The 105558-nt window shown below is 71.2% G+C and carries 88 protein-coding genes and 3 pseudogenes (1 of these 91 cut by a window edge); 46 read left to right on the top strand and 45 right to left on the bottom strand.

Going from position 1 to position 105558, the window contains the following annotated elements; genetic code table 11:
* A pseudogene (locus ACFU5O_RS29015) lies at positions 1-177 on the top strand (2,3-diaminopropionate biosynthesis protein SbnB); the annotation flags it as partial.
* Positions 178-272: 95 nt separating this feature from the next.
* The gene (gene sbnA, locus ACFU5O_RS29010; RefSeq protein ID WP_384245004.1) at positions 273-1358 is read left to right on the top strand and encodes a 2,3-diaminopropionate biosynthesis protein SbnA; all 1086 of its coding nucleotides are present in this window, start codon (positions 273-275) and stop codon (positions 1356-1358) included.
* A gap of 56 nt (positions 1359-1414) precedes the next feature.
* On the opposite strand, the pseudogene ACFU5O_RS29005 reads toward sbnA, so the two are convergent.
* Positions 1415-1654: pseudogene (locus ACFU5O_RS29005) on the bottom strand (excinuclease ABC subunit UvrA); the annotation flags it as partial.
* 483 nt (positions 1655-2137) lie between these two features.
* Between ACFU5O_RS29005 and ACFU5O_RS29000 the strand changes: the two are divergent.
* Complete coding sequence (locus ACFU5O_RS29000; RefSeq protein ID WP_384245003.1) at positions 2138-2968, top strand: hypothetical protein; 831 nt, start codon at positions 2138-2140, stop codon at positions 2966-2968.
* Positions 2969-3066: 98 nt separating this feature from the next.
* On the opposite strand, the gene ACFU5O_RS28995 is transcribed toward ACFU5O_RS29000, so the two are convergent.
* Genes ACFU5O_RS28995 through ACFU5O_RS28985 form a run of 3 tightly spaced genes read right to left on the bottom strand, consistent with a single transcriptional unit; the run spans position 3067 to position 5545 of the window.
* Positions 3067-3855 (bottom strand): amidohydrolase family protein, encoded by a 789-nt coding sequence (locus ACFU5O_RS28995; protein WP_384245002.1) that lies wholly within the window; start codon positions 3853-3855, stop codon positions 3067-3069.
* An 8-nt stretch (positions 3856-3863) separates the two neighbouring features.
* Complete coding sequence (locus tag ACFU5O_RS28990; protein WP_384245000.1) at positions 3864-4604, bottom strand: amidohydrolase family protein; 741 nt, start codon at positions 4602-4604, stop codon at positions 3864-3866.
* On the bottom strand, positions 4601-5545 hold the full coding sequence (locus ACFU5O_RS28985; RefSeq protein ID WP_384244999.1) for a DUF2867 domain-containing protein: 945 nt from the start codon (positions 5543-5545) through the stop codon (positions 4601-4603). Before ACFU5O_RS28985 ends, ACFU5O_RS28990 begins: the two co-directional genes overlap by 4 nt.
* 57 nt (positions 5546-5602) lie before the next feature.
* Here ACFU5O_RS28985 and ACFU5O_RS28980 point away from each other — a divergent pair, with 57 nt between their 5' ends.
* Positions 5603-6160 (top strand): TetR/AcrR family transcriptional regulator, encoded by a 558-nt coding sequence (locus ACFU5O_RS28980; RefSeq protein WP_384244998.1) that lies wholly within the window; start codon positions 5603-5605, stop codon positions 6158-6160.
* A gap of 263 nt (positions 6161-6423) precedes the next feature.
* On the opposite strand, the gene ACFU5O_RS28975 is transcribed toward ACFU5O_RS28980, so the two are convergent.
* Positions 6424-7530 carry a Ku protein gene (locus ACFU5O_RS28975; RefSeq protein WP_384244997.1) on the bottom strand — a complete coding sequence of 369 codons (1107 nt, stop codon included), beginning with the start codon at positions 7528-7530 and terminating at the stop codon, positions 6424-6426.
* Positions 7531-7580: 50 nt separating this feature from the next.
* Between ACFU5O_RS28975 and ligD the strand changes: the two genes are divergently transcribed.
* From ligD to ACFU5O_RS28960, 3 genes are all read left to right on the top strand, one after another.
* On the top strand, positions 7581-8465 hold the full coding sequence (ligD, locus tag ACFU5O_RS28970) for a non-homologous end-joining DNA ligase (RefSeq protein WP_384244995.1): 885 nt from the start codon (positions 7581-7583) through the stop codon (positions 8463-8465).
* Between the two features lie 32 nt (positions 8466-8497).
* The gene (locus tag ACFU5O_RS28965; RefSeq protein WP_384245013.1) at positions 8498-9388 is read left to right on the top strand and encodes an ATP-dependent DNA ligase; all 891 of its coding nucleotides are present in this window, start codon (positions 8498-8500) and stop codon (positions 9386-9388) included.
* Between the two features lie 61 nt (positions 9389-9449).
* Positions 9450-9887: a nuclear transport factor 2 family protein gene (locus ACFU5O_RS28960; protein WP_384244994.1), complete on the top strand. Its 438-nt coding sequence runs from the start codon at positions 9450-9452 to the stop codon at positions 9885-9887.
* Between the two features lie 65 nt (positions 9888-9952).
* Here the strand turns inward: ACFU5O_RS28960 and ACFU5O_RS28955 are convergent, their stop codons facing one another.
* Positions 9953-10759 carry a nuclease-related domain-containing protein gene (locus ACFU5O_RS28955; protein ID WP_384244993.1) on the bottom strand — a complete coding sequence of 269 codons (807 nt, stop codon included), beginning with the start codon at positions 10757-10759 and terminating at the stop codon, positions 9953-9955.
* A gap of 190 nt (positions 10760-10949) precedes the next feature.
* Here ACFU5O_RS28955 and ACFU5O_RS28950 point away from each other — a divergent pair, with 190 nt between their 5' ends.
* From ACFU5O_RS28950 to ACFU5O_RS28930, 5 genes are all read left to right on the top strand, one after another.
* Positions 10950-12923, top strand: a complete 1974-nt coding sequence (locus ACFU5O_RS28950; protein WP_384244991.1) for a HEAT repeat domain-containing protein — start codon at positions 10950-10952, stop codon at positions 12921-12923.
* Between the two features lie 404 nt (positions 12924-13327).
* Complete coding sequence (locus tag ACFU5O_RS28945) at positions 13328-14035, top strand: hypothetical protein (protein ID WP_384244989.1); 708 nt, start codon at positions 13328-13330, stop codon at positions 14033-14035.
* The gene (locus ACFU5O_RS28940) at positions 14032-15393 is read left to right on the top strand and encodes an ATP-binding protein (protein ID WP_384244987.1); all 1362 of its coding nucleotides are present in this window, start codon (positions 14032-14034) and stop codon (positions 15391-15393) included. The genes ACFU5O_RS28945 and ACFU5O_RS28940 overlap by 4 nt, the downstream gene beginning before the upstream one ends.
* Positions 15394-15418: 25 nt before the next feature.
* Positions 15419-16810, top strand: coding sequence for an FtsW/RodA/SpoVE family cell cycle protein (locus ACFU5O_RS28935; RefSeq protein ID WP_384244986.1), 1392 nt, complete (start codon positions 15419-15421; stop codon positions 16808-16810).
* Complete coding sequence (locus ACFU5O_RS28930; protein ID WP_384244985.1) at positions 16807-18273, top strand: penicillin-binding transpeptidase domain-containing protein; 1467 nt, start codon at positions 16807-16809, stop codon at positions 18271-18273. The genes ACFU5O_RS28935 and ACFU5O_RS28930 overlap by 4 nt, the downstream gene beginning before the upstream one ends.
* Before the next feature lie 151 nt (positions 18274-18424).
* Here ACFU5O_RS28930 and ACFU5O_RS28925 read toward each other — a convergent pair whose 3' ends face one another.
* Positions 18425-19531 carry a ferritin-like domain-containing protein gene (locus ACFU5O_RS28925; RefSeq protein WP_384244984.1) on the bottom strand — a complete coding sequence of 369 codons (1107 nt, stop codon included), beginning with the start codon at positions 19529-19531 and terminating at the stop codon, positions 18425-18427.
* Positions 19532-19673: 142 nt separating this feature from the next.
* Here ACFU5O_RS28925 and ACFU5O_RS28920 point away from each other — a divergent pair, with 142 nt between their 5' ends.
* The 4 genes from ACFU5O_RS28920 to ACFU5O_RS28905 all read left to right on the top strand — a co-directional run bounded on the left by ACFU5O_RS28920 (position 19674) and on the right by ACFU5O_RS28905 (position 24760).
* Positions 19674-20609: a diiron oxygenase gene (locus tag ACFU5O_RS28920; RefSeq protein ID WP_384244982.1), complete on the top strand. Its 936-nt coding sequence runs from the start codon at positions 19674-19676 to the stop codon at positions 20607-20609.
* 435 nt (positions 20610-21044) lie between these two features.
* Positions 21045-21776 (top strand): TetR/AcrR family transcriptional regulator, encoded by a 732-nt coding sequence (locus ACFU5O_RS28915; protein WP_384244981.1) that lies wholly within the window; start codon positions 21045-21047, stop codon positions 21774-21776.
* Positions 21777-21786: 10 nt separating this feature from the next.
* The gene (locus ACFU5O_RS28910; protein ID WP_384244980.1) at positions 21787-22062 is read left to right on the top strand and encodes a hypothetical protein; all 276 of its coding nucleotides are present in this window, start codon (positions 21787-21789) and stop codon (positions 22060-22062) included.
* A 37-nt stretch (positions 22063-22099) separates the two neighbouring features.
* On the top strand, positions 22100-24760 hold the full coding sequence (locus tag ACFU5O_RS28905) for a PQQ-binding-like beta-propeller repeat protein (RefSeq protein WP_384244978.1): 2661 nt from the start codon (positions 22100-22102) through the stop codon (positions 24758-24760).
* A gap of 122 nt (positions 24761-24882) precedes the next feature.
* Here ACFU5O_RS28905 and ACFU5O_RS28900 read toward each other — a convergent pair whose 3' ends face one another.
* Entirely contained in the window at positions 24883-25680 is a 798-nt protein-coding gene (locus ACFU5O_RS28900) for a hypothetical protein (protein WP_384244977.1), read from the bottom strand.
* 442 nt (positions 25681-26122) lie between these two features.
* On the opposite strand from ACFU5O_RS28900, the gene ACFU5O_RS28895 reads away from it, so the two are divergent.
* From ACFU5O_RS28895 to ACFU5O_RS28885, 3 genes are all read left to right on the top strand, one after another.
* Positions 26123-27316, top strand: coding sequence for an NlpC/P60 family protein (locus ACFU5O_RS28895; RefSeq protein ID WP_384244975.1), 1194 nt, complete (start codon positions 26123-26125; stop codon positions 27314-27316).
* A 212-nt stretch (positions 27317-27528) separates the two neighbouring features.
* Positions 27529-27966: a DUF4186 domain-containing protein gene (locus ACFU5O_RS28890; protein WP_384244974.1), complete on the top strand. Its 438-nt coding sequence runs from the start codon at positions 27529-27531 to the stop codon at positions 27964-27966.
* A 287-nt stretch (positions 27967-28253) separates the two neighbouring features.
* Positions 28254-28583, top strand: coding sequence for a DUF6233 domain-containing protein (locus ACFU5O_RS28885; RefSeq protein ID WP_384244973.1), 330 nt, complete (start codon positions 28254-28256; stop codon positions 28581-28583).
* A gap of 103 nt (positions 28584-28686) precedes the next feature.
* Here ACFU5O_RS28885 and ACFU5O_RS28880 read toward each other — a convergent pair whose 3' ends face one another.
* Positions 28687-28902, bottom strand: a complete 216-nt coding sequence (locus tag ACFU5O_RS28880) for a type II toxin-antitoxin system HicB family antitoxin (protein WP_384244971.1) — start codon at positions 28900-28902, stop codon at positions 28687-28689.
* 216 nt (positions 28903-29118) lie between these two features.
* On the opposite strand from ACFU5O_RS28880, the gene ACFU5O_RS28875 reads away from it, so the two are divergent.
* A complete protein-coding gene (locus ACFU5O_RS28875; RefSeq protein ID WP_384244970.1) occupies positions 29119-29403 on the top strand; it encodes a hypothetical protein in 285 nt (94 codons plus the stop codon).
* A 361-nt stretch (positions 29404-29764) separates the two neighbouring features.
* Here ACFU5O_RS28875 and ACFU5O_RS28870 read toward each other — a convergent pair whose 3' ends face one another.
* Genes ACFU5O_RS28870 through ACFU5O_RS28850 form a run of 5 tightly spaced genes read right to left on the bottom strand, consistent with a single transcriptional unit; the run spans position 29765 to position 35595 of the window.
* A complete protein-coding gene (locus ACFU5O_RS28870; RefSeq protein ID WP_384244969.1) occupies positions 29765-31000 on the bottom strand; it encodes a styrene monooxygenase/indole monooxygenase family protein in 1236 nt (411 codons plus the stop codon).
* Between the two features lie 51 nt (positions 31001-31051).
* Positions 31052-31675 carry an ATP/GTP-binding protein gene (locus tag ACFU5O_RS28865; RefSeq protein WP_384244967.1) on the bottom strand — a complete coding sequence of 208 codons (624 nt, stop codon included), beginning with the start codon at positions 31673-31675 and terminating at the stop codon, positions 31052-31054.
* Positions 31656-32066: a DUF742 domain-containing protein gene (locus ACFU5O_RS28860; protein WP_384244966.1), complete on the bottom strand. Its 411-nt coding sequence runs from the start codon at positions 32064-32066 to the stop codon at positions 31656-31658. Before ACFU5O_RS28860 ends, ACFU5O_RS28865 begins: the two co-directional genes overlap by 20 nt.
* Positions 32066-32548, bottom strand: a complete 483-nt coding sequence (locus ACFU5O_RS28855) for a roadblock/LC7 domain-containing protein (protein WP_384244965.1) — start codon at positions 32546-32548, stop codon at positions 32066-32068. The genes ACFU5O_RS28860 and ACFU5O_RS28855 overlap by 1 nt, the downstream gene beginning before the upstream one ends.
* On the bottom strand, positions 32545-35595 hold the full coding sequence (locus ACFU5O_RS28850) for a nitrate- and nitrite sensing domain-containing protein (protein ID WP_384244963.1): 3051 nt from the start codon (positions 35593-35595) through the stop codon (positions 32545-32547). Before ACFU5O_RS28850 ends, ACFU5O_RS28855 begins: the two co-directional genes overlap by 4 nt.
* A gap of 376 nt (positions 35596-35971) precedes the next feature.
* On the opposite strand from ACFU5O_RS28850, the gene ACFU5O_RS28845 reads away from it, so the two are divergent.
* Entirely contained in the window at positions 35972-36769 is a 798-nt protein-coding gene (locus ACFU5O_RS28845) for a protein phosphatase 2C domain-containing protein (protein ID WP_384244962.1), read from the top strand.
* 80 nt (positions 36770-36849) lie between these two features.
* On the opposite strand, the gene ACFU5O_RS28840 is transcribed toward ACFU5O_RS28845, so the two are convergent.
* Complete coding sequence (locus ACFU5O_RS28840) at positions 36850-37341, bottom strand: MarR family winged helix-turn-helix transcriptional regulator (protein ID WP_384244961.1); 492 nt, start codon at positions 37339-37341, stop codon at positions 36850-36852.
* A gap of 231 nt (positions 37342-37572) precedes the next feature.
* On the opposite strand from ACFU5O_RS28840, the gene ACFU5O_RS28835 reads away from it, so the two are divergent.
* Entirely contained in the window at positions 37573-38394 is an 822-nt protein-coding gene (locus ACFU5O_RS28835; protein WP_384244959.1) for a lysozyme, read from the top strand.
* Between the two features lie 100 nt (positions 38395-38494).
* Here the strand turns inward: ACFU5O_RS28835 and ACFU5O_RS28830 are convergent, their stop codons facing one another.
* The gene (locus tag ACFU5O_RS28830; RefSeq protein WP_384244958.1) at positions 38495-41347 is read right to left on the bottom strand and encodes a M4 family metallopeptidase; all 2853 of its coding nucleotides are present in this window, start codon (positions 41345-41347) and stop codon (positions 38495-38497) included.
* 153 nt (positions 41348-41500) lie between these two features.
* Between ACFU5O_RS28830 and ACFU5O_RS28825 the strand changes: the two genes are divergently transcribed.
* Positions 41501-42505 (top strand): helix-turn-helix domain-containing protein, encoded by a 1005-nt coding sequence (locus ACFU5O_RS28825; protein ID WP_384244957.1) that lies wholly within the window; start codon positions 41501-41503, stop codon positions 42503-42505.
* A gap of 874 nt (positions 42506-43379) precedes the next feature.
* Here the strand turns inward: ACFU5O_RS28825 and lon are convergent.
* On the bottom strand, positions 43380-45782 hold the full coding sequence (gene lon / locus ACFU5O_RS28820) for an endopeptidase La (RefSeq protein WP_384244956.1): 2403 nt from the start codon (positions 45780-45782) through the stop codon (positions 43380-43382).
* A gap of 131 nt (positions 45783-45913) precedes the next feature.
* Here lon and ACFU5O_RS28815 point away from each other — a divergent pair, with 131 nt between their 5' ends.
* Positions 45914-46567 carry a GNAT family N-acetyltransferase gene (locus tag ACFU5O_RS28815; protein WP_384244955.1) on the top strand — a complete coding sequence of 218 codons (654 nt, stop codon included), beginning with the start codon at positions 45914-45916 and terminating at the stop codon, positions 46565-46567.
* Here ACFU5O_RS28815 and ACFU5O_RS28810 read toward each other — a convergent pair.
* A complete protein-coding gene (locus tag ACFU5O_RS28810; RefSeq protein WP_384244954.1) occupies positions 46546-47385 on the bottom strand; it encodes a rhomboid-like protein in 840 nt (279 codons plus the stop codon). The two genes, ACFU5O_RS28815 and ACFU5O_RS28810, sit on opposite strands and share 22 nt — an antisense overlap.
* A 783-nt stretch (positions 47386-48168) precedes the next feature.
* Between ACFU5O_RS28810 and ACFU5O_RS28805 the strand changes: the two genes are divergently transcribed.
* From ACFU5O_RS28805 to ACFU5O_RS28790, 4 genes are all read left to right on the top strand, one after another.
* Entirely contained in the window at positions 48169-48870 is a 702-nt protein-coding gene (locus tag ACFU5O_RS28805) for a spermidine synthase (protein WP_384244953.1), read from the top strand.
* Positions 48871-48955: 85 nt separating this feature from the next.
* Positions 48956-49699 carry a response regulator transcription factor gene (locus tag ACFU5O_RS28800; RefSeq protein ID WP_384244951.1) on the top strand — a complete coding sequence of 248 codons (744 nt, stop codon included), beginning with the start codon at positions 48956-48958 and terminating at the stop codon, positions 49697-49699.
* A complete protein-coding gene (locus ACFU5O_RS28795; protein WP_384244950.1) occupies positions 49696-50787 on the top strand; it encodes an ATP-binding protein in 1092 nt (363 codons plus the stop codon). Before ACFU5O_RS28800 ends, ACFU5O_RS28795 begins: the two co-directional genes overlap by 4 nt.
* Before the next feature lie 305 nt (positions 50788-51092).
* Positions 51093-54941 carry a multifunctional oxoglutarate decarboxylase/oxoglutarate dehydrogenase thiamine pyrophosphate-binding subunit/dihydrolipoyllysine-residue succinyltransferase subunit gene (locus tag ACFU5O_RS28790; RefSeq protein ID WP_384244949.1) on the top strand — a complete coding sequence of 1283 codons (3849 nt, stop codon included), beginning with the start codon at positions 51093-51095 and terminating at the stop codon, positions 54939-54941.
* An 81-nt stretch (positions 54942-55022) separates the two neighbouring features.
* Here the strand turns inward: ACFU5O_RS28790 and fxsT are convergent, their stop codons facing one another.
* The 8 genes from fxsT to ACFU5O_RS28750 all read right to left on the bottom strand — a co-directional run bounded on the left by fxsT (position 55023) and on the right by ACFU5O_RS28750 (position 68610).
* Entirely contained in the window at positions 55023-58019 is a 2997-nt protein-coding gene (gene fxsT, locus ACFU5O_RS28785) for an FxSxx-COOH system tetratricopeptide repeat protein (protein WP_384244947.1), read from the bottom strand.
* A gap of 99 nt (positions 58020-58118) precedes the next feature.
* Positions 58119-59522, bottom strand: a complete 1404-nt coding sequence (locus ACFU5O_RS28780; protein ID WP_384244945.1) for an aKG-HExxH-type peptide beta-hydroxylase — start codon at positions 59520-59522, stop codon at positions 58119-58121.
* Positions 59519-60835, bottom strand: coding sequence for an FxsB family cyclophane-forming radical SAM/SPASM peptide maturase (locus ACFU5O_RS28775; protein ID WP_384244944.1), 1317 nt, complete (start codon positions 60833-60835; stop codon positions 59519-59521). Before ACFU5O_RS28775 ends, ACFU5O_RS28780 begins: the two co-directional genes overlap by 4 nt.
* Before the next feature lie 139 nt (positions 60836-60974).
* On the bottom strand, positions 60975-61166 hold the full coding sequence (fxsA, locus tag ACFU5O_RS28770; protein ID WP_384244943.1) for an FxSxx-COOH cyclophane-containing RiPP peptide: 192 nt from the start codon (positions 61164-61166) through the stop codon (positions 60975-60977).
* Between the two features lie 106 nt (positions 61167-61272).
* Positions 61273-64731 (bottom strand): SAV_2336 N-terminal domain-related protein, encoded by a 3459-nt coding sequence (locus ACFU5O_RS28765; RefSeq protein ID WP_384244941.1) that lies wholly within the window; start codon positions 64729-64731, stop codon positions 61273-61275.
* A 7-nt stretch (positions 64732-64738) separates the two neighbouring features.
* Positions 64739-65779 carry an AAA family ATPase gene (locus tag ACFU5O_RS28760; protein ID WP_384244940.1) on the bottom strand — a complete coding sequence of 347 codons (1041 nt, stop codon included), beginning with the start codon at positions 65777-65779 and terminating at the stop codon, positions 64739-64741.
* Positions 65780-65929: 150 nt separating this feature from the next.
* Entirely contained in the window at positions 65930-68023 is a 2094-nt protein-coding gene (locus ACFU5O_RS28755; RefSeq protein ID WP_384244939.1) for a trypsin-like peptidase domain-containing protein, read from the bottom strand.
* A 56-nt stretch (positions 68024-68079) separates the two neighbouring features.
* A complete protein-coding gene (locus ACFU5O_RS28750) occupies positions 68080-68610 on the bottom strand; it encodes a CU044_2847 family protein (RefSeq protein WP_384244937.1) in 531 nt (176 codons plus the stop codon).
* Between the two features lie 136 nt (positions 68611-68746).
* Between ACFU5O_RS28750 and ACFU5O_RS28745 the strand changes: the two genes are divergently transcribed.
* Complete coding sequence (locus ACFU5O_RS28745) at positions 68747-68929, top strand: DUF6104 family protein (RefSeq protein WP_018892073.1); 183 nt, start codon at positions 68747-68749, stop codon at positions 68927-68929.
* A gap of 18 nt (positions 68930-68947) precedes the next feature.
* Here the strand turns inward: ACFU5O_RS28745 and ACFU5O_RS28740 are convergent.
* A pseudogene (locus ACFU5O_RS28740) lies at positions 68948-69819 on the bottom strand (hypothetical protein).
* A gap of 133 nt (positions 69820-69952) precedes the next feature.
* On the opposite strand from ACFU5O_RS28740, the gene ACFU5O_RS28735 reads away from it, so the two are divergent.
* Positions 69953-70840 (top strand): DUF4097 domain-containing protein, encoded by an 888-nt coding sequence (locus ACFU5O_RS28735; protein WP_384244936.1) that lies wholly within the window; start codon positions 69953-69955, stop codon positions 70838-70840.
* Position 70841: 1 nt separating this feature from the next.
* Positions 70842-71795 carry a helix-turn-helix transcriptional regulator gene (locus ACFU5O_RS28730; protein ID WP_384244935.1) on the top strand — a complete coding sequence of 318 codons (954 nt, stop codon included), beginning with the start codon at positions 70842-70844 and terminating at the stop codon, positions 71793-71795.
* Between the two features lie 543 nt (positions 71796-72338).
* Here ACFU5O_RS28730 and ACFU5O_RS28725 read toward each other — a convergent pair.
* The 5 genes from ACFU5O_RS28725 to ACFU5O_RS28705 form a co-directional block, all read right to left on the bottom strand.
* Positions 72339-73724, bottom strand: coding sequence for a cellulase family glycosylhydrolase (locus tag ACFU5O_RS28725; RefSeq protein ID WP_384244933.1), 1386 nt, complete (start codon positions 73722-73724; stop codon positions 72339-72341).
* A gap of 62 nt (positions 73725-73786) precedes the next feature.
* Entirely contained in the window at positions 73787-74752 is a 966-nt protein-coding gene (locus tag ACFU5O_RS28720) for a zinc-binding dehydrogenase (RefSeq protein ID WP_384244932.1), read from the bottom strand.
* Positions 74753-74837: 85 nt separating this feature from the next.
* Positions 74838-76403, bottom strand: a complete 1566-nt coding sequence (locus ACFU5O_RS28715; RefSeq protein WP_384244931.1) for an alkaline phosphatase D family protein — start codon at positions 76401-76403, stop codon at positions 74838-74840.
* Positions 76400-76978 carry a phosphoesterase gene (locus ACFU5O_RS28710; protein ID WP_384244929.1) on the bottom strand — a complete coding sequence of 193 codons (579 nt, stop codon included), beginning with the start codon at positions 76976-76978 and terminating at the stop codon, positions 76400-76402. Before ACFU5O_RS28710 ends, ACFU5O_RS28715 begins: the two co-directional genes overlap by 4 nt.
* Before the next feature lie 422 nt (positions 76979-77400).
* Positions 77401-78627 carry an NADP-dependent malic enzyme gene (locus ACFU5O_RS28705; protein WP_384244928.1) on the bottom strand — a complete coding sequence of 409 codons (1227 nt, stop codon included), beginning with the start codon at positions 78625-78627 and terminating at the stop codon, positions 77401-77403.
* Positions 78628-79185: 558 nt separating this feature from the next.
* Between ACFU5O_RS28705 and ACFU5O_RS28700 the strand changes: the two genes are divergently transcribed.
* The 3 genes from ACFU5O_RS28700 to ACFU5O_RS28690 are packed head-to-tail and all read left to right on the top strand — an operon-like array spanning position 79186 to position 81917.
* A complete protein-coding gene (locus ACFU5O_RS28700) occupies positions 79186-80148 on the top strand; it encodes an ABC transporter substrate-binding protein (RefSeq protein ID WP_384244926.1) in 963 nt (320 codons plus the stop codon).
* A 46-nt stretch (positions 80149-80194) separates the two neighbouring features.
* The gene (locus tag ACFU5O_RS28695) at positions 80195-81154 is read left to right on the top strand and encodes an amino acid ABC transporter permease (protein WP_384244925.1); all 960 of its coding nucleotides are present in this window, start codon (positions 80195-80197) and stop codon (positions 81152-81154) included.
* A gap of 1 nt (position 81155) precedes the next feature.
* Positions 81156-81917 carry an amino acid ABC transporter ATP-binding protein gene (locus ACFU5O_RS28690; RefSeq protein WP_384244923.1) on the top strand — a complete coding sequence of 254 codons (762 nt, stop codon included), beginning with the start codon at positions 81156-81158 and terminating at the stop codon, positions 81915-81917.
* Positions 81918-81996: 79 nt separating this feature from the next.
* Here ACFU5O_RS28690 and ACFU5O_RS28685 read toward each other — a convergent pair whose 3' ends face one another.
* Entirely contained in the window at positions 81997-82761 is a 765-nt protein-coding gene (locus ACFU5O_RS28685; RefSeq protein WP_384244921.1) for a class I SAM-dependent methyltransferase, read from the bottom strand.
* Positions 82762-82852: 91 nt separating this feature from the next.
* Between ACFU5O_RS28685 and ACFU5O_RS28680 the strand changes: the two genes are divergently transcribed.
* Complete coding sequence (locus ACFU5O_RS28680; RefSeq protein WP_384244920.1) at positions 82853-83482, top strand: CGNR zinc finger domain-containing protein; 630 nt, start codon at positions 82853-82855, stop codon at positions 83480-83482.
* Here the strand turns inward: ACFU5O_RS28680 and sodX are convergent.
* Positions 83386-83805: a nickel-type superoxide dismutase maturation protease gene (gene sodX, locus ACFU5O_RS28675; protein ID WP_384244918.1), complete on the bottom strand. Its 420-nt coding sequence runs from the start codon at positions 83803-83805 to the stop codon at positions 83386-83388. The two genes, ACFU5O_RS28680 and sodX, sit on opposite strands and share 97 nt — an antisense overlap.
* Positions 83806-83968: 163 nt before the next feature.
* Here sodX and sodN point away from each other — a divergent pair, with 163 nt between their 5' ends.
* Positions 83969-84364 (top strand): superoxide dismutase, Ni, encoded by a 396-nt coding sequence (gene sodN / locus ACFU5O_RS28670; protein ID WP_020123534.1) that lies wholly within the window; start codon positions 83969-83971, stop codon positions 84362-84364.
* A gap of 218 nt (positions 84365-84582) precedes the next feature.
* On the opposite strand, the gene ACFU5O_RS28665 is transcribed toward sodN, so the two are convergent.
* The gene (locus ACFU5O_RS28665) at positions 84583-85548 is read right to left on the bottom strand and encodes a LysR family transcriptional regulator (protein WP_384244917.1); all 966 of its coding nucleotides are present in this window, start codon (positions 85546-85548) and stop codon (positions 84583-84585) included.
* A 193-nt stretch (positions 85549-85741) separates the two neighbouring features.
* Between ACFU5O_RS28665 and snpA the strand changes: the two genes are divergently transcribed.
* Complete coding sequence (snpA, locus tag ACFU5O_RS28660) at positions 85742-86425, top strand: snapalysin (RefSeq protein ID WP_384244916.1); 684 nt, start codon at positions 85742-85744, stop codon at positions 86423-86425.
* A 162-nt stretch (positions 86426-86587) separates the two neighbouring features.
* Here the strand turns inward: snpA and ACFU5O_RS28655 are convergent, their stop codons facing one another.
* Both ACFU5O_RS28655 and ACFU5O_RS28650 read right to left on the bottom strand, forming a co-directional pair.
* Positions 86588-87034 carry a DUF6304 family protein gene (locus ACFU5O_RS28655; RefSeq protein WP_384244915.1) on the bottom strand — a complete coding sequence of 149 codons (447 nt, stop codon included), beginning with the start codon at positions 87032-87034 and terminating at the stop codon, positions 86588-86590.
* A 446-nt stretch (positions 87035-87480) separates the two neighbouring features.
* The gene (locus ACFU5O_RS28650) at positions 87481-88065 is read right to left on the bottom strand and encodes a dihydrofolate reductase family protein (RefSeq protein ID WP_384244914.1); all 585 of its coding nucleotides are present in this window, start codon (positions 88063-88065) and stop codon (positions 87481-87483) included.
* A gap of 148 nt (positions 88066-88213) precedes the next feature.
* Between ACFU5O_RS28650 and ACFU5O_RS28645 the strand changes: the two genes are divergently transcribed.
* Positions 88214-88789, top strand: coding sequence for a TetR/AcrR family transcriptional regulator (locus tag ACFU5O_RS28645; protein ID WP_384244913.1), 576 nt, complete (start codon positions 88214-88216; stop codon positions 88787-88789).
* Here the strand turns inward: ACFU5O_RS28645 and ACFU5O_RS28640 are convergent.
* From ACFU5O_RS28640 to ACFU5O_RS28630, 3 genes are all read right to left on the bottom strand, one after another.
* Positions 88773-89423, bottom strand: coding sequence for a GNAT family N-acetyltransferase (locus ACFU5O_RS28640; RefSeq protein WP_384244911.1), 651 nt, complete (start codon positions 89421-89423; stop codon positions 88773-88775). The genes ACFU5O_RS28645 and ACFU5O_RS28640 overlap by 17 nt on opposite strands.
* An 87-nt stretch (positions 89424-89510) precedes the next feature.
* The gene (locus ACFU5O_RS28635; protein ID WP_384245012.1) at positions 89511-90551 is read right to left on the bottom strand and encodes a family 2 encapsulin nanocompartment cargo protein polyprenyl transferase; all 1041 of its coding nucleotides are present in this window, start codon (positions 90549-90551) and stop codon (positions 89511-89513) included.
* A 96-nt stretch (positions 90552-90647) separates the two neighbouring features.
* Positions 90648-92081: a family 2B encapsulin nanocompartment shell protein gene (locus tag ACFU5O_RS28630; RefSeq protein WP_384244910.1), complete on the bottom strand. Its 1434-nt coding sequence runs from the start codon at positions 92079-92081 to the stop codon at positions 90648-90650.
* 366 nt (positions 92082-92447) lie between these two features.
* On the opposite strand from ACFU5O_RS28630, the gene ACFU5O_RS28625 reads away from it, so the two are divergent.
* Together ACFU5O_RS28625 and ACFU5O_RS28620 are read left to right on the top strand one after the other, a co-directional pair.
* Positions 92448-93038 carry an N-acetylmuramoyl-L-alanine amidase gene (locus tag ACFU5O_RS28625; RefSeq protein ID WP_384244909.1) on the top strand — a complete coding sequence of 197 codons (591 nt, stop codon included), beginning with the start codon at positions 92448-92450 and terminating at the stop codon, positions 93036-93038.
* Positions 93039-93172: 134 nt separating this feature from the next.
* Entirely contained in the window at positions 93173-94144 is a 972-nt protein-coding gene (locus tag ACFU5O_RS28620) for a 1-aminocyclopropane-1-carboxylate deaminase/D-cysteine desulfhydrase (protein WP_384244907.1), read from the top strand.
* Here ACFU5O_RS28620 and ACFU5O_RS28615 read toward each other — a convergent pair.
* Entirely contained in the window at positions 94123-95721 is a 1599-nt protein-coding gene (locus ACFU5O_RS28615; RefSeq protein ID WP_384244906.1) for a Na+/H+ antiporter, read from the bottom strand. The two genes, ACFU5O_RS28620 and ACFU5O_RS28615, sit on opposite strands and share 22 nt — an antisense overlap.
* A gap of 44 nt (positions 95722-95765) precedes the next feature.
* On the opposite strand from ACFU5O_RS28615, the gene ACFU5O_RS28610 reads away from it, so the two are divergent.
* The 3 genes from ACFU5O_RS28610 (at position 95766) to ACFU5O_RS28600 (ending at position 97685) form a co-directional block, all read left to right on the top strand.
* The gene (locus ACFU5O_RS28610; RefSeq protein ID WP_384244905.1) at positions 95766-96026 is read left to right on the top strand and encodes a UBP-type zinc finger domain-containing protein; all 261 of its coding nucleotides are present in this window, start codon (positions 95766-95768) and stop codon (positions 96024-96026) included.
* 241 nt (positions 96027-96267) lie between these two features.
* A complete protein-coding gene (locus ACFU5O_RS28605; RefSeq protein ID WP_018845530.1) occupies positions 96268-96681 on the top strand; it encodes an anti-sigma regulatory factor in 414 nt (137 codons plus the stop codon).
* Positions 96570-97685 carry an RNA polymerase sigma factor SigF gene (locus tag ACFU5O_RS28600; protein ID WP_384245011.1) on the top strand — a complete coding sequence of 372 codons (1116 nt, stop codon included), beginning with the start codon at positions 96570-96572 and terminating at the stop codon, positions 97683-97685. The genes ACFU5O_RS28605 and ACFU5O_RS28600 overlap by 112 nt, the downstream gene beginning before the upstream one ends.
* A 764-nt stretch (positions 97686-98449) precedes the next feature.
* Here the strand turns inward: ACFU5O_RS28600 and ACFU5O_RS28595 are convergent.
* On the bottom strand, positions 98450-98884 hold the full coding sequence (locus ACFU5O_RS28595) for a hypothetical protein (RefSeq protein ID WP_384244903.1): 435 nt from the start codon (positions 98882-98884) through the stop codon (positions 98450-98452).
* Between the two features lie 106 nt (positions 98885-98990).
* On the opposite strand from ACFU5O_RS28595, the gene ACFU5O_RS28590 reads away from it, so the two are divergent.
* Together ACFU5O_RS28590 and ACFU5O_RS28585 are read left to right on the top strand one after the other, a co-directional pair.
* Positions 98991-99959, top strand: coding sequence for a diacylglycerol/lipid kinase family protein (locus ACFU5O_RS28590; protein WP_384244902.1), 969 nt, complete (start codon positions 98991-98993; stop codon positions 99957-99959).
* Between the two features lie 316 nt (positions 99960-100275).
* Positions 100276-100533: a WhiB family transcriptional regulator gene (locus ACFU5O_RS28585; RefSeq protein WP_168437786.1), complete on the top strand. Its 258-nt coding sequence runs from the start codon at positions 100276-100278 to the stop codon at positions 100531-100533.
* A 163-nt stretch (positions 100534-100696) separates the two neighbouring features.
* On the opposite strand, the gene ACFU5O_RS28580 is transcribed toward ACFU5O_RS28585, so the two are convergent.
* Together ACFU5O_RS28580 and ACFU5O_RS28575 are read right to left on the bottom strand one after the other, a co-directional pair.
* Positions 100697-102190, bottom strand: coding sequence for a PAS domain-containing sensor histidine kinase (locus ACFU5O_RS28580; RefSeq protein WP_384245010.1), 1494 nt, complete (start codon positions 102188-102190; stop codon positions 100697-100699).
* Between the two features lie 381 nt (positions 102191-102571).
* Complete coding sequence (locus tag ACFU5O_RS28575; RefSeq protein ID WP_384244901.1) at positions 102572-103651, bottom strand: SIS domain-containing protein; 1080 nt, start codon at positions 103649-103651, stop codon at positions 102572-102574.
* Between the two features lie 157 nt (positions 103652-103808).
* Between ACFU5O_RS28575 and nagB the strand changes: the two genes are divergently transcribed.
* Positions 103809-104594, top strand: coding sequence for a glucosamine-6-phosphate deaminase (gene nagB, locus ACFU5O_RS28570; RefSeq protein ID WP_384244899.1), 786 nt, complete (start codon positions 103809-103811; stop codon positions 104592-104594).
* A 289-nt stretch (positions 104595-104883) separates the two neighbouring features.
* Here the strand turns inward: nagB and ACFU5O_RS28565 are convergent, their stop codons facing one another.
* Positions 104884-105558: the 3' end of a glycoside hydrolase family 3 protein gene (locus ACFU5O_RS28565; protein ID WP_384244898.1), read on the bottom strand. It continues 855 nt past the right edge of the window; the window shows 675 of its 1530 coding nt (coding positions 856-1530); its start codon lies off the right edge, out of view; its stop codon occupies positions 104884-104886.

Below are 105558 nucleotides of genomic sequence, written 5' to 3'. Positions count from 1 at the left end.
ACCGACGTCATGTCCGCACAGGTGACCCTGCCCACCGACCGCCCGGTGGTCTTCTCACCCTTCGGCCTCGGCGTCCTCGACCTCGCCGTCGGCAAGTACGTCTACGACGAGACGAACCGCACCGGCGACCTGCACGTCGTCGACAACTTCTTCCACGACATGAGCCGCTACGGATGAACGGCCGACCAGCCAGGAGGCCCGACAAGGACTGACCCCCGAGAGACTTCACCGGTCACGTCGCCGCAGGCCGGCGCCGCAGGTTGGAGGGCATTGTGCCAGTCATATCCAATCCTTACGCCTTCAACGAGGACGAGCTCTATGTCGACCTCCGGTCGATCTTCGGGCACTCGCTCTTCCTGAAGTGTGAGGGTTTCAACTTCGCCGGCTCGATCAAGCTGAAGGCCGCGGTCGAGATGGTGGAGGCCGCCGAGCGGGACGGTGTTCTCAGACCCGACTCGATTCTGGTCGAGTCCTCGTCCGGGAACCTCGGCGTGGCGCTGAGCATGATCGCGGCGAGCAAGGGCTACCGGTTTCTCTGCGTGACGGACTCGCGCTGCAACCTGTCGACCAGGTTGCTGATGGAGGCGTTGGGCAGCCAGGTGCACATCATCGCCGGGCAGGAGGCGAACGGCGGCTTCCTCGGCGCGCGGATCGACTACGTCCGTGCGCTGTGTGCCTCCGACCGCCGGTACGTGTGGCTCAGCCAGTACACCAATCCGAACAACTGGAAGGCGCACTACCGCAGGACGGCTCAGGAGATCGCCCGCCAGTTCCCGCAGCTCGACGTGCTGTTCGTCGGAGCGGGCACCACCGGGACCCTGATGGGCTGCGCGCGCTACTTCCGCGAATGGCACCGGCCGGTGCGGATCATCGCACTGGACAGCGTCGGCTCGGTGATCTTCGGGGGCGCCCCGGGCCGCCGGATGATTCCGGGCCTCGGCATGAGCATGCGTCCGCCGCTGCTCGACGACGCCTATGTGGACGAGGTGATCCTCGTCGAGGAGGCCGACACCATCCGTGCCTGCCATCGTCTGGCCAGACGTGGGTTCCTGTTCGGCGGCTCCACCGGCACGGTCGTCAGCGGCGCGATGGGCTGGCTGGCGAAGCACGACACGCGTGGCCTCACCTCGGTGGCCATCGCCCCGGACCTCGGCGAGCGCTACCTCGACACCATCTACCAGACCAACTGGCTGCAGGGTCTTTACGGCGAGGACGTGCTCGCCGACGAACCCGCCACCGGTTCGCTGGCAGCCTGTCCCACACCACCAGCCCGGTCGCCGGGCCGGGGGCTGCAGCTGGGCAACGGCGACCGCGCCGGTGGAGGCCAGCGCCCTCAGCACCAGAACCGCAAGGCCTAGCGTCTTTCGTTCGGATCAGGCAGGAGAGTGACGGCCGGCCTCCGGGAGGCCGGCCGTCAGGACGCGACGTACGCGCGCAGATGACGGGCCGTGAGCGTGTCCCCCTCCGACACCAGATCGGCGGGCGTCCCCGTGAAGACCACGCGACCACCGTCGTGGCCGCCGCCGGGGCCCAGGTCGACGATCCAGTCGGCGTGGGCCATGACGGCCTGGTGGTGTTCGATGACGATGACGGTGTTGCCGTCGTCGACGAGGCGGTCGAGGAGGGCGAGGAGCTTGTCCACGTCCGCCATGTGTGGAGCAGGCCGACGAGGAGCGGGGCGACGGAGGGATCGTCCAACTGCCGGACGAAGTCGGCGAGATCACTGATCAGCATGGCCGAGCACCGGGCGATGTTCAGACCGCTGACCTGGGAGGAGAGAGCGGCGGCGCTCAGCCGCGTACCCCCGCAGACGGGACGGTCGGCGAAGACGGCGGCCCGGTCCACGAAGGCCCGGATGTGGGGCTGCAGGCCCTCCCGGTCCTTGGCGAGCCAGCTGCGCTGGATTTCCGAGGCGGCTGAAGATGATCCGGAGCATGGTGAACGCGTCGGTGGCGGTGCCGACCGTGGAGCGGGAGTCGGCCCCCATCCGCTCCGGCCGGTGGCTGTGTGCGGGGGCGGCAGGCATTCGGGCTCTGCTCGGGTACGGCTGTACGGCTTCCGGACTTCCTGGGCTCTCGGTCTAGAGTTCTATCGCTCGTGTCCGACATCTCGGGCGGGAAGACCGGAAGGAAGAGATATGGGCACGGCGGACGCCCGGCGACGGGTGCTCTATGTGACGGATCCGGCGTATCAGGCGCGCGGTCGCCGGTACTGCGACGAGGACATCCGTCTGACGTCACGGCTGCGCGAGGCGCTTCCGCTCGCGCAGTGCCATCCGCGGGACGCCGAGTCGCTCATGGACGCCTTCGATCTGGTCGTGGTGCGCAACAGCGGTCCTGTCATGCACTACCAGGAGGCCTACGACTCGTTCCGGGCGCGGGCGCACGGCGAGGGGACGCGGGTCTACAACCCGCTGACCGGGAAGGGCGACATGGCCGGTAAAGGCTATTTGTCCGAGCTGTCTTCCGCCGGATACCCGGTCATACCGACCGTCGACCGCGCCGCGGATCTCGGGCGGCTGCCGGAGACGGGCGAGTACGTCGTGAAACCCCTGCTGGGCGCGGACTCCGTGGGCCTGGAGTTCGTACCGCGGGAGCGGCTGGACGGGGTGGAGTTCGGCTCGGTGCTCGTCCAGCCGCGGGTGCGCTTCCGGTACGAGGTGTCCTTCTACTTCGTCGACCGCGCCTTCCAGTACGCCCTCTACGCCCCGCGCCCGGAACGGCGCTGGGAGCTGGAGAGGTACGAGGCGAGCGCTGCGGACCTGGAGTTCGCCCGGGCGTTCGTGGACTGGAACGGGCTCGAGTACGGCATCCAGCGGGTGGACGCCTGCCGGGACGAGGACGGACGGCTGCTGCTGGTCGAGCTGGAGGATCTCAATCCGTATCTCTCGCTCGATCTGGTCGACGCGGAGACCCGCGGGGCGTTCGAGCGGGCATTCGTGGAGTCGGTGCGCCGGGCGATGGGCTGAGGCCCGAGAGCGGCGGGGAACAGGCCGGCACCGGCACGGGCGTTCGCGCCTCGCCGCGTCTCACCGCGTCCCCGCCGGGACGTCTTGGCCGGGACGTCTCAGCCGGAGCCCTTCAGCAGGCGGTCCATCGTGCCGTGCAGGATCAGCTGCCGGTCCCCTTCGGCGAGATCGGCGAGTAGGACCCTGCCGAGGCCGATCCGCAGATCGAGGAAGACGGCGTCGGAGCCGAAGACGATCCGGTCGGCACCGACCTCGGAGACGAACCGGACGAGATGGCGGGCCGTCATCCGGGAGCTGCAGGTCTCCAGGACGAGGTTCGGACAGCGGAGGGCTGCCTCGATCGCGGGGCCGTAGCCGTGCGGGGCCAGCCCCGAGTGGCCCATGAGCAGGGGGACCGTGGGGTGACGCGGGGCGACGGCCATGAAGTGGCGGGCGTCGTTGAAGGCGCTGCGGTGCTGGCTGTGGGCGAGGACGATCCGGCCCCGCTCGGCGGCCAGGTCGAAGGCCGGGGTGTAGGCGGGGTGATCGAGGCCCACTTCGTGGACGTCGGGGTGGAGCTTGACGCCGATGACGCCGGGGGCGTCGAGGAGGTCACGCAGACGGGGGGCCGCCTCGGGATCGTGCGGGTTGAACACGGCGTATCCGAGGAGCCGTCCGGGGTGGGCGGCGAGTTCCTCCAGGAGGAGGGCGTTGCCCGCGCGGGCGTCGGGGCCCACGGCCAGCAGATGCGAGACGCAGGACGCGGCCACCCCACAGAGGTCCATCATGGCGACGAGACTCCTGGCGGAGCCGTCGGGGATGGCGAAGGCGTGCCAGAGGCCGAGGTGCCCGTGGGCGTCGATCGCGCCCTCGGAATGTGCCGGGTCGGGCGGGCCCGCCCGAACCACCGGCCCGGTCATACCGCACCGCCCAGCAGTCGCAGCGCGTTGCCGCCCGCGACGAGCGCCGCGTCGCCGTCCGGCAGGTCGAGGGTGTCCAGTTGGTGGCGCGGGCCCGCGTCGTCGGTGACGGGGGCTCCGGTGCCGAAGAGGACGCGGTGGGCTCCGTACCGCTGCGCGAACCACTCCACCTGACGGTGGCCCGCGAGCGTCGATGTGTCGACATGCAGCAGTGGATGGGTGTCGAGCAGTTCGCCGAGGTCGCGAAGGCTGCGGTAACCGGTGCCGGTGAGGACGATCCGCAGCCCAGGGACGGCGCCGGCGAGCAGATGCACCTCGGCGGCGGTGACGGCTTCCCAGGCGAGCAGCACCGTGGTGTTCGCGCGGGAGACTTCGGCGAGCAGGCCGAGGGCGTGCGGGCCGGTGGTGTTCCAGCCGTGCCGGTCGGGACAGAGCCGCACGAGCGGGGCCGTACCTTCGCCGTCCCACCCGCCCGTGCCGAGGGGCCCCGGGACGAGTACGGGCACGGGATGCAGCCGCCGGTCGCCGATATCGCTCAACCGGCCGTTGCCGTCACGCGGGTCGCCGTGGAGCGCATGGGAGTGGACGACACAGGCCGTGTCGATCCGCATCCGGTCCAGCTCCCTGACCAGGCCGGTCTCGTCCCGGCTGGGAACGGCGTCGTTGGGCAGCGGGCCGAGGACGCGGTTGATGTCGACGACGGTGATGGCGGCTCCCAAGATCTGATGGGACGTCACATACTAGCCACCTCATCGGGGGGCGGACCCGCGGTACGGCTCGCTTCCGGCGCGGCGGACCCGCCCCCGCCGCTGCGTTCGGCGGCCGACGGTGCGGCGAGAGCGAGCGCGCGGTACGTGCGGCGCAGCATCCACCGGACCATGAACGGATGTATGTACCGGACCGGCGCGAAGTAGAGCCTCCCCAGGCGGTTGTGGGTCCGCACGACGGTCGTGAGGGTCACATCCCGCTCACCCACGAGCAGTGAGGCGCGGAAGTCGAGATGGGACGCGTCCTCACCGAGCAGCAGCTCATCACCGTCGGCCGCCTGCACGGCGAAGGGCAGCACGCCACGCCAGGCGCGCGGGTCACGGTCCATGCCGGGCTCCAGCGGCAGCTGCCACGCGTCGCAGAAGTCGACGCGGTCGAAGGCGCCACGGGCGAGGCGGGCCGCTTCGGGAACGGCGACCGCCCGCGGACGGTACCGGACGAGCCGGTGCGTCAGGCGGACCCGGGGGGACCAGCGCACGGGCGCGTCGAGGGAACCCGTGGCGGCGCGCTCGATGTTGTCGAGGAGCTCCTCGACGACCACGTCGTGCACCGGCCGGACCACGAGCGACCAGCGGAGCGCCTCCTTGAGACTCTGCCGCTGCTCCAGGACATGGACGACACGGCAGCGGGCGGGGCCGAGCGGCTCGATGTGCATGCCGTGAAAGCCGTTGCCGGGCGGCGCGAAGTCGAAGCGGACGCTGCGACCGGGCCGGTAGGCCCCGACCTTGTACCGGACGAAGCCGTGGCCGCCGTCGGCGCCGACACCAAGGGGGCGGTCGAAGCGCATCGGGGGCCAGGCGGGGGTGGGGAAGAGCGGATCGTCGTCGGCCGACAGCCGGTCCATCAGGGCGCCGACGGTGTCGGCGGAGGCTTCGACGACTCGCTCATGGACGTTCCGTACCGTGCGCATCACGCACCTCCATACGGCAGCGCATGTTTCTCCATACGATACCGTATGGTTGGGGATATGCCTCGACTCACCGCTCAGGACTGGGCCGAAGCGGCACTCACGGCGATCGGTGAGCGCGGCCTCGCCGCAGTCGCGGTGGAGCCGCTGGCGGCGCGGCTCGGGACCACCAAAGGCAGCTTCTACTGGCACTTCCCCAACCGCGAGGCACTGATCGAGGCGGCGCTCGCGCGCTGGGAAGTGCTCTGCACGGACGAGATCATCACGCTGGTCGAGCGGGAGCCGGACCCCGAGAAGCGGCTCCGGCTGCTCTTCACGGAGGCGACGGCCGCGGCGGCGGAGGACCCCTTGGAGGTGTCCCTGCTGGCCACCGCGGACCACCCCCACGTCGCCGCGGTCCTGCGCCGGGTCACCGAGCGACGGGTGTCCTACGTGGCCACGCTCTTCGAGGACCTCGGATTCCCGCCGGAGGAAGCCCGCCGCCGCGGCCTGCTCGCCTACACCAGCTACCTGGGCCACACCCAGCTCGCCCACGCGGTCCCCGAAACCCTGCCCGCGGGCAAGGAGCGTTCGGACTACCTGGCCTCGGTACTGGACGCGCTGCTCCGACGGGACTGACGGGGCCTGACGGCGGCGCCCCGTCGGGGATGCGGTGCGGGTGCGATGCGCGACCCGGCGGAGGTCGGGGAGCACGTCGGCCGGGCCGGGCGGGCGCGAACACGGCAGATCGCACCTGACGGCGCGCGCCGAGCGGTACGGCGGCAGGAAGCGCGAGTCGTCCAGGCGGCCCTGACCCGCCCGATCAGGTCAGCCGGCAGACGACGCACCGCCGGCCCGCGATGTCCGGGCGGCCCCGGCAGAGCACCGGGACCGTGTTCGCCTCAGGCCGAGGCCCGTTTGCGGGGCGTCGTCTTCTTGGCTGCGGTCTTCTTGGTCGTGGACTTCGCCGAAGCCGACTTCGAGGCCGTGGACTTCGAGGCCGTGGACTTCGCCGACGCCGATTTCGAAGCCGTCGACTTCGGCGCTGCCGACTTCGTGGACTTCGAGGCCGCCGTCCCCTTCGCCGTCGACGTGGACTTCTTCGCACCCGTCTCCTTGGGTGCGGTCCTGGCCGCGGTCTTCGCAGCCGCCTTCGTCGCCCGCTTGCGGGGCTTGAGCTCCGTGACTTCCGCGGCCCGCGCGGCCTCCGCGACCTGCTCCCCGTCGCCTCCGCGAGCCTGCTTCGCCGCCTTCACGCTGCTCTCCAGCGCCGCCATGAGGTCGATGACCTTGCCTCCGCTTTCGGCGGGTTCCCGCTCCGGTCGCAGCTCGACCCCCGCCGCCCTGGCGGCGATCAGTTCCTCGAGGGCCTCGCGGTAGTGGTCGTGCAGCGAGTCGAGGTCGACCTCGCCGAGGGTGTTCATCAGGGCATCGGCCAGGTCGAGTTCGGCCTCGCGGATCCTGACGTCGGTCTCAGGGGCGACCTCCTCGGGCGGTCGGATCTCGTCCGGCCAGAGCAGCCCGTGCATGGCGATCACGTCGTCGACGACGCGCAGCATTCCCAGCCGCTCCCGCCCTCGCAGCGCGAATTTCGCGATCGCCACCTTCTTGCTCCGCTTGAGCGCCTCGCGCAGGAGCGTGTACGGCTTGACGGCCGGCGCGCCGTTAGCGGCGAGGTAGTACGGCGTGTCCATCTGGAGCGGATCGATCTCCGAACCCGCCACGAAGGCGACGATCTGGATCGTCTTCGCGGTCGGCAGCGGCAGGGCGGCGAGGTCCTCGTCCGTGATCGGGATGAGCGTCCCGTCCGCGTCCTCGTACGCCTTGCCGATCTCCGACGCCGGAACCTCCTCGTCGTCCAGCTCGCAGACCTTGCGGTAGCGGATCCGTCCGCCGTCCGCCGTGTGGATCTGCCGGAAGGACATCGACCGGCTCTCGGTGGCGTTGACCACCTTGATCGGGATGCTGACCAGCCCGAAGGAGACCGCGCCGTTCCAAATGGATCGCACGTTCCATCCCTTTCATCCGACATTGAGAGGAATCATGGGATTCTCATCGTATGACGCCCATCACAGAGGTGGAGGGGCGGCGCCTGGCCCTGAGCAATCTGGAGAAGGTCCTCTATCCGGCGACCGGGACCACCAAGGGCGAGGTGCTGCACTACTACGCCCTCACCGCGGCCCCGCTCCTCGACCACCTCCGCGGGCGCCCGCTGTCCTTCCTCCGATACCCGGACGGCCCCGACGGCCAGCAGTTCTTCACCAAGAACCCGCCCCCCGGCACCCCGTCGTGGGTGCGCGTCACGGAGGTTCCGCGCTCCTCCCGCGAGACGGGCGAACAGGTCGTCGTGGAGGATCTGCCGTCGCTCATGTGGGCGGCGAACCTGGTGGTGGAATTCCACACCCCGCAGTGGCGAGCGGATGAACCGGCCATGGCCGACCGCATGGTCCTCGACCTCGACCCCGGCCCCCCGGCCACCGTCGTGGAGTGCTGCACGGTGGCCCGGTGGCTGCGGGAGCGGCTCGCCGCCGACGGTCTCGAGGCATATGCCAAGACGTCCGGCGCCAAGGGGCTGCACCTGCTGGTACCGCTGGAGCCGACACCGTCGTCGCGGGTGTCGGCGTACGCGAAGTCCCTGGCCGTCGAGGCCGAGGCCGAGCTCCCGGACATGGTGGTGCACCGGATGGCCCGTGCGCTGCGACCCGGGAAGGTCTTCGTCGATCACAGCCAGAACGCCGCGGCCAAGACCACCGCAACCCCTTACACCCTGCGCGCCAGGCCCGAGCCCACCGTCTCCGCACCCGTGACCTGGGAGGAGATCGAGGAGTGCGACTCCCCGGAGGAGCTGGTCTTCCGGCTCGGCGACATCGAGGGACGGCTCGAGCGGTACGGGGACCTCCTCGGGCCGCTCCTGGACCCCGAACACGCCGGCAGAGTGCCGTGAGCCCCCGGGTGACACGTCAGCTGCGGCCTCCGCTGAAGGTGGCCCTCGCCGAGTCCGTGGGCACACTGCCGCGCGGGCGAGGACTGGCGTACGAGCCCAAGTTCGACGGCCATCGCATCCTGATCTTCAAGCTGGACGGCGCCGCGGCGCTGCAGGCCCGTTCGGGGCGGATCGTCACCGCGGCCTTCCCCGATCTGGCGGAGGCGGCGCTCGCACTGCCTGACGGCACGGTCCTCGACGGCGAGGTGGTGGTCTGGACGGGCGGCCGGATCGACTTCGCCGCGGTGCAGCGGCGGGCCGCCGCGACGGCCGGGCGGGCCGGGATCCTCGCACGACGCCTCCCCGCCTCGTACGCCGCCTTCGATCTGCTCGCGGAAGGCGGCGAGGACCTGCGGGCCGCACCGTACGAACACCGCCGGGAGCGGCTGGTCGGGCTGCTCGGCCCGCTGGGTCCGCCGCTCCAGCCGGTACCGATGACGACGGACCCGGAGATCGCGGCCACCTGGTACGAGACCCTCCCCGCGAGCGGGATCGAAGGCCTCGTGATCAAGCGGCTCGGCGGGCCGTACCGTGCGGGCGCACGCGACTGGCGCAAGCTGCGGCACACGGACGTCCGGGACGCGGCCGTGGTGGGCTTCACGGGCCCGCCGGACCGGCCCGGCGCGCTGGTGCTCGTACTGCCGGACGACGACACCCCCGTGGTCTCCAGCCCGCTGCCGCCCGCGCTGCGGACACATGCGGCGACCACCCTCGCAGGCCGCGCGACGGGCGCCCCCGACGGCGCGGCGACGGCGATCGGCGTGGGCGAGGTCCCCTACCGCATGGTGGCGCCCGGACTCACCGCGGAGGTGGAGCGCGGAACGACCCGCCACACGGTGGTGACCGTCCTGCGGATCAGGGACGATCTGATTAATCAAGTTTGACCAGTCGAAAGGTGGGCATTACCCTCTGCAGGCCACTAGTCAAGTTTGATGAGGAGACAGCGTGACCGTTCCCCAGCTGCCCGACACCGGTTACATCCCCACCCCCGAGGAGCTCGCGAGCATCGAGGAATGGTTCGCGGAGTACGACGCGGCCAGTGGCGGCCGTGACATCGAGCGGATGGCGGACATGGCGGTCTTCCCCCTCAACCTGGTGAGCGACGACTCCGCGGGCAACGGCGCCTCCGCGCAGTGGAACCGTGAACAGTTCGTCGCCACGATGAGCCATGTGATGGGCGGCGGCTCCGACGACATCCGTTTCGAGTCGACGCGTACGCCCGTCTTCCTCTCCCCGGCGATGGCCGTGGTCTTCACCGATTCGGTCATGACCATGGGCGACACCGATCAGCAGCTGCGATACGCGGACATCCTGATCAAGCGGGACGGGAGGTGGGCCTTCCAGACGATGCTGCAGGGCGGCTGGGGGGACAATCTGGGCTGACGTCAGGGCAAGGGAGCCGCGGCGCGCCGGCCGCAGGCACACGGAACAACCTGCCGCCGGCGGCTTCACGCGCGCAACCAGGTCCTGCGGTCGCGGGCGAGCCAGTACAGCGACTCGACGTCCGCAGGTTTCAGGACACCGCCGAGCCGGGCGAGCTCCGGCACCGCCGTGTCCTCGAGGATCCTCACATCCGCGGCCCCACGCGACACGTCGAGCCGCGCCGCACCGACCACGGCAAGCACCGGGCGGACGGTCGCCGCCAGTGCGAGCGAGGCCCGCCGGGCCGCCCTGCGGACCAGCCGGAGCTCTGGGCGGGGCTCGGCTCGGCCCGTCGCGACCAGAGGGTCGGCCACCCGGACCCGGCGGCCACGGCCCGCGAGCGTACGCACCGCGAGCACGCCCACCGGGCCGATCGCCAGATGGTCGATGAGATCGGTGCCGGGCAGCGGCACGGAGTGGAGCACCCGCCAACCGGCGCCTTCCAGCCGGTCGAGCTCCGCGCCGAGCCGCTGCTGGGCGGCGAGTTCTGCATGGCGCGCACCGGCCCGGAGGTGCCGCCGGGCGGGCTCGACGTCCAGTGCCAGGTGCAGGGCCTCGCCGGGGCGGTTGGGCGCCAGGTCGTCGTCGGGAGGCAGGGACAGGCGGGCGAGTTCTCCCGCGGTCGGCACGGGCGGCGGACCGATGGTGAAGTCACCGGTGACAAAGGGCGCCAGAGCGGCGAGGACCTCGTCGCGGAGTTCGGCGAGGACGAGACTGACGTGGCGGGTGTCACGGTCGTACCAGGCGGCGCTCCGTCCGCCGGGAAGGCTGACGTACAGCCGTGAACGACCGTACCTGGACACCGGTGTGACGCGCAGTCCGGTCGGTACCATCGCTCCCTCACCCCCGCTGTCCATGGGAGCAGGCGGCGTGCCGGAGGGGCAATATGCCGGACGGGGGACGGAATGCGGACCGGGGCCGCGCGCCCGGACGGCTTTGCGGCGTGCCGGTTTTCGGAGTCCGCGTTGCCGTCGTCCTGGTGCACACTCTCCCCAAGCACCTGGCTCGCGGGAGGGAACGGCGTTGTTCACGGGGATCGACGAGGTCGACTGGGCGTCGCTGGAGCATGCGTACGGTCCGGCGGACGATGTCCCGGGCCTGCTGCGCGGGCTCGCGTCGCACGATCCGGTCGAACGGGAGGGCGCGCTCGACGGCATGTACTCCGCGGTGCACCACCAGGGCGACGTGTACGACTCGACACTTGCCTGCATCCCGTTCCTGCTGGAGCTCGTCGCCAGCCCCGGTGTGCAGGACCGGGGCGCCATCGTGGAGCTGCTGACCAGCATCGGCGGAATCGAGCTGGACGGTGACGACGAACCCGGCCCGGACGAGGAGGAGTTCGAGGAGGCGGCGAACTACGCGATGGCGGCGGCGGCGGTCGCCGCGGGCGCGGATGTGTTCGTCGAGCTGGTCACGGACGACGACCCCGGGGTGCGGCTCGCCGTTCCCTGCGCGCTCGCGATGCTGCACGGGGACCCCGCGCGGGTGCTGAAGCTGCTGCGGGGCCGGCTGGAGGCGGAGCCCGACACGGAGGTGCGCCTCGCGCTCGTGGAGGCGGTGGGGCGGATCGCCCTGCGGCACTCGGCGCTGAGGGCCGAAGCGCTCGAGTGGCTGACCGGGTTACTGGCGCCGGGCCACACACCCGGGCTGCGGCTCGCGGCGCTGACCCAGCTCGCCCAGCTCGCCCGGTGTGCTCCGGGGAGCCTGCCACCGGACGTCGCGTCGACGGCGACGGCTCTGCTGCGGGAGGCGGACGATCCGGGACGCGCCGGCGCCGGCGGTGTGGGGGACGATCTGCTGCGCACCCTGCATTCGGCGCTGGGCGACCGGGTCGACGAGCGCATCGCGCTGCTGGTGGGCCGGCTGGGCAGCCCCGACCCGGCGCAGCGCACGGACGCCGTGTGGATGTGTCACGGACTGATCCGGACCTGGCGGGGGCCCTACGACGAGCTGGTGCGGTGCATCGGGGCCCAGCTGGGCGATCCCGAGCCGCGGCTGCGGGCCGCCGCGGCGAGCCTGCTGGAGAGCCTCTTCGGACTGGCGATGCCCGCGGCGGACGCGCTCGCCGCGCGACTCGCGGGGGGCGGATACGCGGACGCGCGGGACGACCGGGCCCTCATCGCGCTGGCCCGGCTCGGTGACCCGCGGGCGGTCCCGGCGCTGGCGTCGGCGCTGGAGGAGCCCGAGCTGCCGCGTGAGGTGGCTTTCGCGGTGCCGTACCTGGGGGACGCCGCCGCGCCGCTCGCGCCGGTCCTGCGGCGCCGCCTCGCCGAGACCGAGCTCGACGACCAGCTCTTCGACCGGGCGGGCCCGCTGCTGCTCGCGCTGGGTGAGCTGCGTGCCGCCGAGGCGCTGCCGGAGGTCCTGCGGGTGCTGCGGGGCGCTCCGGAACAGGCGGGCGACTGGGTGACGGAGTCGGCGCTGCGGGCGCTCACGGCATTCGGGCCCGCGGCGCTGCCGGCCGTGCGGGAGCTGCGCGAGCTGCTGGGCAGCCCGTGCACGTCGGTGGCGACGGCCGCCGCCCGGGCGCTGTGGGCGGTCTCGGGCGACGCGGACGCAGGCACCGTACTGCCGGTGCTACGGAAGCTCCTGGGGGCGGACGGGCCCGACGAGCGCCGCGCGGCCGCGGCCGCGCTCGGCTTCCTCGGCCCGCGGGCGTCGGTCGCGGCGCCCGCCCTGCGCGAGCTGCTCACCTGCCGCGAACGCTGGCTCCGCATGGACGCGGCGACAGCCCTCTGGCGCGTCACCGGGGATCCCCGTGACGCCCTTCCTGTCCTGATCACGGCCTGGGAGGAGAACCGCTACGGCCGCGTCGAGATCGCCGAGTGCCTCACCGAGATGGGCCCGGCGGCGTCCCCCGCCGCCCCTCTGCTCCGCGCCGAGCTCTCCCGCCCTCGCCGCCACAACGTCCTCGACGGCGGCTCCGGCACCCATGACATCGAACAGGACGAACGGCTGCTGACGTTGTGCAGGAGGGCTCTCGCGGGCAGGGGCTGAGCGAGCGCCGGCCCGACGCCCTGGCCTGTCCATGACGTCCCCCGAGGCAGGGCCTGCGCGCGCTCCCTCGGCGTTCTTCGGCATGTCGGAGCGAACGGACCCGGCACCGCACGCCACGGACCTGACTTTCGGTACGGCGGCCCGGAGGGCTTCCGCACGGCGATGCCCCGCGGCACCCGCAGGGCTCCCCACCGCACCGTGCCGGCGCCCGCGCAGTGTCGCAGCTGCGACGACGGGTTGCCGTTACACAACCGACGAATCACTGCAATAGCGGACAGATACGCTCGATCTTCGCAGCAAGTACGCGACTCCGCCTAAGGTTGTCGGAAAGAAAGACCGACCGGCCCGAGCCCCTTCTGACGCGGAAGACGGCGTAGCCGCAGCATCAGCAGGGAGCCTGGCCCGTGAATCCGTTCCGCACCGTCATATGCGCAGCGCTCTCGGCGACCGCCGGGCTCCTGCTGCTGACCGGGTGCGGCACCGCGGGCAGTCTGCAGAGCGCGGGGGCGACGCCGACGGCCGTGGGGCCCGTACCGCTGTGGCCCGACCTGCCGCCCATCTCCGCGCCGCCGGTCGACTACGGGGAGAGCGACACCGCGCACATATCCGGGGTCAAGGTGCCCGACGGCGATGTCCGTGCCGTGAGTCCGGTCGCCGTCGTACAGGCCGACGTGGCCGAGCACCCCCGGCAGGTCACCGGTGCCGACGGCCTGTACGAGAAGACCGCCCGGCAGATCCGGGCATGCACGTCGAAGCCCGACGAGTGCCCCGTCCGCCGGCCGTACTACCGCGATCTGACAGGCGACGGGAAGGACGAGCTGATCGTCGCCGTCACGATGCCCGAGCGGCAGACCGCCATCCGCGTCTACATGCCAGAGAAGGGCGCGCTGACGCGGATCATGACCTATTCGGACGCGATCGTCCGGGTGGAGCTGGCCGGCAAGGACCTGATCACCCGGGCCGTGTCGGCCGGTATCCCCGGGTACGAGTACCGGACCGCCTGGTCCTGGGACGAGCAGCAGCGTGCGATGCTCCCCACCCGGGACGAGATCATCCGGGTCAAGCCGACCGGGCCCCCCGCGCCCACCCCGCAGGCGGGGACCGCCCGATGAGCCGTCGCCCCACCCGCCTCGGCCGCATTCGCGCGCGCCGTCCCCGCCTTCCCGCCTGGACCGCGACACTCACCTGGAAGGCCGCGCTCTTCATCACCGTGATGTGCTGCGCCCTCGCCGCGCTCCTCGGCGCGCTCGTCCATGTGTCCGTGACCCGCCAGACCGTCGACCAGGCCCGCGAGAAGGCCCTCTCCCGGCTCGAGGACGCGACGCAGGCGTACGAGGCGGGCGATCCCTTCGGCCGGTACGGCGAGGTGGACCCGCCGGGGCTGCCCCCCGAGCTGCGCCGTCTCGCGCTCCGCGGGCAGCGCGGAACGGTCGTCTCCGACTTCGCCGGCAGTCCCACCATGTGGGCCGCGGGTCCCGCCGACGGCCGGGCCATAGCCGTCCGCGTCGACTACACCCTCAGCGCGGACACGATCGGAAATCTGGACCGTGCGATCCTCGGCTCCTCCGCCCTGGCCATCGGCGCGACACTGCTCGTGGGAGCCTTCGCGGTCACCCGGGTGACCCAGCGGCTCCATCTGACCGCGCAGGTCGCCCGCCGTATCGGCGCGGGCGACCTGGACGCACGCGTCAACGACCCGCGCACCAAGGACCCTTCACGGCCCCAGGACGAGGTAGCAACGGTCTCCGGCGCCCTGGACACCATGGCCTCCACCCTCCAGGAGAAGCTGCTGAGCGAGCAGCGCTTCACCGCCGACGTGGCGCATGAGCTGCGCACCCCGCTGACCGGGCTGTCCGCCGCCGCCGAACTCCTGCCGCCCGGCCGCCCCTCCGAGCTCGTACAGGACCGGGTGAGGACGATGCGCGCGCTGACCGAGGACCTGCTGGAGATCTCCCGCCTGGACGCGGGCAGCGAGAGAGTCGACCTCGACATCCACCAACTCGCGCCACTCACCGAGCGGGTCGTACAGGGCATGTGCACCGCGGGCTCCGACACAGAGCTGCGGATCAGCCGGTCGGCGCATGTCGAGACCGACAAGCGGCGGCTGGAGCGGGTCCTGGGCAATCTGATCACCAACGCCCACAGGCACGGGGCCCGGCCGGTCGTCGTGTCGGTCGAGGGTCCGGTGGTGTCGGTACGGGACCACGGCGCCGGATATCCGAGGTATCTGCTGGACCACGGCCCCCAGCGGTTCCGTACGGAGTCCGGCGGCAAGGGGCACGGCCTCGGGCTCACGATCGCCATGGGACAGGCAGCGGTGATCGGCGCGGAACTGGAGTTCCACAACGCCCCGGACGGCGGCGCGATCGCCTGTCTGACACTGCCCGAGTACGTGCCCCTGGACGACTCCCCTGCCGGCCCTCCGGCGACCGTCGACGGCACGCCTGAGTCCCTGGATAAGCGGACATAAGACCCCTGCTTGCTACGTTGCGCGCATGACCGCAACGACGGCGGGCCCTCCCCCGCCCGCGCCTCGCGTGCCGAAACGGCGCGGGGTCGAGCTCTCGCTCCTCGTCTGCGCCGTCCTCATCTCCGTCTACGGCTATCTCGCCGTCGGAATCACCCGAAGCGACGCCCTCCCGCCGGATGCCGTCGCCTACGGCGCGGGCCTCGGCCTGCTCGCCCTGCTCGCCCATCTGGCCGTGCGGCTGCGGGCCCCGTACGCGGATCCTCTGCTCCTGCCCATCGCGGTCCTCCTCAACGGACTCGGCCTGGTCCTGATCTACCGGCTCGACCTCGAAACCCCCGACCGTGCCGCACCCGCCCAGCTCGTCTGGTCCACGCTCGGCGTCGCCCTCTTCATCGCGGCCGTCGTCCTGCTCCGCGACCACCGGGTGCTGCGGCGGTACGCGTACCTCTCCGTCGCCGCCGCCCTCGTCCTGATGATCGTGCCGATCTTCTTCCCCGCGGTGAACGGGGCCCGCATCTGGATCCGGATCGGCGGATTCTCCTTCCAGCCCGGCGAGTTCGCCAAGATCCTGCTCGCGGTCTTCTTCGCCGCGTATCTCGCCGCCAACCAGAGCGCCCTCGCCTACACCGGCCGCCGGGTCTGGAAACTCCAGTTCCCCACCGGCCGGGTGCTCGGCCCGGTCGTCACGATCTGGCTGATCAGCGTCGTGGTCCTGGTGCTCGAACGGGACCTCGGCACCTCGCTGCTCTTCTTCGGGCTCTTCGTGATCATGCTGTACGTGGCGACGGGGCGGACCGGCTGGATCGCCGTGGGGCTGCTGCTCGCCGGCGTCGGGGCCCTCGCCGTCGGCACCCTCGAACCGCATGTGCACGGACGTGTCGAGGACTGGCTCAACCCCTTCGCCTCCATCGACGCCGGTCAGGGACCCGGCCAGCTCGCCCAGTCGCTGTTCTCGTTCGCCGCCGGCGGGTTCCAGGGGACCGGACTCGGCGCCGGGCACTCGATCCTGATCGGCTTCGCCCCGAAGTCCGACTTCATCCTCGCGACCGCGGGCGAGGAGCTGGGACTCGCCGGGCTGACGGCGATCTTCCTCCTCTACGGACTGCTCGTGGCTCGCGGGTACCGTGCGGGGCTCGATCTGCGCGACCCCTTCGGCCGGCTCGTCGCCGTCGGCCTGGCCACGATCATCGCCGTCCAGGTCTTCGTCATCGCCGGCGGAGTGACGGGGCTGATCCCGCTCACCGGCATGGCCATGCCGTTCCTGGCGCAGGGCGGTTCGTCCGTCGTCACCAACTGGATCATCGTGGCGCTGCTCATCCGCGTCAGCGACTCGGCCCGCGCCCCGCTGCCCGACACGGAGGAGTCCGGCCTCGTCGCACCGCCCGCGCTGACCATGGCCCCGGGGGACGGACGATGACCCGCTACATCCGGCGCGCCGCGATCCTGTGTCTGATCCTGCTGGCCGCGCTGCTGGTCAATGCCGTACGGGTCCAGGTGCTCCAGGCCGGCGAGCTCCGCGACAGCCCGGCCAACCGCCGCCCCCTCATCGCCCGCTACGCCGACCCGCGCGGCGACATCGTCGTCGGCTCCCGGCAAGTGACCGGCAGCAAGGACACCCGGCAGCAGTTGCGTTACGAACGCACCTACCGCAACGGGCCACTGTATGCGCCCGTCACCGGCTATGCCTCGCAGCTGTACGGCACCACCCTGCTCGAGCACACCGAGGACGGGATCCTGGCCGGTACGGATCAGCTGCTCGCCCCACTCCCCCTCTGGAACGACCTCACCCGCTCCCGGCAGCCCGGCGGCAGGGTCGTCACGACCATCAGGGCATCACTGCAGGAGGCCGCGTACAAGGCACTCGCCGGGCGGCGGGGCGCGGTCGCCGCGCTGGAGCCGTCGACCGGCAGGATCCTGGCGCTGGTCAGCAGCCCGTCGTACGATCCGGGGCTGCTGTCCGGGAACAGTGCGGAGGTCGTCGCCGCCTGGACCCGGCTCAACGCGACGGCCACCCGGCCGATGCTCAACCGGGCCATCCGGCAGACCTATCCGCCCGGCTCGGCCTTCAAGATCGTGACCGCCGCGGCGGCGCTGGACGCGAGGGTCGTCACCGACCCGGACGCCCCCACGGACGCCCGCGACCCCTATGTCCTTCCGGGCACGCGCACCCGGCTCCCGAACCGGGTGCCCGGCTGTGACCGGGCATCGCTGTCGTACGCGCTCCGGTTCTCCTGCAACACCGTGATGGCGAGCCTCGGGGTGAAGGTGGGGCTGGGCAGGATGCTGGAGACGGCGGAGGAGTTCGGCTTCAACGACGCCGGGCTGAGGATTCCCGCCGGAGTGGCCGCCTCCACCTTCGACCGGCACATGAGCGCGGACCAGCTCGCGCTGTCCTCCATCGGCCAGTTCGACACGGCGGCGACTCCGCTGCAGATGGCGATGGTCGCGGCGGCCGTCGCCAACGGCGGGGAACTGGCGTACCCGTATCTGGTGGACCGCGCGACGACCCGCGGCGGCGACACCGTACGTGCGGCGCTCCCCCGCAGCTACCGGCGGCCGATGAATCCGGTCACGGCGCAGCTGCTCCAGGGGATGATGATCGAGGCGGTCGAGAAGGGAGGCGGCCGGCGCGCCGCGATCCGCGGAGTGCGGGTGGGCGGCAAGACGGGCACGGCACAGCACGGCGTCGACAACAGCGCCATGCCGTACGCCTGGTTCATCTCCTGGGCCCAGAAGCGGGACGCGATCCGGCCGTCGGTGGCGGTGGCGGTGGTCGTCGAGGACGCGGAGGCGAACCGCAACGAAATCAGCGGCGGCGGCGACGCGGCGCCGATCGCGCGGGCGGTGATGGTGGCGGCTCTGCGGGGCACGAAGCGCTGAGCCGGAGCGGTGCGGACCCGGTCTTCGGCACTCAGCCGTCGATTCGGCCCCGAGGCGGGACGCGCAGGGGCGTGCCCTGGACCGCCCCACCCGGGGCCGCCCCATGGCGCAGCCCGCGCCGGGCACGCCCGGCAACCGCCCCCGCGCCGCCTCAGGGCGCCCCGCCCTCCGCGATCGCCCCCTCCACCTCCGCGACCCGGGCCGCCTCCTCTGCCGCGAAGCGCTCCCTGTCGAGCTGCTCCGCCAGTTGCTCGTCCTGGGTCATCAGCAGGTCGAGATTGGAGTCACCCAGCTCGAAGACGCCCATGTCGACGTACGCCCTCTGCAGCCGTTCGCCCCACAGGCCGATGTCCTTGACGCAGGGCACGATCCGGCTGAAGAGGAGCTTCCTGAACAGGTGCAGGAACTCGGACTGCTCGGTGTACTCCTCCGCCTCCTTCCGCGGGATGCCGAAGTCCTCCAGCACCTCGATCCCGCGGATGCGGTCGCGCATCAGATAGCAGCCCTCGATGACGAATTCCTCGCGCTCCCGCAGCTCCGCGTCCGTGAGCTGCTTGTAGTAGTCGCGCAGTGCCATCCGCCCGAACGCGACGTGCCGGGCCTCGTCCTGCATGACGTACGCCAGGATCTGCTTGGGCAGCGGCTTGTCCGTCGTGTCGCGGATCATGCCGAACGCGGCGAGCGCCAGGCCCTCGATGAGCACCTGCATGCCGAGGTAGGGCATGTCCCAGCGGGAGTCGCGCAGGGTGTCGCCGAGCAGTCCCTGCAGGTTGTCGTTGATCGGGTAGAGCATCCCGATCTTCTCGTGCAGGAAGCGCCCGTAGATCTCGGCGTGCCGGGCCTCGTCCATGGTCTGGGTGGCGGAGTAGAACTTCGCGTCGAGATCGGGCACGGATTCGACGATCCGTGCCGCGCACACCATCGCGCCCTGCTCGCCGTGCAGGAACTGGCTGAACTGCCAGGAGGTGTAGTGCCGGCGCAGCTCTCCCTTGTCCTTCTCGGTCATCCTGGACCAGTGGCGGGTGCCGTAGAGACTGAGGACCTCGTCGGGAGTGCCCAGCGGGTCGTACGGGTCCACTTCCAGGTCCCAGTCGATGCGCTTGGCGCCGTCCCACTGCTTGTCCTTGCCCTTCTGGTACAGGGCGAGCAGGCGGTCGCGGCCGTCGTCGTACTCCCAGCTGAAACGCGCCGAGCCGGAGGCAGGAACGGACCAGATCAGGTCGTCGGGGGTTTTGGTGTAGAAGTCACGTGTCGACACGAACAGCTCCTTCGCCTCAACGGACGGGCCCCTGACGGTCCGTCTGGCGTCCTTCGGCAGGTTCACACGTTGGTAGACGCCGGGTCAACAAGTGCTACGCAAGGGATTGACTGCTTTGCTGACAAGCAGTCTCATACAAGCCATGACGACTGTGACCCCACGCGATCTCACGCTCCTCCGCGACGCCCTCGGCCCGCTCAGGGACCGCGAACAGGTCGCCGCGCGCCTGCTCGAATCCTCGGCCAAGCACTCCTTCGACCCCGACAAGGAACTCGACTGGGAGGCCCCGGTCGAGGAGGGCAAGTGGTTCTGGCCGCCCGAGCTGGTGTCCCTGTACGACACCCCGCTGTGGAAGAAGATGTCCGAGGAACAGCGGATGGACCTGGCACGGCACGAGGCCGCCTCCCTCGCGTCGCTCGGCATCTGGTTCGAGATCATTCTGATGCAGCTGCTGGTACGGCACATCTACGACAAGTCCGTGACCAGCAATCATGTGCGGTACGCGCTGACGGAGATCGCGGACGAGTGCAGGCACTCGATGATGTTCGCGAGGATGATCCAGAAGGGCGGCGCCCCGGCGTACCCGGTGCCGCGGGTCTACCACAACCTGGCTCGCGTCCTGAAGACCGTCTCGACCACGCCGGGTTCGTTCGCGGCCACGCTGCTCGGTGAGGAGATCCTCGACTGGATGCAGCGGCTGACGTTCCCGGACGAGCGCGTCCAGACGCTGGTACGCGGCGTGACCCGCATCCACGTCGTGGAGGAGGCCCGCCATGTGCGCTACGCACGGGAGGAGCTGCGCCGCCAGATGGTGACCGCGCCCCGGTGGGAGCAGGAATTCACCCGCGTCAGCTGCGGCCAGGCGGCCAGGGTCTTCTCCGTCTGCTTCGTCAATCCCCAGGTGTACGAGAACGTGGGCCTGGACCGGAAGGAGGCCGTGGCGCAGGTGAAGGCGAGCGGCCACCGCCGCGAGGTGATGCAGACGGGCGCGAAGCGCCTCACGGACTTCCTGGACGACATCGGCGTCCTGCGCGGACCGGGGCGCAGGCTGTGGAAGAGCTCGGGACTGCTTGCCTGAACGCTGCCGCGGGCCGGGGTGAGGGCGGCGGATCCGGCCGAACCCATCGCCGTGTGCGTCCGGGAGCGGCACGAAGGCGGCCGTCGGAGCGCCGCCCCTCTGCGGGACGTCGGGGGCGTCGTACGTGGGCCGTCCTTGGGCCGTCGGCGCGTCGTGCGTGGGCCGTCTGCGGGCCGTCGGGCGGGCAGGACGCCGACCGACGGCCGGGCGGAGCAAGTACCGGCCGGAGCAAGAACCAGCCGGAGCAAGAACCGGCCGGAGCAAAGGCCGAACGGTGCCCCGGGCCACCGCTCCCAGCAGGCAACCTCCGGGCCTCGGCGCCGGATCCGGTCACGTCCGAAGGAATGCGGGCGGGGCGGCCCGTTGTCCGCCACGACGGGCCACGGGCGGCACGGCCGGGGCCACCGGCCCGGGAACGACGGTTACGCTGCCCGTATGACCTCGACTGCTCCCGCAACGAATCGCGCCTACCGGCGCCTCAGTGTGGAGGAGCGGCGCAGTCAGCTGCTTCGCGCCGCTCTCACGCTGTTCGCGCACCGAGCGCCCGAGGACGTGTCGCTCGACGACGTCGCAGAGGCCGCCGGGGTGTCCCGGCCGCTCGTGTACCGCTACTTCCCGGGCGGCAAGCAGCAGTTGTACGAGGCTGCTCTGCGCAGCTCCGCCGACGCGCTCGTCCTGTGCTTCGCCGAGCCGCCCACCGGTCCGCCCACCGAGCGGCTCGGGCGCGTCCTGGACCGTTACCTCGACTTCGTCGACAAGCACGACGCCGGATTCAGCGCGCTTCTGCGCGGCGGCAGCGTCGCCGAGACGTCACGTGCCAGCGCGATCGTCGACGAGGTGCGACGGGCCGCGGCCGAGCAGATCCTCGTCCACCTCGGGGTCCCCGATCCCGGCCGGCGGGTACGGATGATGGTCCGCACCTGGATCGCGGCGGTCGAGGCCGCGTCGCTCATCTGGCTGGACGAGGACAAGCGCCCGCCTGCCGACGAGCTGAGGAACTGGCTGGTGGACCACCTTCTGGCCCTGCTGGCCGCGACGGCGGCATCCGACGAGGAGACCGCGAAGGTGGTCAGGGGGCTGCTCGCCCTGGAGACCCCGTCGGGCCCGGTGGCCGAGCTCGGCCGACGGGTGCTCCCCATGCTGGGCGACGCGGGCCACCTGCTGTGACACTGGTGGGGTGAAGAGCGAGAACACCCCCTTCGTCGGCGGTCCCCTCGACGGGCGGGTCCTGCCCGTCCTCGTCGGGCCCACCGGCAACCCCCCGCAGTGGTACGAGGTTCCGGTACCGGACGACGCGGGCGGGCCGCCGACCGTGTACGCGTACCGCCGGGTTCCGGCCGGTCACACCAGGCGGCTCGGGCTGCCGCGCGGGTGGAAGTACGAGTACGCGCCCGGCGGACGCGAGCGCCGCACCCTCAACTGGCCCTGGTCCAAGCCGAAGCGGGCCGAATAGGATCACGGCGACCGTACGACCAGGGGGGAACTCGCCGGTGGAGCCGCTTCAGCAGGATGACCCACGCCGGATCGGCCCGTACACGACGCTGTCGCGATTCCGCGAGACCGCGAGCACGGTCCAGTACGTCGCCCACGGCGGTCCGGACGACGCCTGCGTCGTGGTCTCGCTGGCACGACCCGCACTGGCGTCGCTGCCGGCGTTCCGGCGCCGTTTCGAGGCGGAGGCCCGTACCGCGGACCGGCTCGCCGGAGGCTGGGTGCAGCCTCCGGCCGGCGCGGCCACGTTCGGGCCCGAGCTGTGGACCGCGTGCGCGTACGTGCCCGCCCTCACCCTCGCCGAGGCCATCGCCCTCGCGGGTCCGCTGCCGGAGCGCGCGGTACGGACGCTGGGCGCGGGACTTGCCGAGACCCTCTCCCGGGTCCACGCCACCGGCGCCGTCCTGCACGGTCTCACTCCGGAGACCGTGCTGCTGGCGGCCGACGGGCCCCGGCTCACGGCGTTCGGCGCACTCGGGGCCGCCGCCCACGCCGAGGCGGGCGCGGGCGGCCGGCTTTCGGTACGCCTCGCGTACCTCACCCCGGAACAGCTCGCGGGCGAACGGCCCGGGGCGCCGTCCGACATCTTCGTCCTGGGCCTGCTCCTCGTCTACGCGGCGACCGGCACGACTCCGGCCCTCGCAGAGAGCGCCCCGGTCGCCGCCGACGGCCCGGAACTGCGCGGTGTTCCCGAGGAGTTGCGCGAGCTGGTGGCGGCGTGCCTCGCCCCCTCCCCCGCCGACCGCCCGACAGCAGGTACCGCGGCGGCCACCCTGGCCCTTGAGGGTGCTTCCGCCCTGGCCAGGCAAGGCTGGCTGCCGGAGACCCTGCTGGCGGCCCTGACCGCGCAGGGCGCCGCGGTCTCCGAGGCCCGGCGGAACGGCGCACCGGTGCGCCGCGCCGACGCGCGCGTCACGCCTTCCGGGACGTCGGACGCGCCGCCCCCGGGCAACGAGCCGGCCACGGGCGCCACCCCGGCCGCCCCGGATGCCTCAGCCGCCCCGGCCACCCCGCCTGCCCCGCCTGGCCCGCCTGGCCCGCATGTCCCGTCTGCCCCGGCCGGGGTCCCCGCCGGTGCTCTGCCCGGGGCCGGAAGCGCCGTGCCCGGGGTCGTCGTCCACAGAGGTTCCGCCGTGCTCGTGCCGAGCGCGCCGGGCGGGCCCGCCACGCCGCCCGCGGAGGCCGGCACCGGCCGCAGGACCCTCGCACCCGGTGTCCCCGGCATGCGCACCACCGCCGACAGGGTCACCGCCGCCCTCGGCATCCGGCGGGTGCGGACCGACGGGCCCACGGACCGGCCACAGGCCGCCATGGCCGACACACCGACCGGCCCGGACACCCGGGCGACCCCGACGACCACCGCCACCGCCACCGCCACCGCCACCAAGTCCGAACTCACCGCATCGGTACTGGCCGCAAGGGCCGGGGCCGAGCGGCGGGCGCTGATCGTCGGGGGCGTCGCCGGAGCGGCCGGTCTGCTCATGGGCGGGGTCATCGGGGCAGTCGTCGCCGGAGGGGACACGGAGCAGGAAGCCGTCACCGAGGCCCCCGCGAAGGCGCCCACGCCCGTCCCGGGCATACCGCCCACTCCCCTGTGGGCGTACGAGCACACGAGCGACAGCCCCGTCGAGCCCGCCGTCTGGCGCGACCGGGTCCTCGTTCTCGGTGACGCACAGCGCACCACCGGCGTCGATCTGCGCACCGGCCGCCGGCTGTGGACGCAGCCGGGCGCAGGGGCCGCGCACAGACCCGTCGTCGCGGGCGACAGCGTGTTCGTCATCGGCGCGGCGAACTTTCTCTGGCTCTCGCCCCAGGACGGCACGGTCCGGCACCGCGTCGCCGCGCCCGCGCACATCACCGCCCTGACCGCCGCCGACGGGCCGGTCGTCTGGTTCAGCGGTACGGCAGGCGCGGGCACGTATCTCTTCGCGTACGACACCGTCGCCCGCAGGGAACTCTGGCGCACACAGGTCCCGAACGGCCGCGCCCGCAACGTGCTCCCCGAGTACCAGGGCGTCGCCGTCCGCCCCGACGGCATCCTCGTACGGCAGGACGGTGACTCCCTGACACCGCAGCAGCGCAAGGCCGGCAAGGGCCTGGCACTGTTCACGTTGTACGACCGGGCCACCGGAAAGCGTCTGTGGGGCAAGTACTTCGGCGGTGTGCTCCAGGACGCCACCGTGTCCGGCGACACCGCGGGCAAGCTGTACGCGGCGGTCGGCGACGGCCTCCACGCCTTCGACACGCGAGGCGGCAGGCGGGTGTGGCAGACGGCCGCAACCGCCGCTCCCGGCGCGACCGGCCGCAACGCCTTCGGTGAGGGCCTCGTCCACGACGGCACCCTCTACCTCGGGACCGCGCACCACCAGCTGTACGCGCTGGACACGGCGACGGGGAAGGCCCGCTGGTCCCGGTCGACGGAGGCAGGCGGCGGCGGGCGACCGCGCGTACTGCTCTCGCCGAGCGGCAGGACGGCCCTTGCCCTGGAGTCCACACAGGTCACGGCGTTCCGTACGACGGACGGCAGCCGCCTGTGGAAGTTCCAGGACGCGGGCGGCAGCACGCCCGCGAAGCCCGGCGGTCACCGGGGCGTCGTCGCGGGAGGCACCGCGGTCGTCTGGCGGGACAAGACCCTGTACGCACTGCCCGTCGGCCGCTGACGGCGCGGCTGGGACGACTCACCCGTCCGCACCTGGACCGATCACCCGGCCAGGGCTGCGCGACAAGCCACGGGCCGGCCGCGAACGAGCTTCGCCGTCGGTGTACCGGTCGCACCCGCCGCCTACGGCCCGCCGCCGAAGAAGCCGGACTTCAGGTCCCCGATGATGGTGTCGAGTGGATGCCCACTCACGATGAACGGTCCGCTCCAGGGCCCGCTGAGTGCGAAGAGCAACGCCAGGCTCAGCCCGACCACACTCGCAACACCCACGACGAGCAGTGACGTGCGCAAACTGCTGCGGAAGATCAGTGCACCGGCGTTCACGATCAAGGCCAGTCCGCTGGCCACCAGCGTGACGACGTAGAGCGCGGGAAGGTTACGCGAGGCGGCCGCGACGCGGGCGCGACGACTGCTGGTGACGCTGTCCAGGGAAGACAGCAGCTCCGTGCTCGCCGGGGTTCCCAGTTCGGGCCGGGCCGCCTCTGCGCGCACGCTCCGCTCCAGACCTGCGATCGCGCGAGCGGTGGCCGGGTCGTCACCGGACGCCGCTGCCGCACCCTCCCATTCCCCGACCCGCGTGGCCCGCAGATAGTCCAGCAGTGCCACATGGATCGGCTCCGACCGGACTCGCGGACTTGTCGCCGCCCACGCCAGGCGGGAGGCTGCGGCCGCCTCGTCGCTCACCAACCCCTCTGCTGCGCGCAGGTAGCCGGCCTCGCTGGCCAGTGAGAGTGCCGCAAAGATCGCGAAGGCAGCGCCGAGTGTAGGCATCAGGGGCGTCGCGATCTGCGGCACCCGGTCCTGTTCCCCGACCGGTACGAGCGCCCGGACGCCGACCCGCGCCACGGCCGCGACCAGCAAGGCAAGGAAGAGCCAGCCCACGACCAGTACCACCGTCGGCAGCGAGGTCAACCAGTTCACCACATCACCTACAGCACGTTCCACGGGCGTCACACGGCGGCGACTCATCGGCCCCCGCTATCTGGAGCTCCTCGTCGATCACCTTCAACGAACACTCCATGATCACAGGTCGAGGACCTCCGATCCCCGCGACGCCCGGCGCGGCACCTCGCTTCGTTGACCGAACAGCCGAGTACGGCCCGGTGCGAGGCTGTTCGGCCGCCTTGCGATGCAAGGCACCTGACACAGCTCGTCACCCACCAAGGTCGCGACACGCGCCACTGGCCGGGTCCTGTCCCCCGGTGGGGCCGGACCGGTGGAGACCCTCGGGGCCAGTCGCCACGCCGCACCGTCCGAGGATCGGCCCGCGCGGGTGGTGGCGTTGCGCCGAACCGGCCGCGATCGCGCCCAGCACGTGATCGTCGCAGCATCATCGCTCCTGTAACCAACCGGAGGTGATGACGTGTCAGGCAGACTGCTGCGTACGATCTGCACGGCCGCGCTGGCCGCGACGACGGCCCTCGTGGTGACGACACCGGCGGCGGCAGAGCCGGACGCCCCGGGTGCCGCCGGCCGGGCGGTGACCGGCGAACCGGGTGCCGTCCTCCTTGGCGGCCGGGAGCCGAAGAACGTGGCCCGCTTGCTCACCACGCTCAGGGAGCTGTACCGGCAGGCCGAGGAGGCGACCGAGGCGTACAACGCGACCGAGCAGCGGCTCACGACCCAGCGCGCCGAGACGAGAAGACTCACCACCGAGCTCACCGCCGCCCGCGACGCCCTCGAGCGCAGCCGCGGCGATGCCGGCCGACTGGCCCGCCGGCAGTACCAGGGCAGTTCCGATCTCTCCGCCTACCTCCGTCTGCTGCTCGCCCGCAACCCCCAGCAGGCGCTGGACGAGGATCATCTGATGGAGCGTGCGGCATACGACCAGGCCGCGACGATCGCCCGCCTGGAGCGCAGCGAGCTCCGCGCCGACAAGCTGGCCGCGCGCTCGCACAGAGCCCTCGACCTCCAGAAGGCGCTCACCGAGAAGCAGCGCGAGCAGCGCGACACCGTTCAGGCTCGGCTGAGGAAGACGGAGACCCTGCTGGCATCCCTCTCGGGGGACGAGCTCACCGAGCTCGCGTCGCTCGAGCGTGCCGATACGGCGGGGGCGCAGCGCGAGCTTCTGGAGTCGGGCCTGCTGGGCGGCGGACGTCTGCCCTCGAAGGCGGGCAGTGCGGCGCTGGAGTACGCGGTCGAACAGATCGGCAAGCCCTATGTCTGGGGTGCCGAGGGGCCCGACTCCTTCGACTGCTCGGGCCTCACATCCCGGGCCTGGGCCGACGCGGGCCGCGTCATCCCGCGCACCAGCCAGGAGCAGTGGGCGCGGCTCCCGAGGGTCCCGTTGCGCTCACTGCGGCCGGGGGACCTGGTTATCTACTTCCCCAAGGCCACGCATGTGGCGATCTACCTGGGCAACGGCCTGGTGATCCAGGCCCCGCGTCCCGGCACCCGGGTCAAGGTCTCCCCGATCGCCTCGAACCCGCTCCTCGGAGCCGTCCGCCCGGACCCGACGGCCGCCCCGCTGGCGGCATACACCCCGCCGAAACTGCCGGAAGGCGCGGGCGCCGGTTCGGACACCGGGTACGGCACCGCAGCGGCGCCGGGCCGGTGATGCGGCCGGGACCAGGTCCGAGAGCTTGGTGTGACCCTCCCCGGGCCCGACGCGCCCGCGACCTGCTCGCGACGCGCTGCCCCGGACGACGTGGGTCTCGGGCGCCGACTGCGCAGCGCCTCGGCCTGCCCCGCACCTCCGGCACCCACCGGCACCCACCGGCAGGCAGTCATACGATCGGGAGGGACCGCTGTCTTCCTCTGGAACGTCCGATGCCTGATCAGACGCCTCAATCGCTCGACCGACGACTCGACGCCATCGCGCGGCATCCGTTCCGCGCGAAGTTCCATCTGCGCGGCCGCGAGCGGGCCAAGGCAGAGCTGAGTGGCCCGTCCACGATGCGATGGCACGCCTACGACCTCATCGGCAAGCGGCTGGCCCCGGCCGAGCCGTACAAGGACGGCAAACAGACCCCGTACCGCGGCCACCCGGTCTTCGTCGCCCAGCACGCGACCGCGACCTGCTGCCGTACCTGCCTCCAGCGTTGGCACCAGATCCCCAAAGGGCGGGAACTGACCCGCGAGGAGCGCGCCTATGTGATCGACGTGATCTGCCGCTGGATCGAACGCGAGGTGGCGGGCTCCTCGGGAGCCGAGAACACCCGCTCACCCGACGACCGGGGCCCGGCCGGCCCGGACTCGGCCTCGTGATCGGAGGGCTCCCGGTCGGCCCGGCCGGGCATTTCGTTGACGGACCGTGGGCGGCCCGGTAGAGGTCGACGCCCCCAACGTGCGGGGGCGCCGACCTCTACCGGATGACGCGGTCGCAGCCATGCCCACCTGATCAGCTCTCGTCGGCGCCCCGGCCGGCCGGAGCCGTTCGTCGGGACGGCGACGGCCGCATTACTGGTCGGAGCTCTGCGCGGCCCCCGCCACCGGTGAACTTCGGACATGTCCCTCAGGATGACACCCTGCCTGTCACCCGTAGACTCGAACGCATGTCCGATATGACGCCCGCCGAGCGCCTCGCGAAACTCCGCATCCTCGAGTCGTGGCTCGACTGGCAGCTACGCGACACCCGGCGGAAGATCGGCGACCTTAAGCTGCAGGCCTCCGCCCAGCCGGCCCGGTACGTCATCGAGCCGCAGCGGAGCCCCACACATCCCGAGCCCGCGCTCATCCACCTCGCCGACTGCACCATGCCGCAGCGGGACACCCTCCCCATCAGCGCAGCCGACGCCCGCCTCGGACTCACGAAAGACTCCGACAGCATGGCAGGGTGCGAATTCTGCGCACCCCAGCAGCAACTCGGGATCGGCACGCGATAAGCACGAACGCCCGCCCCCGAAGGGGCGGGCGTTCTTCGCGAGCCCGAGGGCCTTCCCGCCAAGCGGTCGGCGTGCGCGCCTCCGGCCCGCCGCTGTTCGGGTCTCATCCACCGTGGTCGAGCAGGGCATCGGCAAGCGTCGAGATGTACTGGGGGATGGCCTCGAGCAGTGCCTCTTCGAGCTCGCCCATGTCCTGGCCCCAGGCGTGGCATCCCGGTAGCTCTGGCACCTCGGCCCAGAGGCCGTCCTCGCCCTCGTCTTGAATCCGTACTCGGTAGGTCAGGTCGGTCTCGGAAGATGGCTGGTACCCCATGGTCATACCTCCCGTCCTTGCTGTCCGGGCTGGGTTGACGGATGTCCGCTTGCGCTGCAGGCGGCAGATATGGGCCTGTTGTCCACGGTAGCGCGGGCTACTGATGGCGGCCGGGCGTCAAGTCGTGCGCAGAATCTACAAGCGGATCTCCGGATGCGAGCGTCCGCCACTCGGGTGACCCTGGTGGAGGTCCCTGACCCTACGCACCAGGGAGAACCCGCGATGATCCAGATGTTGCATGAGAAAGGCCTACGCAGCGAGCACGCCTACACCGCAGCCTTCATGTCCATCGGCCTGTCCCTCTTCACCTGGGCCGCGTCCCTCAAAGTCGAGCCCGGCGTCGGCCTGGACCGTGCCGACCGGTGGGGCATCTTCGTCGGCGAATGGGCGCCCACCTTCTTCGGCCTGGGGATCGCACTGTCCCACTACGAGCAGCAGGACGGCACCCTCACCGCCAGTGTCCGCGACATCCGCAAGCAGCAAGAAAGGCAACAGGACGCCATGTAGCCATCCAGAAGCGCCCGCCCCTGTCAGGGATCCGGGGGCGGGCGCGGCACGTCAGGGGCGTGTGCAGCACCTGCACATGGCCAGCGCATAAGGCTCCGCGGGCCGTCCACCGGGCTGTGGGCCAGGCCGAGGTTCTCGTCATCCCCGCCGCGCGCCGACCACACGTCGACGACTGCGAGTGCACAAGCGCATCCCGGGAGTATCGGCCATGACCCCATGGATCATCCTGGGAGGCCAGGCCTGCACCTGCCCAGATCCCCGAAGAGCCCGGCGGGCCGGGCCGTCTGTGGGCCGTCCGAGGGCGGCCGACAACGACCAACGACGACCGATGACGACCGTCGGATCGCTGGTCAAAAGCCCGTCAGGCTCCCGCCACCGACCCCAGGTACGCCGCCGTCTTCTCCGGCTCGTAGAAGAAGTTCTCGAATTCCGCCGGGTCGTTGAACCCGTTCGCGAACCGGTCGGCCACCGGCTGGAGTTCGCCCGCCGCACCGATCAGGTTGAGGACGTGCTCCGGCGGGACGCCGAGCATCGCGTTGGTCCACTTGGTGACGTGCTGGGCGGTGTCCCAGTAGCGGTCGAACGTGGACTGCATCCACTCCTCGTCGAACGGCTTGTCGCCGTGCTCCGTGATCGAGGAGAGGTAGGAAGCCGCGCACTTGGAGGCCGAGTTGGAGCCCTGCCCGGTGATCGGGTCGTTGGCGACGACGACGTCGGCGACGCCGAGGACCAGCCCGCCGCCCGGCAGCCGGCCGATGGGGTTGCGCACGGTCGGGGCGTACCGTCCGGCAAGCGTGCCGTTGGCGTCCGTCAGCTCCACCTTGGTGGCGCGGGCGTACTCCCACGGCGTGAACTTCTCCATCAGCTCCAGCGTGAGCGACAGATGCTCGGACGGGTCCTTGACGCCCTGGAAGACATCGAGCGGGCCGCCCGGGATGCCTTCCCAGAAGAGGATGTCGGCGCGGCCGGACGTCGTGACGGTCGGCATGACGAAGAGCTCACCCACGCCCGGGACCAGGTTGCAGCGGACCGCGTCGTAGTCGGGGTGCTCCGGGCGCGGGCCGAGGCCGTGGACGTAGGAGACGGCGAGGGCGCGCTGGGGCTCGGTGTACGGGGAGCGGGAGGCGTCGCGGCCGAACATAGACACGAGCTCGCCCTTGCCCGCGGAGACCAGGACGAGGTCGTACGTGCGGGAGAAGTAGTCCAGGTCGGAGACGGCGGCCCCGTGGATGACGAGCTGGCCGCCGCGCTGGGCGAACGTCTCCATCCAGCCGGCCATCTTCACGCGCTGGTCGACGGACTGGGCGTAGCCGTCGAGCTTGCCCACCCAGTCGATGACCCTCTGGGACGCCGGTCCGGCCACGGAGACACCGAGGCCTTGGATCTTCGGCGCCTGGGACTCCCAGAAGTTGATCTGGAGATCGCGCTCGTGCTGGAGCGCCGTGTCGAACATGCACTGCGTGGACATGACCCGGCCGGAACGGATCTCGTCCGCCGTGCGGTTGGACATGAGGGTGACTTCGTACCCCTGCGACTGCAGGCCGAGGGCGAGCTGGAGCCCGGACTGACCGGCGCCGACTATGAGGATCTTCCGCATGGCGCGTCTCTTTCGTTGACAGGCGGGGGTGAGGAGGCTGAGGAAGCTGAATTACTCGGGGGTGACGTCGAGCGCATGGCCCACCAGGGCGAGCAGCGACTCGATCACGGTGACCCTCTTGCGCGCATCCATGATCAGTACCGGGACGTGCGGGGGTACGGTCAGGGCCTCGCGTACGTCCTCGGCCTCGTAGGCGGGCGTCCCCTCGAAGTGGTTGACCGCGACGATGTACGGCAGTCCGCAGCTCTCGAAGTAGTCGAGGACCGGGAAGGAGTCGGACAACCGGCGCGTGTCGGCCATCACGACGGCGCCGATCGCACCGCGCACCAGGTCGTCCCACATGAACCAGAAGCGCTGCTGGCCCGGTGTGCCGAAGACGTACAGCACAAGATCGTCGTCCAGCGTGATCCGGCCGAAGTCCATCGCCACGGTCGTGGTCAGCTTGTCGGGCGTCGAGGAGAGATCGTCGGTCTCCTCGCTCGCCTGCGTCATCAGAGCCTCGGTCTGCAGCGGCGTGATCTCGGAGACCGACCCGACAAAGGTCGTCTTGCCGACACCGAAGCCGCCCGCGACCACGATCTTGGTGGCGATCGGGGCGCGGGTACGGTCGTTCTGCCAGGGCTGTACGTTCTCGTCCTCCGCGACGGCGGGGAGGTCAGAGACGACGGAGTCCACTCAGCACCCTTTCGAGCAGTGCGCGGTCGGGCTGGCCGGTGCCGTGACCGGTCCCGTAAACCCGTATCTTTCCTTGGTCGGCCAGGTCGCTGAGCAGCACCCGGACGACACCGAGCGGCATCTTCAGCAGCGCCGAGATCTCTGCGACCGTACGCATGCGGCGGCAGAGCTCGACGATGGCCCGCATCTCGGGCATGACGCGCGAGACGAGGTTTCCGTTCGTCAGTTCCTTGCGCTCCTCCGCCGCTTCGAGCGCGGCGACGAAGGTCTCGACGAGCAGGACGTGTCCGAAGCGTGTGCGGCCGCCGGTGAGCGAGTACGGGCGGACCCGGGCGGGGCGCTTGCCGTCACCACGCATCGGAAGCCTGGGGGCGGGTTCTGCGGCGGACATCACTTGGCGCTCTCCATCGATTTGCGCAGCTCACTGCGGACTTCGGGGGTGAGGACATGTCCGGCGCGCCCGACGAAGAGCGCCATGTGGTACGCGACGACGCTCATGTCGCAGTCGGGGGTCGCGTGCACGCCGAGCAGCGAACCGTCGCTGATGGACATCACGAAGACGCTGCCTTCCTCCATCGCGACCATGGTCTGTTTGACGCCGCCGCCGTCCATCAGCCTGGCAGCGCCGATGGTGAGGCTGCCGATGCCGGAAACGATGGTGGCGAGGTCCGCGCTGGAGCCGCGCGGGCCGTCCCGACGTGGCACGGCGACGGAAGCGGAGTTGTGCGCCGGGTCGGACGACAGCAGGAGGAGTCCGTCGGACGAGACGACGGCGACGGAGCGAACTCCTGGAACCTCCTCGACGAGGTTGCCCAACAGCCAGTGAAGGTTGCGGGCTTCACTGCTCAGCCCGAATGTTCCGGTCGCAGTCAACTTCGTGCCTCCTCGACGGTATCCCCCGATTCCTCGCTGTGTTCCTGGTCCTTGCGCGTGCTGTTCCCGGTGTTCTCCGCGAGCTCCGTCGCGACGTCGCGACGGCCGTCCTCGGCGCCCCGGTGGAAGCCGCCGAGGCGGCGGCGCAGTGCCTCCGCGTCGACGGACCTGGCGCGCTCCTTGGGCGCGGCGGCAGGGGCGACGATCTTGGGTGTGCGCTTGGGGAGGCCCTTGTCGGTGACCGGACCGTCCACCCCGGCGTCGTCGACGCCCTCGGTGGCGTCGGCGCCGTCGGCGACCCGCTCGTGTGCGTCGGGCTCCGACGGGGGGTGCGGCAGGCGCACCTGGAGGGTGGTCTCATGAGCCGAAGGCTCCGGGGCGGAGTCCGGGACCGACTCCGGGGCGGGGTCCTGGTGCGCCTCGGGCTCGGGCTCGGGCTCGGTGCCGCCCACGGACGCGAGGCCCGCCTCGGGCACTGCGGCCGGCAGAGGCCCGGGGCCCCGCTCGGGCTGGGGCCGCGGTTCGAAGGCCGACTCGGCATGCGGCTCGAACGCCGACTCAGGGCGCGGTTCGAGCGTCGGCTCAGGATGCGGTTCGAGCGTCGGCTCGCCGGCCGGCACGGCCCGCTCCTGGGTGTCCGGTCCTGGCACGGGTTCGGCGTACGGCATGCTGCGCGGGCCGCCCGCTTCCTCGGGGGAAGCCTCCGCCTGCGCCTCGGCCCCCGCCTCCAGGCCGGCCTCGCGGATCGACTGCTCCGCCGCGGCGACCAGCGGGTCGCGCGCCGCCGAGCGGCCCGGCAGGGTGTTGGAGTTGGCCTCGGCGACCGAGCCCGGCAGATTCAGCGTGGGCGCGGCTCCCGGAACGGGCGCCGTCCGCGGGGCCGCCGTGGGCGGAACCGTCGGCAGCAGCGACTGGGGCAGGACGACGACTGCCGTGATCCCGCCCTGCTTCTGTTCGCGCAGTTGTACGCGCACGCCATGGCGGCGGGCGAGCAGCGCGGCCACCCGGAGCCCGAGGCCCTCCCCTTCGCCGTCGCTGTCGGCCGCGGGGTCCGGGTCGGCGAGCTTCGCGTTGAGCTCCTCCAGCCGTCCCGGAGTCATGCCGATGCCCTCGTCCTGGACGGAGAGCATCACCTCACCGCTCTCCAGCAACCAGCCGGAGAGCTGCACCTGCGCGTCCGGTGGCGAGAAGGACGTGGCGTTCTCCAGCAGCTCGGCCACCAGGTGGCTGAGGTCGTCGGCGGCGAATCCCGCGACCTGGGCGTGCGGCGGCAGCGACTGGATGGTGATGCGTTCGTACCGCTCGATCTCGCTGACGGCCGCTCGCATGACGTCGACCAGCGGCACCGGGCCGGGGTGGCCGTGACCGTGCTCCGTGCCCGCCAGCACCAGCAGGTTCTCGCTGTGGCGGCGCATGACGGTCGCCATGTGGTCGAGCTTGAAGAGGGTGGCGAGGCGCTCCGGGTCCTGCTCGCGCTCCTCCAGCCTCTCGATGACGGCGAGCTGACGCTCGACGAGGCCGAGGGTGCGCAGCGACAGGTTGACGAAGGTGTGGCTGACGGTGCGGCGCAGCAGCTCCAGCTGCTCGGTCACCTCCACGGTGCGCGACTGGAGTTCGGCGCGCTGGGCGGCCAGTTCCTCGCGTGCCGCCGCGAGCTCTCCGTGCGAGGTGTCGAGCCGCTCGGCCCGTGCCGAGAGGTCGACGAGCTTGCCGTGCAGGGTGTTGAGCGACCGTACGACCTGTGCGAACTCGTCGTTGCGGCCGGTGAAGCGGATGGGCTCCCCGGCTCCGGGCGCGCCGGCGAGCCGTGCGGCGCCGATGCGCAGCACCGCGAGCGGGCGGGTCAGGGTCCGGGCGACGGCCGCGGAGATGCCGACGGCCACGATCAGGCAGCCGCCGAGCAGCGCGATGCGCAGCTCCAGTGCGGTGACGTCGTCGTCGCGCAGCTTCCCGATCCGCTCGACCTGGGCCGTGGCGAGCGCGGACTCGACGCCCCGCATCTGCTCGATACGGGCGGAGAGGGACGACTCGACCTTCTCGCGATTGGACTTGAGGTCGCTCTTCGAGAGCTCGGGCTGGTCCGTGAGGCGGGTGAGGTACCCCTCGGCGGCCTTGATGTCGGGTCCGGTGACGGTGGCCGAGAGCCGGCTGCGTGCGTCGTCGCTCGCGGCCTGGTCGAAGTCGGCGAGTGCGCCGAGTTCGCGGACGCGGGCCTGCTGGGCGGCGGCGCTCAGCGTGTTGCGGGCGGCTTCGGCCTCCTTGTCGCTCTTCTCCTCCACCGGCAGCCCGGTGATGGGGTCGAAGGAGGGGCCGTCGCTCTCGGGGACCGGCACGGACAGGGCGGCGAGCAGCAGTCCCCGGGTGGCCGAAGCCTGTTCGACGGCCAGACCGAGGGCGGCGGGCCCGCGCGTGGCATCGGCGGCACGGGCCGGGGTCTTCTCAGCGAGCTCGTCGGCGAGCGCGTGCAGCCCGGCGATGATTTCGGTGTACGCCTTGTACGCCTCCAGCGCCGTGCCCTTGCCGGTGAGCGCGGTGCGCCGGACGGACGGCACGGTGGCGAGGTCGCGGCGCAGTTCGGCGTGGTCGGCGGGGACATTGACGCGGATCTCGTCGATCTGGCGGTCGACGCGGGCGCTGCGGTTGTCGGAGATCTCCCGGCGGTCCTTCTTGTCGCCCTTCTGCTCCTCGCGGCCCGCGGCGATGTAGGCGGTGACCTCGTCGCGTTCGTCGGCGAGGGAGTGGGCGAGGGTGACGGCCTGCCGGTTGAGCTCGGAGAGGGTGACGAGCCGCTGGGACTCGGTCAGTTCGTCGGACGTGGCGAGGACGGCCGGGGCGCCCGCCGCGACGACGGTGAGCGACACGGCCGCGACTCCGGCGACGAGCCTGCTGCGAACCCGGGCGGGGCGTCCGCCCGGGAGAAGGTCCGGATCGCCGGAGGCCGTTCCTGCCTGAGGGCTCTCTGCGGGGATCGTGGAGGGCATCGGCTCGCGCCCCGACGACGCCGTACCGGGCGTACCGCCCTTGCCCCGAGGCCACTTCTTCTGCACCGGTGCTCGCAATCTCGACTCGTCCGCCCATGAAGCAGAGGTGACGGCCGGTCACAACACGAGAACGCCCCCCACCCCTGGCACGGCTTACGACCATTCCAGCGCTTTTGGGAGGGGGACGCGCATCGGCCGCTCCGCCACCCGAACGAGTGAACATCACTCCCGAGTGGCTCAACAACTCCCCCGCGGACGGGTTCCGGCGGCGCGCGGAGCGCCGGGTGGACCTTCGGCGCGGGCTTTGGCAGGATGCGCGCCCGCAGCCTGTCGAGTTGATCATTCCGGCCAAAAGCCGCTGGTCGCCCGGTCGACGACGGCCGGCCAGGAGTTCTTGTGGGCTTCGTGAAGGAGTCGTGGCGGCTCGGGCAGACTGGGGATCATGCGCTTCGAACTCGTCTCCGCGCCCGGCACCCCCGGACGCACCAACGAGGACTGGGCTTCCGTCGCCCTCCCCGCCTCGGGCCAGGGAGGATCCCTCGTCGTCCTGGACGGGGTGACCCCGCCGAAGGGTGAAGACGGTTGTGTGCACGGCGTGCCCTGGTTCACCTCCCGACTCGGTGGAGCACTGGCCGAACTGTCCGGTTCGCGGCGGGATATGCCCCTGACCGGGGTTCTCTCGCTGTCCATCCGGCGCACCGCGGACGTCCACCGCGAGAGCTGTGACCTTTCTCACGTGCGCACTCCTCAGGCGACCGTCGTCCTCGTCCGCTGGGACGAGGAGTGGGTCGAGCACCTTGTGCTCTCCGACTCCACCTTGCTGCTCGGTTCACCCGGCGGAGCGGTGCGGGCCGTGCTCGACGACCGGCTCGACCGGATTCCGCGGGAGGTCCTGCGCTCGGTGAGCGCGACCGACGCCCTGCGCAACCAGGACGGCGGCTTCTTCACTGCGGCCGCGGACCCGGAGGTGTCGGGCCGCGCGGTGACCGGCCGTACGCCGCGTGCGGAGGTACGGGCCGTGGCGGCACTCACCGACGGGGCGTCCCGATGGACCGACCTGTTCGAGGAGGGCGACTGGGCGGACCTCATGGAGCTGCTGCACAAGCAGGGGCCACACGGACTGATCGAGCGGGTGCGGGCGCTGGAGCACGCGGACGCGACGCGCGAGGGAGCGCGGGGCGGCGGCGCCCCGCGCTGGAAGACACACGACGACGCGACGGCGGTGTACGCGGAGCTGTAGGGGTGCGCCCCACGGTCAGGCCGGCCGGACGGCACTCCGGCCGTCACGCCTCCCACCGACGGGCGCGAAACCCCGGGCGGTCACCCCTCGGCGCGGGTGTTGAGCTGGTGCAGCAGACGGGCCAGCTCCGCGACCTCGCCCCGGTCCCAGTCGGCGAGCTTGCGCATGTACCGTTCGCGCCGGGCGTTGCGCACACTGCGGAAACGGGCGAGTCCCTCGTCGGTGAGACGGACGAGCGAGGCACGCCCGTCGGCCGGGTCGGGTTCCCGGGCGACGAGGCCGAGCTGCTCCAGCGCGTGGAGCTGGCGGCTCATGGTCGCCTTGCCGACACCGAAGAACACCGCGAGGTCGGTGGCGCGCCGGCTGCCGCACTCCTCCAGACGTACGAGCAGACCATAGGCCGCCGGCTCCAGCTCGGGGTGGACCTCGCGGGCCATCTCCCCGGAGTTCGCGCGGGCGCGGCGCAGAAAGACGGCCAACTCGCGTTCCAGGGCGAGGAATTCCTGGAATCCGTGGTTCACGCCACTTCCTCCGGTGGGCTCCCCTTCACTCCCCGTACCGCTTTCGTGCACGTCAGCACCCCTCGCACGCTTTCCCGACAATGAAAGTTTCTTCCGGCGGCGGCCGTTGCCGCAGCTCGGTCAGTATTTCGCAGGCGTAGACCAACGGCAGGAACCGGCTCCCCTTCCCCTGCCGGTTCTCCGCACCTAGCTTCCTGAATGACATGTCCACACCACTCCCCTGGCGATCGACATGTCGACAGAACGTTGCATCCCCCCACCGAGGCCTCTCGGAGGCACGTCATGCCCGTGCACAGATGCGGAACGACCCGAAGAGCCATGGCCCGCGGCTTCCTCACGGTCCTGGCCCTCCTCCTCGCCCTCCCCGCCACGGCTTCGGCCGCCTCGGGGGACACTTCCGACCGCGGCTCGGCCCATATGGGCATGGGTGTGGCCGCCCATGACGGCCGGGGCGGTCTCCCGCGCGACGGCCGCGCCGTCCAGACCGAAGGCGTCGACGTCTCCAGCCACCAGGGCGACGTCGACTGGTCCGCGCTCCGGGGCAGCGGCGTGAGGTGGGCCTACGTCAAGGCCACCGAGGGCACCTACTACCGCAACCCTTACTTCGGGCAGCAGTACAACGGCTCCTACGACATCGGGATGATCCGCGGCGCGTACCACTTCGCCACCCCCGACACCACGAGCGGCGCCGCCCAGGCGGACTTCTTCGTCGACAACGGCGGCGGCTGGACCCGTGACGGCAGGACCCTGCCCGGCGCGCTGGACATCGAGTGGAACCCGTACGGCGCGAGCTGCTACGGCAGGACCCGGTCCGCGATGGTCGGCTGGATCCGGGACTTCCTGAACCGCTACAAGGCCCGTACCGGACGCGACGCCGTGATCTACACGGCCACCAGCTGGTGGACCCTGTGCACCGGCAACCACGGCGGCTTCGGAGCCGTCAACCCCCTCTGGATCGCCCGCTACAACACCACCCCGGGCACCCTCCCGGCAGGCTGGGCTTACCACACGATGTGGCAGTACACGTCGTCCGGCCCGACCGTGGGTGACCACAACAAGTTCAACGGCGGACTCGACCGCGTCCAGGCCCTGGCGTACGGCTGACTCCCGCCCCCCGGCACCGGAGCCCCCGGCGCGGCAGGGCCGCGCCGGGGGCTCCGGTCGGGGGCAGGGCTGGGGCCTCTCGTTCGGAGACCCGAGGCGATCAGCCGCAGAGGCCCGCCGGGCGGCTGCGGGTGACCAGATCGGTCCAGCCGGTGGTGCCGTCGAGCCAGACGACCTGCTTGCCGGAGACCGCGGCCGGGGAGAGCTGTTCGCCCCGGTTGCAGGAGACGCGCCCCAGGCGGGAGCCGTCCGTGCCCATCTGCCAGACCTTGGCGAGGGTCTCGTTGCGGAACCGGGTGTCGGGCAGCTGGCTGTTGACCGTGACGGCGTCCTCGGAGACGGTCAGATCGAAGGCGATGAGCGCGTGCGGCTTGGCCTCCGGGTTGATGTCGTAGGCGTTGGTGCCGTCGAGCGCCGCGCGACGCACACCCATCTGGCCCGCGTCGTCCAGGATCTCGTCCGTCAGCCAGAAGACGTGGCTGCCGTTGATGCCGGTCTGGCCGAGGCCCTGCGGGTCGCCGAGCTGCTCGGTCAGGGTCTTGGTTCCGGTCTTCAGATCCAGGATCTCGACGCCGAGCTTGTACTCGGTCTCGGTCGGGTACAGCTTGGCGTACGCGAGCTTGCCGTGCGCGATCGACGGCAGGGCGCTGCCGAGGAAGAAGCTGCCGCCGTCCACGAGGGTGGGCTTGGCGTCGCCGGCGCGCAGATAGCCGACATGACGGTCACCGAAGATGCCGTACGTCTCGAAGACGGCCACACCGTTCTCGACCCGCAGCCCGGAGATGTCGTTGTACGACGTGTACAGCTTCTTGATGGGGCCGCCGGCGAGCGGACGCGACAGGATGTCCAGGCTGGTGGTGCCGTACGCCGCCCATACGACGGTCTTTCCGTCCGTCGCCGGGTAGACGTGGTAGCGCCCGTCGTTCGGGCTGATCAGCTTGGGCGCGCCCTTGCCGTCCGCACGGCCGGCGTAGACCGAGTAGGGCTCGGAACCGTCGTCGTTCGACTTGGAGACGGTCCACCAGCCGCCGCCCGCCTGGACGCCGGTGCCGGCGATGTTGAGCTTGCCGAACAGCTGGTCGGTGTCGACGCCCAGGGCGTCCTCCCAGCCGGGCACGACGCCGTGGGCACTGAACGACCGCTTCACGACGTTCAGCTGCCCGGACTCCGCACCCAGGTCCTTGGCCGCCGCGAGCACCGCGTTGCGGCCCTCGGTGAAGCCGTCGAGCGGGGTCATGTACTCGGACAGCGCCTTGTACACGATCCGGTCGGCGAGCTCACCGCCCAGGTCCTGGCGCATGTCCCACAGAGCGCCGGAGAAGATCGTGGAGTTGAGGTGGACCCCGCCGTTGTCGGTGCCGAACGTCACGCCCAGGAAGTTCTTCGAGGTGGAGGCACCGTCGTCGAGGTTGCGGAAGGCACAGTCGCCCGCCGCCTTCGTACGGCACAGGTCCTCGCCGATCAGGCCCGCGTCGGGGTCGTCCATGGACTGCCCGGAGGTGTTGACGTCGATCGCGTTGCCGAAGTAGTCGGCGAGCGCCTCGTTCAGTGCGCCGGACTGGCCGGCGTAGACGAGGTTCGCGGTGTTCTCGACGACCCCGTGGGTCATCTCGTGGCCGACGACGTCGAGGTCGGCGGAGAGCGGCTTGAACTCCTCGTCGCCCGAGCCGTACACCATCTTCTGGCCGTCCCAGAAGGCGTTGACGTACGACCCGCCGAACTCGGTCACGCCGACCAGTGAGTTGACGGTGGTGCCTCGGCCGTCGAGCCCGTTCCGGCCGTGCTGCTTCTTGTAGTAGTCGTAGACCTGGCCGGCCGCCCAGTGCGCGTCGACCGCGCCGACGTCGGTGGCGTTCTTCCCGAACTCCGCGGCGGCGGAGCCGAACACCTTGATGCCGCTCGGCCACTGGCCCGCGACGTCGTTCACGTCGCGGCCGGAGGCGTCGTAGGTGCTGAGCGTGTTCTTGCTGCTGTCGGCCATCCGCGCGTAGTCGGTCATGACGTACTCGCCGCGGGCGGTGTCACGGAACAGCTCGAGGTTCACCTTGGCGCCGTTGAGGCGCAGACCGCTGCCCTGGGTGCCGGGGTGGGCCGCGGGGTCCTCCGCCGCTGCCCTGCCCTTGGCGGCGGGGGCTGCCGCGGTGCCGGGACCGTCGGTCGCCGCCTTCGGGGCCGTCAGCGTCCTGATGCCGCTGTACTGCAGCACCGGATAGCCGGAAGCCGCGTCGACGTAGACGTGCTGCAGTACCGGCTCACCGGTCGCGGCGTTCGTGCCGCGCACGGTCACGTGGTACGCGAGTACGCCGTCGCCGCGCGGGATGACGACGAGACCGCCCGCGGTGCCGGCGAGCGCCGCCGCCTTCGCGGACTTCTCCCCCTCCTTGCGCACCGCGTCTGCCTTGGTGAGCTGTCCCCCGCCGATCCGCTCGGCGGTGGCGGAGACCGCACGGCGTACAGCCACGTCCTTGTCGACGGACGGCTCCGTGGCGGTGCTGAGGCCCGTGAAGTACTGGCCGGAGGTGCCCGTGACGACGCGCTTGCCGCCCTTGCTCTCCATCCGTACGACGTACTGGCCGCCGAGGACCGGGACCCCGTGGTGCTTCTGCTGGAGCCGTACGGTCTCGTCGGCGCCGTGCTTCAGCGTCTGCAAGGGCGCCAGGTCGCGCTCCGGCTCGGCGATGCGGTAGCGGCTCTCCTTGGCGGCCAGGTGCCCGAGGGCGGCGTCCGCGGGGGCGGCCTTCGCGTCCACGGCCTCACGCAGACCGTCGACGAGGGCGGGTGTCGCGGTGTCGTCACCCGGAATGACGTCGACGGGCGGTGCCGGGGGCGGCGTCGCCGCCTGGGCCGGGACCGCGGTGATCAGAAGTCCGGCAGCTGCCAGGAGTGCGGCGATTCCCGCTCCCCTGGATGCGCCCGATCCTGGTCTTCCATGGCTGTTGCTGGGCTTGCGCACAGTACGTACCCCTCCCGCGTGCTTGGTCAGAGCCGGTTCAGGTGGTCATGGCCATGCAACATGTGGGCCGCCAACGCAGCAATGAGCCAAGTGCGTTCACAAGTGGACATGCACACTTGTGTGTCCTGTGAAGACGGAGTGAGAATCCGCAACATGATCGAGGGGGAGCTGCACACCCTTGGCCTTGGGGCGGCCGAGGAGTTGGCGTACGAGGCCCTGCTCAAGGAACGCGCGGCGGGCGCCGAGGAGTTGGCGCGCCTGCTGGAGCTGCCACGGGACCAGTTGGAGGCGGCTCTCGACCGGCTGGTCGAGCAGGGTCTCGCACTGCCGTCCCGCGACTGCGGGGCGCTTCCCCGGCCTGCCGCGCCGGCCGCCGCGATCCGTACGCTCATTCACCGCCGCCAGGCCGAACTGCATATGAAATCAGCCGAACTCGAGCGATTACGTATGTCCGCCGATCAGCTTGCCGGCCGACTGATGTCGGGCTCCACGACGGTTCCCGAGAGCGGTATCGAGGTGGTCACGGGGCGGCGGGAGATCGGCGAGCGGGCCGATCTCCTGCTCGCGTCGGCGGAACGCGAGGTCGTCATCCTGGACCGGCCGCCGTATGTCAGAGGGCAACTGGGGGACGGGACTTCACCGCCGCCCGGCCTGGACATCGAGGGACTGCTGAAACGCGGGGTCGAGGTCCGTACCGTGTTCGACCCCGAGGGGCTCGCGACCCCTGAGGAGATGCACATGGTGACGGCCCTGATGGAGAGGGGCCTGCGGGCCCGGGTCGCCCCGGACGTACCGACCAAGCTGATCGCCGTCGACCGGCGGATCACCCTCCTGCCGCCGAGCGACGCGGCCGATCCGACGGCGTCGGCACTGGTGATCGGTGACGCCCTGCTCGGCAACGCACTGGTGCCGCTCTTCGAGACCGTGTGGGACAGGGCCACCCCGCTGAGCGGCTGCGGCGCGCCGCTCGCCGCGCCGCAGAAGGAACTGCTGACGCTGCTGGCAGCCGGTCTCAAGGACGAGGCGATCGCCCGCCGGCTCGGGGTGCATGTGCACACGGCCCGCCGGCGCATCAGCCGACTGCTGGAGTCCCTGGGCGCCGAGACCCGCTTCCAGGCCGGGGCGCAGGCAACGCTCCGGGGCTGGCTCGACGTCTGAGCGCGAGCGGGCGCCGGCAGGAGCAAGACCCGCGCATCGCGCGCACGCGGACGATCCCCTTACCGGCGCACACGTGTCTCCCCGCATCCGGCTGACCCGCTGGGCGACCGCACGGACGCCGTCGTCCGGACCGACGGCGCCGACGCGGCTCCCCGCAGTCTTGGCGAACCAGGGCCGCCGCGCCCCGCTGCGGCGCGGGCGGTCGGCCGGACCACCGGCCCGCAACGCGTGCGGTGGCGCACCCGCGCGCGGCGCCCCGGAACAGGCGGGACCGGAAGGACCCGCGCGGGCGTACGGGGCCGCCGTGCGGCTGGGCTTTACCGGCGGCTCCGCCCCGACCCGACACGAGCGGGGACCGCTTCAAGAGCCGCCCGGACGCCGAAGTCCAGATCGACGGCACACCCTCAGCCCCCCATCGGCGGCAAGCCACGGCCGCCGGACCGGCTGACCGGCCAAACCTGCCCCGCCGAAGCGGCCAGTCGGACGGGGTACGGAACGCGTGCGGTGGCGCACCCGCGCGCGGCGCCCCGGTGCAGGCGGGACCGGAAGGACCCGCGCGGACGTACGGGGCCGCCGTGCGGGCGGGCCTTACCGGCGGCATCCGCCCCGACCCGACCCGGCGCCAGCGGGCTGCCCTGCCGGGCTTCGGCCCCGGCGGCGCGGAAGCCGCCCCGCAGCCGGATGCGGCCCGCCACCCGTACGAGCGGGCAATCCGCAAGGGCACCCGGACCCCACCGCACAGGAACCGGCCGGCGAGGGGGCGCGCTGCGGGGCACACACCGGACATGCCGACGGCCCGGCCCCGGCGCAATGCCGGGGCCGGGCCGGTGGGCTTCGGGGCCTCCTCCAGGGAGTGGCGGCAACCGCGCGGGCGTTACGCCGCGGCGGTCACCGGGACTTCCGCCGGGGCCAGGGCGATCTCCAGCACCTGGCGGACGTCCGTCACGGGGTGGACCTCCAGCTTCTCCAGAACCTCGGCCGGGACGTCGTCCAGGTCGGCCTCGTTCCGCTTGGGGATCACGACCGTCGTGGTCCCCGCCCGGTGCGCGGCCAGCAGCTTCTGCTTCAGACCGCCGATCGGGAGCACCCGTCCGGTCAGCGACACCTCACCGGTCATCGCGACATCCGTACGGACCTGCCGGCCGGAGAGCAGCGATGCCAGCGCCGTCGTCATCGTGATGCCCGCGCTCGGCCCGTCCTTGGGGACCGCGCCCGCCGGGAAGTGGATGTGCACGCCCCGGTCCTTGAGATCGGCGACCGGCAGCTCCAGTTCCGCGCCGTGCGAGCGGAGGAAGCTCAGCGCGATCTGCGCGGACTCCTTCATCACGTCGCCGAGCTGGCCGGTCAGGGTCAGCCCCGCGGCTCCGGTCTCGGGGTCGGCCAGCGACGCCTCCACGTACAGGACGTCGCCGCCCGCGCCGGTGACCGCGAGCCCCGTGGCCACGCCCGGCACGGCCGTGCGGCGCTCGGCCGGGTCCTGGGCGGACTCCGGAACATGGTGCGGCCGGCCGATCAGGCCCCTCAGATCGCCGTCGGCGACGGTGAACGGCAGTTCCCGCTCGCCGAGCTCGTGCTGGGCCGCGACCTTCCGCAGCAGCCGTGCGACCGCACGCTCCAGGTTCCGTACGCCCGCCTCGCGGGTGTACTCGCCCGCGAGCTTGCGCAGCGCGGACTCGTCGATCGTGACCTCGCCCTCGGCCAGACCCGCCCGCTCCAGCTGGCGCGGGAGCAGGTGGTCGCGGGCGATGACGACCTTCTCGTCCTCGGTGTACCCGTCGAGCCTGACCAGCTCCATCCGGTCGAGCAGCGCCTCCGGGATGGACTCCAGCACATTCGCGGTGGCCAGGAAGACGACGTCGCTCAGGTCGAGTTCGACCTCCAGGTAGTGGTCGCGGAAGGTGTGGTTCTGCGCCGGGTCCAGGACCTCGAGGAGCGCCGCCGCCGGGTCGCCCCGGAAGTCGGAGCCGACCTTGTCGATCTCGTCGAGCAGGACCACCGGGTTCATCGACCCGGCCTCCTTGATGGCGCGGACGATACGGCCGGGCAGCGCGCCGACGTACGTACGCCGGTGGCCCCGGATCTCCGCCTCGTCCCGGACACCGCCGAGCGCGACCCGGACGAACTTGCGTCCCATCGCGTGCGCGACGGATTCGCCGAGCGAGGTCTTGCCGACGCCGGGCGGACCCACGAGCGCGAGAACCGCGCCCCCGCGCCGTCCGCCGACCACGCCGAGGCCCCGGTCCGCGCGCCGCTTGCGCACCGCGAGGTATTCGGTGATGCGCTCCTTCACGTCGTCCAGGCCCGCGTGCTCGGCGTCCAGGACCGTCTTGGCGCCCTGGATGTCGTACGCGTCCTCCGTGTGCTCGTTCCACGGCAGTTCGAGGACCGTGTCGAGCCAGGTACGGATCCAGGACCCCTCGGGGCTCTGGTCGCTGGAACGCTCGAGCTTGTCGACCTCCTTGAGCGCCGCCTCGCGGACCTTCTCGGGGAGGTCTGCGGCCTCGACCCGGGTGCGGTAATCGTCGGACTCCTCACCCTCGGACTCGCCGTTGATCTCGCGCAGCTCCTTGCGTACCGCTTCGAGCTGGCGGCGCAGCAGGAATTCACGCTGCTGCTTGTCGACGCCCTCCTGGACGTCCTTGGCGATGGACTCCGCGACGTCCTGCTCGGCGAGGTGCTCGCGGAGCTGTTCTGTGGCCAGCTTGAGCCGGGCGACCGGGTCGGCGGTGTCCAGCAGCTCCACCTTCTGGGCGGTGGTGAGGAACGGCGAGTATCCGGAGTTGTCGGCGAGTGCCGAGATGTCGTCGATCTGCTGGACGCGGTCGACGATCTGCCATGCGCCGCGCTTCCTCAGCCAGCTGGTGGCGAGTGCCTTGTACTCCTTGACGAGCTCGGCCACGGATCCGGGCAGCGGGTCGGGCACGATCTCCTCGACACGGATGCCCTCCACCCAGAGGGCCGCTCCGGGGCCGGTCGTGCCCGCGCCGATGCGCACACGGCTGTGCCCGCGGATCAGGGCGCCGGGGTCGCCGTCGGACAGCCGGCCGACCTGCTCGACGGTGCCGAGCACTCCGGTCGCGGCGTAGGTTCCGTCGACGCGTGGCACGAGCAGGACCCTGGGCTTGCCGGGCTCCGATCCGGCGGCTGCCTGGGCAGCCTCCACCGCGGCCCGTACATCGGCGTCGGACAGGTCGAGCGGCACCACCATGCCGGGCAGCACGACCTCGTCGTCGAGCGGCAGCACAGGCAGAGTGAGCGGTGTGGACGTCGAAGCCATGATCTCCCCTTCGGCATTCAAGTTGAGTTGTACGGACTCAATGCAGGGGGGACGGTGAATGTTCCCCCGCGGCGTTCCGCTGTGAGCGATCACACACACCACGACCGGCGACCAGCCGATGTAATAGCTCCATGACCGATTCATCTCTTACGCGCTTGATCGGGGCCTGGGTAGACGGCTGGGTCGTCTCACGGGGTGCCGCGGAGCCGGTGGCCGTGTCCTGGGGCTTCACGGTCGACGTCGGGCTTCCCCGGCACACCAGCCGCGGTGTCCTCACCGCCCGTGCGGAGTCCTCCGTCCGCGAGGCCGCCGGGGCGTCGCGGATTCCGGGGCACTGGCTCAAGGTCTTCGAGGAGCCGGAGAAGGTCCTGGCCTGGCTGGGCCCCGACTGGACGACCGACGAGCCGGGCTTCCTGATGACGGCCGGGCTCCGTCGGACCGAGGCCGTCGTACCGTCCGGGCACCGGCTGAAGGCATGGACACGCGGCGGGGTCACCCGGGCGCTGATCACCACGGAGGACGGAAGTTTCGCGGCGCGCGGCCAGATCGCCCTGGGCAGCGTGACGGGAGAGGCCGTCGTCGACCAGGTCGAGACGGCCCCCGAACACCGTCGCAAGGGTCTTGGCAGCGTCGTCATGCGCACGCTCCAGAACGCGGCGGTCGAGCAGGGCGCCACCGTAGGCGTGCTGGGCGGGACGACCGACGGGCGGGCGCTGTACGAGTCCCTGGGGTGGCGCTCGGTCGCGCCGCTGGTCAGCGTGTTCTACGACGCGAAGCCGGAGTGAGCGCGGCGTGCCACCGCCCTGTCACGCGCCCACCGGCGCACGACGGGCCAGGCCGCGATACCGGCCAGCAGCGCGAGCGGATGACCCCAGTTGCTGAGCGGGTCCTCGTAGGTGAGGAGGTCCCCGAGGAGCACCACGGAGACCCAGCCGAGCACCACCGACCGCGCCATCGGGCCGAGCAGTCCGGCCAGCGCTCCGACACACGTCAGCAGGCCGAAGCTGATCCCGTAGTCGAGGCGCTGCAGCGAGGTTCCCGGAAGGTGCCCGGCCATGACGGACAGCCCGACCGGGAGCTCCGTCGCAAGGGTGGCCGCCACGTGACCGCCCAGGAACACCGCGGCTGCGCGCCACCCTCCGATACGCCGCTCCAGTGCGGTGAGCACGAAGACGAATCCGACGGCGTACGCGGACGCGAGCCCGCCCGCCACCCACAGGGCGCTGGCGACCAGCACGAGCAGCGGGGTGGTGGCGAGATGCGCGACATCGGTACTGGAGCCGCGCAGCAGGGCGGAGACGGTGGCCGGGTCACCGTAATCGGTGTAGAGGGACGTGGCGAGGAGGACGACGGCGTACCAGAAGGTGAAGGGGGTGCCGACCGGAGTGGGGAGGAGACGGCCGACCCCCCGGGCGCGGACCTTCGCGGAAACGCTGCGGCTCTCCGGTGCGGGTGACTCTGCCGGTGCGGGTGCGGGTGCCGGCACGGGCGCCGGTGCGGGAGCGCCGCGGTCTTCGCGCGCGGGTGCCGTCCGGCCGTGCTGCGTCGGCCGCTGGCGCGGGATGCCGCCCAGCAGTTCACGTGGCTCAAGCCGCTGCACCACGTATGGCTCCTTCGTGTCGGCGTCGCATCCACAGCCCCGGGACCCTGCCCAGCCAACTCGATCATCACGCCCGCGTCCATGACGTGCGCCACACCGGGCAACCATCCCTCCCGTGAACCGGTCGCCCCTCCGGGAGCGATGGCTGCGTGAGTACGCCTGGGAGGCCGCCGCGGCACTGACCGGGTACTCCAAGGAGTGCGCACGCAGCAACGACCAGCGCGCATCGGGTCGACGAGGCTGTGACCTATTGGCTGGGCCCCACCACATTTCGGCCCGGATGGAGAACAGCTTCCTGCGCTCGGCCCACACTGGCGTTCGCGGTGCTCGGGGCCGGGTCCGGCGCCCCGGTCATGGCGCGTGGCGCGTTCGGCGCCATCGGCATCACGGCCGCCGCTGCCGTCGTGATCGGTGCGCGGCTCAGCCGGCTCCCCGCGTTCGCGTGCCTCGCCGCCGCCCTGACGGCCGCGCCCTGGTTCCACGGCGGTGCCGCCCGGATCTGGGCGGTGCAGCCGGGCGCGCAGCCCGGGGCCTGGGCGGCTGCCGCGGGGCTGTTCGTCGCGGGCGCGTGCCTGTATGCGTGGCGCGGCGCCCGCCCCGGGGCCGGGTGGCCCGGCCGGGGAACCCGACCACGGATCGTGGTCCCGGCCGACGCGAGGGGGGCCGGGCCCACGATCCGTGGTGTGAACAGCGGTCGGGCGGGTAGGCGCTCTGTTCCGGCGGGTTTCCGGCGGACAGGACGGCTCCGATCCGAGTCGTCGTCGCCGGCCGCCGGAGGTATGGACCATGACGTTCCCAGTCCCGCAGACGCCCATCACGCTCGACCGGCGCGAGGGTCCCTACGGCGAGGTCGCACTGCGGCGACGCCAGGGCGCCGGGGACGGGGACGGGCCGGTGCACGAGATCATCGCCAACGGCTGTTTCCTCATGGACACGTCCGACGGCCGCTCGGAGCGGCTGCTGATCGACGCCGCGCTCGGCGCCCTCGGGGGCCGCCCGGCAGCGGCCGTACTCATCGGCGGCCTCGGCGTCGGATTCTCGCTGGCCCATGCCGCCGCAAGTCCCGCCTGGGCCCGGATCACCGTCGTCGAGCGTGAGCAGGCGATCATCGACTGGCACCGCTCCGGTCCGCTCGCCGCGATCTCCGGCGCGGCCCTCGCCGACCCGCGGACCGTGGTCGTTCACGCGGATCTCGTCGAGTACCTCCATAACACTTCCGACACATATGACGCGCTCTGCCTGGACATCGACAACGGCCCCGACTGGACCGTCACCGAGGGCAACGAAAGCCTCTACTCACCGGCCGGACTGGCCGCCTGCGCAAGGCGGTTGAGGCCGGGCGGAGTGCTCGCCGTGTGGTCCGCCCAGCCCTCCGCCGATTTCGAGAAGTCAATGCGGAATGCCGGATTCACCGGGGTAAGTACGGAAGAGATCCAAGTTGCCCGAGGCGTACCTGACGTGGTCCATCTCGCTGTTCGCCCTGCGTAGCCGGGAGCCGAGCGATGCCTTTACGCTGACCTGACCTGACACACGGATCTACACGCAGCTCGCAGTGCGCGACAGGGGCGGGGCGATGGAGCAAACACACACCAGCAACAACGGCGCCGCGTCGTATTCGACGGCCAGTGCCCAGCGCCGGGTGCTGGTGGTCGAGGACGACAGCACCATCGTCGAGGCCATCGGCGCGCGACTGCGCGCCGAGGGCTTCCTGGTGCAGACGGCCACGGACGGACCTGCCGCCGTCGACGCGGCGGAGGCGTGGCAGCCGGATCTGATGGTCCTCGACGTGATGCTCCCCGGCTTCGACGGCCTGGAGGTCTGCCGACGGGTCCAGGCGCAGCGTCCGGTGCCTGTGCTGATGCTCACAGCCCGCGACGACGAGACCGACATGCTGGTCGGCCTCGGTGTCGGGGCCGACGACTACATGACCAAGCCGTTCTCGATGCGTGAGCTGGCGGCCCGGGTGCATGTCCTGCTGCGCCGGGTGGAGCGTGCGGCGCTGGCCGCCGTGACGCCCCGCAGCGGCATCATGCGTCTCGGCGAACTGGAGATCGACCACGCCCAGCGCCGGGTCCGCGTCAAGAGTGACGACGTGCATCTCACCCCGACCGAGTTCGACCTGCTCGTCTGCCTCGCGAACACGCCGCGCGCGGTTCTCTCGCGCGAGCAGCTGCTCGCCGAGGTCTGGGACTGGGCCGACGCGTCCGGTACGCGCACGGTGGACAGCCACATCAAGGCGCTGCGCCGCAAGATCGGCGCCGAGCGGATCCGTACCGTCCACGGCGTCGGCTACGCGCTGGAGACCCCGGCCCCATGAGCCGGCTGAGCCGGCTGCGGTCCGAGTTGGGCTCGGTGGAGATCTCGATCAAGACCAAGCTCGGCGCGCTGGTCGTGATGTCGGTGCTGATCACTTCCGGGCTGGCGCTGGTCGCCTTCAGGACCGGGGCCGAGCTGCGCTACATCACCGTCTTCGCGATGATCACGACCCTGCTGATCACGCAGTTCGTGGCGCACGGCCTGACCGCCCCGCTGGACGAGATGAACACCGTGGCGAAGTCGATCTCCCACGGTGACTACACCCGCCGTGTGAGCGGCGCCGACCGCCGGGACGAGCTCGGCGACCTCGCGAACACCATCAACGTGATGGCCGACGATCTCGAGTCGGTGGACCGGCACCGCAAGGAGCTGGTCGCCAATGTCTCCCACGAGCTGCGCACCCCCATCGCGGCGCTGCGCGCGGTCCTGGAGAACGTCGTGGACGGCGTCTCGGCCGCCGACCCGGAGACCATGCGTACGGCGCTGAAGCAGACCGAGCGGCTCGGCCGGCTCGTCGAGACCCTGCTGGATCTGTCCCGGCTCGACAACGGTGTGGTCACGCTCAGGGCGCGGCGTTTCGAGGTGTGGCCGTATCTGTCGGGCGTGCTGAAGGAGGCCAATCTGGCCGCCGGGCGGCGCGGCCTCTCCTCCGGCTCGGGCAGCCACACCCGCAAGGACGTCCATCTGCACCTGGATGTGCACCCGCCTGAGCTCACCGCACACGCGGACGCCGAGCGGCTGCACCAGGTGGTGGCCAATCTGATCGACAACGCGGTGAAGCACTCCCCGCCGCACGGCCGGGTCACCGTACGGGCCCGTCGGGGCCCGCACGCGGAGTCGCTGGACCTCGAGGTGCAGGACGAGGGTCCCGGCATCCCCCGGTCGGAGTGGCACAAGGTGTTCGAGCGCTTCAACCGCGGCAGCGTCCCGTCTCCGCACGGGCCGGGCAGCGACGGCGGTACCGGCCTGGGGCTGGCGATCGCCCGCTGGGCCGTGGAACTGCACGGAGGACGTATCGGCGTGGCCGAATCGGCGCGCGGTTGCCGCATACAGGTCACCCTTCCGGGAATTCCTCAGCGGCGCGGTTGACGTAGGGTTCGAACCGGAAGCCGGCATTCACTAGGCGTCGGCCGCTTCGGTTCCTGCTGAACCGGTGCGGGCACGGGAGTGCGTGCGGCCGGAGGTGCGGGCCCACGGGGCCGCGGCCACGCTCACTCGTACCCTTCTCGAAGGGGAACCACGCTTGTTTCCCGCCATTTCCTGCACCGAAACCGGCTGTCCGGTGTGACTTAGGCGACGATGACCATGCCCCGCCTGCACCTCCCGGCCAGGGAGGCGTAGCCTTGTTTTCCGCTGTCCATCACCTTGTGAAGCGGAAGAGGGCGGTTGCCGCCGTGTCGTCTCAGTCCCCCAGTAACTCGAGCACTTCGACCGACCCAGACGGGCAGGGGAAGAACCCCGCTGCCGCGTTCGGTCCCAATGAGTGGCTCGTCGACGAGATCTACCAGCAGTACCTCCAGGACCCGAATTCGGTCGACCGTGCCTGGTGGGACTTCTTCGCCGACTACAAGCCGGGCGGTACCACCACCGCCACCACCGGCACCGCTGCCGCGGGGGCAGCGGAGGCCACGCCCACCGCGGGCACCCAGGCGCCGGGCACCGCACAAGCTCCGGCGCCGGCGGCTCCCGCGGCACCGGCTGCTCCGGCTGCTCCGGCCCAGCCCGCCGCCGCACCGGCCGCCGCCGCACCTGCTCCGGCCCCGGTGAAGCCCGCCGCTGCCGCTCCTGAGCCGGCCAAGGCGAAGCCGGCGGCCGTGGCGCCCGCGAAGCCCGCCAAGGCCGCAGAGCCGGCCAAGGAGGCCGCGGAACCCAAGGAGGGGCCCGAGCTGGTGCCCCTGCGCGGTCCCTCCGCCGCCGTCGCGAAGAACATGAACGCCTCGCTGGAGCTGCCCACGGCCACGTCCGTTCGCGCGGTCCCGGTGAAGCTGCTCTTCGACAACCGGATCGTCATCAACAACCACCTCAAGCGCGCCCGGGGCGGGAAGATCTCCTTCACCCACCTCATCGGGTACGCGATGGTGCAGGCCATCAAGGCCATGCCGTCGATGAACTGGTCCTACGGGGAGAAGGACGGCAAGCCGGTCCTGGTCAAGCCGCCGCACGTGAACTTCGGCCTCGCCATCGACCTGGTGAAGCCGAACGGCGACCGCCAGCTCGTCGTCGCGGGCATCAAGAAGGCCGAGACGCTGAGCTTCTTCGAGTTCTGGCAGGCCTACGAGGACATCGTCCGCCGCGCCCGCAACAACAAGCTGACGATGGACGACTTCACGGGCGTCACCGTCTCCCTGACCAACCCCGGCGGCCTCGGCACCGTCCACTCCGTGCCGCGTCTGATGCCCGGCCAGTCGGTGATCATGGGCGTCGGCTCCATGGACTACCCGGCGGAGTTCCAGGGCACCTCCCAGGACACCCTGAACAAGCTCGGCATCTCCAAGGTCATGACGCTGACCTCGACGTACGACCACCGGGTGATCCAGGGCGCCGCCTCCGGCGAGTTCCTGCGGATCGTCGCGGGCCTCCTCCTCGGTGAGAACGGCTTCTACGACGACGTCTTCGAGTCGCTGCGCATCCCCTACGAGCCGGTCCGCTGGCTCAAGGACATCGACGCCTCGCACGACGACGACGTCACCAAGGCCGCCCGTGTCTTCGAGCTGATCCACTCCTACCGGGTCCGCGGCCATGTCATGGCCGACACCGACCCGCTCGAGTACCGCCAGCGCAAGCACCCCGACCTGGACATCACCGAGCACGGCCTCACCCTGTGGGACCTCGAGCGCGAGTTCGCGGTCGGCGGCTTCGGCGGCAAGTCGATGATGAAGCTGCGCGACATCCTCGGCGTGCTGCGCGACTCGTACTGCCGCACCACCGGCATCGAGTTCATGCACATCCAGGACCCGAAGCAGCGCAAGTGGATCCAGGACCGCGTCGAGCGCCCGCACGCCAAGCCGGAGCGCGAGGAGCAGCTGCGGATCCTGCGCCGCCTCAACGCGGCGGAGGCGTTCGAGACCTTCCTGCAGACGAAGTACGTCGGCCAGAAGCGGTTCTCGCTGGAGGGCGGCGAGTCCGTCATCCCGCTGCTCGACGCGGTCATCGACTCCGCTGCCGAGTCCCGCCTGGACGAGGTCGTCATCGGCATGGCCCACCGCGGCCGCCTGAACGTCCTCGCGAACATCGTCGGCAAGTCGTACGCGCAGATCTTCCGCGAGTTCGAGGGCAACCTCGACCCGAAGTCGATGCACGGCTCCGGCGACGTGAAGTACCACCTGGGCGCCGAGGGCACCTTCACCGGCCTGGACGGCGAGCAGATCAAGGTCTCGCTGGCCGCCAACCCCTCGCACCTGGAGGCGGTCGACCCGGTCCTCGAGGGCATCGTCCGCGCCAAGCAGGACATCATCAACAAGGGCGGCACGGACTTCACCGTCCTGCCGGTCGCCCTCCACGGCGATGCGGCCTTCGCCGGCCAGGGCGTCGTCGCCGAGACGCTCAACATGTCGCAGCTGCGCGGCTACCGCACCGGCGGCACCGTGCACGTGGTGATCAACAACCAGGTCGGCTTCACCGCCGCCCCGGAGTCGTCGCGCTCCTCCATGTACGCGACCGACGTGGCCCGCATGATCGAGGCGCCGATCTTCCATGTGAACGGCGACGACCCGGAGGCCGTGGTCCGCGTGGCGCGCCTGGCCTTCGAGTTCCGCCAGACGTTCAACAAGGACGTCGTGATCGACCTCATCTGCTACCGCCGCCGCGGTCACAACGAGGGCGACAACCCGCAGTTCACCAACCCGCAGATGTACAACCTGATCGACAAGAAGCGCTCGGTGCGCAAGCTCTACACCGAGTCGCTCATCGGTCGTGGCGACATCACGCTGGAAGAGGCCGAGCAGGCGCTCCAGGACTTCCAGGGCCAGCTGGAGAAGGTCTTCGCCGAAGTCCGCGAGGCCACCTCCCAGCCGGCTCCGCCGCATGTCCCGGACGCCCAGCCCGAGTTCCCGGTGGCCGTCACCACCGCGATCTCCCAGGAGGTCGTGAAGCGGATCGCCGAGTCCCAGGTCAACGTCCCCGACCACGTCACCGTCCACCCGCGTCTGATGCCGCAGCTGCAGCGCCGCGCGGCCTCGGTCGAGGAAGGCACGATCGACTGGGGCATGGGCGAGACCCTGGCCATCGGCTCGCTGCTGATGGAGGGCACCCCGGTCCGGCTCGCCGGCCAGGACACCCGCCGCGGCACCTTCGGCCAGCGCCACGGCGTCCTCGTCGACCAGGAGACCGGCGAGGACTACACCCCGCTGCTCTACCTCAGCGATGACCAGGCCCGCTACAACGTCTACGACTCGCTGCTCAGCGAGTACGCGGCGATGGGCTTCGAGTACGGCTACTCGCTGGCCCGCGCGGACGCGCTGGTCATGTGGGAGGCCCAGTTCGGTGACTTCGTCAACGGCGCGCAGACCGTCGTCGACGAGTTCATCTCCTCGGCCGAGCAGAAGTGGGGCCAGACCTCCGGCGTCACACTGCTCCTGCCGCACGGCTACGAGGGCCAGGGGCCGGACCACTCGTCCGCCCGCCCGGAGCGCTTCCTCCAGCTGTGCGCGCAGAACAACATGACGGTCGCCATGCCGACCCTGCCGTCGAACTACTTCCACCTGCTGCGCTGGCAGGTCCACAACCCGCACCACAAGCCGCTCATCGTCTTCACCCCGAAGTCGATGCTGCGTCTGAAGGCGGCGGCGTCGAAGGCGGAGGAGTTCCTCACCGGCGGTTTCCGCCCGGTGATCGGCGACGACTCGGTGGACCCGGCCGCGGTCCGCAAGGTGGTCTTCACGTCCGGCAAGGTCTACTACGACCTCGAGGCCGAGCGTCAGAAGCGCGGCGTCAAGGACACCGCGATCATCCGTCTGGAGCGTCTGTACCCGCTGCCGGGTGCCGAACTCCAGGAGGAGATCGCCAAGTTCCCGAACGCCGACAAGTACCTGTGGGCCCAGGAGGAGCCGGCGAACCAGGGTGCCTGGCCGTTCATCGCGCTCAACCTGATCGACCACCTGGACCTGGCGGTCGGTGCGGACGTCCCGCACGGTGAGCGTCTGCGCCGCATCTCCCGCCCGCACTCGTCGTCCCCGGCCGTGGGTTCGGCGAAGCGGCACCAGGCGGAGCAGCAGCAGCTGGTGAACGAGGTCTTCGAGGCCTGATCCGGCCGACCGCTCGCGGTTGTCACGGGCCGGCCCCCACCGAAGTGATCGGTGGGGGCCGGCCCTTTCGCGTCCCGTCGTTCAGATGATCTGTGGTTCGAAGTCCCAGTAGGGCCGGTTCCTCGACCGGGCCGAGACCGTGTGGACGTGCTGGGCGCCGAGGGTGTCCTCGAGGTCGCCGAGCGCCTCCGTCTCGATCTTGTCCGCGCGCTGCCGCTCCCGCAGACCCCGCAGATCCGCCGCGTGGGCGATCCGGGAGGAGAGGGTCAGCGGATGTGTCCGGCCCAGGACCTCGATCGCGCGCGCCATCGTGGCCTCGGTCAGTTCGGCGGCGCTTTCCGGGTCACCCACGAGATTGCGGAGCGCGGACGCGTTGACGGCACAGCCGAGCGTCCAGGGGTGGTGCTCCCCCACGGCCCGGCTCATGTCGGCGAGGGCCTCCTCGACCAGCGCATGGGCCTGCTCCCGGTCTCCGACATTGCGCAGGATCAGGGCGTGGTTCCCCTTGGTTCCCGCGGTGTACGGATGCGTCTCGCCGAGCATGTCCGTGTATCCGCCGACGACATGCTCGCTTATGTCGCGTGCGCGGTCGATGTCACCGTGCTCGCGCGCGAAGCAGCACTGGCTGGCGGCGAACCTCATGGTGAGCGGATCGCCCTCGCCGAGCACCCGTTCGCTGCGTTCCAGTACGCGGGTGAACAGCTCCTTGGCCTTGTCCCATTCGCCCATGCGGTACTGGCACAGGGCGAGGCTGTGCTCGGCCTGGAGGGTCTGCGGGTTGTCGCGGCCCATGACGATGCGGTGCACACGGACACTCTGGACCTGCAGCGACTCGGCGTCGCCGTAGCGGCCGAGCAGTCGCAGATCGGTCGCGTAGTTGATCTCCGAGAAGAGAGTCCACGCGTGCCGGTGCCGCAGCAACTGCCTGCGAGCCTCCAGCGTGCGCCGGTTGAGTTCCAGCGACTCCGTGTACCGCCCGAGAAGGCGGAGCGAAATGGCCAGATTGTTCTGGGCGTTGAGCGTGCGCGAGTCCTGCTCGCCGAGGAGCTCCCGGTACGCCGTGAGGATCCAGCCGGAGAGTTCCAGGGCCTCCTCGTACCGCCCCAGTCCGCGCAGATCGGCCGCGAGACCGCCGGCCGCGCGCAGATGCTCCAGGTCCTGAGGGCCGCGCTCGACACGCAGATGGTCGACGGCGGCACGCTCGATGGCCTCGGTGCCCGCGTAGTCGCCCACGGCCCGCAGCAGATTGGCGTAGTGGTAGCTGAGGTCCCAGACCCGGGGGTGGGTCTCGCCGAGGAGGGTCTTCCAGGCAGCCATGGCCCGTTCGCCGAGCTTGATGCCCGTCTTGTACTCACCCGAGAGATACATGTAGCGCAGGCAGTTGAGGACCAACGCCTGGACCGCCGGGTCGGTGCTCTGGAGGACGTCCGCGTACTTGAGGTGCGGGGTGATCTCCGCGTACCGCGGCCACAGGCGGGTGTCGGTGGGGCGGCCGGGCTCGGCGGCGGCGAGGGCCCGGCGGACGACGTCGACGAACTCCTTGCCGTCCCGCTCCGGGATGTCCTTGCGGACGATCTGGTGGACCATGCGGTGCAGATAGAGCGACTCGCCAGAGGACGCGGCCTCGTCGGAGATCGATTCGTGGGACTCCAGCCGTACGACCGAGTACTGCCGCAGCTGCCCGATCGCCCTGTTCCACAGCAGCGGGTCGTTCATCAGCCCCGTCAGCTGTTCGGGCAGCACACCGGGCGGCATCTCCTTCAGCAGCCGTACGGGCACGGAGCCCGGAGCGAAGAAGGTGCACAGACGCAGCAGGTCGACGGACTCGGGGACCGTCTCCCGAAGCTTGTTGAGCAGTATCGACCAGGCGGTCTGGAAGGCGAGCGGGAAGTCGGCGGAGACCTTGACGACGTCCTGGTCGATGCCGCCTTCGAGGAGCTCGATGTACTCCTCGACCGACATGTCCGAGTCGTTGAGCCAGCCCGCCGTCTGGTCGAGCAGCAGCGGCAGGTCCTCCAGCGCCTCCGCGAGCTGGTCCGCCTCGGGATGGGTGAGGCGGGGAGCACGGCGGCGGATGAAGGCCACCGACTCGACCCGCTCGTACACCGGCACTTCGAGCAGATTGCTGTTGTGCTCGCTCCACTCCGGGTTGCGCGACGTGATCAGCACATGTCCTGGCCCGGTCGGCACCAGGTCCCAGATGTGCTCGGGCTCGTCGGCCCCGTCGAGGACCAGCAGCCAGCGCGAGTACGGATCGCCGCGCCGCAGGGCGTCGCGGGCGGCGCGCAGCCGCTCCCCGTACTCCGCGCCGGTCGACAGGCCGAGCGCCGGGGCGAGTTCGGCGAGCTTCTGCCGGTAGGTGACGCGCTTCTCGGCGGAGACCCACCACACGACGTCGTACTCGGAGCCGAAGCGGTAGACGTACTCGGCTGCCAGCTGTGTCTTGCCGACGCCGGACATGCCGTGAAGGGTCACCACGCCGGCACCCGCACCTGCCTCCTGGAGGGCGTGGTACGCGTCGTTGAGCAGGCTCTCCCGGCCGGTGAAGCGGGTGTTGCGGCGGGGGACCCCGCCCCACACCTCGGGGGTGTCGGCGGGATAGCGGGGACCGTGGCGGTCGTCCGCGGCCCCGGGCAGCGGCTCGGTGGGCAGCTCGAGACGGGCGAGGAGCCGCCGCTCGGCCTCCTCCGCACCGACGTTCGTCAGGTCCGCGGCGGCGAGGGCAGTGGTGGCGGTGGGGATCCGGGACGTGGTGATGCACACGGCCGCGAACCGCTCGGGCTCCGGGGCCACCACCTCGCGCAGTGCCCTGTTCCACTCGTCGTGGCTGCGCGGGCCGAGCTGGAAGTACCAGTCGCTGAGCAGGACCAGGATGCGGCCGGGGGCGAGCATCAGATCCCGGAGCGTCTCCTCCAGCGGGACCTCGACGGGCGGGTCCCAGCGCTGGAAGACGACACGCATCCCGCGGCGTTCGAGACGGTCCCCGATCCAGGCCGCCCAGGCCCGGTTGAAACCGGCGAAACTGATGGTGACGGTCTGCGTCCCGGTCGCTCCAACTTGCTTACGTGCTCCGGGCATTGAACCGTCTCCCTGCCTCGTGACAAGCCTTACGAACATACACCCGCGTCCCCCGGTCCGGCCTGGTTCTGCGGCTTCGCCGCGCCCGCTCCCACCCGCTCACGTCCCTGGCGATCCGTTCCGCTGGCACCAGATCACGCGCGCGGTACTGACATATGCCACTGCGCGTGCCCGGTGCCCCGAAGGGGGCGGATGATCAGCCAATTGGTCGTAGAGCCCGATCATGCCGTTGACGAGGATCCGCCCTTCGCGGGTCAGCGCCGCGGAGCCGGCCAGCACGGGCAGGACCGCCCCTACCTGTTCGCGGCAGCGGGCGTGCTCGGCCCAGGACAGGTCCCGGTGCCGGGCACTGCCGGCGCCCAGCGCGAAGCGCTGCCAGTAGTCGGCGAGCGCGAGGTGCGAGTACGCCCCTTGGAGCAGCCCGTCGAACGGGCGGGGGTCGGACCGCCAGGGCGCGAAGTGCCGTGGTTCGCCGTCCTCGTGATGCAGTGGCACGAGCTCGCCGAGCGCGGCCAGCTTCGTGTGCTGGAGTTCGTGGACCAGGGTCGAGGCGATGAAGGCGGGGGTGGACGGCTTGCTGCTGAGGACGGCGCCGAAGGCCTCGCGCCGGGTGCCGCTGCAGTGCGCGGCGCCGTCCCCCGCGACCGTCGAACCGGGTGGCGGAGCGAGCGGGACCAGACAGCGGAGCAGGGCGGCCGCTTCGGCCGGCCGGTGTTCACCACCGAGCCGGAGCAGCGGCTCCACTCCTGCCCAGGACTCCGCCCAGCCCTTGCGCTCGCCCTCGTCGAGGCCGGCCGCGGCGCTCAGTCCGTGCCTCTCCAGGCCGCTGCCCGCCGTGCGGTACGGGTGGAGGTCGTCGAGGGGAACGGGGGCGCCGTCCGGCAGGACGGCCGGCAGCATGATCGCGGGCACCCAGCGCGGGTCGTCGGCGTGGGCGCCATCGGCCCCGACCCGCACCCTGACCGGCGTGTCCGCGCGCTGTCGTACGGTCAGTTCACCGCCGTCGAAGGAGAGGTCGACCGGACCGGTCCGGACGCGCAGCGCGCCCAGGAGCGGAAGCGCGAGCAGTCCCTCCCGGGCGCAGACGCGGGCCGTGAACGGCAACCCCGCACGGAGCGCGCCCGTCGTGGCGAGCGCCGCGAAGTGATCGAGATCGGCGCGCAGTCCGGATGTCGGCGCGGCTGCGGTGAGTCCGTGGAGACAGCGCTGCGCCCATGGTCCGACGAGCGGGTAGAGGAGCAGTTCGCGCACCGCGGCCCGGTCGGCGCGCTCCGCGGCCTCCAGCAGCGCCCAGTCGTCGTGCAGGCGCCGCAGTGCCTTGGGCGGGCAGACCGCCGCGGGGGCGTCCTGCGCCGCGTCCAGGAGGGCACGCAGCAGCACGAGCCGGCGGATGTGCTGGTCGCGTACGAGCAGGCCGAGCGTCTCGGTGCTGCCTTCGGTGCGGCCGAGTTCGCGCAGCGCCCCGTCCGGGAGCGTGGCGACGCGGAGACTCGCGGCGCTCATGGGAGGGCTCCGACGGCCGTCGTGGGCGCCGTCCCGGTCGCAGCAGGCGTGGCGGTCGCAGCAGGCATGGCGGTCGCAGCAGGCGTGGCAGGCATCTCGTTCGTCGCAGGCGTCTCGTTCGTGGCAGGCGTGGCAGGCGTCCTGGTCGCCTCTGCCAGCCGGCCTGCCACATGACGAATGAAACGGTCGAGGTCGCCGCAGTACACGGAACGGTCGGTGAAGCCGTGCCCCGCGCGGAAGCGATGGGCGTAGTGGCCGCCGCCGCAGACCGTGAGCAGCGGGCAGGCACGGCATACGGCGGCGAGGGCCGCGGCCCCGGCATGCCGGGCGGCGATCCCCGGGTGCTCGAGGGCCTCGTCGAAGCTGTGCCGGAAGACGTCGAGCCCGGTCGCGGCGGCCGTGTCGTACGCGGACTTCAGGGAGTCGACCTGTTCGATGGCGCCGTCGGTCTCCACGACGACGGCGTTGACGGGGTCGAGGCCGAGGGATTCGGTGGCACCGGGGAGGCCGAGGAGCAGCGCGAGGCACTCCTCGAAGAGCCGGACCCTGGTCTCCCTGCGCCCCGCGGGCCACCAGCGGTCGAAGACCGTGCACAGCCAGTCCCCGTACGGAGTGTCCGGGCCCTCCGTGTCGAGGCCCGGTGGCGGACTGGTCCAGTTGCCGTGCGGGAGCAGCAGATCGACGGCGGGCGGCCGCAGGGCCAGGAGCGACTCGTACATCTCGACCGGGTCGGTGCGCGGGTCGACGACGGTGAGAATGCCGGCGTAGGCGTCCGGATGCCTCTCGGCGAGCAGCCTGGCGCCGCGGTAGGCCGCGGGCCAGGACGGCCGCCCCGCGTGGTCGGTGCGCAGCGCGTTGTGGGCGGCGAGACCCCCGTCGAGGCTGAGGCCGATGCGGATGCCGTGCCGCGCGAGGGTGGCGACGCGCGCATCGGTGAGCAGGGTGGCGTTGGTCTGCACGGTCGCGTGAACGGTGCAGACGGAGGGCACCCGTTCGCGTACGAGTGCGGTGAAGGCCGCGAGCCGGTCCACGCCCGCGAGCAGCGGTTCGCCGCCGTGCAGGACGAGGGCGATGTCGCTCAGGGCATGCGTGGCCGCGTGCTCGGCGATCCGGGCCGCGGTGCGGTCGAGGACGTCCGGCGGCGCGGCGGCGGGACGGGCGCGCCAGGTCCGGTCGGGGCCCGCGTAGAGGTAGCAGTAGCGGCAGGCCAGATTGCAGCGGCCGTGCACCTTGACGATGAACTGGCAGAAGGGCACGGGGGCGACCGTGTTTCGAGACACTCCGGCACCCCCATGCTGTCCGGCCCCTGCCATCTCTTCCGGGGCGGCCCCCGCTGCCGGTCCGAGGCGAGTATCCCTGGTGCGTCCGCCGGGCAAACATCGCGTCGGGAAGGTTGTCCTGTTCGGCGGACTCACGGTCCGAAACCCTGCGGGAACCCGGCCGCACAGGGGCTCAGAACGCGTTGTTGAAACCCCACAGCATCTCCCGCGGCTGTTCCGCCCTGCCGCGCAGATCCGCAAGCACCTCGGAAAGCACCGGGTGGTCCAGGGTCCGCAGCGCCTCCAGATCGAGCCCCAGCAGATCGGGCAGTCCGGCCCGGCCGTCCGCCGGGCCCGCCGCCTCTTCAGTCACCGACTCGTCCATCTTGTCTCCCCGTTGCCGTCGAGCTCATCGCTCGCGTCATCACTCGTCGCCACTTGTCACTCGTCGCCGCTCGTCGCCGCTCGTCGATCTGGTCACGTCCGTCGGACTACCGCTCGAGCTCGGCCAGCCGCTCGGCGGTGGCTTCGCCCTCGGCGCCGCCGTGGTCCGGCAGTTTGCGCCACACCTGGGCGGCCGCCCGGTACGCCTCGCGTGCGGCCCTGGGGCGGCCCGCGTCCTCATAGGTCCTACCCCGCCAGTGGTTGGCCCTAGCATTCAACTCGGCGGCATGCTGGAGCTGTTGTGGATTGTCCAGCTCCGCTTCGGCCTCTCTTGCGGATTCCGCCGCATCACGGAACGCCTCGGCCGCTTCGTCGAGCCTGGCCGGCCGGCCGAGGCTCCGGTACGCGGCCAGATGGGCCTTGCCGAGCTCCAGCCAGCATTCCGCCGCGGTCAGCCGATCCTTCGCCTCCCGTGCCGCGAGGCCGAAAAGATGCTCGGCCTCCCGCAGATCCACCCGGTCCTCCGTGGCCCCGTGCCGCAGCATCAGTGCCCGTCCCAGCATCAGCAGCCGCCCGGCCTGACGGGCGCTGCCGGCCGCCGTCTCCGTGCGGCAGTCGCGGAGCACCCGGACGGCGCCGCCTATGTGGGGCCGCCCGTCGGGGAGTTCGGCGCGGCGGAGCAGGGCGCTTCCCCACTCGGCGAGCAGATCGGCGTGCGCCCGCGAGTCACGGGGCACGCCACGCGAGGCGGCGCCGAACCATTCCGCGGCCCGCTCCAGCTCGAGCGGATCGCCGGAGTGTTCATGACGCGCGACGCACACCCTTCCCGCCCTCGTCTGCAACGACGCGCGCAGACGAGGCTCGCGAGCGGTCTCCAGTGCCTGCTCCACGAGGGTGCCGGCCTCGTCGGTCCCGTCGCCGGAACGCAGCAGGGCGTCCACCAGGTCGAGCAGAATCCGCAGCTGACCGCCGCCGGTCCTGCCGGCCGGTCCGCCGTCCTCGTCCACGAACGCCTTGCGCAGCGAACGCGCCGCCTGCCCCGCGTACACCCGGGACTGCTCGGTGTCGCTGGTCGCACCGGAGAGTCTGAGCAGGGTCCTCCCGTGCGCCAGGGGCAGACTGAGCGGCCGGTTCTCCTGGTCGGGCCAGACGTCGGCGAACGCCTCCAGCATCCCGACGGCGCCCTGCAGCAACGCACTGTCGCCGCCCAGACGCCACTGTGCCTCCAGGGCGCGCACCCGTTCCAGGGTGAGCCGCAGGGCCTCGGCCGGATCGAGACCGGGGGCCGCGCAGGCCGCGGTGTATTCACGGTCGGCGCGGCTCAGCAGTTCCAGGGCGCCGCGCCGGTCGCCGCGTCGCCACCGGTCGTCGGCGGCGGCATGAAGCACCTTGGCGAGTACGGCCCTTTCCCGTACGGCCCCGCGGTGCGCGGAAGCCCGTTCGGCGGCCCGCTCGGCCTCGCGCAGCAGCTCACCGCCGCCCTGGACCTCCCAGAGCCGCAGGAGACAGCGGGCGAACTCCGCCCACAGCTCCTTGCCGGGGCCCGGACCGGTCCGCTGCTCGCGCTCGACGGCGCCGCGCAGCACCTGCACCGCGTCCATCAGGTACTGCACCATGCCGTCCGACTCGAACTGCCGCAGCAGGCTCCGGGCGCTCTCCACCGAGGCGTCCGACGTCCGGTCGGAGGTTCCTGCCGGACCGCCGGGCAGCGTGCCGTGCCCCGCGAACTGTTCCGGAAGCGGCAGGAAACGCTCCAGCACCTTCGCTGCGACCTCGGCGAAGGGATGCGGTACCCGGCGGGTCCCCGTGCCGTTCCCGCCGTTCTCACCGCTCTCGCCGCTGTCTTCCGGGTCGTCGGCCGGTGCGCCCTCAGGCATGTACGGGAAGCGGTGCCGGCCGTCGTCCAGCTGGGCGAGGGCGAGGGCAGGGAAGTTCGGCCCACCCCTGCCGAACCGCTGCTCGACGTACTCCGAGCAGTGCTTGAGCACGAGCAGCGCCTCGTCCCTCCCCAGCGGCCCGAGCAGAGCTTCCTGGACCCCTGGCGCGAACTCGTACCACTGCCCCTCGTCCCTGCCGTCGCCGCCCCCGCCGCGTGTCAGCAGCCCGCTCAGCAGGACCTCGGCGAGCTCGGAAGGGCCCGAGGCGGGCAGCATCGTGCGCTGAACCAGCTGCATCACCGGCAGACAGAGCGGAGCCGCGGCCAGATACACGGCCAGCTGACCGGCAGCCGGAGAGGCCGCCGACCGGAAGTTGCTGACGAGTTGGAGCGGGGAGGGCCGACGGCCCCGGCCGGCTGCCTGCAGCGCGGGATGGTCCGAACGCACCCAGCCGACCGCACCGGAGACGCGCCCCGCGCCGGTCCCCGACAGCAGCCTGGCCCAGGCGCCGAGCGCTCCCGCCACCGGCGGCAGCACGGGGATCGGCAGCTCGCCGCGTCGCGTCCGCCCGGGAGCGGCACCGGCCTCGTCGGTCGCGACCTTCAGCACGGCCGCTCCCGTGACGCCTTCACCGCGGGACAGCACACCGTAGGTGACCGGCATCCGGGTGCGGTTCCACATGCGCTGCGGCAGCGGCTGCACCACGGCGGCGGGCGCCTGCCGGGCCAGCTGGTGCAGCAGCCGGTGGGCGCGCCCGCTGCGCCACAGTGGTCCCGCACAGTCGCTGAGCACCACCGTGACCCTGCGTCCGGTCGGATCGCTGAGCCGGTCGGAGGAGTGCAGCGGGGCGGCGGCGGGGTCGATACTGCGGCTGACGACGGGCACACCGTCGGGGCCCTGGTGGAGATAGCGCGCCCTGACATCCCTGAAGGCGCCCAACTGCCCGAAGATCTGAAGGAGTTCTCCGAAGAGGCGGTCCCACACCGTCATCGACGACGAGGCGTCCATGACGAACTGCAGAAGCGCCTCGGCCCGAGGGACCGCCCGGAACACGGGGATGATCAGTCCGCCCGCACGGGCGCTCAGCTCGGCGGTCTCCGCCTCGTCCAGGGTGCGGCGCAGTGCGGGCGCGGGGGGCCGGTAGCGCTGCAACGGCCGCAGCGCGCGCTGCAGTTCGAGCGGCGCAGGGAGGGTGGGGGCGGCGGGTACGCCGACGGTGAGCCCCGCGGTCTCGCGCCGTCCGGAGGCCCCGGGTCCGGAGCGGGGCGGTAAGGGGTAGAGGGGCACCCGCCGGTCGTCGCCCACGGCGGTGGGCAGTGGCACCGGGTCTTCCTCACGCGGGGTCACGGGATCCGGCGGCCCGGTCCGCGGAGGTCCGGCCGGGCTCTGCGTACGCTCCTCGGAGGGCCCTTGTCCGTCCCCGGACCCTGGGCCGGTCGCCGGCTGCGGCTCCGGGCGCCTGGTCCACCGGGCGAGCCAGAGGGCGTCGCAGAGCTGTTCGGCGTCCGGATCGAGGCCGAGTTCGCGCAGCCGGGCGACGAAGGCGGGCAGCAGGCCGCTGCCATGGCGCCCTGGCACACCGCCGTCGTGGTTCCTCGGCCCGCCGCCGTCGTGACGGTCCGGCCCGCCGTCGCCGGGCCGGTCGGGCGGCAGGTCATCCGGTCCGTGCCGTGCCACGGCATCGGGCATCAGCGCATCACCTCGGCCGGTCGAGTCGCTGGATGAGCAGTTCGGCGAGGCGGTCCCGGCCGGCGGGCGCGGCGGCGTCGGTGAGGTAGATCGCGTTCAGCAACTGGTCGGTGGCGAGGAGTTCACTGCGCGACCGCTCCAGGAAGTGGGTGATGAGGTCCTCGCCGGAGCGCGCCGCCTCGTCGCCGAGATGTGCGCGTACGAACGTCGCGAGCCGCTGGTGGTCCGGCCGCCCCAGCTCCAGATGGATGCAGCGGCGCATCAGGGGCGCGGGGAAATCCCGCTCCCCGTTGCTGGTGAGGACGACGAACGGGAAGGCCCGGCACTGCACCCGGCCACCCTTCACGGTCACCTTGGCGCCGTCGTGGGTGAGGACCCGGGCCTCGCCGCCGGGCAGCCGGTCGGCGATCCGCTCCAGCTCGGGGATCTCGAACTCCCCCTCCTCCAGCACGTTGAGAAGGTCGTTCGGCAGGTCGATGTCACTCTTGTCGAGCTCGTCGATGAGCAGGACCCGGGGGCGGTCGGACGGCAGCAGCGCGGTGCCCAGCGGGCCCAGCCGGACATAGCTGCCGATGTCGTCGGCGGGCCCCTCGCCCGGGGTCCGGGCACTGTGCGCGGCGATCTGTACGTCCTGCAGCCTGGCGATCGCGTCGTAGCGGTACAGGCCGTCCTGGAGAGTGGTCCGGCTGACGACGGGCCAGCGCAGCACCCGCCCGAGTCCCAGCTCATGGGCGACGGAGTGGGCGAGCGTGCTCTTGCCCGCACCAGGGCTTCCGGTGACCAGCAGCGGGCGTCGCAGATAGAGCGCCGCATTGATCATTTCGAGCTCTTCCGCGCCCGGCCGGTGGAGTTCGGCCTCGTGCCGGTATCCGCCGAGGCGACGGTCGGCGGAGCCGTCCGTCTGCTCGCCGGGCTCCTCGTCCGTGGAGGTGCCGGCGGCGTGCCGGCTCGTGAAGTCCCGCCAGGGCGGCGGCGGCGGCAGTTGCTCGATGCCGTCGTGAGGTTCGCCCGCGCCTCGGTAGATGAGCCACTCACTGGGTTCGCTCATTGCGTGTTCCTCGTCGTCGCTCGCGTCACAGGGCGTCACTCGCGTCACCGGCGTCATTCGTCCGCGGCAGCAGCGGCCGATCGTGCTTCACGGTAGCCATCCGTTGTACGGGCCGTAAGGGGCGGACGGGCCCGCCGCCGGACCGGCCGCTCACGGTGCCTCCAGCAACTGGCCCGCACCGGGCAGCGGATGGTGCGGGTCGTCGTAGAACAGCGCGACCCCGTCCGACCAGAACGTCTCCGCACGGCCGGCGAGCAGACCCCGTCTCAGCTCGTGCACCTTCCGGGGCAGCCGGTCGGCGGTGCCGGCTTCCGTGAGCGTGTCGGCGGCCCTCCGGTGGAACTCCGAGCAGACCGCGTCGGACCCGTCCGTACCGCGCCGCCACAGAGCGACACCGAAGCCGCCCTCGAGCACCCGTACGAGTCCGGCGGCGGACTGCGGTTCCGGCGGTGCGCCGTAGCGGCAGAGCACCGGCACCGTCTCGTGCGCCAGCGCGCGCAGCTCCGCCACCTCCGGAACGGATACCCGCAATCCGTCCTCGCAGTCCACGACAGCGGCCCGCATCACGGCGGTTCGCGTACGGTTCCAGCGCGCGAGGCGCTCCTGCGCCGCATCGTCCGCCGACGGCGGATCGAGGTCGGAGCAGCGGACGACCACAGGACGCACGGCCCCCAGCGGGGGCCCGTCCGGAGGGACGCGCCAGCTGTCGACGTCCAGTCCGAGCAGCGCCCGCACCACCGCCACCTGGAGCACCGCCGGGTGTCCGGGCTCGTCGCACCTGCGGAACGCCTCGATGAGCGGGGTGGCGATCCTGGCCGGAAGCGCGACGAGGGCGGTTCCGTGGCTGTCCTCCGCGACGGGCAGGACCTCCCCGGTGTGGCCGACGACCCCGATCCGCCAGTCGTAGCGGTCCCGCTCCCAGCCACGGGGTTCCAGCTCCAGCAGGATGCAGGGGCGCTCAGCGGGCGGAGCGTGATCGTTCCCCGTCCCCGGGCCCGGCCCCGGGGCCCGATGGTGCTCGTGGTCCGCGCGGTGGGTGTGCCAGTCGAGCGCGAGCTCGTGCCGGAACTCACGGGAGAGCCGGTCGTCGGCGACCCGCTTCACCCATTCCCAGAGGGTCTTCTCCGCAGTCAGGGCGGACGGCGCGGCGTAGGGCCGCTCGGCCGCGATGACCCTCATGCAGTAGCGCAGGATCAGTTCCAGAGCGCCGTCTCCGCTCATCGCCTCGTAGAGGGCGCCGAGTCCGTCCCGCCAGCCTCGCGGGGCGGACCCGTGGTCGAGCTGCCGACTGCCGGGCAGGTCCGACAGCAGCCCGAGGAGGCTGTGGGTGCTGACCGGCGGCGGGAATTCGGCCAGCCGGCCCAGGAGGTCGATGCGCTGCTGGGGGCTGAGCGCACGGCCGCCGGAGCCGTCGCGCAGTTCGCTCTGCACATCGGCCCACGTCCGCTCGGTGCCGACGGGGCTGGTGTGCCGGTCCGCGTGATACCGGTCATGGGCGTGGAAGAGGGCCTGGTAGACGTCGTCCGTCTCGGCCGTGAGCGCTCCGGCGGGGACGGGCAGCGAGCGGAGGCGCTCGACGCCGATGGAGGTGCCGCCCTTGCCGCTGTCGAGGCGTGACTTGAGCACGCCGACGACCTCACCGCGCGCCAGGTCAACGGCGGGCCCGCCGGAGACGCCCGGAACCAGCCAGTCCCCGTCGAGCCGTATCTGCTCGTCGGCGTCGGCCCAGCCACCGAAGGTGCCCATCACCTCGCACCGGCCTGTGAGCCGCTTCGGCCGTCCGTCCGCGACGGTCCACCCGGCGTAGAGGACGGTGCCGCCGGCGAAGAGAGCACCCGGCCGTTCGGTGACGTACACACAGGCGTGCTCGACGGGCCGCAGCAACTGGACGAGCGCGAGGTCGGGAGCGGGCCAGCCGCCGGACCGTAGGGCGGACGGGTCAGGGACGGCGTGGGGGCCGTGGGCGGCGTAGGGGTCGTACGGATCTCCGGGCGCGGAGCGGCTGCTCTCGGGCAGCGTCGCGACGACCGTGCCGCGGACGGTCGTCTCACCACGGCCGGGGGCGGTCTCGAAGACGATGTCCACCTCGCGCCCCTCCCCCTGCATCACGACGTGTGCGCACGTCAGGACCCAGCTGGGTGCGACGAAGAACCCGCTCCCCAGGAATCCTCCGCCGCATCCGCGAGGAGCATGCCCCGGCTCCGTCGCATGGATACGTACGGTCGCGGCCATCACGAGGTTCATGAGCGCACGGCGCGTCCGCTCCGGGACGCCCCCTGCGCCCCCGTCCCGCCCTCCGTTCATGATCCGTCGCCGCCGGACGGCGGCGTGCCGTCCGGATGCCCCGGTGCGCCCGGTGCCGCCCCGCCCGTGAGGGGTGGATCGGTCGGCATCGGCGGCACGGGCCGGGCCGTCGCCTGCGAGGTCGTCGACTGCGCGGGCACCGGAGGCGTGGCCGGGGTGTCGACGGGCGGACCGCCGCCGTTCCAGGTGAGCGTGACCTTGATGGCACCCTTGGCCTCACCGTCCGCGAGCAGCCCGACGACCTTGCCCGCCTTCGCGGTGAGCTCGATCCCGAACTCCACGCTGACCTCGTCCGGCCGCACCGAGCGCAAGGGTTCGGCGAGCGACCGCGCGACGCCGGTCACGATCCCCTGCAGACTCTCGACCCTGGCCTGCACCTGCTCGGCGAACCCGGTGTCGCTGTACGACAGACCCCCGGACCCGGACGGAAGCGGGCGCTCGAGCGCCTCGGCGCCGGAGATCCGGGCCCAGACCGGCGTGCCGTCCGGCAGCACGATGCGCGTGATACGAGCCTCACTGTCCCCCATGGCATCCCCCGTTCCCCCAACTCCCCGCAGATTAACGCCGGGACGAGGGCGATGTGGGGATCATCGGGAAGGACCTCCGAAGTGGCCACGTCCGGTCCGGACAGGGTCCGCGCCGAGGGACATTAGGCTGTTTGCCATGTACTTCACCGACCGTGGCATCGAGGAACTGGAGAAGCGGCGCGGCGAGGAGGAGATCACCTTCGAGTGGCTCGCCGAACAGCTGCGCACGTTCGTCGATCTCAATCCGGACTTCGAGGTCCCCGTCGAGCGTCTCGCCACCTGGCTGGCACGGCTCGACGACGAGGACGACGAGGAGTAGCCACCGCGGAGGGCACGGTCACCGCGCGCCGGCGCGTGTGCGGAGGCGGGCCTCTGCCAGGCCGAGGATGCCGTGGGCGAGCAGGATCGCGCCTGCGGTGGCCCAGCCCCGGCTTCGACGGGTGAGACCCCAGAGCGTGAGGGGGAGGCCCGCGGCCAGCTGGACGGCGGAGAACGGGCGGGCGGCCGGTCCGCGAAGACAGGAGCCGGGAGGCCCGGCCGGGACCGCATCGGGGCCGGACGGGACCGCATGGGACCGGTCGGCGTGCGGTCCGGCACGGTCCTCGTCGGGACCGGACCGGACCGCGTCCCGTCGGCCGCGCCACTCCACCGTCTCGGCGTCCGGCAGTGCGCGCACAGCCGCGCGGAGCCGGTCGGCGGGTTCACCGGGGGCGAGGCCTGCGGGCAGGTCGAGGCCTGTGAGGCCCATGACCGCGACGAGGCCGGCAAGGCGTGCTCGGCCGTCCGCAGCCGGGTCGGGGCGGGTGAGGGACTCCAGGGCCTGCCCGTCGCGGACGGGATCGAGACCGAGGCGGCCCGCGAACGTACGCATCGCCTCGTCCTCGCCGACCGGGGTGCCGTCCGCGAGCCAGATGTATCCGACGGGGCGACGGAAGCCGGCGGCGAGGACGCAGCCGAACCGATCGGCGTCCCACCACAGGGCACGACAGGTGCGTCCACGCCGACGGTGAGGGCCGTGGCCCAGCCGGTGACGACCCGGTCGACGGGATCCGGACCGGCCCGCCACGGCCTGCCCTCCGGGAAGAGCACGCTCCAGTCGCCGCCCGCCGCGGCGAGAAGGAGCTGCTCCCGCAGGAGCTGGGCCGCGGGACGCACGGCGGCCGGCTCGGCCCGGCAGAGGAGCAGAGCACCCATGGATGTCGCGACCATGCCCATACGCTAAGGCACTTTGCCCCTGTTTGATGCGTATGGCATCGACGCCCTTGACTTCCCCTGCTCGCGATATATCGTATTCATCGGAAGACGCGATATGTTGCGTCCGGACCGCCGGGAGGTCAGCACCATGCCAGAGTCGACGTGGACAGTCGCCGAGCCCCAGAAGCTCGCGTTCGACGAACCCGTGACGTCCCTCGATGTGCGCATCGTCAACGGAACGGTGAACGTCGTCGGCACCGACGAGGACTCCGCCCGCCTGGAGGTCTCCGAGATCGAGGGGCCGCCCCTGATCGTGACGCGGACCGGCTCCGCGCTCACGGTCGCGTACGAGGACGTGCCCTGGAAGGGCTTCCTCAAGCTGCTCGACCGCAAGGGCTGGCACCGCAACGTGGTCGTGTCCCTCGCCGTGCCGTCCGGGGCGGCCGTGGAGGTCGGCGTCGTCGGCGCCGCGGCCGTCGTCTCCGGGATCCGGGGACGCACGGACATACACGGAGTCAGTGGCGACACCACGCTCGTCCGGCTTGCCGGCAAAGTACGGGCGGAGACCGTCTCCGGCAGTCTCGAGGCCCAGGCCGTCACCGGCGATCTGCGGTTCAACTCCGTCTCCGGCGATCTGACCGTGATCGACGGAGCCGGTTCGTCCGTACGTGCGGACTCGGTCAGCGGCGACATGGTGGTCGACCTCGACGGGACGCCCACGGACATCCGGCTCAACAGCGTCTCCGGCGAGGTCGCGATCCGGCTGCCGCACCCGGCGGACGCCCGCGTCGAGGCCAACACCGCGAGCGGGGCCGTCTCCAACGCCTTCGAGGACCTGCGGGTCAGCGGGCAGTGGGGCGCGAAGAAGATCACCGGCACGCTGGGCGCGGGCAACGGCACGCTGCGGGCAACGACCGTCTCCGGCTCCATCGCACTGCTGCGGCGTCCACCCACGGACGAACCGGGCGACGAAGGGCCCGGCGCCGCACCGGGCGACGGCGCACCCGGCGACGCGCCCACCGGGAAGGTGCTCTGACATGCCACCCGTCTTCGCCCATGGCCGACTTCGCCTCTACCTGCTGAAGCTCCTCGACGAGGCACCGCGCCACGGCTACGAGGTGATCCGCCTGCTGGAGGAGCGCTTCCAGGGGCTTTACGCGCCGTCCGCCGGCACCGTGTACCCGAGGCTCGCCAAGCTGGAGGCCGAGGGGCTCGTCACGCACGCCACCGAAGGCGGCCGCAAGGTGTACTCGATCACCGATGCCGGGCGCGCGGAGCTGGCGGGGCGGAGCGGGGAACTGGCCGACCTGGAGCTGGAGATCCGCGAGTCCGTCTCGGAACTTGCCGCGGAGATCCGCGACGACGTCCGGGGTGCGGCGGGGAAGCTCCGCAGCGAGATGCGGGCGGCGGCGACGGAGAACCGGCGCGGCGGCCCGCCTGCCGACGACGGCGAGACATGGCGCTCGGCCAAGGAGGAGATGCGGCGGGCCAAGCAGGAGTGGAAGGAACAGGCCCGCCGGGCCAAGGACGAGTCGCGGCGCGCCCGTGAGGACGCACAGGCCGCGCGCCGCCAGGCCAAGGAGGCGCAGGAGCGGGCCCGCGAGGAGGTCCAGCGCATCGCACGCCAGGTCCAGGACCAGGTGCAGGGCCACTTCGCGCGGGGCGACTGGCCTACGGGGGTGCGGGAAGGTCTCTCCGAACTCACCACCCAGCTGGGGAACATGGCGCGGGGGGCGGCGTCGCAGCCGCGGGCGGAGACGTCGGCGGGGACGTCGGCGGAAACGGCCGGGTCCGACTGGGCGAAGGACACGGCGGAGACCGGGGACGCGGCGCGCGACCTGGAGCGTCTCCTGGACCGCTTCCGCGACGACATCCGCGACGCGGCCCGCGACCACGGCGTGACACCACCTCAGCTCGCAGAGACCCGCCGCCACCTCGCGAGGGCGGCAACCGAAATCGTGGCGCTGCTGCGGGGCACGCCTACGGCGTGAGGGTGCCGGGGGTCGTTGTCGGTGTTGGCCGGTGCCGTGGTGTTGGCCGGGGTGTCCGTCCTCAATCTCCCCCAGACTTCGTCCGGGGGGACCCCCAACGGGCTCAGGTGTACGGGGTCGGCCCGGACCGGGTCGTTGACGTCGGGGCCAGGGGTGGGGGCCGCTCGCCGATCTCCGTGTGTCTGTTGCCCACCCACCGGGCGGCAGTCGGCAACGCGCCAGGGGCGGGGCCGTGCAGGGTCGGCCCCGCAGGGGACGGCGGGACTACTGGCTGCCTGCGAGGTGGGCGGTACGCCGCCGTCCCCGAGGAGTCGAGCCCGGAGGGGCCCCGCCCCACCACCCACAGCCTGTTGGGGGTCCCCCCGGACGAAGTCTGGGGGAGTTTGAGGACGGACACCCCGGCCGCCGTCACGGCACTGGCCAACCCCGTACACCAAGCCTGTCCGGCGTTTGAGGACGGACACACCGGCCAACCGTCACGGCACCGCCCACCACGACAACCTGAGCCCGTCCGGCGCTTGAGGACGGACACCCCGGCCCCCGTCACGGCACCGGCCAACCCCGAACCGCACCCGCACCCGCACCCGCACCGCGGCCGACCCGGACAACCACACGCGCGCCCGGCCGGGCGTACACCCGGTCGCCCAGCAGCGTGCCGCCGGACACCGTCACCCGCCAGCCCCGTGGGTGCGGCGGCAGCGACAGCTCCGTAACACCCCCGCGCGCGTCGTACGTGAGCCGGTACACCCCCGCCACCGGATCCCACGCCTCCGCCCGCACCACCCCCGCGACCGCCGGAGCGTAGGGCGCCGCGGTCCGGTCCTTGTTCTTGTGGAGGCGGCCGTCGCCGTCCATCGCGCAGTAGCCGCCCCCGTAGCACCACACATAGCCCGCCCACCCCGAGCTGTAGCGGCTCAGCGAGGCGAGTGCGTCCCGGTAGAAGCGGCCCATGTTCGGCAGTGAGCTGTTGAGCGGGCCCCACTCCCCCACGACCACCGGGACCCGGTACCGCTTCGGGTACGCGGTGACGGCGGCCTCGTACGACTCGATCCAGCCGGCCGCGGGGTCGTAGTCCGCACCGGCCTCCATCGCCGCGTTGTAGAAGTGCGGGGCGTAGACGACCTTGGGGTCCTTGATCTTTCCGAGGCCGGTCGGGACGCCCTCACCGACGATCGGGGTCGGCTCCACGAAGATCCAGTTGTCCTGGTCGACCGAACGCACGGCGTCCGCGAGCCGGTTGTACATCGCCGTGAGCTGGTCGCGCTCGATGCGGCGGGCGGCGGACGGCAGATCCTCGCCCTCCCTCATCTCTCCCATCGGCTCGTTGATGAGGTCGTAGCCCAGGACCGCCGGATGCGCCTCGAAGCGGTCGGCGAGCGTCCGCCACATCCGCGCCTGCGCGCGCCGCAGATCGGGATCCTCGTACAAGTGGGTGAAGGCCCGTTGCACGGCCGGCTCGAAGTACTCGGCGAACCAGTCGTCCGGATGGGGCGTGAACGGCAGTCCGTCCGTCCGGGTCGCCCACTCCGGGATACCGCGATGGCCGAAAGCGGGCCCGAAGACGTCCTGGTGGGCGTCGATCAGGACCTGGACGTCGTACTTCGCCGCCCAGTCCAGTACTCGTTCGATCTTGTGCAGATACGCCTCGCTGTACCGGCCGCGCACCGGTTCCAGGTCGTCCCAGAAGACCAGCAGCCGGGCGAAGTCGAAGCCCTGGGCGCGCAGGTCCCGGAAGTGCCCCTCCGTGATGGCCGAGAGGGCCTGCTCGCCGCGGTGGGTCTTGTCCTCGACGTTCCAGCCGCGCAGGGTGAGGACCCGTCCTCGGTCGTCGGTCAGCCGGGGCACGTCCGACGGGCCGGTGTCCGCAAGGGCGGGCGACCCCCCGGCCAGGACGACGGAGCAGGCGGCAACGGCAAGCAGGCGGTGCATGGCGACCTCCGGCACGGCACGACGGCAGTGCCGGAGATCCCATCAAGGAATCTGACGAACCATCAAGAGTTGGTCAGGACAATCTTTCCGAACAGCTCACCGGACGCCATCTTCTCGAAGCCCTCCCGCGCGCGGTCCAGCGGCAGCACCTCGTCGATCACCGGGCGCACGCCGGTGGCCGCGCAGAAGGACAGCAGGTCCTCCAGCTCGTCCTTGGACCCCATGGTGGAGCCGACGACCTTCAGCTCGAGGAAGAAGATCCGGGTGAGCTCGGCGTGCGAGGGCCGGTCGCCGCTGGTCGCGCCCGAGATCACCAGCGTGCCGCCGGGTCGGAGCGACTTGATCGAGTGCGACCAGGTGGCGGCGCCGACGGTCTCGATGACCGCGTCCACGCGCTGCGGCAGTCGTGCGCCGGGCTCGAACGCGTCGACGGCTCCCAGCTCGACGGCCCGCTTCCGCTTGGCCTCGTCACGGCTGGTGGCGAAGACGCGCAGTCCGGCCGCCTTTCCGAGCGCGATCGCGGCGGTCGCGACACCACCGCCCGCGCCCTGGACCAGGACGGAGTCGCCGGGGCGCACGCCCGCGTTGGTGAAGAGCATGCGGTAGGCCGTCAGCCAGGCGGTCGGGAGGCACGCGGCCTCTTCGAAGGAAAGCTCCTTCGGCTTGGGCAGCACGTTCCACGCGGGCACGGCGACCTGTTCGGCGAAGGTGCCCTGGTAACGCTCGGTCAGGATGGAGCGGGGCTCGTCCGGGCCGACGCCGTGGCCGGTCTGGCCGATGACCGAGTGGATCACCACCTCGTTCCCGTCCGCGTCGATGCCCGCGGCGTCGCAGCCGAGGATCATCGGAAGCTTGTCCTCGGAGAGGCCCACGCCCCGCAGCGACCACAGGTCGTGGTGGTTGAGGGACGCGGCCTTGACATTCACGGTCGTCCAGCCCGGAGGCGCCTCGGGAGCAGGGCGTTCACCCAGCTCGAGTCCGGTCAGCGGCTGGTCACGGTCGATGCGGGCGGCGTAGGCAGCGAACATGACCTTGACGATAGGACGGGCCGGTGCGCGGCGGAACCGCGCACCGGTGTGACACACGCCCTCTTTACAGTGACCGGATCGGGGATCAGTCCCGGCGGTACTGCGCCGGCGAGTTCTTCGTCGCCGGGTCCTCGTACGAGCCGGCCCTCCCGCGGTCCACGTGGAACGTGGTCAGCGTGGTGACGGGCGAGGCCGGATCGCGGCGGTCGGCGATCACCCGCATGTGCGCGCTGAAGCGCCGCGGCGTGACCTCGTAGACGTCGTAGCCGTAGCGGTTGCCCTCGAAATACTTCAGATGCGGATTGGCCGCGCCCATGACCGGGCCGTTGGTCCTGTTCCAGTCCGGGGAGTAGGCGCCCGAGGTGACGGAGTGCGCGGTGAACTCCGTACCGACGACCGGCGACGAGGTGTCGTCGTAGTCGGGCCGGATGTCGTCGACGAAGGCAGAGTGCCAGTCGCCGGTGACGACGACGAGGTCCTCCATCCCGCTGTTGCGGACGTGGTTCAGGACTTCTTTGCGTTCGGCGAGGAAGCCGTCCCACTGGTCGGTGAACATGTACGGCCCCCCGGGGCGGCCGCGCAGTTGGCTGAGCATGATCGAGTTGGCCCAGACGTGCCAGGAGCCGGGGGCGCGGTCGATGTTCTGCTTGAGCCAGGACTTCTGGCCGGCGCCCAGGATCGTTCCGTCGGCGAGGTTCTGCGCCGAGCGGTACGAGCGCAGATCGAGCACGGTGAGCTCCAGCAGGTTGCCCCAGCGGCGGACCCGGTGGATCTCGGGATCGGGCAGGGCGGAGGAACCGGCGTCACGGTGGGGCATGTTCTCGTACCAGGCCTGGTACGCGGCGGCGCGGCGTTGCATGAAGGGGGCGCCGCCGCCCGTGCCGGAGTAGTCGTTGGCGACCTCGTGGTCGTCCCAGGTGAGGAACCAGGGGTGGGCGCCGTGGGCCTCGCGCAGCGAGGCGTCCCCCTTGTACAGGGCGTGGCGGCGGCGGTAGTCGGCGACGGTGAAGACCGAAGGGCCTTCGTGGTCGCGGACATGGTCGGCCGGGACGCCGCCGACCTGGCCGTGCTCGTAGATGTAGTCGCCGAGGTGGACGACGAAGTCGACGTTCTCGCGGGCGATGCCGCGGTGGGCGGCGTAGAAGCCGTCGTGGAAGGCCTGGCAGTTGGCGGCGGCGAAGCGGACCGAGGTCACGTCGCCGAGAGGTGCGGTCTTCGTGCGGCCTGTGCGGCTGGTCCTGCCGAGGGCCTTGAACGCGTACCAGTAGTGGGTGCCCGCACGCAGACCGGAGACGGGGACGTGCACGCTGTGGCCGAGCGTGGCGGAGGCGGGAGCGGTGCCGCGGGCGACGACGCGGCGCAGCCGGGGGTCCGTGGCGACGACCCAGTCGACCTCGACGATCTCGGGCAGCTGTTGCTCTGCGGCGAGGGGCTCGGGTGCGAGACGGGTCCACAGCAGGACGCCCCCGGGCCCCGGGTCGCCGGAGGCGACGCCCAGGGTGAACGGCGCGGGGTCGTAGTCCGCGCCGAGCGCCTCTGCCGCCTCTAGGGCCTGCGCGGGCGAGAGGCCCGCGCTCAGCGGCCAGGCGACGCCCAGGGCTCCGGCGGCGCCCGCGGCCTTGAGCAGATCACGACGGTTGAGCCTGGTCATATGCGTCCCCCGGTGGCGGTCAAGGTGAGCGATATCGCGTCGGCGTAGCCGTCGTTGGACGTCCCGCCGCCGCTGCGGGTGAAGACGAGCAGCACGCGCGCGGTGCGGGCCCCTGGCGGCACCGTGGCGGACGCGGTGCGTTCCACCAGCGCGGTGCGTGAGAGTCGTTCGGCGGCCGTCACGGGGCCGAGGACGGACAGGGCGACGGGGGTGCCCCTGGCGTCCCGGAACTCCACGGAGAGCCGGGCGCCGTCCTCCTGCGTGGCGTATCCGCCGAGCCACCCGGCGAGGGTGTATCTCACCCGTCCCGTGTCGACGGCCGCGCGTCCGGTGGCGCCCTGTGCGGGCAGGGCGATGTCCTGGACGAGGGCGGTGCGGGGGCTGTTCCCGCCGGAGAAGAACCGGCTGCCCCGGGTGGCAGGCCCGGGATCGGCGGGCGTCGGGTATCCGCCCCCGAAGCTGTACGCGACGAGTGCGGGCGCCCCTTCCCGCACCTCCCACCCGGTCACGCTGCTGACCGGATCGGCGGACCCTCCGGGCCCGCTCTCGGCATCACCGTTCACTACAAGATTCACTCACGCCTCCCGAGTTGAGATCGGCGTGCGAATCCCAGCAGGTGGTGATGAACCGGGGAAGACGGCCTGCGGAACAACCGCCCAGACTTGTTCAGACAACTCCCGGGTAACGTACGGGCGTTACGTCCACGCTCGGCACAGGGTGCGGTCATCCCTCCGGAAGCGGTCAGAACCGGTGGCCCCGCGAGGGGACGCAAAGAGTGTGCCGGGAGCTGGAACGTCAGATGGGGCGCGCACCGGTCCGCGGCGTCTCGCGGCCGGGGGACGTGCCGTCGGTCATGCCTTCCCGGCCCTGTGCGCAGACGGCGGCCCCGGGACTGCGGCCACCTCTCGGCGCCCGCCACGGGAAACGGGCCGCGTCGCCCACCCCGAAGGGTGTGCGACGCGGCCCGTCCACAGCGTGGGACCCCGCCCGAGGCGGATCAGCGGCGGGCGACGCCCTCCGCGCGGGCGGCGGCCGCGACGGCTGCCGTGACCGCCGGGGCGACCCGCTCGTCGAACGGTGACGGAATCACATAGTCCGCGGCGAGCTCGTCGCCCACCACGTCCGCCAGCGCGTTCGCCGCCGCGATCTTCATGCCCTCGGTGATCCGGGACGCCCGCACCTGGAGCGCGCCCGCGAAGATGCCCGGGAAGGCGAGCACGTTGTTGATCTGGTTCGGGTAGTCGCTGCGGCCCGTCGCCACGACCGCGGCGTACTTGTGCGCGATGTCGGGGTGGACCTCGGGGTTCGGGTTGGCCATGGCGAAGACGAAGGCTCCCGGCGCCATCGAGGCGACCGCGGGCTCCGGCACCGTACCGCCGGACACGCCGATGAAGACGTCCGCGCCCGCCAGCGCGGTCTCCAGCGACCCGGACAGACCCGCACGGTTGGTGATCTCGGCGAGCTCCCGCTTGACCGGGGTGAGGTCGTCCCGGTCGCGGCTCACGATGCCCTTGCGGTCGGCGACGGCGACATCGCCGAGACCGGCTTCGAGCAGGAACTTGGCGATGGCGACACCGGCCGCACCCGCTCCGGAGATGACCGCGCGCAGGTCACCGAGACCGCGCCCGGTCAGCTTCGCCGCGTTCCGCAGGGCTGCCAGGGTGACGACCGCCGTACCGTGCTGGTCGTCGTGGAAGACGGGGATGTCGAGCCGCTCCTGCAGCTTGCGCTCGATCTCGAAGCACCGCGGTGCCGAGATGTCCTCCAGATTCACGCCGCCGAACGAGGGAGCGAGCCGCACGACGGTGTCCACGATCTCGTCCGTGTCGGTGGTCGCGAGCGCGATCGGCACCGCGTCCACGCCGCCGAACTGCTTGAACAGGATCGCCTTGCCCTCCATCACCGGAAGCGAGGCCTCCGGACCGATGTCACCGAGGCCGAGGACGGCCGTACCGTCCGTGACCACGGCGACCACCTGCGATTTCCAGGTGTAGTCGTGGACGAGCTCGGGCTGCTCCGCGATGGCGGTGCACACCCTGGCGACGCCGGGCGTGTACGCGAGGGACAAGTCGTCCTTGTCCCGGATGGGCACGGTGGCCTGGACGGCCATCTTGCCGCCGCGGTGAAGGGCGAAGGCCGGATCGAAGGGTTCGCCGGATTCTCCGGCGGCGCTCTCCGCGTCCGAACCGCTCTCGCTGTGGGGATTGACGATCTCGGCTGCCATGTTTGGTTGACCCCTTAAGTCTTCATCAGTTGAGGGTGGCCACTCCTGGTTGAGGAGGGGTGGGCGGGCACCGCGTCCGTCCCCTGCGCTGGGCGGTTGGCCCGCCCGCCAGGGGGAGGTACGTACGCGCGGGCGCGCCGCACAACGCGCCCTGAGCCCCGGATGAGGGGTGTAAGGATCCTTCTTACCTGACGGACGGCACCGCCGACGAGTCCATTACCCGCTCAGTGACCGGTCGGTGACGCGGGCCATACGGGACGCCGCGACAAGTCGGGAACCGTTGGCGGAACCGGCATGAATCGCACTCGCACGCGAAAGATCGGCCTGAAGATTTTCCGGCCTGCAGAAGGAAAAACCGCAGATGATGCGGTGTGTCGAGGCCGGATGTACCGGCCTGTGGCAGTTCGGGGGGTCACCCGTTATCCGATTTTGACATGCGGAGAGAGCTGAATGGGCGGATCCGAATGGCAAGATGCCGGAAACACACGGGATGGCGACACTCGAAGATGAGTACGCACCCGTCTGGCAACTCCCTTCACATGCCGGAGGACCACGATCATGACCGCAAGCACCACCCGTCGTACGACCGCCGCCAGGTCCCGGATCGCCGCGGTCGGCGCGATCGCGGTCGCCGGCTCGCTGATGCTCACTGCGTGTGGTGACCAGACGAACTCGGGATCGGGCACCGCCAAGGAGAGCACCGCGGGCAGCAGCGCCCCGCTCTTCGACAAGCTCCCGAAGAAGTACCAGGACGCCGGCGTCGTCAAGGTCGGCACGGACGCCGCGTACGCCCCGATGGAGTACGAGGAGGGCGGCAAGATCGTCGGAATCGACCCCGACATCGCCGCCGCGCTGGGCAAGGAGCTCGGCGTGAAGTTCGAGTTCACCAGCGGCACCTTCGACGGTCTGATCTCCTCGCTCAACACCGGCCGCCAGGATGTCGTCATGTCCGCCATGAGCGACACCAAGGCCCGCCAGGAGGGCCTGGACGACAAGGGCAAGAAGACCGGTAAGGGCGTCGACTTCGTCGACTACTTCACCTCCGGTGTCTCGCTGCTGGTCAAGAAGGGCAACCCGCAGAAGATCACCTCGCTCGACGACCTGTGCGGCAAGAAGGTCGCCGTCCAGCGCGGCACGATCTACGAGGACACCTTCAAGGCCCAGGCCACGAAGTGCGAGAAGGACGACAAGGGCAAGCTCACGATCGAGGCGTTCGACACCGACGCCGAGGCCCAGACCCGGGTGAAGTCCGGCGGCGCCGTGGCCGACCTCAACGACTACCCGGTCGCCGCGCACATCGCGAAGACCGCGGGCGGCGGCAACGACTTCGAGGTCGCGGGCGGCCAGACCGACGCCGGTCCGTTCGGTATCGCTGTCAACAAGGACAACACTCAGCTGCGTGACGCGCTGAAGGAAGCCCTGGACGCGATCATCAAGAACGGCGAGTACGCCAAGGTCCTGGAAAAGTGGGACGTCAAGAACAGCGCTGTCACCGAGGCGACCGTCAACGCCGGCAAGTAAGTCCTGGCGTACCTCGCCTCAAGCGTTCCACTGAAGGGCAGTCACTGTGACTGACAAGTTCGACAAGACGCCCGCCGACGAGCCGCCAGCAGGCTCGTCGGTGAGCAAGGAAGACGCCGTCGCGGCTCACCCCGAGCAGATCAAGGCGATCCCGGTACGGCACTACGGCCGCTGGGTCTCCGGTGTGATCGTTCTCGGGCTGCTGGGCTGGCTCGCGTATGCGTTCTCCCAGGGCGACATCCGATGGGCCACCATCGGCGACTACCTGTTCGACGACCGGATCATCCAGGGTGCGCTGAACACGATCCTGATCAGCGTCCTGTCGATGGCGATCGGCCTGGTGCTGGGCATCGTCTTCGCGGTCATGCGGCTGTCGAAGAACCCGGTCACCGGCGCGGTGGCCTGGCTGTACATCTGGTTCTTCCGCGGCACCCCGGTGTATGTGCAGCTTCTGCTGTGGTTCAACCTGGCGCTGATCTTCCCGATTCTGAACATCGGGTTCTACAAGGACGAGATGGTCGATGTCATGACCCCGTTCCTTGTGGCCCTGCTGGGTCTGGGACTCAACGAGGGCGCCTACATGGCCGAGATCGTCCGGGCCGGCATCCAGTCGGTCGACGAGGGCCAGACCGAGGCGTCGCACGCGCTGGGCATGCCGACCGGCAAGACCATGCGCAGGGTCGTGCTGCCGCAGGCGATGCGGGTGATCGTGCCGCCCACCGGCAACGAGTTCATCAACCTGCTCAAGACGTCCTCCCTGGTCTCGGCGGTTCAGTACACCGATCTGCTCCGGGCGGCGACGAACATCGGCTCCACCTCCTTCGCCATCATGGAGATGCTGATCGTCGCCTCGATCTGGTACCTGGCCCTGACCAGCGTCTTCAGCGTCGGCCAGTACTACGTCGAGCGGTACTACGCCCGCGGTTCGCTGCGCCAGCTGCCGCCCACTCCGTGGCAGCGCGTCAAGGCGAACCTGCTTTCCCTTCAGAGCCCCAGGGGGGTGTGACATGACCGCCATGGTGAAGGCCGAGGGCGTACACAAGTCCTACGGCGCAGCCCACATCCTCAAGGGCATCGACCTGGAGGTCGCCCCGCGTGAGGTGTTCTGCCTCATCGGTCCCTCGGGTTCCGGCAAGTCGACCTTCCTGCGGTGCATCAACCACCTCGAGAAGATCAACGCCGGCCGGCTGTCCGTCGACGGCCAGCTCGTCGGCTACCGCCAGAAGGGCGACAAGCTCTACGAGCTGAAGGACAGCGAGGTCGCCCTCCAGCGCCGTGACATCGGCATGGTGTTCCAGCGCTTCAACCTGTTCCCGCACATGACCGCCCTCGAGAACGTCATGGAGGCCCCGGTCCAGGTCAAGGGCGAGACCAAGTCGGTGGCCCGGGAGCGGGCCGCCCGCCTGCTGGACCGGGTCGGGCTGGCCGACAAGGCCAACAACTACCCCTCCCAGCTCTCCGGCGGCCAGCAGCAGCGTGTCGCCATCGCCCGTGCCCTGGCGATGGAGCCGAAGCTGATGCTCTTCGACGAGCCCACCTCCGCTCTGGACCCGGAGCTGGTCGGCGACGTCCTCGACGTCATGCGCGGCCTTGCCGAGGAGGGCATGACCATGGTCGTGGTCACCCACGAGATGGGCTTCGCGCGTGAGGTCGGCGACTCCCTCGTCTTCATGGACGGCGGCGTCGTGGTCGAGTCCGGAAACCCCCGCGATGTGCTGACCAACCCGCAGCACGACCGCACCAAGGCGTTCCTTTCCAAGGTGTTGTAGCAAGCAGGGACCGCAAGGGCGGGTACGGGCGCGCGATGCGCCCGTACCCGCCCTTTGCCGTGCCCGGGGCCCCCGGGGGCTACCTGACCGCGAGGACGAGGGAGTCGGACGGCGATGCCCAGACCGCCCGGGCCTCGGCGAAGCCGGCGGCGCGCAGGGTGCTCGCATGCCAGTCCACCGAAGGCGTGTCGCCCTCCGCGTGCTCGCCGTAGATCTCGAAGCGGCGGGCGGTGGGGGCGGCCAGTACGGGGTCCTTGGCGGCGAGGGCCCACCATTCGGCCCAGTCGAGCGCCCCGCCGGCCCTGGCGCGGTCCATGCCGGCGTGCCGGTGGGCACGCTCGGCGGCGTTGATGCGGGGCGTGGTGCCGTCCTTCATGTGGTCGGCGTTCATGAAGACGCCGCCGTCCGCGACGAGTCCGGCGATCTGCCCGTAGAGGGTGGCGAGCGGCTCGGTGCGGATCCAGTGCAGCGCCGTGGCGGTGAGGACGGCGTCGTACGCGTCGTGCGGCAGGGCCGCGGTCCATTCGGGGTCGGTGAGGTCGGCGGTCACGAAGGTGACGCGGTCGTCGCCGGCGAAGTAACCCCGGGCGATGGCCAGCAGCGCGGGGTCGAGGTCCACTCCGACACTGACCGCTTTCGGGAACCGCTTCAGCAGCCGGTCCGTGATACTTCCCGTACCGCACGCGAGGTCCAGGACTCTCGGCTCGGGGCCCACGACGGCCTCGACCATGTCGAGCATGACCCGGAAGCGTTCTTCGCGGTCGGGCATGTACCACTCCTGCTGGCGGTCCCAGCTCTCCTGCCAGGCCGCCCAGTCCGTACCGGTCACCGCAGTCTCCGTCATGGAACTTCCTCCACTTCGTAATACCCTCGAAGTGAGAGCATCTGTTACCCCATCCGTCGGCGACACTAGACCCCATCCGTAAGGACTACAAGTGGAACTGGCCTCTTACTCGGATTACGCCGTGCGTCTGGTCAACACCGAGGAGCCGGCTCGCAACAAGGACACCCTCACGTCCGTCGAGGCGGTCCGCGAGCTCTTCGGGCCGTCCGCCCAGGCCGCCCGCCGCGCGACGGACGCGGATGTGACCCGTTTCCGCTCGGTACGTGCGAGGCTCCGCGCGGTGTTCGGCGCGGCCGACTCCGGTGACCAGACCCAGGCCGTGGACCTGCTGAACTCGCTGCTGCTGGAATTCCCGGTCAGCCCGCAGATCTCCGGTCACGACCACCTCGACGACGAGGGCAGGCCCCGCTGGCACATGCACCTCGCCGACCACCCCTCCAACGCGACAGCCGGCTACGCGGCGATCGCCGCGATGGGACTCGCCATCCACCTCACCGAATTCGGCGTCGACCGGCTCGGCCTCTGCCAGGCCGCACCCTGCCGCAACGCCTACCTCGACACCTCCACCAACCGCTCCCGCCGCTACTGCTCGGACCGCTGCGCGACGCGTGCGAACGTCGCCGCCTACCGGGCCCGCAAGCGCCTGGAGAGCGAGCGGTCGGACAGCACCGGCCGCACGGCCGAGACCAGCCAGACCACGATGGAGCGCACCGAGCGCTGATCCTCGCCACGGGGCCGGTACCGGGCCCTCACCCGCCCCAGGAGCAGCTCGTCGGGCACCGTGCCGAACACCCGGCTGTCCCCCTCGGCGTGCGGGTTGTCCCCCAGCACCCACCATCCGCCGTCACGCCGCTCGACCAGGCGCTTCACGATCAGCAGGTCCTGCTGCAGGGGGTGCCGCAGCACGGCCACGTCCCCGGCCCTGAGCACCGCCGCATAGTGCACGAGCAGCTGGTCCCCGTGCACCAGCGTCGGATACATGGAGGGGCCCGTCACCTCCGCGATCCCGAAGGGCGCTGTGGGCTCCCGCCCCAGTTCCGTCATCGTCCACCTCCCGGTCCCGCCGACCGCTCCCACGGTACGTTCCGACGGCGGTCCCATACCCGCCCCGGACTTTTGGACCAAGCCTCAGGGGGCACTCGGGAAATCACGCCTCTCACGGAGTAATGTCCCACCTGAGAAGACGATCACGAGGAAGGACAGCTCAATGCTCTCCCGCCTGTTTGCCCCCAAGGTGAAGGTCAGCGCGCACTGCGACCTCCCCTGCGGTGTCTACGACCCGGCCCAGGCCCGCATCGAGGCCGAGTCGGTCAAGGCCGTCCAGGAGAAGATGGCCGCCAACGACGACCCGCACTTCCAGGCCCGCGCCACGGTCATCAAGGAGCAGCGCGCGGAGCTCGCCAAGCACCACGTGTCGGTGCTGTGGAGCGACTACTTCAAGCCTCCGCACTTCGAGAAGTACCCGGAGCTGCACCAGCTGGTCAACGACGCCCTGAAGGCGCTGTCGGCGGCGAAGGCGTCCACGGACCCGGCGACGGGTCAGAAGGCGCTGGACTACATCGCCCAGATCGACAAGATCTTCTGGGAGACCAAGAAGGCGTGACTCGCCCTTCTGCCTGCACTACCCGCACCCGGTCCGCAGTCGTCCGCCGCACATCCGGCGGCGAGCGGCCGGGTGCGGTCTTCTCTTCTTCACGCTCCGGCCGGCCGCTGCGGCGGGACCCTTCGAGCCGCTGACCGGCCGCCCCCTGGCCGACCGCCCTGCTGCACCGCGGGCGGTCGCTTCCGCCCGGCGGCCCCGGCGGCCTGCTCCGCGCGGGGTCAGGCCGCCGGGGCGGTCAGCAGCGGGCTCTTGTTGCGGAGCAGCCACTGGCGGTACGGCTCCGCGCGGAGGGCCGCCTCGCGGTAGGCGGCGATGAGGTCGCGGTGGACGAGTTCGTACGTCTCCGTACACGCTCCGCGCCGCCAGTACAGAAGCAGCCGCACCGCCAGCGGGTCGCCCCGCAGGGGGCGGATGGCCATGTCGTCGCGGGGGCCGGAGGTGGGCTGGCAAGGGGCGACCGCCTCGCCTGCCACGATGAGGGAGGCGGCCGTGTGGTAGTCCGCGTGCAGGACGGGCGGGTCGACACCGGCCGCGGCCAGGACGCGGCGCAGGCCGGCCCATTCGCCGTCGACGGTCGGATCCACCATCCATCGGTCGCCCGCCAGTTCCCTCAGGTCGACGACGGAGGCCGCGGCGGACGGGTGGTCGCGGGCCATGGAGATGAACTGCGGTTCGCGTTCGAGTAGGACCCGGCGTTCCAGCCCCTCCGGCACGAGCAGCGGACAGCCCTCCACCTCGTGGACGAAGGCGACGTCGAGCTGTCCGGCGGCGGTCATGCGCAACAGGGTGTTGGCCGAGACGTTCATCTGGAGGGAGAGGTCCCTGCCCTCGGGCAGCCGCTGCCTCAGGCGCCGCAGCCAGCCCGCGAGGGCACGGCTGGCCGTGGAGCCGATACGCAGACGGCAGTCGTCGGCGCGTGCGACGGCTGCCCTCGTCTCGATGACCAGCGCGGACATCTCGGCGACGAGCGGGCGTGCCCGGCTCAGCACCACACGGCCCAGGGGGGTGGGCCGGCAGCCGCTGCGTTCGCGTGAGAACAGCTCCGCTCCGAGGGTGTTCTCGATACGCCGCAGCTGGGTCGTCAAGGAGGGCTGGCTCATTCCCAGCTGCCGGGCGGCTTTGCGCAGACTGCCTGTGTCGGCGATCGCGCACAGGACGCGCAGGTGCCTCACCTCCAGCTCCATGCACTGAGCGTAAGACGGCACCTTCAGTCACACCAGACACCTGTGTCGCAGTAATTCCCCACGATTTCAGGGTAGTTGGGGCAGATCAATGGCGTGATGCCGTTGTGCTATCGCCTGTTGACATCATCCCGGCCGAGCGAGGCTCCCTGAAACTCTCCCCAACCGATCCCCACTCGGACGAGGAGAACCCCCCATGAGACACCCCGCGAGACACCCCAAGGCGTTACTCTCCGCCGCCCTCGGTCTCGGACTCGCCGCCGCGCTGACCGCCGCCGTCCCCGCCGCCGCGAGTCCCTCGGCCGGCGACACCGCCGCCGGCGCCGCCGCCGGTAGGAGCACCAAGGCCGCCGCCTACGCCGGCTCGGCGGAGGACGCCAAGGCGACCAGGGCCTTCTTCGACGCCGTTCTGAAGTCGGTGGCCGAGAAGCGCGCCAAGAGCCCCGGCGCCCAGGCCGTCACCGTGATCTACAGCGCGAGCAACGCCCCCAGCTTCCGCTCGCAGATATCGAGCAGCACCCAGATCTGGAACAGCTCCGTCTCCAACGTGCGGCTGCAGGAAGGCAGCAACCCCGACTTCCGGTACTACGAGGGCAACGACTCGCGCGGCTCGTACGCCAGCACCGACGGTCACGGCCGCGGCTACATCTTCCTCGACTACCGGCAGAACCAGCAGTACAACTCCACCCGGGTCACCGCTCATGAGACCGGCCATGTGCTCGGGCTGCCCGACCACTACTCCGGCCCGTGCAGCGAGCTGATGTCGGGCGGCGGCCCGGGCACCTCCTGCCAGAACGCCTACCCCAACGCGGCCGAGCGCGCCCGGGTCAACCAGCTCTGGGCCAACGGGCTCGCCGCGGCCCTCGCCAAGGTCTCCTAGCCGGTCCCCGCGAAGGATCCCGAGCCGGTCCCGGGTCCGCGAGGCCCGGGCCCGCAACCCGGCTCCGCCCCGATGTCGCCTCGCGCCCAGGTCAGCCGCACCTGGGCGCGGGGCGTCCGCATGCCGGCCGGCTCCTGCGGCGGGATCGCGGCGGCCCCGGGCTCAGGCGCTCTCCAGCAGCCTCCGCCCGAACTCCGCGCCCGCGGGCAGTTGCCGCCGGATGCGCCCGAGTGCCTCGTAGAAGTCCCCGCCCGCGATCCCGGACTCGTACGCCGCCCCGCCGAAGTGCAGGGTCAGACTCAGGTCCACCCGGTCCGGCCGGCCGTCCGCCGCGCGCTCGCCGAGCGCGAGCAGACAGCCGAGAGTGGCCTGCTGGACCGCCCCGTCCAGGGCGACGGGGAGCGGCATGTCCCATTCCATTACGCAGCCGGAGAGGGCTTCGCCCGAGTCCGCCGCGCTCAGGCCCGAGAAACTCGGGCCCACGTACTCAACACCCCTGATGCGGGTGTGCACTCCCCGCCCGCTCACGGCAACAGCGATCACGATCGCTTCCGCACCCCGGCGGTCCCGGTACCAGCCGGTCCAGACTTCCGTCGACTCCGATGACATGGCGCGGACTGTAGCGGTATGACCGGCTCCGCCGAACAGCCGGTCACCCCTTCGAATGCATCGAACGCCCGAACGGCCCTGTCGGAGGGTCGGTCAGGGGGCGGAACCGGGTGCCGAGCCCGCGGCCGGCTCTCCGTTCGCATCGCCCTCGGCGCTGGTGGGGTCTTCCCCTGCATCCGCCGTCCGCGTGGCGTCGGCCTGCTCGGCGCCGACCTTACAAGCGGGGTTGTGACAGGGTCCAGGAACCCATTCGGGGACGAACGCCCCCAGGATCTTGCGTCGTCTGATGGCGGTACCGACAGGCTGTCCGCAAGCGGGGCACGCATACCCGCTCTGCGGGCGGCGGACGGTCCGGCGTCCTTCGCTGCCCATGGGTCAAGGATAGGGCGGCACGCCCAGGACGCACAGCGCACGGGCGACCGTCCGTCCGTCCGGCTCGCGATCCGCTACCGCTTCCTGCTGTACTTCCGTACGAGCACGCCGTTGTCGAAGGTGCGCACCCAGTCCAGCGCGAAGTCCGTGACGGCGAAATCGGTGCCGAACATCGGCATGCCGGCGCCGTACACCTGCGGATAGGTCTTGATCACCAGTTCGTCGATCTCGTCGAGCAGCTCACCGGCGATCTGCGAACCACCGCAGAGGTAGATGCCGAGTTCGCTGTCCTCGTCCTTGAGCTCGCGGACCTTGCCGACCACGTCGTCGGAGATGATCTCGACATGGGGATCGGGGGACTTCTCAAGGGTGCGCGAGGTGACGTACTCACGCAGCTGTGCGTACGGGCTGGTGATACCGGCGTCCAGCGCCAGCTGATAGCTGGCGCGCCCCTGGATCAGCGTGTCGAAGTGCTTGTTCCCCGCGTCCTGGACACCCATCGCCTGACGGCCCTGGACCGGAATCGTCTCCGGGTACTCGGTCTTCAGGAACTCCAGATAGTCCGCGTCCACGAAACCGAACATGGACGAGGCGTCTCCGCTCGGGTCTCCGATGAAGCCGTCGATGGAGCAAGCGATGAAGTAGGTGAGCTTGCGCAAACCGGTCCCCTGTTTCTGTTGGCGATCTGTGGGAGTCGGACACGTCCGCCCGCTTCTCCCGGTCGAACCACTGCAGCTATAGTGCTTCACATGTAGTGGTTGCGCAAGAGCCTTTTTCGGAAGGCGAGTCGAGGAGGTACGCGAAGAGATGGCCAGAAACCCGGAACGCAGGATCGCCCTGGTGGACGCCGCCATCGAGGTGCTCGCCCACGAAGGGGCCCGTGGCCTCACTTTTCGCGCCGTCGACAGCCGGGCGGGCGTGCCCGCGGGAACGGCGTCCAACTACTTCGCGAACCGCGACGACCTGTTCACCCAGGCGGGCGCCCGGATCCATGTACGGATGGCCCCCGCCCCGGACCCGACCGACGAGGCGATGCGGCCCGCGCCCACCCGTGAGCTGTACGTCGAGCTGATGCGCCGGCTGGTGCGGCGCATGGCCGCCGAGCGCACCGGCTATCTCGCCATGCTGGAACTGCGACTGGAGGCCACGCGCCGCCCGGCGCTGCAGGCCGAGCTCAACCGGGCGATCAGGGCCGAGCTCGACGCCAACCGGCGCCTCCACCTCGACACCGGTCTGCCGGGCGACGCGGATGCCTTCCTTGCTCTCTATCTCGCCATGACGGGCCTGCTGCTGGAGCACTTCACGCTGCCCGGCGTGCTCGCCGACCGGGACCTCGACGAACTGGTGGAGACCGTCGTCACCCGGATCATCCCTGAGAAGTGACCGGCTGTGCGTTCGGCTCCGCGGCCGGTCGTGCGGTTCGCCCGGCGACCGGCTCCCGCCACATGGGCCACATGTGCGGCCCGTCGGGCAGATCGACCGTACGGCTCGTGAAGGCGAAGCCGAGCTGCTCGTACAGCCTGCTGCTGCGAGCGCTGCTGGCCTCCAGATAGGCGGGCACACCGTCCCGGTCGCAGCGCTCCAGCACCGGTGCGATCAGCGCGGTGCCGAGGCCCTCCCCCTGCCGTTCCGGGGTGACGGCGATGAGCACCAGATATTCGTGCGCCCTGTCGTGCGGGTGGACCGCACCGGTGAGCCGTCCGACGAGCTCGGCGCGCTCGTTGTCCGGGTCGGCGATCTCACGCATGCGGGCAGGGGTGTCGTCCTCTTCCTCGGGCGGACCGGCCGGCACCTGGAGCCACAGAGCCGCGGCCGCCCCGTCCTCGGTCATGTCGACCCGGCCACCGGCGAGCACCAGGTCCAGAAACACCCCCATGAAGATGCCGTGCACCTTGCGGCGGTGGTTCTCGTCGGGGAACACCCAGCTGCTCACCGGGTCGTGCATGAACGCCTCGTCGAGCAGCCGCACCACCGTCCCGCGGTCGCTCTCCCCCGCCTGCCGTATTCGTACGCCCACGCCCGGCCCCTCTCTCGGAACACCATCGGAACACCAACTGATCGTTGTGATCCTAGAGTTGGGGACCGGGCTCCCGCACCGGCCGGATCAGCGCGTGCGGCGTGTGACGAACTCGGCGAGGGACAGCAGATCCCCGGCGGCCTCCAGATCCGGCACGGCCCGGGACAGCTGCTGAACCGCCCGCGCCATCCGGTCCGCCGCCTGCAGCTGTGCCCAGTCCCGGCCGCCCGCGCGGTCCACGGCCTCGGCGGCCCGGCGGACGGCCCGGTCGTCCATCGGCCGTGTGTACAGCCCGGCCAGCTCCGTCCCCGCCGGAGTGCCCGAGCTCAGCGCGGCGACGACCGGGAGGGACTTCTTGTGTGCGACGAGGTCGGCGCCGACCGGTTTGCCCGTACGCTCCGGGTCGCCCCAGATCCCGATCAGATCGTCGATGAGCTGGAACGCCAGCCCCGCCTCCCGCCCGAAGGCGTCCATGGCGGCGATCTCCTCCTCGCCCGCCCCCGCGTAGAGCGCGCCGAGGGCACAGGCGCACCCCAGCAGCGCGCCCGTCTTCGCCGTTGCCATGGCGATGCATTCGTCGAGCGAGACCTCATGCGGGTCGAGCTGCTCGAAGGCGCAGTCCGCCTGCTGTCCGGCGCACAGCTCGATGACGCAGGCAGCGAGGCGGGCGGAGGCCCGGGCGGACGCCGGGTGGCGGTCCTCCGCGAGCAGCCGCAGGGCGAGGGCGAGCATGGCGTCGCCCGCGACGATGGCGTCCGGGGTGCCGAACACCGTCCAGGCGGTCGGCCGGTGTCTGCGGGTCGGGTCCTCGTCGATCACATCGTCGTGCAGGAGCGTGAAGTTGTGCGCGAGCTCGACCGCGGCCGCGGCCCGCACGGCCTGCAGCGGGTCACCGCCGAGCGCCTGTGCCGCGGCGAGCACCAGCGCGGGCCGGATCGCCTTGCCCGCGCCGCCGGCGGCCGGGGTGCCGTCCGCGTGCTCCCAGCCGAAGTGGTACATCGCGACACGGCGTATGGATCCGGGCAACGACTCGACGGTGTCCCGCAGCCGGGGGTCGACGGCGATCCGGGTGCGCTCCAGGAGTGCCGCGGCCTCGTGGCCATCGGTGGCGGTGTCCGTGCTGGTCATGGTCACGGGTCTCTTCCTCTGTGGAGGGGTGGGGGCGGGGACGGCGGCAAGCGGCACCGTCCCCGCCGGTCAGAGGGTCAACTGGTGGTCAACCGGTCAGCGCCAGCGGCTCACTTCGACGTTCTCCAGCACACCGAGGGCGTCGGGCACGAGGATCGCCGCGGAGTAGTAGGCCGTGACGAGGTACGAGATGATCGCCTGCTCGTCGATGCCCATGAAGCGGACCGACAGGCTCGGCTCGATCTCGTCGGGAATGCCGCTCTGCTGCAGCCCGATGACGCCCTGGTCGTCCTCGCCCGTTCGCATGCACAGAATGGATGTGGTCCTGGCGTCCGAGATCGGGATCTTGTTGCAGGGGAAGATGGGCACTCCGCGCCAGGCCGGGATGCGGCTCCCCCCGAAGTCCACGGTGTCCGGGTAGATGCCCCGCTTGCTGCACTCGCGTCCGAACGCGGCGATGGCGCGCGGGTGGGCGAGGAAGAGCTTGGAGCCGCGCCGCCGCGAGAGCAGCTCGTCCATGTCGTCCGGGCCGGGCACACCGTCGTGCGGTTGCATCCGCTGCCCGTAGTCGCAGTTGGCCAGGAGCCCGAACTCCCGGTTGTTGATGAGCTCGTCCTCCTGGCGCTCACGCAGCGCCTCGACCGTCAGCCGCAACTGCTGCTCGGTCTGGTTCATCGGCTGGTTGTAGAGGTCCGCGACCCGGCTGTGCACCTTCAGGACGGTCTGGGCCACGCTCAGTTCGTACTCACGAGGGGCCGCGTCGTAGTCCACGTACGTATGCGGGACGAGAGCTTCGCCGACGTGCCCCGCGGAGAGGTCGATGGCGGCCTCGCCGTACTTGTTGGTCCGCTGATGGGGGATCGACACCACGGAGAGGAGATGGGCGCCGAGCGACTCCGCGCGGTCCGCGAGGGTGAGCACGTCCTGCCGGGAGAGCTCCAGCGCGACGCACGCGGTCGCCGCGCGGGCCGTGTACTCCCATACGGCATCCCCGTCGACCAGCGACCGGTCGCCGAAGTACGCCCCGTCGGCGAGGACCCCGAGCACCGCCTCGTCGCCATAGGGGCCGGTGCCGATCTGCTCCACCCGGCCGTGCGCCAGGAGGAACACCCGGTCCGCCGCCTCGCCCTTCGCGGCCAGCACATCGCCGGGCGCGAACCGCACCTGCCGGCAGCGCTGTGCCAGCTCACCCAGCACCGCCTCGTCGCCGAACCCCCGCAACGGCGGCAACTCGCCGAGCTCGGCCGGAATGACCTCGACCTGGCTGCCGGTCTGGATGAAGGTCACACGGCCGTCGCCCACCGAATAGCTGAGCCGGCGGTTGACGCGGTACGTACCGCCCTGGACCTGGACCCACGGCAGCATCCGCAGGAGCCACCGGGAGGTGATTTCCTGCATCTGCGGTGCCGACTTGGTGGTGGTCGCCAGGTTCCGCGCGGCGGCCGTACCGAGACTCTGCTGCGGTACCGCCTGGTCCTCACGGCCCTCACGGACCTCGCGCACCTCGTCACCAACCGAACCAACCGACATGAGACTCCCTCACATTCATGGGTTGACCTGCGAGGAGGAGCCTTCCAGCACGGAGAGTCGGCACGCCATTACACAAATGAGTGGGACTAACCGGACATGGTCGGGGCACGACGCGCGCTTTCCACCCTCCCGGCCCAGCGACCCGTGGCCGAATGCCGAGCGGCACGGATGCGTGTGACCGCGCCGCGGCGCGGTTGTCCGAATTGGTTCGCATCCTGAGCGAAACGGGAGCCCTGCCAACGGTGTTGGGGTAATAGACCGTTGCGAGTGCGGTACGAGTGACTCGTTCCGCTCACCGACGCTCCCCCATGGCGTAAATGCGCAAGCAAGCGAAAACAGAGCCGCAAATTCAAGAAGGAGACGGTCATGGCCCCACCCATGTCCGCGAGCAGCTTCCTCGACGCCCTGCGCGACGAGGGGCTGACGGTCGTCCAGGTCGGCGACTGGCGCACCCACAACCGCAACCACAAAGGTCCCTGGGGCCCTGTGAACGGCGTGATGATCCATCACACGGTCACCAAGGGAACCGCGAACACCGTCCGTATCTGCCGCAACGGATATCCGTCCCTCCCCGGACCGCTCTGCCACGGTGTCATCGCCAAGGACGGCAGGGTCCATCTGGTCGGCTACGGCCGCGCCAACCACGCGGGACCCGGCGACGACGACGTCCTGCGCGCCGTCATCGCCGAGCGGGGCCTGCCGCCGGACAACGAGGCGAACACCGACGGGAACCGGCACTTCTACGGCTTCGAGTGCGAGAACCTCGGCAACGGCAAGGACCCCTGGCCCGCGGTCCAGCTGGAAGCCGTGGAGAAGGCAGCGGCGGCGATCTGCCGGCGCCACGGCTGGACGGCGCGGTCGGTGATCGGCCATCTGGAGTGGCAGCCGGGGAAGGTCGACCCATGTGGCTTCACCATGAAGTCCATGCGCACACGCATCGAGGAACGGCTGAAGTGAGGAGGCTCATCCGGGCGCGGTGCTTCACGGACGACCGCAGCGCCACGGGCGGCGGGGAGACACGGGCGGTCGCTGTGACGCGGGCGGCCCCGCCCGGGACGCGCCCGTTATGACGCGCGCGTGACAATGGCCGGGTGAATGCGCTCGGCCTCGGTGCCCTCCGTCCCCGGCTCCCGTCCCCCCTGGAGCCGGTCGAGGACGAGCGCTTCGCCCGGCACGGTGTACGGCTGCTGCTCAAGCGCGACGATCTGATCCACCCGGACCTCCCCGGCAACAAGTGGCGCAAGCTCGCCCCGAACCTGCTCGCCGCGTCCGGGCGGCCGGTCCTGACCTTCGGCGGGGCGTACTCCAACCATCTGCGTGCCACCGCCGCGGCAGGCCGGCTCCTCGGCTTCCCCACCGTCGGAGTGGTACGAGGCGACGAACTCGCCGGCCTTCCCCTCAACCACTCGCTCGCCCGGTGCGCCGAGGACGGGATGCGGCTGCACTTCGTGGACCGGGCGACCTACCGCCGCAAGGCCGACCCGCAGACGCTGGCCACGATCCTCGCCCGGCTCGGGGAGGGCGAGGAGCCCGATGCGTTCTACGTCGTCCCCGAGGGCGGGAGCAACGCTCTCGCCGCGCACGGCTGCCGCGACCTCGGGCGCGAGCTGCACGCGGTGGCCGACGTGGTGGCCGTGCCGTGCGGAACGGGCGGGACGCTCGCGGGCCTGGCCGCCGGGCTCGCCCCCGGCCGGAGGGCGCTCGGCATACCCGTACTGAAAGGCGGCTTCCTGGGCAGGGAGATCGAGGAACTCCAGCGGGCCGCCTTCGGGGGCCCGGCGGGCGACTGGTCGCTGGACGAGCGCTTCCATTTCGGTGGTTACGCCCGCACCGCCCCGGCGCTCGACGCCTTCGCAGAGGACTTCGGGGCGAGGCACGGGATGCCCGTCGAACGTCTCTACGTCGCCAAGATGCTGTACGGGCTCGTCACCCTCGCAGAGGAGGGCGCGTTCGCACCCGGAACGACCGTGGCCGCCGTGATCACGGGACGCCCGGACACGGCCCCACCGGCCCTTCGCCCCTCAGGGACCCCCCGGTCTCCTCAGTCCGACTCTTCCCGGTAGAGGGCCGCCTCCTCCAGGTCCAGCCGACGCAGCAGCGTCCGCATCATCTCGTCGTCGATGCGCCGCTCGTCGCGCAGCCGTACGAAGACCTCGCGCTCGGAGTCGATCACCTTGCGTGCGAGCCGCCGGTAGGTGTCGTCCGTGGACTCACCGGTGACCGGGTTGCCCGCCCCGAGCCGCTCCCACACGGCGTTCCTGCGGCGCTCCAGAACGGAGCGCAGCCGGTCCGCGAGCGGTTCCGGCAGGGCGTTGCGCTCATCGCGGAGCAGTTCCTCCAGGCGCGCCTCCGCCTCCCGGGACGCCTCGCTCTGCGCCTGGGCCTCGGCCAGGGTCAGGGTCTGAGGGTCGCGCTCGGGCAGCTTCAGGGCACGGATGAGCACCGGGAGGGTCAGGCCCTGCACGACCAGCGTGCCGATCACGGTGGTGAAGGTCAGGAACAGCACCAGGTTGCGCGCGGGGAAGGGTTCCGTCCCGCCGTGCACGGTCATCGGGATGGAGAAGGCGATCGCCAGTGAGACCACACCGCGCATCCCGGCCCAGCCGACGATCACGGGTGTCTTCCAGTCCACCTCCGGTTCCCGCTCCCTGATCCGCCTCGACAGCAGCCGGGGCACAAAGGTCGCAGGGAAGACCCAGACGAAGCGGACCACGACGACGGCGACGAAGACCAGGACGGCGTACCAGGCCGCCTCGCCCACCCCGTAGTCGCCGAGTCCCTGGATCACGTAAGGCAGCTGCAGCCCGATCAGCGCGAAGACAGAGGATTCCAGGAGGAAGGCGACCATCCTCCAGACGGCCTCCTCCTGGAGGCGGGTCGCGAAGTCCACCTGCCAGGCGCGGTGCCCGAGGAAGAGGCCTACGACCACGACGGCCAGCACACCGGAGGCCCCGACCTGCTCGGCGGCGGCGTAGGCGACGAAGGGGATGAGCAGGGACAGGGTGTTCTGGAGGAGGACTTCCTTCAGGTGAGTACGCAGCCAGTGGATCGGCACCATCAGGACCAGGCCGATACCGACCCCGCCGACCGCCGCCAGCAGGAACTCGCCGACGGCGCCCGTCCAGGTCAAGCCCTCACCCACGGCCGCGGCCAGCGCCACCTTGTAGGCGGTGATCGCGGTGGCGTCGTTCACCAGGGACTCGCCCTGGAGGATCGTCGTGATGCGGTGCGGCAGGCCGAGGCGGCGGGCGATGGCGGTGGCGGCCACGGCGTCCGGCGGTGCCACCACCGCCCCGAGCACCATCGCGGCGGCCAGCGGCAGCCCTGCCAGCCAATGGGCGAGGTAGCCGACGACGACCGTCGCGAAGAGCACATAGCCGACCGAGAGCAGGGCGATCGGCCGGAGATTGGCCCGCAGATCCAGGTACGAGCTCTCCACGGCGGTCGTGTGCAGCAGTGGGGGCAGGAGCAGCGGCAGCACGACATGCGGGTCCAGGGTGTAGGCGGGCACCCCCGGCACGTACGAGGCCGCCAGCCCGACGGCCACCAGCAGCAGTGGTGCCGGCACGGGTGTCCTCCGGGCCGCCGCGGCGATCACCGCGCTCGCCGCGATCAGCGCCACCAGTGGCAGTGCGTCCATCTCACCGACCTCATGTCCGTCACGCCCGTCGTAACCTGGCAATCATGAGTGAGTGCCCGCACGTTCTCGACCTGCCGCGCCCCGAGCCCGCACAGTTGAGCGACACTTGTCGCGAATGTCTGGCGGACGGCACGCACCCGGTTCAGCTGCGACTCTGTCTGACATGCGGACACGTCGGATGCTGCGACTCCTCGGCCAGCCGGCACGCCACCCGGCACTCCGAAGGGTCGGGACATCCTGTGATGCGGACCCTGGAGCCCGGGGAGAGCTGGCGGTGGTGTTTCACGGACGGTTCGATCGTCTGACGCCTGGGTACGTCAACCCTCCACCAGTTCTTCTCAATTGGGCCCGCACACCACTAGCCACTGTGCGTACCCATGTGCTTACCATGAGTGACAGCGTCGGGTAGGGGTCCCGGCGACACGGCACCATGGATCGCGATAGCGTCGCCAGTCCAGGTACTGGCTGCGCACCGACGCGCAGCACTCGGCTCCGGGACCGTCCTCCCGGGGCCTCGATCGACCTTGTGCCACCTTGGAGGTGAGGGTGTCCCAGATCGCAGGCGAGCCCGGGACTCAGGACTTCGTGGAAGTCCGGCTGCCCGCTGCGGGTGCCTACCTTTCCGTGCTGCGTACGGCCACAGCCGGCCTCGCGGCGCGCTTGGACTTCACCCTCGACGAGATCGAGGACCTGCGCATCGCGGTCGACGAGGCCTGCGCGATCCTCCTGCAGCAGGCCGTTCCGGGGTCCGTCCTCAGCTGTGTGTTCCGGCTCGTCGACGATTCCCTGGAGGTCACGGTCTCGGCCCCCACGACCGACGGCCGCGCACCGGAGCGCGACACCTTCGCCTGGACGGTGCTCTCGGCACTGGCGGGGAAGGTCGACTCCTCCGTCGCGGACGACCGAACGGTCTCCATCAGCCTGTACAAACAGCGCGGCGCGGGGCCCGGGCCGGCGTGAGGAACGGGGACGGTCCGGTGCGGGACGAGGAGCGCGTTCCCGGAGTGCCGAACGGTGGGCGTGCGGCTCCGGCCGATCCGGTGTACGCACCGGCGGGCATCCCGGAGCAGCAGGCCAGGCCGCACCCGGCGGTGGATGGACGTGACGGCCTTACGGCCGCGGCGGAGCAGGCGCAGGCGCAGGCAGAGCGGGCGGCCCATATGAGCGAGCAGCACGAGCACCACTCCAAGAATCATGGGCACCACGATCCGAACGACCGGAGCGAGGCGCGGTCGATGTTCATCGAGCTGCGCAAACTTCCGGAGGGGTCGCCCGAGCGCGCCGAGCTGCGGAACAAACTGGTCCGGATGCATCTGCCGCTGGTCGAGCATCTGGCACGGCGGTTCCGCAACCGCGGTGAACCGCTGGACGATCTGACGCAGGTCGCGACGATCGGGCTGATCAAGTCGGTGGACCGGTTCGACCCGGAGCGGGGTGTCGAGTTCTCGACGTACGCGACGCCCACGGTCGTCGGCGAGATCAAGCGTCACTTCCGCGACAAGGGCTGGGCGGTCCGGGTGCCGCGGCGGCTGCAGGAACTGCGGCTCGCGCTCACGACGGCGACGGCGGAGCTCTCCCAGCAGCACGGCCGCTCGCCGACGGTGCACGAGCTGGCCGAGCGCCTCGGGATCTCCGAGGAGGAGGTCCTGGAGGGCCTGGAGTCGGCCAACGCGTACTCGACCCTCTCCCTGGACGTCCCCGACACGGACGACGAGTCCCCGGCGGTCGCGGACACGCTGGGCGCGGAGGACGAGGCGCTCGAGGGCGTCGAGTACCGGGAGTCACTGAAGCCACTGCTCGAGGACCTGCCGCCGCGGGAGAAGCGGATCCTGCTGCTTCGCTTCTTCGGGAACATGACGCAGTCGCAGATCGCGCAGGAGGTCGGCATCTCGCAGATGCATGTGTCGCGTCTCTTGGCGCGGACGTTGGCGCAGCTGCGGGAGAAGCTGCTGGTCGAGGAGTAACGGGGCGCGTGCGCGGGCGGTTCGGGTGTGGTTGTCGTGGTGGGCGGTGCCGTGTTGTTGGCCGGTGTGTCCGTCCTCAATCGCCGGACGGGCTTACGTGTACGGGGTCGGCCGGTACCGGGTGGTGGCCGGTGTGTCCGTCCTCAAGTGCCGGACGGGCTGGGTTGTCGGGGTCGGCCCGGACCGGGTCGTGGGCGTTGGGGGCCGTTCCGGGGCTCGCATCCGGGACGGCATGATTTACGGCGCGCCGACCGGCACCTCAATGACCACGTCCGCGCCGCGCCACAAATCACGCTTTAGTGTCCCGGACACGACCCCTCCACGGCCCCCCTCGGGGCGGGAGGTGGTGGGCCGATCGCCGTGTGTCGGGTGAACCATCCACCGGGGCCGCGGTCGGCAACGCGCCAGGGGCGGGGCCGTGCAGGGTCGGCCCCGCAGGGGACGGCGGAACTACTGGCTGCCTGCGAGGTGGGCGGTAACCCGCCGTCCCCGAGGAGTCGAGCCCGGAGGGGCCCCGCCCCACCACCCACCGACAGCAGCCGCATTGAGCCCGTTGGGGGTCCCCCCGGACGAAGTCTGGGGGAGATTGAGGACGGACACCCCGGCCGCAGTCACGGCACAGGCCAACCCCGACCACCTGAGCCTGTCCGGCGCTTGAGGACGGACACCCCGGCCGCAGTCACGGTCCCGGCCAACCCCGACAACCACACCCGCACCGCCCGCGCAGCGGACCCGTACCGGTCAACCAGGACAACCGCCGGAGGCTACCCGCGGCGGATGCCCAGGGCCTCCGTCGTCGCCGGGTTGAAGAGGAGGACCAGGCCGGTCACCGCCACCGCCGCGAGGGCGATCCCCGCGGGGATCAGCGCGCCCGAGGAGCGCAGGAGGGTCCACGCGACCGGGAGGGCCATGAGCTGGGTGATGATCGCCGGGCCGCGGCTCCAGCCACGGCGGAGAATCAGCCCCCGCGCGGCCAGCAGCGGAATGATGCCGAGGGCGATCAGGGTGGCGCCGCCCGTTTCGGCCTGGGAGGTGCTGTCGGGATCGCCCGTGAGTCCGGTCACCAGCATGTAGATGCCCCCCACGATGAGGGCCAGGGCCTCGAGACCGCAGACGGCCGCCGCGGCGTTCGGACGGGTCGGGCGGGCCCCGGAGGCCGGGGTGGGGGTCGGGTCGGGAGTCTGCTCAGCACTGCTCACCCATGCAGGGTAGCCGTCGGCACCAGAGGCGCAGGGCCCGGTCAGGGGCGGACGCCAGACTGGGCCGGGCTGGGCCCGGTACCACCCGGTAGGTACTCTGGCGGCCATGCGCGCACTCCTCGTGGTCAACCCGGCAGCAACCACCACCAGTGCCCGCACCCGTGACGTTCTGATCCACGCGCTCGCCAGCGAGATGAAGCTGGAGGCCGTGACCACGGAGTACCGCGGCCACGCCCGTGACCTCGGCCGTCGCGCGGCCGAGTCCGACGACATAGACCTGGTCGTCGCCCTCGGCGGCGACGGCACCGTCAACGAGGTCGTGAACGGCCTGCTGCACGCGGGACCCGACCCGGACGCCCTCCCGCGTCTCGCGGTCGTCCCCGGCGGCTCCACCAATGTCTTCGCCCGCGCGCTCGGCCTCCCGAACGACGCCGTCGAGGCGACCGGCGCGATCCTGGACGCACTCAGCCTCCGCAGTGAGCGGACCGTCGGCCTGGGGCGGGCGTCCGGCACGCCGGGTACGGACGACGAGGGAGTGCCGGCCCGCTGGTTCACTTTCTGTGCCGGATTCGGCTTCGACGCCGGGGTGGTCGGCCGGGTCGAACAGCAGCGGGAACGCGGCAGGCGATCGACGCACGCGCTCTACGTACGTCAGGCGGCCCGCCAGTTCTTCGGCGACCCCTACCGCCGGCGCGGCGCGATCACGCTGGAGCGGCCGGGTGCGGCACCGGTCGAGGACCTGGTGCTGTCCATAGTCTGCAACACCTCCCCCTGGACCTACCTGGGCAATCGTCCGGTGTACGCGTCCCCAGAGGCCTCCTTCGACAAGGCCTTGGACGTTCTGGCACTGAGCCGTCTTTCGCCCCCGGCGCTGGCCCGCTACGCGACCCAGTTGCTCACTTCGACCCCCGAGCGGGGTCCGCGGGGCAAGCACGCCGTCACGCTCCACGACCTGACGGACTTCACCTTGCATTCGAAGGCTCCGCTCCCCTTCCAGATGGACGGAGACCACCTCGGCCTGCGTACCAGCGTGACGTTCACAGGCGTACGCCGTGCACTGCGTGTGATTGTGTGAGTAGAAGGGGCCAAAGTCCTTCCACTCGAACGTTTAGGCGCGGGTCCACCCCATGGAAGTACGGCTGTGATCTAGTCGACACCAAGGAATCAAAAAAAACTTTCCGGAAGGGGTTGTATCCGCAGCCGAGGTTTGCGAATCTCTACGTGGCGCTCGGGACGGCCCGCAAGACCGGCCTCTCTGAAAGCCAGAACCCCTCCTCAACCCAGGACCGCAACCAGTTCATCTGGGCGTCGGCCCTTCCCTTGCGGGGGGATTCGTGAAAGCGTTCACATTCACAAGCAACCTGCACGTAATACCAAGAGAGGTAGCAGCCATGGACTGGCGTCACAACGCCGTTTGCCGCGAGGAAGACCCCGAGCTGTTCTTCCCCATCGGCAACACCGGTCCTGCGCTGCTGCAGATCGAGGAAGCCAAGGCCGTCTGCCGCCGCTGCCCCGTCATGGAGCAGTGCCTGCAGTGGGCGCTCGAGTCCGGCCAGGACTCCGGCGTCTGGGGTGGCCTCAGCGAGGACGAGCGCCGCGCTATGAAGCGCCGCGCCGCTCGTAACCGGGCGCGCAACGTCAGCGCCTGATACCACCTGGAGCCTGAGCCCGGCGGCCCGCGTACGGCGAGTACGCATTCACCGCCCCCGAGCCGCAGCGCGCAGCAGTAACTCAAAGTGTTCGAGCCCCGGACCGTGTCGAAACGGTCCGGGGCTCGCTGCTGCATTGCCCGCCCACCGACCGCTTCGGGGTCTACTTGCGGCTCCGAACGGGGATGTCGAGGACCACCCGCGTGCCGCGCTCCGGAGCAGGCTGCATGTCGAAGGAACCTCCCAGCTCGCCTTCCACCAGGGTCCTGACGATCTGCAGACCCAGATTGCCTGCCCGCTGCGGATCGAAGCCCTCGGGCAGGCCGCGGCCGTCGTCCTGGACGGTGATCAGCAGGCGCTCGTCGGCCCCTCCTGCCTCCTCCCGCTGCGCGGGGGTGACCCTGATGCGCTTGGCCGCGACCTCGACCGTGCCGTGCTCACCCGGTGCGAAGGCGTGCTCGAGGGCGTTCTGCAGCACCTCGGTGAGGACCATGGAGAGCGGGGTCGCGACCTCGGCGTCGAGGATTCCGCAGCGGCCGGTGCGGCGGCAGACGACCTTGCCCGGGGAGATCTCGGCCACCATCGCGACGACACGGTCGGCGATCTCGTCGAACTCGACGCGCTCGTCCAGGTTCTGGGACAGCGTCTCATGGACGATCGCGATGGAGCCGACGCGGCGCACGGCCTCGTTGAGCGCCTCCCGGCCGCGCACCGAGTCCATCCGGCGAGCCTGGAGCCGGAGCAGCGCGGCGACCGTCTGGAGATTGTTCTTCACCCGGTGGTGGATCTCCCGGATGGTCGCGTCCTTGGTGATCAACTCGCGTTCACGCCGGCGGAGTTCGGTGACGTCGCGCAGGAGCACGAGGGAGCCGATCCGGGGGCCCTTGGGCTTGAGCGGGATGGCGCGCAGCTGGATGACGCCGCCGTTCCCCTCGACCTCGGCCTCGCGGGGCGCGTATCCGCTGGCGAGCTTGACCAGCGCCTCGTCCACAGGGCCGCGGGACGGGGCGAGTTCGGCGGTGATCTGGCCGAGGTGCTGCCCGACCAGATCGGCGGCGAGGCCGAGGCGGTGGTACGCGGAAAGGGCGTTCGGGGACGCGTACTGCACGACGCCGTCGGCGTCGAGACGGATCAGTCCGTCGCCGGCTCGCGGTGAGGCGTCCATGTCGACCTGCTGGCCGGGGAACGGGAACGCACCGGCGGCGATCATCTGCGCGAGATCCGACGCGGACTGCAGATAAGTGAGTTCAAGGCGGCTCGGGGTCCGCACGGTCAGCAGATTGGTGTTGCGGGCGATCACTCCGAGTACGCGGCCCTCACGGCGGACGGGGATCGACTCGACCCGTACCGGCACCTCCTCGCGCCACTCCGGGTCGCCCTCACGCACGATCCGTCCCTCGTCGAGGGCGGCGTCGAGAAGCGGACGGCGGCCGCGGGGAACCAAATGGCCGACCATGTCGTCCTGATAGGAGGTGGGACCGGTGTTCGGCCGCATCTGTGCCACGGAGACATAGCGCGTGCCGTCGAGGGTGGGTACCCACAGGACGAGATCGGCGAAGGAGAGGTCGGAGAGCAGCTGCCACTCCGAGACCAGCAGATGCAGCCACTCGAGGTCGGACTCACTGAGGGCGGTGTGCTGGCGTACGAGGTCGTTCATGGAGGGCACGCTGTGAGCGTACCTTCGGTATGAACCTGACGGGACGGGGCTCCGTGGTGGAGGATGAGCCCGGAACCGGCTCGAACGTGTCGATGGACAGATCGGAATGGTCTAGTCCAGAATGATTTTGACAGTAGCCGATTTTGGCAGGACCATCCGGAGGACTCCTATCCGGACCCCAATACCTCCACCCTCCCCGCACAGGAGGGTGGACCGAGGCACCCGGCGCTCTCTGCCCTGACTGCGCCGCTGCCTCCCACGGCCGCGCGGGCCGCACACCCGTCGGCCGAGCAACTCCGGGCTGCGGTGCCGGACGGGCTGAGGGTCCCGTCCCGGCGCCGCGGCCCGCGGGTGTTTCCAGGGGCATGCCGGAGAGCGGGGTCAGCGCGTCTCCGTCACTTTCGCCAGGGCCCGCGGGGCGTCCGGGTCCTGACCGCGGGCGATCGTGACCTCGTAGGCCAGCATCTGGAGCGGAAGGATCTCCAGAATGGGCTGGACCTCTTCCGCGACGCCTTCCGTCGGAAGCGCGAAGCCCGCGGACGCCGCTTCGACCTGACCCTTCGGGCCGACCACACAGAGGTCGGCCCCGCGTCCGCGGAGCCGGTCGAGTACGGGCTGGAGTGCCTCGCCGCCGCGGCCGTCCGTGACCACCGCGATCACCGGGGAGATGTTGTCGACCATGGCCAGCGGTCCGTGCAGCAGATCGGCACCGGAGTAGGCGAGAGCGGGGATGTAGCTCGTCTCCATCAGTTTGAGGGCCGCCTCCTTGGCGGTCGGGTGCCCGTAGCCCCTCGACGTGATGACCATGCGCTCGGCGAAGCGGTACCGGGAGGCCAGCGCCCTCACCTCGTCCTGGCGCGCCAGGATCTGTTCCGCGAGGCGGGGCAGGACCCGCGCCGCCGAACCGTCCTCGCCCCGCAGCCCCTCGACGAAGAGATACAAGGCGAGCAGGGACGCGGTGTACGTCTTGGTGGCGGGGAGCGCCTTCTCCGGTCCCGCCTGGATGTCGATGTGGAACTCGGAGACCGCGGCGAGCGGCGAGTCCGGGTTGTTCGTCACCGCGAGGGTGATCGCCCCCGCTTCCCGGGCGGCCTTCGTGGAGGCCACGAGATCGGGCGAGCCGCCGGACTGGCTGACGGTGACGACGAGGACATCGGTGAGGTCGGGCTTCGCGCCGTATGCCGTCGTGGTGGACATGGACGTGAGACCACAGGGCAGACCGAGCCGGATCTCCAGCAGGTACTTGGCGTAAAGGGCGGCGTTGTCGGACGTACCACGCGCTGTGAGGAGCACGAAGCGGGGGGCGCGCTCGGCGATCGCGGCGGCGACCTCGCGGATCCTCGGGGCCCCCTGGTCGAGAATCCGCCGCAGGACGGCGGGCTGCTCCGCCATCTCGCCGGACATGATCCGTCCCCGCTGCTCGTCGTACTCGTCGTGCCCGGCGGACGTCGTGGCGGACATGCTGAGTGCCTCCCAAACGCGTGACGGCCTGGCGTCGGCGCCAGGCCCAGTCGACCACGGGGCAGCACACCCCCGCCAGCCGGGATTCACCGTGGCGCCACCCCGTTCTGCTAGATTGGTCTATACCACATTTCGTCGACCGATCGGCAGGCCCAGCGTGGAAGTTGTCATCGTCCCGGACGCCAAGGCCGGCGGAGAGCTCATCGCCCAGGGCATCACGGACCTGCTCCGCCGCAAGCCCGACGCGCTGCTCGGAGTGGCCACCGGATCGACCCCGCTGCCGGTCTACGAGGCCCTGACGGCGAAGGTGCGGGCGGGCGAGGTGGACGCGTCGCGCGCGCGGATAGCGCAGCTGGACGAGTACGTGGGACTGCCCGCCGGGCACCCCGAGTCGTACCGCTCGGTCGTGCTGCGCGAGGTCGTCGAGCCGCTCGGGCTGAGCGCGGACGCCTTCCTGGGCCCCGACGGATCGGCGCACGACGTGCAGAGCGCGTGCGAGGCGTACGACGCGGCGCTGGCCACGGCGGGCGGGGTGGACCTGCAGCTGCTCGGGGTCGGGACGGACGGGCACATCGGGTTCAACGAACCGTGCTCGTCGCTCGCCTCGCGCACGCGGATCAAGACGCTGACGGAGCAGACCCGGGCGGACAACGCGCGCTTCTTCGGGGGCGACATCGAGCAGGTGCCGCACCACGTGATCACGCAGGGGATCGGGACGATTCTGGAGGCGCGGCACCTGGTGCTGCTGGCGACGGGCGAGGGGAAGGCGGAGGCGGTGGCCGCGACCGTGGAGGGGCCGGTTGCCGCGGTGTGCCCCGCGTCGGCGCTCCAGCTGCATCCGCACGCGACGGTGGTCGTGGACGAGGCGGCGGCCTCGAAGCTCAAGCTTGCGGACTACTTCAGGCACACGTACGCGAACAAGCCGGGGTGGCAGGGGCTGTAAGAGCGCCCGGCGGCGCGGGGCCGGGCTGCCCGGCCCCGTGTCGCCGACGGGTTCGCACCCGCCCGGCCGCCCCGGGGCCGGTCACACCCGTCCCGGCCGGAGCGCGTACGAACGGCCTGCCGGGGAGCCCGACCCCGCCGAAGCGCCAAGAGACCGCAGGACCGTCGGCGCCCCGGCCGCTCAACCGGCGCTCCCACGCGCCCGAACCAGCGGAACACGAGGTCCCGAACGGCCCCCGGGGCCGCACCCCGGTTGTCGCACCCGTCCGGCCGGACAGGCGGGGCCTCGCCTACCCGGGCGAACGGCCGCAGATGACCTCGGCCGCAGCCACCCCGCACACCCGGGCCGCGCCCAGCGTCGCCACGTGGAGGGCGCCGCGCGGTGGGGCCTGGTCGAGGCCCATCTCCACCACGATCGTGTCGGGTCGGGCCGCGAGGAGCGCGTCCAGGGCCTCGGCCATCCACGCATGGCGGTGGACGTCACGGACGACCGCGACCAGGGGGCGGGAGCCTGCCGCGCGGAGGATGTCGTCGGCCGGCGAGGCGTCCGTGTATGTGCCTGTCTCCGTGCCCGGGAGCAGCCGGGCCAGCTCCGCCGCGACACCCCACGGCGTCTCGTCACCGACGGCGATGTTCGCGACAGCGGTGAACGCGGCGACGTACGGCGCCGAGGTCAGCGGCGCGAAGGGCCGCTCCCCCGGTGTGACACGCACGGCGCGCCGCGCGGCGATCAGACCGATCTCGGTGCCGGGCGCGGTCCCCTCCTGTGAAGCCGCGCCCGGCTCCGATGCCGCCCCCCTGGCCCTGGCCCCCCTGGTCCAGTCCGCGAGCGCGCGCACGCGCGCGGCCGCGTCGGCCAGTCGTTCCTCGGGCAGCTCGCCCTTGTGCACCGCGGCGACCAGCGCGTCGCGGAGCCGCAGCACGGTGTCCTCGTCGGCCAGGCCGCCGCCGACACAGATCGCGTC

It is taken from the genome of Streptomyces sp. NPDC057445 (assembly GCF_042802855.1).
GTDB lineage: Bacteria > Actinomycetota > Actinomycetes > Streptomycetales > Streptomycetaceae > Streptomyces.
This window is presented reverse-complemented; position numbering and strand designations above follow the sequence as displayed.

Coding starts and splice junctions, on each gene's coding strand:
- ACFU5O_RS28575 (WP_384244901.1), bottom strand. CDS start 103,651: ATGTCCGCCACGACGTCCGCCGGGCACGACGAGTACGACGAGCAGCGG.
- ACFU5O_RS28715 (WP_384244931.1), bottom strand. CDS start 76,403: ATGACCAGGCTCAACCGTCGTGATCTGCTCAAGGCCGCGGGCGCCGCC.
- ACFU5O_RS28800 (WP_384244951.1), top strand. CDS start 48,956: ATGGAGCAAACACACACCAGCAACAACGGCGCCGCGTCGTATTCGACG.
- ACFU5O_RS28665 (WP_384244917.1), bottom strand. CDS start 85,548: ATGGAGCTGGAGGTGAGGCACCTGCGCGTCCTGTGCGCGATCGCCGAC.
- ACFU5O_RS28755 (WP_384244939.1), bottom strand. CDS start 68,023: ATGAACCTCGTGATGGCCGCGACCGTACGTATCCATGCGACGGAGCCG.
- ACFU5O_RS28815 (WP_384244955.1), top strand. CDS start 45,914: ATGACCGATTCATCTCTTACGCGCTTGATCGGGGCCTGGGTAGACGGC.
- ACFU5O_RS28765 (WP_384244941.1), bottom strand. CDS start 64,731: ATGCCCGATGCCGTGGCACGGCACGGACCGGATGACCTGCCGCCCGAC.
- ACFU5O_RS28720 (WP_384244932.1), bottom strand. CDS start 74,752: ATGTTCGCTGCCTACGCCGCCCGCATCGACCGTGACCAGCCGCTGACC.
- ACFU5O_RS29000 (WP_384245003.1), top strand. CDS start 2,138: ATGGGCACGGCGGACGCCCGGCGACGGGTGCTCTATGTGACGGATCCG.
- ACFU5O_RS28745 (WP_018892073.1), top strand. CDS start 68,747: ATGTACTTCACCGACCGTGGCATCGAGGAACTGGAGAAGCGGCGCGGC.
- ACFU5O_RS28880 (WP_384244971.1), bottom strand. CDS start 28,902: ATGACCATGGGGTACCAGCCATCTTCCGAGACCGACCTGACCTACCGA.
- ACFU5O_RS28835 (WP_384244959.1), top strand. CDS start 37,573: ATGCCCGTGCACAGATGCGGAACGACCCGAAGAGCCATGGCCCGCGGC.
- ACFU5O_RS28615 (WP_384244906.1), bottom strand. CDS start 95,721: ATGGACGCACTGCCACTGGTGGCGCTGATCGCGGCGAGCGCGGTGATC.
- ACFU5O_RS28580 (WP_384245010.1), bottom strand. CDS start 102,190: ATGAACGACCTCGTACGCCAGCACACCGCCCTCAGTGAGTCCGACCTC.
- ACFU5O_RS28825 (WP_384244957.1), top strand. CDS start 41,501: ATGATCGAGGGGGAGCTGCACACCCTTGGCCTTGGGGCGGCCGAGGAG.
- ACFU5O_RS28705 (WP_384244928.1), bottom strand. CDS start 78,627: ATGGCAGCCGAGATCGTCAATCCCCACAGCGAGAGCGGTTCGGACGCG.
- ACFU5O_RS28690 (WP_384244923.1), top strand. CDS start 81,156: ATGACCGCCATGGTGAAGGCCGAGGGCGTACACAAGTCCTACGGCGCA.
- ACFU5O_RS28805 (WP_384244953.1), top strand. CDS start 48,169: ATGACGTTCCCAGTCCCGCAGACGCCCATCACGCTCGACCGGCGCGAG.
- ACFU5O_RS28625 (WP_384244909.1), top strand. CDS start 92,448: ATGGCCCCACCCATGTCCGCGAGCAGCTTCCTCGACGCCCTGCGCGAC.
- ACFU5O_RS28885 (WP_384244973.1), top strand. CDS start 28,254: ATGTCCGATATGACGCCCGCCGAGCGCCTCGCGAAACTCCGCATCCTC.
- ACFU5O_RS28725 (WP_384244933.1), bottom strand. CDS start 73,724: ATGCACCGCCTGCTTGCCGTTGCCGCCTGCTCCGTCGTCCTGGCCGGG.
- ACFU5O_RS28955 (WP_384244993.1), bottom strand. CDS start 10,759: ATGGTACCGACCGGACTGCGCGTCACACCGGTGTCCAGGTACGGTCGT.
- ACFU5O_RS28870 (WP_384244969.1), bottom strand. CDS start 31,000: ATGCGGAAGATCCTCATAGTCGGCGCCGGTCAGTCCGGGCTCCAGCTC.
- ACFU5O_RS28630 (WP_384244910.1), bottom strand. CDS start 92,081: ATGTCGGTTGGTTCGGTTGGTGACGAGGTGCGCGAGGTCCGTGAGGGC.
- ACFU5O_RS28795 (WP_384244950.1), top strand. CDS start 49,696: ATGAGCCGGCTGAGCCGGCTGCGGTCCGAGTTGGGCTCGGTGGAGATC.
- ACFU5O_RS28985 (WP_384244999.1), bottom strand. CDS start 5,545: ATGCGCACGGTACGGAACGTCCATGAGCGAGTCGTCGAAGCCTCCGCC.
- ACFU5O_RS28685 (WP_384244921.1), bottom strand. CDS start 82,761: ATGACGGAGACTGCGGTGACCGGTACGGACTGGGCGGCCTGGCAGGAG.
- fxsA (WP_384244943.1), bottom strand. CDS start 61,166: ATGGACGAGTCGGTGACTGAAGAGGCGGCGGGCCCGGCGGACGGCCGG.
- ACFU5O_RS28930 (WP_384244985.1), top strand. CDS start 16,807: ATGACCCGCTACATCCGGCGCGCCGCGATCCTGTGTCTGATCCTGCTG.
- ACFU5O_RS28940 (WP_384244987.1), top strand. CDS start 14,032: ATGAGCCGTCGCCCCACCCGCCTCGGCCGCATTCGCGCGCGCCGTCCC.
- ACFU5O_RS28635 (WP_384245012.1), bottom strand. CDS start 90,551: ATGACCAGCACGGACACCGCCACCGATGGCCACGAGGCCGCGGCACTC.
- ACFU5O_RS28735 (WP_384244936.1), top strand. CDS start 69,953: ATGCCAGAGTCGACGTGGACAGTCGCCGAGCCCCAGAAGCTCGCGTTC.
- ACFU5O_RS28610 (WP_384244905.1), top strand. CDS start 95,766: ATGAGTGAGTGCCCGCACGTTCTCGACCTGCCGCGCCCCGAGCCCGCA.
- ACFU5O_RS28730 (WP_384244935.1), top strand. CDS start 70,842: ATGCCACCCGTCTTCGCCCATGGCCGACTTCGCCTCTACCTGCTGAAG.
- sodX (WP_384244918.1), bottom strand. CDS start 83,805: ATGACGGAACTGGGGCGGGAGCCCACAGCGCCCTTCGGGATCGCGGAG.
- ACFU5O_RS28645 (WP_384244913.1), top strand. CDS start 88,214: ATGGCCAGAAACCCGGAACGCAGGATCGCCCTGGTGGACGCCGCCATC.
- ACFU5O_RS28585 (WP_168437786.1), top strand. CDS start 100,276: ATGGACTGGCGTCACAACGCCGTTTGCCGCGAGGAAGACCCCGAGCTG.
- ACFU5O_RS28935 (WP_384244986.1), top strand. CDS start 15,419: ATGACCGCAACGACGGCGGGCCCTCCCCCGCCCGCGCCTCGCGTGCCG.
- ACFU5O_RS28980 (WP_384244998.1), top strand. CDS start 5,603: ATGCCTCGACTCACCGCTCAGGACTGGGCCGAAGCGGCACTCACGGCG.
- lon (WP_384244956.1), bottom strand. CDS start 45,782: ATGGCTTCGACGTCCACACCGCTCACTCTGCCTGTGCTGCCGCTCGAC.
- snpA (WP_384244916.1), top strand. CDS start 85,742: ATGAGACACCCCGCGAGACACCCCAAGGCGTTACTCTCCGCCGCCCTC.
- sodN (WP_020123534.1), top strand. CDS start 83,969: ATGCTCTCCCGCCTGTTTGCCCCCAAGGTGAAGGTCAGCGCGCACTGC.
- ACFU5O_RS28760 (WP_384244940.1), bottom strand. CDS start 65,779: ATGAGCGAACCCAGTGAGTGGCTCATCTACCGAGGCGCGGGCGAACCT.
- ACFU5O_RS28780 (WP_384244945.1), bottom strand. CDS start 59,522: ATGAGCGCCGCGAGTCTCCGCGTCGCCACGCTCCCGGACGGGGCGCTG.
- fxsT (WP_384244947.1), bottom strand. CDS start 58,019: ATGCCCGGAGCACGTAAGCAAGTTGGAGCGACCGGGACGCAGACCGTC.
- ACFU5O_RS28750 (WP_384244937.1), bottom strand. CDS start 68,610: ATGGGGGACAGTGAGGCTCGTATCACGCGCATCGTGCTGCCGGACGGC.
- ACFU5O_RS28775 (WP_384244944.1), bottom strand. CDS start 60,835: ATGGCAGGGGCCGGACAGCATGGGGGTGCCGGAGTGTCTCGAAACACG.
- ACFU5O_RS28655 (WP_384244915.1), bottom strand. CDS start 87,034: ATGTCATCGGAGTCGACGGAAGTCTGGACCGGCTGGTACCGGGACCGC.
- ACFU5O_RS28915 (WP_384244981.1), top strand. CDS start 21,045: ATGACCTCGACTGCTCCCGCAACGAATCGCGCCTACCGGCGCCTCAGT.
- ACFU5O_RS28890 (WP_384244974.1), top strand. CDS start 27,529: ATGCCTGATCAGACGCCTCAATCGCTCGACCGACGACTCGACGCCATC.
- ACFU5O_RS28700 (WP_384244926.1), top strand. CDS start 79,186: ATGACCGCAAGCACCACCCGTCGTACGACCGCCGCCAGGTCCCGGATC.
- ACFU5O_RS28920 (WP_384244982.1), top strand. CDS start 19,674: ATGACGACTGTGACCCCACGCGATCTCACGCTCCTCCGCGACGCCCTC.
- ligD (WP_384244995.1), top strand. CDS start 7,581: ATGACGCCCATCACAGAGGTGGAGGGGCGGCGCCTGGCCCTGAGCAAT.
- ACFU5O_RS28845 (WP_384244962.1), top strand. CDS start 35,972: ATGCGCTTCGAACTCGTCTCCGCGCCCGGCACCCCCGGACGCACCAAC.
- ACFU5O_RS28860 (WP_384244966.1), bottom strand. CDS start 32,066: ATGTCCGCCGCAGAACCCGCCCCCAGGCTTCCGATGCGTGGTGACGGC.
- ACFU5O_RS28875 (WP_384244970.1), top strand. CDS start 29,119: ATGATCCAGATGTTGCATGAGAAAGGCCTACGCAGCGAGCACGCCTAC.
- ACFU5O_RS28590 (WP_384244902.1), top strand. CDS start 98,991: ATGCGCGCACTCCTCGTGGTCAACCCGGCAGCAACCACCACCAGTGCC.